Origin of the sequence: Streptomyces sp. NPDC014676, assembly GCF_043084105.1 — a bacterium.
Classification (GTDB): domain Bacteria; phylum Actinomycetota; class Actinomycetes; order Streptomycetales; family Streptomycetaceae; genus Streptomyces.
In genome coordinates, this window is the sequence record NZ_JBIBZI010000011.1 from 225,320 (window position 1) to 312,059 (window position 86,740).

Annotated in this window: 73 protein-coding genes, 2 pseudogenes and 1 riboswitch (1 of these 76 only partly in view); of the genes and pseudogenes, 49 read left to right on the forward strand and 26 right to left on the reverse strand. The window is 71.5% G+C overall.

The features are described 5' to 3' along the window. Positions 1-603, reverse strand: partial view of a bifunctional DNA primase/polymerase gene (locus ACF1DX_RS28100; protein ID WP_391793921.1) — the 5' portion only. 63 nt of this gene lie to the left of the window's left edge; only the first 603 of its 666 coding nucleotides appear in the window; the start codon lies at positions 601-603; the stop codon falls past the left edge of the window. A 446-nt stretch (positions 604-1,049) separates the two neighbouring features. On the opposite strand from ACF1DX_RS28100, the gene ACF1DX_RS28105 reads away from it, so the two are divergent. From ACF1DX_RS28105 to ffh, 5 genes are all read left to right on the forward strand, one after another. Further along, positions 1,050-2,546: a hypothetical protein gene (locus ACF1DX_RS28105; RefSeq protein WP_391793922.1), complete on the forward strand. Its 1,497-nt coding sequence runs from the start codon at positions 1,050-1,052 to the stop codon at positions 2,544-2,546. 348 nt (positions 2,547-2,894) lie between these two features. Beyond that, positions 2,895-4,235, forward strand: coding sequence for an ammonium transporter (locus tag ACF1DX_RS28110; RefSeq protein WP_391793923.1), 1,341 nt, complete (start codon positions 2,895-2,897; stop codon positions 4,233-4,235). Next, positions 4,232-4,570, forward strand: a complete 339-nt coding sequence (locus ACF1DX_RS28115) for a P-II family nitrogen regulator (RefSeq protein ID WP_030231663.1) — start codon at positions 4,232-4,234, stop codon at positions 4,568-4,570. Before ACF1DX_RS28110 ends, ACF1DX_RS28115 begins: the two co-directional genes overlap by 4 nt. A 23-nt stretch (positions 4,571-4,593) precedes the next feature. Continuing rightward, on the forward strand, positions 4,594-7,035 hold the full coding sequence (locus ACF1DX_RS28120; protein WP_391793924.1) for a [protein-PII] uridylyltransferase: 2,442 nt from the start codon (positions 4,594-4,596) through the stop codon (positions 7,033-7,035). Positions 7,036-7,251: 216 nt separating this feature from the next. Then, positions 7,252-8,802 (forward strand): signal recognition particle protein, encoded by a 1,551-nt coding sequence (gene ffh / locus ACF1DX_RS28125; protein ID WP_391793925.1) that lies wholly within the window; start codon positions 7,252-7,254, stop codon positions 8,800-8,802. 62 nt (positions 8,803-8,864) lie between these two features. Here ffh and ACF1DX_RS28130 read toward each other — a convergent pair whose 3' ends face one another. Next, positions 8,865-9,716: a methyltransferase domain-containing protein gene (locus ACF1DX_RS28130; RefSeq protein WP_391793926.1), complete on the reverse strand. Its 852-nt coding sequence runs from the start codon at positions 9,714-9,716 to the stop codon at positions 8,865-8,867. Between the two features lie 584 nt (positions 9,717-10,300). On the opposite strand from ACF1DX_RS28130, the gene ACF1DX_RS28135 reads away from it, so the two are divergent. The 17 genes from ACF1DX_RS28135 to ACF1DX_RS28215 all read left to right on the forward strand — a co-directional run bounded on the left by ACF1DX_RS28135 (position 10,301) and on the right by ACF1DX_RS28215 (position 23,501). Next, positions 10,301-10,900: a hypothetical protein gene (locus ACF1DX_RS28135; protein WP_030866134.1), complete on the forward strand. Its 600-nt coding sequence runs from the start codon at positions 10,301-10,303 to the stop codon at positions 10,898-10,900. A gap of 408 nt (positions 10,901-11,308) precedes the next feature. Next, positions 11,309-11,728 carry a 30S ribosomal protein S16 gene (rpsP, locus tag ACF1DX_RS28140; RefSeq protein ID WP_030866131.1) on the forward strand — a complete coding sequence of 140 codons (420 nt, stop codon included), beginning with the start codon at positions 11,309-11,311 and terminating at the stop codon, positions 11,726-11,728. 2 nt (positions 11,729-11,730) lie between these two features. Next, a complete protein-coding gene (locus ACF1DX_RS28145) occupies positions 11,731-11,970 on the forward strand; it encodes an RNA-binding protein (RefSeq protein ID WP_003973401.1) in 240 nt (79 codons plus the stop codon). Between the two features lie 110 nt (positions 11,971-12,080). Continuing rightward, positions 12,081-12,632: a ribosome maturation factor RimM gene (gene rimM, locus ACF1DX_RS28150; protein WP_391793927.1), complete on the forward strand. Its 552-nt coding sequence runs from the start codon at positions 12,081-12,083 to the stop codon at positions 12,630-12,632. After that, the gene (gene trmD, locus ACF1DX_RS28155; protein ID WP_391793983.1) at positions 12,632-13,465 is read left to right on the forward strand and encodes a tRNA (guanosine(37)-N1)-methyltransferase TrmD; all 834 of its coding nucleotides are present in this window, start codon (positions 12,632-12,634) and stop codon (positions 13,463-13,465) included. Before rimM ends, trmD begins: the two co-directional genes overlap by 1 nt. Before the next feature lie 133 nt (positions 13,466-13,598). Further along, positions 13,599-13,949, forward strand: coding sequence for a 50S ribosomal protein L19 (rplS, locus tag ACF1DX_RS28160; RefSeq protein WP_004924850.1), 351 nt, complete (start codon positions 13,599-13,601; stop codon positions 13,947-13,949). 45 nt (positions 13,950-13,994) lie between these two features. Further along, on the forward strand, positions 13,995-14,726 hold the full coding sequence (gene lepB / locus ACF1DX_RS28165) for a signal peptidase I (protein WP_391793928.1): 732 nt from the start codon (positions 13,995-13,997) through the stop codon (positions 14,724-14,726). After that, a complete protein-coding gene (lepB, locus tag ACF1DX_RS28170; RefSeq protein WP_391793929.1) occupies positions 14,719-15,786 on the forward strand; it encodes a signal peptidase I in 1,068 nt (355 codons plus the stop codon). Before lepB (ACF1DX_RS28165) ends, lepB (ACF1DX_RS28170) begins: the two co-directional genes overlap by 8 nt. Then, positions 15,698-16,687 carry a signal peptidase I gene (lepB, locus tag ACF1DX_RS28175; protein WP_391793930.1) on the forward strand — a complete coding sequence of 330 codons (990 nt, stop codon included), beginning with the start codon at positions 15,698-15,700 and terminating at the stop codon, positions 16,685-16,687. Before lepB (ACF1DX_RS28170) ends, lepB (ACF1DX_RS28175) begins: the two co-directional genes overlap by 89 nt. 33 nt (positions 16,688-16,720) lie before the next feature. Continuing rightward, complete coding sequence (lepB, locus tag ACF1DX_RS28180) at positions 16,721-17,482, forward strand: signal peptidase I (protein ID WP_391793931.1); 762 nt, start codon at positions 16,721-16,723, stop codon at positions 17,480-17,482. Continuing rightward, on the forward strand, positions 17,472-17,999 hold the full coding sequence (locus tag ACF1DX_RS28185; protein ID WP_391793932.1) for an NUDIX hydrolase: 528 nt from the start codon (positions 17,472-17,474) through the stop codon (positions 17,997-17,999). The genes lepB (ACF1DX_RS28180) and ACF1DX_RS28185 overlap by 11 nt, the downstream gene beginning before the upstream one ends. A gap of 53 nt (positions 18,000-18,052) precedes the next feature. Further along, positions 18,053-18,361: a DUF2469 domain-containing protein gene (locus ACF1DX_RS28190; protein ID WP_003965949.1), complete on the forward strand. Its 309-nt coding sequence runs from the start codon at positions 18,053-18,055 to the stop codon at positions 18,359-18,361. Positions 18,362-18,617: 256 nt separating this feature from the next. Then, positions 18,618-18,941 (forward strand): YraN family protein, encoded by a 324-nt coding sequence (locus tag ACF1DX_RS28195; RefSeq protein ID WP_051767441.1) that lies wholly within the window; start codon positions 18,618-18,620, stop codon positions 18,939-18,941. Position 18,942: 1 nt separating this feature from the next. Further along, entirely contained in the window at positions 18,943-20,571 is a 1,629-nt protein-coding gene (locus tag ACF1DX_RS28200) for a YifB family Mg chelatase-like AAA ATPase (RefSeq protein WP_391793933.1), read from the forward strand. Then, positions 20,568-21,728: a DNA-processing protein DprA gene (dprA, locus tag ACF1DX_RS28205; protein WP_391793934.1), complete on the forward strand. Its 1,161-nt coding sequence runs from the start codon at positions 20,568-20,570 to the stop codon at positions 21,726-21,728. Before ACF1DX_RS28200 ends, dprA begins: the two co-directional genes overlap by 4 nt. A gap of 281 nt (positions 21,729-22,009) precedes the next feature. Continuing rightward, complete coding sequence (gene whiG, locus ACF1DX_RS28210; protein WP_085573035.1) at positions 22,010-22,852, forward strand: RNA polymerase sigma factor WhiG; 843 nt, start codon at positions 22,010-22,012, stop codon at positions 22,850-22,852. Between the two features lie 91 nt (positions 22,853-22,943). Further along, the gene (locus ACF1DX_RS28215; RefSeq protein ID WP_391793984.1) at positions 22,944-23,501 is read left to right on the forward strand and encodes a TetR/AcrR family transcriptional regulator; all 558 of its coding nucleotides are present in this window, start codon (positions 22,944-22,946) and stop codon (positions 23,499-23,501) included. A 383-nt stretch (positions 23,502-23,884) separates the two neighbouring features. Here the strand turns inward: ACF1DX_RS28215 and ACF1DX_RS28220 are convergent, their stop codons facing one another. Then, positions 23,885-24,490 (reverse strand): M23 family metallopeptidase, encoded by a 606-nt coding sequence (locus ACF1DX_RS28220; protein WP_391793935.1) that lies wholly within the window; start codon positions 24,488-24,490, stop codon positions 23,885-23,887. Between the two features lie 282 nt (positions 24,491-24,772). Here ACF1DX_RS28220 and rpsB point away from each other — a divergent pair, with 282 nt between their 5' ends. The 10 genes and pseudogenes from rpsB to ACF1DX_RS28270 form a co-directional block, all read left to right on the forward strand. Then, positions 24,773-25,681 (forward strand): 30S ribosomal protein S2, encoded by a 909-nt coding sequence (gene rpsB / locus ACF1DX_RS28225; protein WP_391793936.1) that lies wholly within the window; start codon positions 24,773-24,775, stop codon positions 25,679-25,681. 154 nt (positions 25,682-25,835) lie between these two features. Further along, complete coding sequence (tsf, locus tag ACF1DX_RS28230; protein ID WP_217128878.1) at positions 25,836-26,672, forward strand: translation elongation factor Ts; 837 nt, start codon at positions 25,836-25,838, stop codon at positions 26,670-26,672. Between the two features lie 191 nt (positions 26,673-26,863). Further along, positions 26,864-27,622: a UMP kinase gene (gene pyrH / locus ACF1DX_RS28235; RefSeq protein WP_391793937.1), complete on the forward strand. Its 759-nt coding sequence runs from the start codon at positions 26,864-26,866 to the stop codon at positions 27,620-27,622. Positions 27,623-27,743: 121 nt separating this feature from the next. Then, positions 27,744-28,301, forward strand: coding sequence for a ribosome recycling factor (frr, locus tag ACF1DX_RS28240; protein WP_030866079.1), 558 nt, complete (start codon positions 27,744-27,746; stop codon positions 28,299-28,301). Then, entirely contained in the window at positions 28,301-29,425 is a 1,125-nt protein-coding gene (locus tag ACF1DX_RS28245; protein ID WP_391793939.1) for a phosphatidate cytidylyltransferase, read from the forward strand. The genes frr and ACF1DX_RS28245 overlap by 1 nt, the downstream gene beginning before the upstream one ends. A 303-nt stretch (positions 29,426-29,728) precedes the next feature. Further along, complete coding sequence (rlmN, locus tag ACF1DX_RS28250; RefSeq protein WP_391793940.1) at positions 29,729-30,835, forward strand: 23S rRNA (adenine(2503)-C(2))-methyltransferase RlmN; 1,107 nt, start codon at positions 29,729-29,731, stop codon at positions 30,833-30,835. Positions 30,836-30,859: 24 nt separating this feature from the next. Continuing rightward, positions 30,860-30,965, forward strand: a riboswitch (TPP riboswitch). Between the two features lie 81 nt (positions 30,966-31,046). Continuing rightward, on the forward strand, positions 31,047-32,132 hold the full coding sequence (locus ACF1DX_RS28255) for a thiamine ABC transporter substrate binding subunit (RefSeq protein WP_391793941.1): 1,086 nt from the start codon (positions 31,047-31,049) through the stop codon (positions 32,130-32,132). 47 nt (positions 32,133-32,179) lie between these two features. Continuing rightward, positions 32,180-33,781, forward strand: coding sequence for an ABC transporter permease (locus ACF1DX_RS28260; protein WP_391793985.1), 1,602 nt, complete (start codon positions 32,180-32,182; stop codon positions 33,779-33,781). Next, complete coding sequence (locus tag ACF1DX_RS28265; protein ID WP_391793942.1) at positions 33,782-34,801, forward strand: ABC transporter ATP-binding protein; 1,020 nt, start codon at positions 33,782-33,784, stop codon at positions 34,799-34,801. 105 nt (positions 34,802-34,906) lie between these two features. Then, positions 34,907-35,155: pseudogene (locus ACF1DX_RS28270) on the forward strand (hypothetical protein); the annotation flags it as partial. A gap of 4 nt (positions 35,156-35,159) precedes the next feature. Here the strand turns inward: ACF1DX_RS28270 and ACF1DX_RS28275 are convergent. The 7 genes from ACF1DX_RS28275 to ACF1DX_RS28305 all read right to left on the reverse strand — a co-directional run bounded on the left by ACF1DX_RS28275 (position 35,160) and on the right by ACF1DX_RS28305 (position 41,936). Then, positions 35,160-35,843, reverse strand: coding sequence for an LAETG motif-containing sortase-dependent surface protein (locus ACF1DX_RS28275; RefSeq protein WP_391793943.1), 684 nt, complete (start codon positions 35,841-35,843; stop codon positions 35,160-35,162). A 147-nt stretch (positions 35,844-35,990) separates the two neighbouring features. Beyond that, positions 35,991-37,112 carry an LOG family protein gene (locus tag ACF1DX_RS28280; protein WP_391793944.1) on the reverse strand — a complete coding sequence of 374 codons (1,122 nt, stop codon included), beginning with the start codon at positions 37,110-37,112 and terminating at the stop codon, positions 35,991-35,993. Between the two features lie 138 nt (positions 37,113-37,250). After that, a complete protein-coding gene (locus tag ACF1DX_RS28285) occupies positions 37,251-37,658 on the reverse strand; it encodes a VOC family protein (protein WP_391793945.1) in 408 nt (135 codons plus the stop codon). Positions 37,659-37,766: 108 nt separating this feature from the next. Further along, on the reverse strand, positions 37,767-39,092 hold the full coding sequence (locus ACF1DX_RS28290) for a hypothetical protein (RefSeq protein ID WP_391793946.1): 1,326 nt from the start codon (positions 39,090-39,092) through the stop codon (positions 37,767-37,769). Beyond that, positions 39,074-39,823 (reverse strand): ABC transporter ATP-binding protein, encoded by a 750-nt coding sequence (locus tag ACF1DX_RS28295; RefSeq protein WP_391793947.1) that lies wholly within the window; start codon positions 39,821-39,823, stop codon positions 39,074-39,076. Before ACF1DX_RS28295 ends, ACF1DX_RS28290 begins: the two co-directional genes overlap by 19 nt. 218 nt (positions 39,824-40,041) lie before the next feature. Then, positions 40,042-41,415, reverse strand: a complete 1,374-nt coding sequence (locus ACF1DX_RS28300; RefSeq protein ID WP_391793948.1) for an aspartate aminotransferase family protein — start codon at positions 41,413-41,415, stop codon at positions 40,042-40,044. 2 nt (positions 41,416-41,417) lie between these two features. Next, positions 41,418-41,936, reverse strand: a complete 519-nt coding sequence (locus ACF1DX_RS28305; protein WP_030866046.1) for an Lrp/AsnC family transcriptional regulator — start codon at positions 41,934-41,936, stop codon at positions 41,418-41,420. Between the two features lie 207 nt (positions 41,937-42,143). Between ACF1DX_RS28305 and ACF1DX_RS28310 the strand changes: the two genes are divergently transcribed. Further along, positions 42,144-43,583 carry a gamma-aminobutyraldehyde dehydrogenase gene (locus tag ACF1DX_RS28310; RefSeq protein WP_391793949.1) on the forward strand — a complete coding sequence of 480 codons (1,440 nt, stop codon included), beginning with the start codon at positions 42,144-42,146 and terminating at the stop codon, positions 43,581-43,583. 107 nt (positions 43,584-43,690) lie between these two features. Further along, positions 43,691-44,212, forward strand: coding sequence for a hypothetical protein (locus tag ACF1DX_RS28315; RefSeq protein ID WP_391793950.1), 522 nt, complete (start codon positions 43,691-43,693; stop codon positions 44,210-44,212). Here the strand turns inward: ACF1DX_RS28315 and ACF1DX_RS28320 are convergent. The 3 genes from ACF1DX_RS28320 to ACF1DX_RS28330 all read right to left on the reverse strand — a co-directional run bounded on the left by ACF1DX_RS28320 (position 44,205) and on the right by ACF1DX_RS28330 (position 47,300). Then, positions 44,205-45,359 carry a serine hydrolase domain-containing protein gene (locus ACF1DX_RS28320; RefSeq protein ID WP_391793951.1) on the reverse strand — a complete coding sequence of 385 codons (1,155 nt, stop codon included), beginning with the start codon at positions 45,357-45,359 and terminating at the stop codon, positions 44,205-44,207. The two genes, ACF1DX_RS28315 and ACF1DX_RS28320, sit on opposite strands and share 8 nt — an antisense overlap. Positions 45,360-45,508: 149 nt before the next feature. Next, positions 45,509-46,219 (reverse strand): glycerophosphodiester phosphodiesterase, encoded by a 711-nt coding sequence (locus ACF1DX_RS28325; RefSeq protein WP_391793952.1) that lies wholly within the window; start codon positions 46,217-46,219, stop codon positions 45,509-45,511. 19 nt (positions 46,220-46,238) lie between these two features. Further along, positions 46,239-47,300, reverse strand: a complete 1,062-nt coding sequence (locus ACF1DX_RS28330) for an adenosine deaminase (protein ID WP_391793953.1) — start codon at positions 47,298-47,300, stop codon at positions 46,239-46,241. A gap of 170 nt (positions 47,301-47,470) precedes the next feature. Between ACF1DX_RS28330 and ACF1DX_RS28335 the strand changes: the two genes are divergently transcribed. Continuing rightward, a complete protein-coding gene (locus tag ACF1DX_RS28335) occupies positions 47,471-48,187 on the forward strand; it encodes a DUF4190 domain-containing protein (RefSeq protein WP_391793954.1) in 717 nt (238 codons plus the stop codon). A gap of 75 nt (positions 48,188-48,262) precedes the next feature. On the opposite strand, the gene ACF1DX_RS28340 is transcribed toward ACF1DX_RS28335, so the two are convergent. From ACF1DX_RS28340 to ACF1DX_RS28350, 3 genes are all read right to left on the reverse strand, one after another. Continuing rightward, complete coding sequence (locus ACF1DX_RS28340; protein WP_391793955.1) at positions 48,263-49,708, reverse strand: aldehyde dehydrogenase family protein; 1,446 nt, start codon at positions 49,706-49,708, stop codon at positions 48,263-48,265. A 145-nt stretch (positions 49,709-49,853) separates the two neighbouring features. Beyond that, entirely contained in the window at positions 49,854-51,410 is a 1,557-nt protein-coding gene (locus ACF1DX_RS28345; protein WP_391793956.1) for a PucR family transcriptional regulator, read from the reverse strand. A gap of 127 nt (positions 51,411-51,537) precedes the next feature. Continuing rightward, on the reverse strand, positions 51,538-53,661 hold the full coding sequence (locus ACF1DX_RS28350; protein WP_391793957.1) for an ATP-binding protein: 2,124 nt from the start codon (positions 53,659-53,661) through the stop codon (positions 51,538-51,540). A 414-nt stretch (positions 53,662-54,075) separates the two neighbouring features. Here ACF1DX_RS28350 and gabT point away from each other — a divergent pair, with 414 nt between their 5' ends. Together gabT and ACF1DX_RS28360 are read left to right on the forward strand one after the other, a co-directional pair. Continuing rightward, positions 54,076-55,410: a 4-aminobutyrate--2-oxoglutarate transaminase gene (gabT, locus tag ACF1DX_RS28355; protein WP_391793958.1), complete on the forward strand. Its 1,335-nt coding sequence runs from the start codon at positions 54,076-54,078 to the stop codon at positions 55,408-55,410. 432 nt (positions 55,411-55,842) lie between these two features. Further along, complete coding sequence (locus tag ACF1DX_RS28360) at positions 55,843-56,481, forward strand: phosphatase PAP2 family protein (protein ID WP_391793959.1); 639 nt, start codon at positions 55,843-55,845, stop codon at positions 56,479-56,481. Here the strand turns inward: ACF1DX_RS28360 and ACF1DX_RS28365 are convergent. From ACF1DX_RS28365 to ACF1DX_RS28395, 7 genes are all read right to left on the reverse strand, one after another. Beyond that, a complete protein-coding gene (locus tag ACF1DX_RS28365) occupies positions 56,420-58,234 on the reverse strand; it encodes a chitinase (protein WP_391793960.1) in 1,815 nt (604 codons plus the stop codon). The two genes, ACF1DX_RS28360 and ACF1DX_RS28365, sit on opposite strands and share 62 nt — an antisense overlap. Positions 58,235-58,319: 85 nt before the next feature. Continuing rightward, positions 58,320-59,738 (reverse strand): NAD(P)/FAD-dependent oxidoreductase, encoded by a 1,419-nt coding sequence (locus tag ACF1DX_RS28370; RefSeq protein WP_391793961.1) that lies wholly within the window; start codon positions 59,736-59,738, stop codon positions 58,320-58,322. Positions 59,739-59,762: 24 nt separating this feature from the next. Next, the gene (locus ACF1DX_RS28375; RefSeq protein WP_391793962.1) at positions 59,763-60,563 is read right to left on the reverse strand and encodes an ABC transporter permease; all 801 of its coding nucleotides are present in this window, start codon (positions 60,561-60,563) and stop codon (positions 59,763-59,765) included. 1 nt (position 60,564) lies between these two features. Beyond that, positions 60,565-61,491 (reverse strand): ABC transporter permease, encoded by a 927-nt coding sequence (locus tag ACF1DX_RS28380; RefSeq protein WP_391793963.1) that lies wholly within the window; start codon positions 61,489-61,491, stop codon positions 60,565-60,567. After that, the gene (locus ACF1DX_RS28385) at positions 61,491-62,666 is read right to left on the reverse strand and encodes an ABC transporter ATP-binding protein (RefSeq protein WP_391793964.1); all 1,176 of its coding nucleotides are present in this window, start codon (positions 62,664-62,666) and stop codon (positions 61,491-61,493) included. The genes ACF1DX_RS28380 and ACF1DX_RS28385 overlap by 1 nt, the downstream gene beginning before the upstream one ends. Before the next feature lie 4 nt (positions 62,667-62,670). Next, positions 62,671-63,918 (reverse strand): spermidine/putrescine ABC transporter substrate-binding protein, encoded by a 1,248-nt coding sequence (locus ACF1DX_RS28390; RefSeq protein ID WP_391793965.1) that lies wholly within the window; start codon positions 63,916-63,918, stop codon positions 62,671-62,673. A 50-nt stretch (positions 63,919-63,968) separates the two neighbouring features. Continuing rightward, complete coding sequence (locus ACF1DX_RS28395; RefSeq protein WP_391793966.1) at positions 63,969-65,504, reverse strand: gamma-aminobutyraldehyde dehydrogenase; 1,536 nt, start codon at positions 65,502-65,504, stop codon at positions 63,969-63,971. Between the two features lie 419 nt (positions 65,505-65,923). Here ACF1DX_RS28395 and ACF1DX_RS28400 point away from each other — a divergent pair, with 419 nt between their 5' ends. Beyond that, the gene (locus ACF1DX_RS28400) at positions 65,924-66,472 is read left to right on the forward strand and encodes an NADAR family protein (protein WP_391793967.1); all 549 of its coding nucleotides are present in this window, start codon (positions 65,924-65,926) and stop codon (positions 66,470-66,472) included. A 194-nt stretch (positions 66,473-66,666) separates the two neighbouring features. On the opposite strand, the gene ACF1DX_RS28405 is transcribed toward ACF1DX_RS28400, so the two are convergent. Together ACF1DX_RS28405 and ACF1DX_RS28410 are read right to left on the reverse strand one after the other, a co-directional pair. Beyond that, complete coding sequence (locus ACF1DX_RS28405; RefSeq protein WP_391793968.1) at positions 66,667-67,125, reverse strand: DUF4190 domain-containing protein; 459 nt, start codon at positions 67,123-67,125, stop codon at positions 66,667-66,669. A gap of 198 nt (positions 67,126-67,323) precedes the next feature. Next, a complete protein-coding gene (locus ACF1DX_RS28410) occupies positions 67,324-70,164 on the reverse strand; it encodes a glycoside hydrolase family 3 C-terminal domain-containing protein (RefSeq protein WP_391793969.1) in 2,841 nt (946 codons plus the stop codon). A 355-nt stretch (positions 70,165-70,519) separates the two neighbouring features. Here ACF1DX_RS28410 and ACF1DX_RS28415 point away from each other — a divergent pair, with 355 nt between their 5' ends. The 6 genes from ACF1DX_RS28415 (at position 70,520) to ACF1DX_RS28440 (ending at position 79,256) form a co-directional block, all read left to right on the forward strand. After that, a complete protein-coding gene (locus ACF1DX_RS28415) occupies positions 70,520-72,214 on the forward strand; it encodes an extracellular solute-binding protein (protein ID WP_391793970.1) in 1,695 nt (564 codons plus the stop codon). Positions 72,215-72,241: 27 nt separating this feature from the next. After that, on the forward strand, positions 72,242-73,276 hold the full coding sequence (locus ACF1DX_RS28420; RefSeq protein ID WP_391793971.1) for an ABC transporter permease: 1,035 nt from the start codon (positions 72,242-72,244) through the stop codon (positions 73,274-73,276). Next, positions 73,273-74,208 carry a carbohydrate ABC transporter permease gene (locus tag ACF1DX_RS28425; protein ID WP_030865974.1) on the forward strand — a complete coding sequence of 312 codons (936 nt, stop codon included), beginning with the start codon at positions 73,273-73,275 and terminating at the stop codon, positions 74,206-74,208. The genes ACF1DX_RS28420 and ACF1DX_RS28425 overlap by 4 nt, the downstream gene beginning before the upstream one ends. A gap of 118 nt (positions 74,209-74,326) precedes the next feature. Beyond that, on the forward strand, positions 74,327-76,297 hold the full coding sequence (locus tag ACF1DX_RS28430) for a beta-galactosidase (RefSeq protein WP_391793972.1): 1,971 nt from the start codon (positions 74,327-74,329) through the stop codon (positions 76,295-76,297). After that, positions 76,294-78,507: a glycoside hydrolase N-terminal domain-containing protein gene (locus ACF1DX_RS28435; protein WP_391793973.1), complete on the forward strand. Its 2,214-nt coding sequence runs from the start codon at positions 76,294-76,296 to the stop codon at positions 78,505-78,507. Before ACF1DX_RS28430 ends, ACF1DX_RS28435 begins: the two co-directional genes overlap by 4 nt. 35 nt (positions 78,508-78,542) lie before the next feature. After that, positions 78,543-79,256, forward strand: a complete 714-nt coding sequence (locus tag ACF1DX_RS28440) for a hypothetical protein (protein ID WP_391793974.1) — start codon at positions 78,543-78,545, stop codon at positions 79,254-79,256. An 88-nt stretch (positions 79,257-79,344) separates the two neighbouring features. On the opposite strand, the gene ACF1DX_RS28445 is transcribed toward ACF1DX_RS28440, so the two are convergent. After that, the gene (locus ACF1DX_RS28445; protein ID WP_030865960.1) at positions 79,345-80,355 is read right to left on the reverse strand and encodes a LacI family DNA-binding transcriptional regulator; all 1,011 of its coding nucleotides are present in this window, start codon (positions 80,353-80,355) and stop codon (positions 79,345-79,347) included. 320 nt (positions 80,356-80,675) lie between these two features. Between ACF1DX_RS28445 and ACF1DX_RS28450 the strand changes: the two genes are divergently transcribed. The 5 genes and pseudogenes from ACF1DX_RS28450 to ACF1DX_RS28470 all read left to right on the forward strand — a co-directional run. Further along, the gene (locus tag ACF1DX_RS28450) at positions 80,676-82,625 is read left to right on the forward strand and encodes an acyl-CoA dehydrogenase family protein (RefSeq protein WP_391793975.1); all 1,950 of its coding nucleotides are present in this window, start codon (positions 80,676-80,678) and stop codon (positions 82,623-82,625) included. 240 nt (positions 82,626-82,865) lie between these two features. Beyond that, on the forward strand, positions 82,866-83,663 hold the full coding sequence (locus ACF1DX_RS28455; RefSeq protein WP_391793976.1) for a carbonic anhydrase: 798 nt from the start codon (positions 82,866-82,868) through the stop codon (positions 83,661-83,663). Between the two features lie 181 nt (positions 83,664-83,844). After that, complete coding sequence (gene dxr, locus ACF1DX_RS28460; protein ID WP_391793977.1) at positions 83,845-85,107, forward strand: 1-deoxy-D-xylulose-5-phosphate reductoisomerase; 1,263 nt, start codon at positions 83,845-83,847, stop codon at positions 85,105-85,107. Positions 85,108-85,115: 8 nt separating this feature from the next. Beyond that, positions 85,116-86,408 carry a M50 family metallopeptidase gene (locus ACF1DX_RS28465; protein WP_391793986.1) on the forward strand — a complete coding sequence of 431 codons (1,293 nt, stop codon included), beginning with the start codon at positions 85,116-85,118 and terminating at the stop codon, positions 86,406-86,408. 183 nt (positions 86,409-86,591) lie between these two features. Beyond that, positions 86,592-86,740: pseudogene (locus ACF1DX_RS28470) on the forward strand (4-hydroxy-3-methylbut-2-en-1-yl diphosphate synthase); the annotation flags it as partial.

Genomic DNA, 86,740 nt, shown 5'->3' on the forward strand with positions numbered 1-86,740 from the left:
GCGGGTCGCCGAGTCCAGGGCGGGGGAGCGGAGCCAGCGGACCGGGCCCAGGCCGCCCCGGTCGGACGGTGGTGCCGTGATGTGCGTGCCGGGTCCGAGGCCGCGCAGGTCCAGGGCGGCGGGGACGTCCCAGCCCATGCGGTAGAGCAGGTCGGGGAGCGCGGCGGCGGCGCCGGGGGCGACGAGGAAGTGGGCGCGGCCGTCCGGGGTGGCGGTGACCGGGCCGACCGGCAGGCCCATGCGCTCCAGCCGGGCCAGGGCGTGGCGTCCGGCGGCCTCCGCGACCTCGATCACGTCGAACGCCCGCCCGACCGGCAGCATCAGCGAGGCCCCCGGGAACTCCGACCAGACCGCGGTCACCTCGTCCAGCGGGGCCCCGGCGCGGATCACCGGCGCGTGGTCCAGCGGATGCGCGCCCGGTGCCCGGCAGCCGGCGCGGCCGCAGGAGCAGACGCCCGCGGCGGCCCGGACGCCCGGCACCACGTCCCAGCCCCACAACCCGGTGTACTCCGCCACGACGGTGCCGTCCGAGGAGCGGCTCCGGCGACGCGAACCGGACCGGATGTCGCGGATGCCCCGACTGATGCCGATCGTGAAGCCCATGCCCCCTCCAACGGGTCCGACGTACCGGTGGTCACGTAGCGAACGCGGAAAGTGACTCTCTGTTTCCAGCTTCCCGGCGCCGTTCCGCTCAACCAGCGCTTCGAAGCGCTCAGGGTGGTGCGTCCGGCGATGCGCGCCCCTAGGTGCATCGCTGCATCCACTCTTGGCTGTCCGGTGTCAAGTGAATCGCGGGGCGGCAACGGTGAGTTCATTCGAAGGGGTGGCGAATGGTGGCGATTGCGGTTCCGTCATGGTGGGGCGGGTGATCGTAGGGTTACTTTGTGTGCACGGCTTCTTGGGGCACATGCACTCGTGGGTATGCCGGAGGCAACTCGGCTCTCCGTTCGAAGGGTGACAACCGTCGGACGGGCGGCCCCGATGACCGGCATTCTGATAGGGCTTGGCGCAATCGGCGACAAGTGGTCTTCAGGGATGGGGGCGTTCCAGTGAGCGGCAACGGCGGTGGCGGGACGAACGCTACGAGTGCGGAGAAACGCCCGAACGAGCTGCTCGCGTCGTGGTTCGTCCGCAGCGGCTGGTCCAAGGGCGAGCTCGCCCGCCAGGTCAACCGCAGGGCACGCCAGCTGGGCGCCAACCACATCTCCACCGACACCTCACGCGTACGCCGCTGGCTGGACGGCGAGAACCCGCGCGAGCCGATCCCCAGAATCCTGTCCGAACTGTTCTCCGAACGCTTCGGCGTCGTCGTCTCCGTCGAGGACCTGGGCCTGCGCACCACCCGCCCGGCACCCTCCGCGACCGGCGTCGACCTCCCCTGGACGGGCCCGCAGACCGTGGCCCTGCTCAGCGAGTTCTCGCGCAGCGACCTGATGCTGGCGCGGCGCGGCTTCCTCGGGAGCTCGCTGGCCCTCTCCGCGGGCCCGTCCCTCATCGAGCCCATGCAGCGCTGGCTCGTCCCCTCCCCGTCCGCCACGTCGGCCCGGCCCGAGGCCGACCCGGTGTCCTCCGCCGCACGCGCCCGCGGCCGGCTGTCCAAGCCGGAGCTGGACCTGCTGGAGACCACCACCGTGATGTTCCGGCAGTGGGACGCCCAGTGCGGCGGCGGCCTGCGCCGCAAGGCGGTCGTCGGACAGCTGCACGAGGTGACCGACCTGCTCCAGGAGCCCCAGCCCGAGTCCACCACCCGGCGCCTGTTCAAGGTCGCCGCCGAACTCGCCGAACTGGCCGGCTGGATGTCGTACGACGTGGGGCTCCAGCCCACCGCGCAGAAGTACTTCGTGCTCGCCCTGCACGCCGCCAAGGAGGCCGGCGACCGGCCGCTCGGCTCGTACGTGCTGTCCAGCATGAGCCGGCAGATGATCCACCTCGGCCGGCCCGAGGACGCCCTGGAGCTGATCCACCTCGCGCAGTACGGCAGCCGGGACTGCGCCAGCCCGCGAACCCAGTCCATGCTGTATGCGATGGAGGCCCGCGCCTACGCCAACATGGGCCAGCCCGGCCGCTGCAAGCGGGCGGTGCGGATGGCCGAGGACACCTTCGCCGAGGCCGACGAGTGGGACGAGCCCGACGCCGACTGGATCGGCTTCTTCTCCGAGGCCGAGCTGTACGCGGAGAACGCCCACTCCTACCGCGACCTCGCCTACGTCGCCGGCCGCAGCCCCACCTACGCCTCGCTCGCCGAGCCGCTGATGCGGCGGGCCGTGGAGCTGTTCGGCAAGGAGGGCGGCGAACACCAGCGCTCCTACGCCCTCAACCTGATCGGCATGGCCACCGTCCACCTGCTGCAGAGCGAGCCCGAACAGAGCGCGGTTCTCGCCACCGACGCCATCAAGGCGGCCAAGAAGGTCCGTTCCGAGCGCGTCAACACCCGTATCCGAAAGACGGTCGACACCGCCGTACGCGACTTCGGGGACCTCGCCGAAGTCGTCGAACTCGGCGAGCGGCTCGCGATCGAGCTGCCCGAGTCCGCGGAGGCGGTCTGACACCCCCGAGGTACCGCTAGGCCCCGGCCGCGGCCGGCCCTCCCGAACTGCCCGACTCGGCTCCCCCATGCCAGGTCATTCGGAGGCCGGCCGCGGCCGGTCGTGTGTCTCCCCGGCCACGGCTCACCGCCGTACACCGAAGGTTGCGCCACGATAACGATCGGCGCGCCCCGGATCCGGCAGTTCATCGACCCGTAACACGCCGGGTGCCTTCGTCACGGCGGCGAAACAACGAGGGGCTTCCACCGAAACGGCGCTGCGCCAATCTCATGGCGCATAACCGGCCCACCCCTCAATCCGCTCGAGGCTTCGCCCGCACGGGGCCGTACCAACGACGAGGAGACGCCGATGGCACCAGCCATCACCCTGGCCGCAGACGCGCCCACGCTGTCCGCCGCCAACACAGGGTTCATGCTCATCTGTTCCGCCCTGGTGATGCTCATGACCCCGGGTCTCGCCTTCTTCTACGGAGGCATGGTCCGCGTCAAGAGCACGCTGAACATGCTGATGATGAGCTTCATCAGCCTCGGTATCGTCACCGTCCTGTGGGTGCTGTACGGCTTCTCCATGGCGTTCGGCACCGACTCCGGGAGCGTCATCGGCTGGAACTCCGACTGGGTCGGACTGAGCGACATCGGCCTGACGGAGCTGTGGGACGGCTACACCATCCCCGTCTTCGTCTTCCTGGTCTTCCAGCTGATGTTCGCCGTCCTCACGCCCGCCCTGATCAGCGGCGCCCTCGCGGACCGCGTGAAGTTCACCGCGTGGGCGCTGTTCATCGCCCTGTGGGCCACCGTCGTCTACTTCCCGGTCGCGCACTGGGTCTGGGGCGCCGGCGGCTGGGCCTTCGAGCTGGGCGTCATCGACTTCGCCGGCGGTACGGCCGTCCACATCAACGCCGGTGCCGCCGCGCTCGGCGTGATCCTGGTGATCGGCAAGCGCGTCGGCTTCAAGAAGGACCCGATGCGCCCGCACAGCCTCCCGCTGGTCATGCTCGGCGCCGGTCTGCTGTGGTTCGGCTGGTTCGGCTTCAACGCCGGCTCCTGGCTCGGCAACGACGACGGCGTCGGCGCGCTGATGTTCGTCAACACCCAGGTCGCCACCGGTGCCGCCGTCCTCGGCTGGCTCGCCTACGAGAAGATCCGCCACGGCGCGTTCACCACGCTGGGCGCCGCCTCCGGCGCGGTCGCCGGTCTGGTCGCCATCACCCCGGCCGGCGGCGCGGTCTCCCCGCTCGGCGCGATCGCCGTCGGTGTCATCGCCGGTGTGCTGTGCGCCATGGCCGTCGGCCTCAAGTACAGGTTCGGCTACGACGACTCCCTCGACGTCGTCGGCGTCCACCTCGTCGGCGGCATCCTCGGCTCCCTGCTCATCGGCTTCTTCGCCACCGGCAAGGGCCAGTCCGACGTCGCGGGCCTCTTCTACGGCGGCGGCCTGGACCAGTTCTGGAAGCAGTGCGCCGGTGTCTTCGGCGTCCTCGCCTACTCCCTGGTCGTCTCCGCGGTCCTCGCCTTCCTCCTCGACAAGACCATCGGTATGCGAGTCTCCGAGGACGACGAGGTGGCCGGCATCGACCAGGCCGAGCACGCCGAGACCGCATACGACTTCAGCGGCGCCGGCGGCGGCGCGGCCCGCACCGCCGCCACCGCCCCCGTCGCCCCGGCCGAGAGCAAGAAGGTGGACGCATGAAGCTCATCACCGCCGTCGTGAAGCCGCACCGGCTCGACGAGATCAAGGAGGCCCTGCAGGCCTTCGGAGTACACGGACTGACCGTCACCGAGGCCAGCGGCTACGGCCGTCAGCGCGGCCACACCGAGGTCTACCGCGGTGCCGAGTACACCGTCGACCTGGTGCCCAAGATCCGCATCGAGGTGCTGGTCGAGGACGACGACGCCGAGCAGCTCATCGACGTCGTGGTCAAGGCGGCCCGCACCGGCAAGATCGGTGACGGCAAGGTCTGGTCGATCCCGGTCGAGACGGCCGTACGGGTGCGGACCGGCGAGCGCGGTCCGGACGCCCTCTGACACACGAGAACGGGAGCCGCCGGGTGACGAGTACGGACGTGACGAAAGAAGCAGAGGACTCGGGACCCGGCGGTTACGCGGCGGCCCGGCTGCGCCTCCTCACCGAGGACGCGCGGTCCGGGCCGCCGCGCCGCAGTGCCCTCGCGGACCTCACCGACGACTGGCTCGGCGGACTGTTCGCGGCGGGCGCGCAGGAGGCGCGCGGGGTGTCCCTGGTCGCCGTGGGCGGCTACGGGCGCGCGGAACTCTCCCCGCGCAGCGACCTCGATCTGCTCCTGCTGCACGACGGCACCGACCCCGATGCGGTCGCCGCCCTCGCGGACCGCCTCTGGTACCCCGTCTGGGACCTGGGCCTCGCCCTCGACCACTCCGTCCGCACCCCGGCCGAGGCGCGCAAGACCGCGGGCGAGGACCTCAAGGTGCAGCTCGGACTCCTGGACGCCCGGCACATCGCCGGTGACCTCGGCCTCACCACCGCGCTGCGCACGGCGGTGCTCGCCGACTGGCGCAACCAGGCGCCGAAACGCCTCCCCGCCCTGCGGGAGCTGTGCGAGGAACGTGCCGAACGCCAGGGCGAACTGCAGTACCTCCTGGAACCCGACCTCAAGGAGGCCCGCGGCGGACTGCGCGACGCCACCGCCCTGCGCGCGGTGGCCGCCTCCTGGCTCGCCGACGCCCCGCGCGAGGGCCTCGCCGACGCCCGCCGCCGGCTCCTCGACGTACGGGACGCCCTGCACCTGACGACCGGGCGGGCCACCGACCGGCTCGCGCTCCAGGAACAGGACCAGGTCGCGGCCGAACTGGGCGTGCTCGACGCGGACGTGCTGCTGCGGCAGGTCTACGAGGCCGCGCGGGTCATCGCCTACGCCGGTGACGTCACCTGGCGCGAAGTCGGCCGCGTCCTGCGCTCCCGCGCGGTGCGGCCCCGACTGCGTGCCATGTGGGGCGGCGGGAAGCCGGCGCCCGAGCGTTCCCCGCTGGCCGAAGGGGTCGTGGAACACGACGGCGAGGTGGTGCTCGCCCGCGCGGCGCGCCCCGAACGCGACCCCGTGCTTCCCCTGCGCGCCGCGGCCGCCGCCGCCCAGGCCGGGCTCCCGCTCTCCCTGCACGCCGCACGGCGCATGGCCACCGGGGCGCGCCCCCTGCCCACGCCGTGGCCCGCCGAGGCACGGGAACAGCTCGTGACCCTGCTGGGCTCCGGCCGCCCCACCGTCGAGGTCTGGGAGGCACTGGAGGCGGAGGGCCTGGTCAGCCTGCTGCTGCCGGACTGGGACCGGGTGCGCTGCCGTCCGCAGCGCAACGCCGTGCATCTGTGGACCGTCGACCGGCACCTCATCGAGACCGCCGTACGCGCCTCCGCGTTCACCCGCCGCGTCAGCCGCCCCGACCTGCTGCTGGTCGCCGCGTTGCTGCACGACATCGGCAAGGGCTGGCCCGGCGACCACTCGGTGGCCGGCGAGGTCATCGCCCGGGACGTGGCCGCCCGCATCGGCTTCGACCAGCACGACGTCACGGTGATCGCCACTCTCGTGCGTCACCATCTGCTGCTCGTCGAGACCGCCACCCGGCGCGACCTGGAGGACCCCGCCACGGTGCGCGCGGTGGCGGAGGCCGTCGGCACTCAGGGCACCCTCGAACTGCTGCACGCCCTCACCGAGGCGGACGCCCTCGCCACCGGGCCCGCCGCCTGGTCGTCCTGGCGCGCCTCGCTCGTCACCGACCTGGTCGAACGGGTCTCCGCCGTGCTCTCCGGGGACGCCCCGGACGGGCCCGAGGAAGCCGCGCCCACCGCGGAACAGGAGCGCCTCGCGATCGAGGCCGTCGCCACGGGCGCGCCCGTGCTGTCCCTGCGGGCACAGACCGAGCCGCCCGCCGAGCCCTCCGGCGACCCCGAACCCCTGGGCGTGGAACTGCGCATCGCCGTACCCGACCAGGCGGGTGTGCTGCCCGCCGTGGCCGGGGTGCTCGCCCTGCACCGGCTGACCGTGCGGACCGCGGAGCTGCGGGCGGTGGACCTCCCGGACGGCGTGGACGGCTCCGTGCTGCTGCTGGACTGGCGGGTCGCCGCCGAGTACGGCTCCCTGCCCCAGGCCGCCCGGCTCCGCGCGGACCTCGTACGCGCCCTCGACGGCAGCCTGGACATCGCCGCCCGCCTCGCCGAGCGGGACGCCGCCTACCCGCGCCGCCGGGGCATGATCGCCCCGCCGCCGCGCGTGACGGTCGCCCCGGCCGCCTCCCGGCACGCCACCGTGATGGAGGTCCGCGCGCAGGACGCGCCGGGCCTGCTGTTCCGGATCGGACGGGCGCTGGAGGACGCGGCGGTACGGGTGCGGAGTGCACATGTGAGCACACTGGGCGCCAACGCCGTCGACGCCTTCTACGTGACCGGCACCGAGGGAGCCCCGCTGCCCTCCGAGGAGGCCGCGGCGGTGGCCCGGAAACTGGAGGAGACGCTGCGGGCGTGACCGCGCGGTCGTCCCGTGCGGTGACCGAGTGTGGTCCCCGCCGCCGCGGGGTGGTCCGGAACGTGCCCTTGGCGCTCAGGTGTGTCCTGCGGGTTCCCGGCGAAGCGGGGTGTTCGTCTCCTCCACCGACGTCGGTGGAGGGGACGATTCGCTTGCCGGTCCGGATACCCTGGAGGGCAGCCCGTACCGACTCCGACCCTGAGGACCGACGCCGCCGTGTTCGATACTCTCTCCGACCGCCTCAGCGCGACCTTCAAAAATCTCCGCGGAAAAGGCCGGCTGAGCGAAGCGGACATCGACGCCACGGCGCGTGAGATCCGCATCGCCCTCCTTGAAGCGGACGTGGCCCTGCCCGTCGTCCGGGCCTTCATCAAGAACGTGAAGGAGAGGTCGCTCGGCGCCGAGGTCTCCAAGGCGCTGAACCCGGCCCAGCAGGTTCTCAAGATCGTGAACGACGAACTCGTCACGATCCTGGGTGGCGAGACCCGCCGGCTGCGCTTCGCCAAGCAGCCCCCCACCGTGATCATGCTGGCCGGTCTGCAGGGTGCCGGTAAGACCACCCTCGCGGGCAAGCTCGGCCGCTGGCTGAAGGAGCAGGGCCACTCGCCGGTGCTGGTCGCCGCCGACCTCCAGCGCCCCAACGCCGTCAACCAGCTCAGCGTCGTCGCCGAGCGCGCGGGCGTCGCCGTCTACGCGCCCGAGCCGGGCAACGGCGTGGGCGACCCGGTGAAGGTCGCCAAGGACTCCATCGACTTCGCGAAGACCAAGGTCCACGACATCGTGATCGTGGACACCGCCGGCCGCCTGGGCATCGACCAGGAGATGATGCAGCAGGCCGCGGACATCCGTGACGCCGTCTCCCCGGACGAGATCCTGTTCGTCGTCGACGCGATGATCGGTCAGGACGCCGTCAACACCGCCGAGGCGTTCCGCGACGGCGTCGGCTTCGACGGCGTGGTGCTCTCCAAGCTCGACGGTGACGCGCGCGGTGGTGCGGCGCTGTCGATCCGGCAGGTCACCGGCAAGCCGATCATGTTCGCGTCCAACGGTGAGAAGCTCGACGACTTCGACGCCTTCCACCCGGACCGGATGGCCTCCCGCATCCTCGACATGGGTGACCTGCTCACCCTGATCGAGCAGGCGGAGAAGACGTTCAGCCAGGAAGAGGCCGAGAAAATGGCCTCCAAGCTGGCGTCGAAGAAGGGCCAGGACTTCACCCTGGACGACTTCCTGGCCCAGATGGAGCAGGTCCGGAAGATGGGCAGCATCTCGAAGCTGCTCGGCATGCTCCCCGGCATGGGCCAGATCAAGGACCAGATCAACAACCTGGACGAGCGGGACGTCGACCGTACCGCCGCGATCATCAAGTCGATGACCCCGGCCGAGCGCCAGGAGCCGACGATCATCAACGGCTCGCGCCGTGCCCGTATCGCCAAGGGCTCCGGTGTCGAGGTCAGCGCCGTGAAGGGCCTGGTCGAGCGGTTCTTCGAGGCCCGCAAGATGATGTCCCGCATGGCCCAGGGCGGCGGCATGCCGGGGATGCCCGGGATGCCGGGCATGGGCGGCGGTCCGGGCCGCACGAAGAAGAAGCAGAAGCAGGCCAAGGGCAAGCAGCGCTCCGGCAACCCGATGAAGCGCAAGCAGCAGGAGCAGGAGGAGGCCGCGCGCCGCGCCGCCGCCGCGGAGGGCGCGGGCGCCTTCGGGCTGCCGCAGCAGGGCGGCAAGGACTTCGAGCTGCCCGACGAGTTCAAGAAGTTCATGGGCTGAGACCCGCGCCGGTACGTCACCGGGGGTGCCCCTCGCGCGAGGGGCACCCCCGGTGACGTGTCTCAGGGCGTGCGCGCGACGAGGTACCGGAACACGTTCGGCATCCACACGGTCCCGTCCTGCCGCTGGTACGGATGCAGGGCCTCCGCCAGTTCCTTGTCGACCTGCGCCTGGTCCGTGGCCGTGACCGCCGGGTCGAACAGCCCGGTCGACTTCAGGCCCCGTACCGCGCTGTCCGCGTCGGCGTAGCCGAACGGGCAGGCCACCCGCCCGGAGCCGTCCGGCCTCAGCCCTGCCCGCGCGGCGACCCGCTCCAGGTCGTCGCGGTCCGTGGGGCGCCAGGTGCCCGCGCCGCGCAGCGGCTCCGCCAGCTTGGTGGCCACCCGGAGCACGGACGCCGTGGCACACCGCTCCGGCGGACCCCAGCCGGCCAGCACCACGGCCGCTCCGCGCCCGGCGAGCGGCACCGCCTCGGCGAGCAGACCGGCCAGCCCCTCCGCGTCGCCCGCGAGGCAGCCGATCGGCTCGAAAGCGGTCACCACGGTGTACGCGTCCGTACGAGCGGCCTGGGCGGGTGAGCCGTGCACGATCCGGTGGCCGGCCCGCGCGCGTGGCTCCCGCTGCTCGTCGGGCAGCAACCGCTCCCGCGCGAGGGCCAGCCGGTCGGCACAGGTGTCGACACCGGTGACCGCGGCACCGCGCGAGGCCGCCATCAGCAGGGCCAGCCCGGAGCCGCAGCCGAGGCCGAGCAGCCGAGTCGCGGATCCCACGTCCAGTCGCTCATAGACGGCCTCGTAGAGCGGTACGAGCATCCGCTCCTGGATCTCGGACCAGTCACGCGCGCGTGCACGCAGGTCCACACGGGGGAGGGCCTCCGTGCGAGGCGGGTGCTGCCGCACGAGCGTAGGTGTCATAGGTAAGCGCCCCAATCAGCCGAGAGTTGCCGCAGTTCCCCGTTCCCTGGCCCCCGTGCAGTGCGCCCGCACACCCCCCGTATGCCAGGAAACTCCGCCCTCGTCGTGTCGTCCAGTGGAATGCGGCCGCGGTCGGCAGTCGGCGTGTGCCAGTGGCAAGAATTCACATTCCGGTAATCCCGGACCGTCCGGTCCGCCACGGCGAAGCCACCCGTACGCCGGTTCCGGCCAAGGTCCACGGAACCGGGAGCGGCTTGTGGCGGGGCGGTGCGCGGTCGCGGGGACGGACCCGGTAACGTCGCGCCCGTGGCGTGCCCGCCGAGCCGGGCGCCGGGTCCCCGCGAGAGCGACCGAAACGCCTCTTGCGTACCCGCGGGCCTCACGCGCGCCGCCGCGCGGAGACCGCTTACACGTGGGGGCGTACGTCAGCCTACGCACCACCTTGAGGCGAGCTGCGAGGCTTCTCCGCAGATCAGCGCACCCGTACTCGTCAGGACGCATCAGCGGCAACTGACGGGTACGTGCAAATTATTTGGGATGCCCCGGAATCGGAACACAGAGGCACCCAGGCTCGTTGTCATTACGTGAGCACGACACAGACACCACCTGTTCTCGCCGCAGAGCTGGCGCAGGCGTGGGCCGATATTCAGCGGTACCACCCCGAGCTGCCCGATCTTGCCGCGCCCGAGTCCCTGATCGGGGAGTCGTCGTCCGCGTGCGGTCACGAACTCTCCTTCGAACGACTGCTGCACGAGGCAGTCCACGGCGTCGCCGCCGCGCGCGGTGTACGCGACACATCCCGCGCCGGCCGCTACCACAACCGCAGATTCCTCGCGATCGCCGAGGAGCTGGGCCTGGACCACCCCGAGGAACCGCATCCCAGCAGCGGCTTCTCCCTGGTCACGCTCACCCCTGAGGCGAAGCGCCGCTACCGCCCGACGACGGAGCGCCTCCAGCGCGCCCTGAAGGCCCACTCCGCGGCGACCGCGGGCGACACGGCCCGCAGCTTCCGCGGACCGGCCGCGCGGCACGGCTCCTCCGGGGGCGGCGTCCGCGTCAAGGCCGTCTGCGACTGCGGCCGCAACGTCCGCGTCGTCCCCTCGGTCCTCGCCCAGGCCCCCATCGTCTGCGGAGGCTGCGGAAAACCCTTCCGGATCCCGGAAGTGGTGGCAGCGGCGAGCTGATCGTCTCAGGCATCTCGTGGGTGCCGGAGACGCGGGGTGGCCATCACTCGTGCCGCCCTCGCGCCCCCCCCCGTGCCGCTGGGGCGGCACGGGTGGGCTGGGGGTACCCCCTTTGGGGGAGGCACCCCGTAAGCGCCGGGCCGCGCGAACATCCCCCGGCCCACACCGGCACGGGGTATCCCTTACCGCGCCGCGCGACCCGCACCGGCGCCGGGCGCCCGTCAACCACGCCCACCCCTCGGTCACCCCCGCCCCACAGGGTGTGGCAGAATGGCCAGCTGTACTCGACAGCCGAACAGGACCCCTCTCTCCTCCGGCTGACGCGTCCATCGGGCACTCGGGTACCGCAACCCCACGCGGCACATCCCGTCGTGCCCAACCACGTCAAAATCAGGAGAGTCCACTCCCGTGGCAGTCAAGATCAAGCTGAAGCGTCTGGGCAAGATCCGTTCGCCTCACTACCGCATCGTCGTCGCCGACTCCCGTACCCGCCGTGACGGCCGGGCCATCGAGGAGATCGGCAAGTACCACCCGACGTACAACCCGTCGGTGATGGAGGTCGACGCCGAGCGCGTGGCGTACTGGCTCGGTGTCGGCGCCCAGCCGACCGAGCCCGTGCTCGCCATCCTGAAGAAGACCGGCGACTGGCAGAAGTTCAAGGGCGAGCCCGCCCCGGCCCCGCTGCTTCAGGCGGCCGAGAAGCCCGCCCGCCCGTCCTTCGAGGCGCTCGGTGGCGAGGACGAGGGCAAGGGTGAGGCGATCACCCAGAAGAAGAAGGCTGAGAAGAAGGACGAGGCCGCCGCCGAGTCCGCGTCGACCGAGGCCTGAGCATGCTCGAGGAGGCTCTCGAGCACCTCGTGAAGGGCATCGTCGACAACCCTGACGATGTGCAGGTCGCCTCGCGCAACCTGCGCCGCGGGCGCGTGCTCGAGGTCCGGGTCCACCCGGACGACCTCGGCAAGGTGATCGGCCGCAACGGCCGCACCGCACGCGCTCTGCGCACCGTCGTGGGCGCCATCGGCGGCCGCGGTGTCCGTGTCGACCTCGTCGACGTGGACCACGTCCGCTGACGCCGAACGCAGCACCGGCTCGGGCCGGGGAGGGCCACAGGGCCGTCCCCGGCCCGCAGTCGTACGAGCCGTGAACGGGCTCGTCGCAGTCCGACAGGAGATCAAGCACAGTGCAGCTGGTAGTCGCTCGCATCGGCCGCGCCCACGGCATCAAGGGCGAGGTCACCGTGGAGGTCCGTACCGACGAACCGGAGCTGAGGCTCGGGCCCGGTGCCGTCCTGACCACCGACCCCGCCTCCGTCGGGCCGCTCACCATCGAGACCGGCCGCGTCCACAGCGGCCGCCTCCTGCTGCGCTTCGAGGGCGTCCGCGACCGCAATGCCGCCGAGGCCCTGCGCAACACCCTCCTCATCGCCGACGTCGACCCGGACGAGCGGCCCGAGGACGAGGACGAGTACTACGACCACCAGCTGATCGACCTCGACGTCGTCACGAAGGACGGCGAGCAGGTCGGCCGGATCACCGAGATCTCGCACCTGCCCACCCAGGACCTCTTCGTGGTCGAGCGCCCCGACGGCACCGAGGTGTACGTGCCGTTCGTCGAGGAGATCGTCACCGAGATCGACCTGGAGGAGCAGCGCGCGGTCATCGACCCGCCGCCGGGCCTGATCGACGATCACACGGAGGTCGCCTCGTCCCGGGACTCCGGAGACGAGGCGTGATGCGGCTCGACGTCGTCACGATCTTCCCCGAGTACCTCGAACCGCTGAACGTCTCCCTCGTGGGCAAGGCACGCGCGCGCGGTCAGCTCGACGTCCACGTGCACGATCTGCGCGACTGGACGTACGACCGGCACAACACCGTCGATGACACCCCGTACGGCGGTGGCCCCGGCATGGTCATGAAGACCGAGCCGTGGGGAGACGCGCTGGACTCGGTCCTGGCGGACGGCTACGAGGCGGGCTCCCGCGAGCCGGCCCTGATCGTCCCCACCCCCAGTGGCCGTCCCTTCACCCAGGAACTCGCCGTCCGGCTCTCCGAGCGTCCCTGGCTGGTCTTCACCCCGGCCCGCTACGAGGGCATCGACCGCCGTGTCATCGACGAGTACGCCACCCGGATGCCCGTGTACGAGGTGTCCATCGGCGACTATGTGCTGGCCGGCGGCGAGGCCGCGGTCCTCGTCGTCACGGAGGCCGTCGCGCGGCTGCTTCCCGGCGTCCTCGGCAACGCCGAGTCGCACCGCGACGACTCCTTCGCGCCCGGGGCCATGGCGAGCCTCCTGGAGGGCCCCGTCCACACCAAGCCGCCGCGGTGGCGCGGGCGCGGCATCCCGGACGTGCTGCTCAGCGGCCACCACGGGAAGATCGCCCGCTGGCGGCGCGACGAGGCACTGCGCCGGACCACCGCCAACCGGCCCGACCTCATCGAGCGCTGCGATCCCGGGGCGTTCGACAAGAAGGACCGCGAGATGCTGTCCATCCTGGGCTGGGAACCGGATCCCGCCGGAGAGCCGTACGGCCGATTTTGGCGCAGGACCGGCGGCGTGGAAGAATAGGCCGCTGCTGTGCGTCGTCCGGCGTGCGCCCCTGCCGCAGGGGGACACGACGCCCGTCCCGAACCGCACGGCATCGACCTCAGCCTCTAGTTGCCGTTGATGACCTGCGGCATCAGCGAAGAAAGCAGACGAAATGTCTCACCTGCTCGACTCCGTCGACTCCGCGTCGCTGCGCAGCGACGTCCCCGCCTTCCGTCCCGGCGACACCGTGAACGTCCACGTGCGCGTCATCGAGGGCAACCGCTCCCGTGTGCAGCAGTTCAAGGGCGTGGTCATCCGCCGCCAGGGCGCCGGCGTGCGCGAGACCTTCACGGTCCGCAAGGTCTCCTTCTCCGTCGGCGTCGAGCGCACCTTCCCGGTGCACACCCCGATCGTGGAGAAGATCGAGCTCGTCACCCGCGGTGACGTCCGCCGCGCCAAGCTGTACTACCTGCGCGAGCTGCGCGGCAAGGCGGCGAAGATCAAGGAGAAGCGCGAGAACTGAGCGCTTTACCGGCGTCATATCGCGGCCGGATAGCATCTGGCCCCGATGGACACCGAAGCACAGCCGACGGAGCGCGACCGCTCCCTCCCCCCGGCCGGACCCGAGAACACCTCGGGGACGGCGGGGCCGGAGGGGCGGTCGCGTTCCGCGTTGGTGTCGCGCCTCACGCCATGGCTGCCCGGCGGGCGGATTACCCTGACCCTGCTGCTCTGCCTGCTGTTCCTGCTGGCGGTGAACACGTTCGTGGCGCGGCCGTTCCAGATTCCCAGCGGATCGATGGAACACGGATTGAGGGTCGGGGACCGCGTGCTCGTAAACAAGTTGGCATACCGCTTCGGCGCCGGGCCGCGGCGCGGTGACGTGATCGTGTTCGACGGCACCGGGTATTTCGGTGACGCCGACTACGTCAAACGGGTCGTCGGGGTGGGCGGGGACCGTGTGGTCTGCTGCGACGGAGAGGGGAGGATCCGGGTGAACGGCCGGTCGGTCGACGAGTCGGGCTTCCTGTTCCCCGGCGACAGCCCCTCCACGGTGCCCTTCGACGTCGTCGTGCCCGACGGGCGCCTGTTCGTCCTGGGCGACCACCGCAGCGATTCCAGTGACTCCCGCGACCACCTCGGCTCGCCCGGCGGCGGCATGATCCCGGTCGACGGCGTGATCGGCCGCGCCGACGGGATCGTATGGCCCTTCGACCACGCCACCCGGCTGCACCGGCCCGACGCCTACGCGCGCGTGCCCGCCCCGGGGAGGAACGCGGCGGAGGACGCCCATGGGTAACCGCGGCAAGCCCCGCGGCGTCCCGGACAGCGCCGCGGAGAACCTGCTGCCCACCGGCTCCCGCCGCGCGGCCGGTCCGAGCCCCGGACGCAGCCGGGCCGAGCGGCGCAAGCTCCAGCGCAAGGTCAAGCGGCGCCGCAGGCGCAGCGCCGTCAAGGAGATCCCCCTCCTCGTGGGCGTCGCCGTGGTGATAGCGCTGGTGCTGAAGACGTTCCTCGTCCAGGCCTTCGTCATCCCGTCCGGCTCCATGGAGCAGACGATCCGGATCGGCGACCGGGTGCTGGTCGACAAGCTCACCCCGTGGTTCGGATCCAAGCCGCAGCGCGGGGACGTCGTCGTGTTCAAGGACCCCGGCGGCTGGCTCCAGGACGAGCAGACCACGCCGAAGAAGGACGACCCCGTCGGGATCAAGCAGGTCAAGGACGGTCTCACCTTCATCGGACTGCTGCCGTCCGAGAACGAGAAGGACCTCATCAAGCGGGTCGTCGGCGTCGGCGGCGACCGCGTCCAGTGCTGCGACAAGCAGGGCCGGGTCACCGTCAACGGCGTCCCCCTGGACGAGGACTACCTGTACCCCGGCAACGCCCCGTCCACGACCCCGTTCGACGTCACCGTCCCCGAGGGGCGGCTGTGGGTGATGGGCGACCACCGGGCGAACTCCGCCGACTCCCGTTCCCACCAGGACACCGACTACGGCGGCACCGTCTCCGAGGAGGAGGTGGTGGGCCGGGCCATGGTCATCGCCTGGCCGCTCGGCCACTGGAGCACCCTGGAGGAGCCGACGGCCTACGCGTCCGTGTCGGACTCGGCGCCGGGGTCGACCGCGGCCGCCCCGCTGTCGCATAGGGTTGCCCCGGACGACCCCGATGGGATGGTCCAGCTCCCGAGCCCTGCGGAACTCCCGCTCGTTATGGGAGTGGTGGGCCTGCGCCGGGCATGGCGCGGGCGGCGGCAGAGAGTGAGGAGTTGGCGTGGGGGATGCGGCGGTTGGCGCACGGTCCGGGCGTGGGGGCGAGGAGCACCGCGGACGTCCCGTGGAAGCGGCAGGTCCGGCGGCTGACGACTTCGTGGCCTCCGGGAACGGCTCCCCGGCGGGTGACGGTGAGGGACCCGGGGACGGGCGCCCTCCCACGGCGCAGGGCGGTTCGGGCGACGACACCCCCCAGGCGCAGCGGCCCCGCTCCTTCTGGAAGGAACTGCCGATCCTGATCGGTATCGCGCTGGTGCTGGCGCTGCTGATCAAGACGTTCCTGGTGCAGGCGTTCTCCATCCCCTCCGACTCGATGCAGAACACCCTCCAGCAGGGTGACCGGGTGCTCGTCGACAAGCTCACCCCCTGGTTCGGCTCCGAGCCCGAGCGCGGTGAGGTCGTGGTCTTCCACGACCCCGACAACTGGCTGGCCGGCGAGCCGACGCCCGACCCGAACCTCCTGCAGAAGGCCCTCAGCTGGATCGGTCTGATGCCGTCCGCGGAGGAGAAGGACCTGATCAAGCGGGTCGTCGGGGTCGGCGGTGACACGATCGAGTGCAAGGGCACCGGCCCGCTGAAGGTCAACGGCACGGCGCTGAACGAGCCGTACGTGTACCCCGGCAACACCCCGTGCAGCCAGGACGACCAGGGCGGCCAGTTCAAGGTGAAGGTCCCCGAGGGCCACATCTGGGTCATGGGCGACCACCGGCAGAACTCCCGGGACTCGCGCTACAACCAGGGCGACAAGAACAACGGCATGGTCCCCGTGGACAAGGTCGTCGGCCGCGCCGTCGTCATCGCCTGGCCGGTCAACCGCTGGACCAACCTGCCCGTCCCGGACACCTTCGACCAGCCCGGCCTGGCCGCCGGACCGTCGCCCGCCGCGGTCCTGACGGCCGCGCCCCAGGGACTCGCGCTCGCGGGCGCGGTGCCGCTGGTGCTCTGGCGGCGCCGGCGGCACGGCGTCGGAGAGGGCCGCCGGGAGGGCTGACCCTGTCCGGTACCGCCGGGTAGGGTGCCGCCCATGAGTGGTCAGAGCACGACGCGTACGGTCCCTGGCAGCAGGAGCCCGGGCAGCGGGACCGGACAGCGTCTGTCCGGGCTGGCCGTGGCCCTGGGCCTGGTGATGTTCCTCGGCGGATTCGTCTGGGGAGCGGTGCTGTACCGGCCGTACACCGTGCCCACCCCGTCGATGGAGCCGACGATCGGTGCCGGTGACCGGGTGCTGGCCGAGCGCATCGACGGCGCCGACGTCCGCCGTGGTGACGTGGTCGTCTTCACGGACACGACGTGGTCGGACCTGCCCATGGTGAAGCGGGTGGTCGCCGTCGGCGGTGACACGGTCTCCTGCTGCCGGGACGGCAAGCTGGAGGTCAACGGCGAGGAGATCGACGAGCCGTATCTCTCCGAGGGCACGGCGGCCGAGTTCGGCGCCATCCCCGAGGTGACCGTGCCGAAGGGGCGCCTGTTCCTGCTCGGTGACGAGCGCTCCGGGTCGCTGGACTCCACGGCCCATCTGACCGACGCCGCCGGCGGCACCGTCTCCCGCGACACGGTCCAGGCCAGGGTCGACGCCGTGGTCTGGCCGATGAACGGCATGCTCAAGGCTCCCACCGGCTTCGAACGGCTCGGCGCGCTCTCCTCGCCGGGCCCGCTCAGGACCGTCGTCGCGCTGGTGATCGCCGGTGCCGTGCTCATTCTCGGCGGAGCCGCGTACGGTCCCTTCGCCAAGCGGGCGGGCGCGTCCCGGACCCGGGCCGACGCGGGGACCGCCGGTGCCCGCTGAGCCCGTCCCGGCGGCCGGGGACTCGTACACGGGCGGACTGCGCAGGGTCGCCCGGGTCGTCCTGCTCGACCCGCGGGACCGCATCCTGCTGCTGCACGGCCATGAACCGGACGACCCGGCCGACGACTGGTGGTTCACGCCCGGCGGCGGCGTGGAGGGCGACGAGACCCGTGAACAGGCCGCCCTGCGGGAACTCGCCGAGGAGACCGGCATCACCGAGGTCGAACTCGGCCCCGTGCTGTGGCGGCGGAGGTGCTCCTTCCCGTTCGCCGGCCGCCGCTGGGACCAGGACGAGTGGTACTACCTCGCCCGCACCACCCGGACCGCGACGGCGGCCACGGCGCTGACCGAGCTGGAGCGGCGCAGTGTCACCGGAGCCCGGTGGTGGACGTACCCGGAACTCGCCCGGGCGCATGAGACGGTGTATCCGACCAGACTCGCCGGGCTGCTGCGCACGCTGCTCGACGAAGGCCCCCCGGCCGGACCCGTGACCCTGGACACCGAAATCGTCCAGTGACGCCCGGGACTGGCGCACAATGGTGGGATCGCACGGCTGAAGGGGAACATGCCATGAGCGCCGAGGACCTCGAGAAGTACGAGACCGAGATGGAGCTCAAGCTCTACCGGGAGTACCGCGATGTCGTCGGTCTGTTCAAATACGTGATCGAGACCGAACGGCGCTTCTACCTCACCAACGACTACGAGATGCAGGTGCACTCGGTCCAGGGCGAGGTGTTCTTCGAGGTGTCGATGGCGGACGCCTGGGTCTGGGACATGTACCGGCCGGCCCGGTTCGTGAAGCAGGTACGCGTACTGACGTTCAAGGACGTGAACATCGAGGAGCTCAACAAGAGCGACCTGGAGCTGCCGGGCGGGTGACCGGCGTACTCGTGCGGGTGACGGAATTGTCCACAGCCGCCGAGTTCCGCACCAAGATCCACTCCGTCGGGCGGGATGCGTGACCGTTGGCGCCGGAGGTGGTGCCGACATGAACGCACAGAACCCGCGGAACACGAACGTACGGAACCCGCGGAACACGAACGCACAGAACACGAACGCACGGAACCCGCGGAACACACGGAGTGCGCGGGACTCGCATCGGGCACGCAGCGCACTCGGCAGGTACGGCGAGACACTGGCCGCACGGCGGCTGACCCAGGCCGGGATGACGGTCCTGCAGCGCAACTGGCGGTGCGGCAGGACCGGCGAGATCGACATCGTGGCCCGCGACGGGGACGCCCTGGTCGTCTGCGAGGTGAAGACCCGCAGGGCAGGACCCTTCCAGCACCCCATGGAGGCGGTCACGGCGGCCAAGGCCGACCGCCTGCGGGGCCTCGCCGAACGCTGGCTCCAGGAACACGGGGGAGCACCGCCCGGCGGTGTCCGCATCGACCTGGTCGGCGTGCTGCTGCCGGCCCGTGGCGCACCCGTGGTCGAGCACGTCCGGGGGGTGGCCTGACATGGGGTTCGCGCGTACGTGCTCGGTGACGCTGGTGGGCGTCGAGGGCGTGGTCGTGGAGGTCCAGGCCGACCTGGAGCCCGGGGTCGCGGCCTTCACCCTGGTGGGGCTGCCGGACAAGAGCCTGACGGAGAGCAGGGACCGGGTCAGGGCGGCCGTGGTCAATTCCGGCGGCGAGTGGCCGCAGAAGAAACTCACCGTGGGACTCAGCCCCGCGTCGGTCCCGAAGGCCGGCAGCGGTTTCGACCTGGCCGTCGCCTGCGCCGTGCTCGGCGCCGCCGAACGGATCGATCCACGGGTGCTCGGCGACATCGTCATGATCGGCGAGCTGGGCCTCGACGGCCGGGTGCGGCCGGTGCGCGGCATCCTGCCCGCCGTACTGGCCGCGGCCGGCGCGGGATACGAGCAGGTGGTGGTACCCGAGTGCGCCGCCGCCGAGGCCTCGCTGGTGCCGGGCGTATCCGTCCTGGGCGTCCGCAGCCTGCGCCAGCTGATCGCGGTGCTCACCGACGAGCCCGTGCCGGAGGAGGAGGACGCCGGGGACCGGACGCGCCCCGACCCGCTGCTGGCGGGGCTGCGCGCCCCGGGCACCGGGGCGGACACCGGGATGCACGGCGTCGGCGCGGCGTCGCACGACCAGGGCCCTGACTTCGCGGACGTCGTGGGCCAGCTCGCGGCACGGACGGCCGTGGAGGTGGCCGCGGCGGGCGGACACCATCTTTTTCTTGAGGGACCGCCGGGCGCGGGCAAGACCATGCTCGCGGAGCGGCTGCCGTCGATCCTGCCGCCGCTGGACCGGCAGGCCTCGCTCGAGGTGACGGCCGTGCACTCGGTGGCGGGACTGCTCCCCGTGGACAAGCCCCTGATCGACACGGCCCCCTACTGCGCCCCGCACCACTCGGCCACCATGCAGGCACTCGTCGGCGGCGGCGGCGCCACGGTCCGGCCGGGAGCGGTGTCCCTCTCGCACCGGGGCGTCCTCTTCCTGGACGAGACCCCGGAGTTCAGCGGCAAGGCCCTGGACGCCCTGCGGCAGCCGCTGGAGTCCGGACACGTGATCATCGCGCGCAGCGCCGGTGTCGTGCGCTTCCCGGCGCGCTTCCTGATGGTGCTCGCCGCCAACCCGTGCCCCTGCGGGCGCTTCTCGCAGACGAACGAGCAGTGCGAGTGCCCGCCCTCGGCGATCCGCCGCTACCAGGCCAGGCTGTCCGGACCGCTGCTCGACCGGGTCGACCTGCGGGTCGAGGTCGACCGCGTCACACGTGACGAACTGACGGCGGGCGGCACCCGGGGCGACACCACCGCCACGGTCGCCGACCGGGTGCGCGCGGCCCGGGGCCGTGCCGCGGCACGGCTCGCCGGCACCCCGTGGCGCACCAACAGCGAGGTCCCCGGACGGGAGCTGCGCAGCCGCTGGCACGCCGCCCCCGGCGCCATGGACGACGCCGAGCGGAGCCTGGAACGGGGCGTGCTCACCGCCCGGGGACTCGACCGGGTCCTGCGGGTCGCCTGGACCGTCGCCGACCTGGCCGGCCACGAGCGGCCCGGCGCCGCGGACGTCGCCCTCGCCCTGCAACTGCGCACCGGCGTCCCGCGCGGGGTGCCCATGGCCATCGGGGCGGGGGTGTGAGCGCCGTGGAGGGACCCGGCGAAGAACCGCTCGGCCGGGTCTTCCTCACCCGGGTCGTCGAACCCGGTGACGAGACCGGCGGCCGCTGGGTGCGGGAGCTCGGCGTGGACGCCGTGGTGCGACGGCTGCGGGAACGGGGAGACCCGCTGCCGGGGGTGAGCGGCAAGCGGTGGGCCGGGCTGCTGGCCCGGGCCGAGCGGGCCGACCCGCACAGGGACCTCGCCGTCGCACGGGACGCCGGAGTGCGCTTCGTGGGCCCCGGCACCCCGCAATGGCCCGGACAGCTCGACGACCTGGGCGACGCCCGGCCGCTCGGGTTGTGGGTGCGCGGGGGAGCGGACCTGCGGATGTGGGCGCTGCGCTCGGTCGCCGTCGTCGGCGCCCGCGCCTGCACCGAGTACGGCGCGCACATGGCCGCCACCCTCTCCGCCGGCCTCGCCGAACGCGGCTGGATCGTGGTCTCCGGCGGCGCCTACGGGGTCGACGGCGCCGCCCACCGCGGTGTCCTCGGCGCGGGCGGCGCCACCATCGCCGTACTCGCCTGCGGAGTCGACCGGCCCTACCCGCGCGGTCACACCGGGCTGATCGGCAGAATCGCCGAACAGGGACTGGTCGTCGGCGAGTTGCCGCCCGGTGAGCACCCGACACCGAGCAGGTTCATCCTCCGCAACAGGGTGATCGCCGCGCTCACCCGGGGCACCGTCGTCGTCGAGGCCGCCCACCGCAGCGGCTCCCTGGTGACCGCCCGGGCGGCCCGTCGGCTGGGACGCCACACGATGGGAGTACCGGGGCCGGCCACCAGCGGGCTCTCCGCCGGGGTGCACGAACTGCTGCGGCAGGACGCGGTGCTGGTCACCGATGCCGCCGAGGTCGTCGAACTGGTCGGTGACATGGGTGAACTCGCGCCGGAACGCCGGGGGCCGGTGCTGCCCCGGGACCTGCTCGACCCGGCCGGACGGCAGGTCCTCGCCGCGCTGCCGGGGCGCGGAACGGCCCGGCCGGAGGAGATCGCGCTCGCCGCGCAGACCACCCCGGACGACGCGATCGCCAGACTGTACGAACTGCGAGCACTTGGTTACGTCGAACGACACGGCGACGGCTGGAAGTTGACGCGCCAGGCGATGATCCCGGTCCGGGACGGTCCCGAGCCCCGCTGACACAGCGTGTTCGGCCGTCCGGGGGAACCCCGACACCCCTTGGAATTTACGTCAGTTGGGCTACCTCGTCGATCACTCAGAGCGACGGGCGTGCCCCGGTGGAACGGCACCCGGAACGAATCTGCGCACGGTCCCACCTCGCTTCTTCGCACACCGCGACGCCGTAGTCACGCTACGCTCACGAGGATCCGACACGGACAGGCAAGGACAGGCACCCAGACATCGGACAGACAGCGCATCCAGGCAGCACCAGTCCACGGCAGAACGGCACAAGGCGACGAATGCCCCAGCACACCTCCGGGTCCGACCGGGCGGCGATCCCCCCAGCCGCCCGCGACGGTGGCAGCGTGCGGCCGCCCGCTCCCTCGACGCTCGACGAGCTGTGGCGGTCGTACAAGGCGACGGGGGACGAAAGACTGCGGGAGCAGCTGATCCTGCACTACTCGCCGCTGGTGAAGTACGTCGCCGGCCGGGTCAGTGTGGGGCTGCCGCCCAATGTCGAGCAGGCGGACTTCGTCTCCTCCGGGGTCTTCGGGCTGATCGACGCGATCGAGAAGTTCGACGTCGACCGGGAGATCAAGTTCGAGACCTACGCGATCACCCGCATCCGGGGCGCGATGATCGACGAGCTGCGGGCGCTGGACTGGATCCCGCGCTCGGTGCGGCAGAAGGCGCGCAACGTGGAGCGCGCCTACGCCACGCTGGAGGCGCGGCTGCGCCGCACGCCGTCGGAGAGCGAGGTCGCCGGTGAGATGGGCATCACGGTGGCCGATCTGCACGCGGTTTTCAGCCAGTTGTCGCTGGCGAACGTCGTCGCCCTGGAGGAGCTGCTGCACGCCGGGGGGGACGGCGGCGATCAGCTCAGCTTCATGGACACGCTGGAGGACACCGCCGCCGACAACCCGGTGGAGGTGGCCGAGGACCGGGAGCTGCGGAGGTTCCTCGCGCGGGCCATCAACACGCTGCCGGAGCGGGAGAAGACCGTGGTCACGCTGTACTACTACGAGGGGCTCACCCTCGCCGAGATCGGCAATGTGCTGGGCGTGACCGAGAGCCGGGTCAGCCAGATCCACACCAAGTCCGTGCTGCAGCTGCGCGCGAAACTGGCGGGCTTCGGCCGCTGAGCCCCTCCGGTCCGGAGCGGGCCGGTCCTCTGGCCGTCACGGGCGGGGCGTCCGTAAAGTGGTCGACGTGCCAAGGATTCGAGCGGCCTCCGTGGCCGAGCACCGGTCGATGCAGCGAGCCGCCCTGCTGGACGCGGCACGCTCCCTGCTGTCCGAGGGCGGTACGGAGGCGCTGACCTTCCCGGCCCTCGCCGAGCGCACCGGCCTCGCGCGTTCGTCCGTGTACGAGTACTTCCGCTCGCGGGCCGCCGTGGTCGAGGAGCTGTGCGAGGTCGACTTCCCGGTCTGGGCGGCGGAGGTCGAGGCGGCGATGGCGGTCGCCGACGGCGCCGAGGCCAAGATCGAGGCGTACGTCCGCAAGCAGCTGGAACTGGTCGGAGACCGGCGGCACCGCGCCGTGGTCGCGATCTCCGCGAGCGAACTCGACGCCGGCGCCCGGGAGAAGATCCGCGCGGCCCACGGCGGCCTCATCGCGATGATCGTCGAGGCCCTGGCCGACCTGGACCACGCCGAGCCCCGCCTCGCGGCGATGCTCCTCCAGGGCGTGGTCGACGCGGCCGTACGCCGTATCGAGCTGGGCGCGGCGGAACATCCCGAAGCGATCACGGAAGCGGCCGTCTCGATGGTCCTCGGAGGCGTACGCGGCTGACGCCCCGCCACGACGGCATCCCCCTGACCCCTCCTCCGGCTGCCGCCGGGACCCCTTCCCCGGCTTCCGCCACCCCGGACCGCCATGGACCACGCCTGATCCGGCCACACGGCTCCGGTGTGGCCGCGCCCGTCGGCGGTCGCTCCTTCAGGGCCGTTCGGGGGCGTGGTCCGGTTCCTGTGGTCCTGTACCGGCGTGAGTGTCTTCGGTCCGGCCGTGCGGGGGCTGTCGGTGCCGGCCGGGTCCGGCCGTACGGCTCCGGTGTGGCCGCGCCCGTCGGCGGCCGTTTCTTCGAGGTGTCCGGCGGTGGTGCCCGGCTCCCGCGGCCCTGTACCGGTGCGGGACGCGCTCGGTCCGGTCCTGGCCCGGATGCGCGCTTCTCCTCAGGCGGGCATCGGCACCCCGAGCACCGGCAGCAGTCGTGACGGGCCTCTGCGCAGGAGCCATGGGGGGAGCAGGGTGAGCGGATCCAGGTAGGTGTCGTTCCTCAGCAGGCCCCAGTGGACGCAGGGGGCCGCGCAGTGGGAGCCCGTGGGTTCCACCGTGCCGATCACCTCGCCCGCCGTCACCTCGTCGTCCTCGGCCACCGACGCGCGGACCGGTTCGTAGGTGGTGCGCAACGGGGGATCACCCGTGCCGGACAGTTCCACCGAGACGACGCCCTTTCCGGCCACCCGGCCCGCGAAGGAGACCCGGCCCGCCGCCACCGCCCGGACCGGTGTCCCCGGTGGAGCCGCCAGGTCCACGCCCCGGTGCCCGCGCCCGTACACCGTCGCCGGCGGCTCCCAGCCGCGCAGTACCCGTGGCCGTACCCCCACCGGCCACGCCCGTCCGACGACCGGCGTCCCGGCCTCCCCGTCCGTCGGCGCCACCCCCGCCGCCCCCGCCGCGGACAGGCCCGGCGGGGGCGGGGCCAGCAGCGCCGCCAGGGTCAGGACCACCAGAAGAACCAGTCGCGTACACGCCCTCGTGAATGCACTCTTTCGCATGCGGCGGAGCCTTCCGGACCTCCGTGATCACCGCCCGGACCTGTGGACCACCGGCCGTTTGTGGACAACGGCGTCACCCGGCGCCTCGTGGGTCCCGTACACTTCTGGTGGCGACCCGGGCCACCGGGTCGACTTCGCACGCCCCGACATCAGGACCGGTCACGGCCGGACCCCGGATGTCAGCGCCCCTCGGTCCTTCGTGGCAACGGCGCGTCGCGGGCGTCAGGCGCGGGAGCCGTCCGGCATCCGCGGCACAACCGAGAAATTCAAGGAGATACGGCCATGGCCGTCGTCACGATGCGGGAGCTGCTGGAGAGCGGCGTCCACTTCGGTCACCAGACCCGTCGTTGGAACCCGAAGATGAAGCGCTTCATCTTCACGGAGCGCAACGGCATCTACATCATCGACCTGCTCCAGTCGCTGTCGTACATCGACCGCGCCTACGAGTTCGTCAAGGAGACCGTCGCCCACGGCGGCACGGTCATGTTCGTCGGCACGAAGAAGCAGGCGCAGGAGGCCATCGCCGAGCAGGCCTCCCGCGTCGGCATGCCCTACGTCAACCAGCGCTGGCTGGGCGGCATGCTCACCAACTTCTCGACCGTCTACAAGCGTCTGCAGCGCCTCAAGGAGCTCGAGCAGATCGACTTCGAGGACGTGGCCGCCTCCGGCCTCACCAAGAAGGAGCTGCTGGTCCTCTCCCGCGAGAAGGCCAAGCTGGAGAAGACCCTCGGCGGTATCCGCGAGATGCAGAAGGTGCCCAGCGCCGTCTGGATCGTGGACACCAAGAAGGAGCACATCGCGGTCGGCGAGGCCCGGAAGCTCAACATCCCGGTCGTCGCCATCCTCGACACCAACTGCGACCCCGACGAGGTCGACTACAAGATCCCGGGCAACGACGACGCGATCCGCTCCGTCACCCTGCTCACCCGCGTGATCGCCGACGCCGTCGCCGAGGGCCTGATGTCCCGCTCCGGTGTCGCCGAGGCCGGCAAGGGCGAGAAGGCCGCCGGTGAGCCGCTGGCCGAGTGGGAGCGCGACCTGCTCGCGGGCGAGAAGAAGGCCGAGGAGGCCGCTCCGGCCGCCGCCGAGGCCGAGCAGCCGGCTGAGGCCCCCGCCGCCGAGGCCGCCCCGGCTGCCGAGGACGCCCCGGCTGCCGAGGACGCCCCGGCCGCCGAGGCCGAGCAGGCCTGACCGCCCCGTCAGAGCCGATGACGGCGGGAGCGGCGACACGTGATCCGCTCCCGCCGTTCACCCGTAGGTCAGCGGCGAGTCGGAGACCTGCCCTCAGGTAGGTCCTGACCGCAGATCTCCGCACCTCCAGACTTCGAGAAAGATTCACAGACTCATGGCGAACTACACCGCCGCCGACGTCAAGAAGCTCCGGGAGCTCACCGGCGCCGGCATGATGGACTGCAAGAAGGCGCTGGACGAGGCCGAGGGCAACGTCGAGAAGGCCGTCGAGGCGCTCCGCATCAAGGGCCAGAAGGGCGTCGCCAAGCGCGAGGGCCGCTCCGCCGAGAACGGCGCCGTGGTCTCGATCATCGCCGACGACAACTCCTCCGGCGTCCTCGTCGAGCTGAAGTGCGAGACGGACTTCGTCGCCAAGGGCGACAAGTTCCAGGCCGTGGCCACCGCCATCGCCGAGCACGTCGTCAAGACCTCCCCGGCCGACATCGAGGCCCTGCTCGCCTCCGAGATCGAGGCCGGCAAGACCGTCCAGGCGTTCGTGGACGAGGCCAACGCCAACCTGGGCGAGAAGATCGTCCTGGACCGCTTCGCCCAGTTCGCCGACGGTTACGTGACGGCGTACATGCACCGCACGATGCCCGACCTGCCCCCGCAGATCGGTGTGCTCGTCGAGTTCGACAAGCCGAACGCCGAGATCGCCAAGGGCGTCGCCCAGCACATCGCCGCCTTCGCGCCGAAGTACCTCTCCAAGGAGGACGTGCCGGCCGAGGTCGTCGAGTCCGAGCGCCGCGTCGCCGAGGAGACCACCCGCGCCGAGGGCAAGCCCGAGGCCGCCCTGCCGAAGATCGTCGAGGGTCGCCTCAACGGCTTCTTCAAGGACGCCACGCTGCTCGGCCAGCCCTACGCGCTGGACAACAAGAAGTCCGTCCAGAAGGTCCTGGACGAGGCCGGTGTCACCCTGAAGCGCTTCACGCGCATCAAGGTCGGCATCTGAGTCCGTACCGCGACGGGCGCGCGACCCCGATAGGGTCGACAGCAGTCGTTCGGACACGCGTCCACGCGACGGCGCGTGCCGGACGACAGCAGATCTGACGAGGAGGCCATTGCCGCATGGGATGCGAACCACACCCCACCGGCAATGGCCTTCTTCGTATGTGCAACACGTGAAAGAGGCGGGAACCGACGATGACCACCAAGGCTGAGAAGAGCGATGACGGCAAAGTGAGCGGCCGGTTTCTGCTGAAGCTGTCCGGAGAGGCCTTCTCCGGTGGCGGGGGGCTGGGCGTCGACCCCGACGTGGTGCACGCCATCGCGCGTGAGATCGCGGCCGTCGTGCGGGACGGCGCGCAGATCGCGATCGTCATCGGCGGCGGCAACTTCTTCCGCGGCGCCGAACTCCAGGTGCGCGGCATGGACCGCGCCCGCTCCGACTACATGGGCATGCTCGGCACCGTGATGAACTGCCTCGCCCTCCAGGACTTCCTGGAGAAGGAGGGCGTCGACTGCCGCGTGCAGACCGCCATCACCATGGGCCAGGTCGCCGAGCCCTACATCCCGCTGCGCGCCGTACGGCACCTGGAAAAGGGCCGTGTGGTCATCTTCGGCGCCGGAATGGGCATGCCGTACTTCTCCACCGACACCACCGCCGCCCAGCGCGCTCTGGAGATCGACGCCGAGGCGCTGCTCATGGGCAAGAACGGTGTGGACGGCGTCTACGACTCCGACCCGAAGACCAACCCGGACGCCGTGAAGTTCGACGCGCTCGGTTACGGCGAGGTCATCACCCGGGACCTGAAGGTCGCCGACGCCACGGCCGTCACGCTCTGCCGTGACAACAGCCTCCCGATCGTCGTCTTCGAACTCCTGAAGGAGGGCAATATCGCCCGCGCCGTCAAGGGTGAGAAGATCGGCACGCTGGTGGGCGACCAAGCCGGCCACAACTGACCGGGGGATGGACAATGTCCTGCCGGTCGGGAACCGTGCAGGATGAAGACGCGACGCAGCCGGCCGCAACCCCTGACCAGGAACCGCGGCCGGGCCTACTCAAGACACGCAGGAGCAAGTGGTGATCGAAGAGACCCTCCTCGAGGCCGAGGAGAAGATGGAGAAGGCCGTCGTGGTCGCCAAGGAGGACTTCGCCGCGATCCGCACCGGCCGTGCGCACCCGGCGATGTTCAACAAGATCGTGGCCGACTACTACGGCGCGCTGACGCCGATCAACCAGCTGGCCTCGTTCTCCGTGCCCGAGCCGCGCATGGCCGTGGTGACCCCGTTCGACAAGAGCGCCCTGCGCAACATCGAGCAGGCGATCCGCGACTCCGACCTGGGCGTCAACCCGAGCAACGACGGCAACATCATCCGTGTGACGTTCCCCGAGCTCACCGAGGAACGCCGCCGTGACTACATCAAGGTCGCCAAGACCAAGGGCGAGGACGCGAAGGTCTCCATCCGTTCCGTCCGCCGCAAGGCCAAGGACGCCATCGACAAGATGGTCAAGGACGGCGAGGTCGGCGAGGACGAGGGCCGCCGTGCGGAGAAGGAGCTCGACGACACCACCGCGAAGTACGTCGCCCAGGTGGACGAGCTCCTGAAGCACAAGGAAGCGGAGCTGCTCGAGGTCTGATGAACGACTCTTCCTGGGGGACGCCGCAGACCGGGTACTGGGGGCCGTCCGACCACGGGCCCGGCCAGGGGGCTGCCCCGGCGGGTCCCGCGTACGATGCGCACTACGCGCAGCACACTCGCCCCATGCCCGTCGTGCCCGACGTACCCGAACACGGCGGAGACCAGGATGTGGAACGGGGGGCCGCTCGGCTGAGCGGCCCCCCGTTCCGAGACGAACCGACGCGGGCCCGACCCCTTCCCGGGGAGGTGCCGCAGAATCCGGAGCCCATGCCCGACGCCCCGCAGCCGGCACCCGCACCGCAGAAGAAGAGCGCGGGGCGCGATCTCGGTGCCGCGATAGGCGTCGGCGTCGGACTCGGCGTGGTGATCGTCGCGTCGCTGTTCGTCGTCAAGGCCGTCTTCGTCGGCGTGGTCGCCGTCGCCGTGGTGGTGGGCCTGTGGGAGCTGACGTCGCGGCTGCGGGAGCGCAAGGGCATCAAGGCGCCCCTGATACCGCTCGCACTGGGCGGTGCGGCCATGGTCGTCGCCGGGTACGCCCGGGGGGCCGAGGGCGCGTGGGTCGCCATGGCGCTCACCGCGCTGGCGGTGCTGGTCTGGCGTATGACGGCGCCGCCCGAGGGCTACCTCAAGGACGTCACGGCGGGTGTCTTCGCGACGTTCTACGTGCCGTTCCTGGCGACCTTCGTCACGATGATGCTCACCGCCGAGGACGGCCCGTGGCGCGTCCTGACCTTCCTGCTGCTGACGGTCGTCAGCGACACCGGCGCGTACGCGGTCGGCTGGCGCTTCGGGAAGACGAAGCTCGCCCCGCGCATCAGCCCCGGCAAGACCCGAGAGGGCCTGCTGGGCGCGGTGACCTTCGCGATGGTCGTCGGCGCGCTGTGCATGCAGTACCTGATCGACGACGGCGTGTGGTGGCAGGGCCTGCTGCTCGGCCTCGCGGTCGCGGCCAGCGCCACCCTGGGTGACCTGGGCGAGTCCATGATCAAGCGCGACCTGGGCATCAAGGACATGGGCACCCTGCTCCCGGGCCATGGCGGCATCATGGACCGGCTGGACTCCCTGCTTCCCACGGCGCCGGTGGTGTGGCTGCTGCTGGTGTTGTTCGTCGGCTCCAGCTGATCCCTGTCCACGTGGCCGGACCGGGCCCCCGTCCTTCCCGGGCGGGGGCCCGGCCGCTGTCCGGGTCGGTTAGGGTCCCTCCGTGGCGCAGGCGAGGCGGGGGGACGACGGCAGGTACCACGGTGACCTGCCCTGCCGATGGTGAGAGGCGCTCCTCGACCAGAAGGGCCGCCGCAGGCCGCGCCGCTACTGCGGCCCATGGCACCGTACGAAGGCCTACGTGAACAACGTCTTCGTCCTGTTCTTCGGCCTCTCCTGAGCCCGACCGGGTCACCCGTGCGGATCTGCGACACTGGTAACGCCATGCCTAAGCCCGGAGAACTTACTTTCGTCGCCCCCCGCGGAGCCAAGAAGCCGCCGCGGCACCTCGCCGACCTCACGCCCGCCGAGCGCAAGGAGGCGGTCGTCGCGGCCGGTGAGAAGCCGTTCCGCGCCAAGCAGCTCTCGCAGCACTACTTCGCGCGGTACGCGCACGACCCGGAGCAGTGGACCGACATCCCCGCCGGCTCGCGCGGCAAGCTGCGGGAGGCGCTGCTTCCGGAGCTGATGACGGTCGTGCGGCATCTGTCGACCGACCAGGGCACCACCCGCAAGACGCTGTGGAAGCTGTTCGACGGGACGCTCGTCGAGTCCGTGCTGATGCGCTACCCGGACCGGGTGACCATGTGCATCAGCTCCCAGGCGGGCTGCGGCATGAACTGCCCGTTCTGCGCGACCGGGCAGGCCGGTCTCGACCGGAACCTGTCCACCGCCGAGATCGTGCACCAGATCGTGGACGGGATGCGGGCGCTCAGGGACGGCGAGGTGCCCGGCGGCCCGGCGCGGCTGAGCAACATCGTGTTCATGGGCATGGGCGAGCCGCTCGCCAACTACAACCGGGTCGTCGGGGCCATCCGCCGCCTCACCGACCCCGAGCCGGACGGCCTCGGGCTGTCGCAGCGCGGGATCACCGTGTCCACCGTCGGTCTCGTCCCGGCGATCCACCGGTTCACCGGCGAGGGCTTCAAATGCCGGCTCGCCATCTCGCTGCACGCCCCCGACGACGAACTGCGCGACACCCTCGTCCCCGTGAACACGCGGTGGAAGGTGCGCGAGGTCCTCGACGCCGGGTTCGAGTACGCGGCCACGTCGGGCCGGCGGCTGTCCATCGAGTACGCCCTCATCCGGGACATCAACGACCAGGCCTGGCGCGGTGACCGGCTCGGACGGATGCTCAAGGGCCGCCCCGTGCACGTCAACCTCATCCCGCTCAACCCCACCCCCGGCTCCAAGTGGACCGCCTCCCGTCCCGAGGACGAGAAGGCGTTCGTGGAGGCGATCGCCGCGCACGGTGTACCGGTGACGATCCGGGACACCCGTGGGCAGGAGATCGACGGGGCGTGTGGTCAGCTCGCCGCGAGCGAACGGTAATGTGACCCGAGTAAGAACATCTGCATATTCCGACAGGGGAGCGCCACAGCGCTGAGAGTGCGGCACCGGCCGCAGACCCTCCGAACCTGGCCCAGGTCATTCTGGGTAGGGAGATCGGTCATCACTCGAGCTGTTGCGCCCTGCCCGGGACCCCTGCCCAGGGGTCCCGGGCAGGGCCGCGTCTCTTCCTGGTCACTCCAGGAGGAATCAAGTGGGCATCACCAAGAAGGTCACGGTCCTGGCCGTCGGGCTGGGGCTGGTCACGCTGTCCGCGTGCGGGTCGTCCGGCGGCGACGACGCGAGCGGCGGGGGCGGGTCCAGGACCGTGACCCTCGTCAGCCACAACTCGTGGGCCGTGTCGAAGGACGTCGTCGCCGCCTTCGAGAAGCAGTCCGGATACAAGCTCAAGGTCCTCGAGGACGGCGACGCCGGGCAGGCCGTGAACAAGGCGATCCTGACCAAGGACAACCCCCAGGGCGACGTCTTCTTCGGCGTCGACAACACCCTGCTCTCCCGCGCCCTCGACAACGGGCTGTTCCAGCCGTACGAGGCCGAGGGCTCGGACAAGGTTCTGCCGGAATACCGCGTGGACCAGGACAAGCACCGGGTCACCCCCGTCGACACCGGCGACGTCTGCGTCAACTACGACAAGGCGTGGTTCGACGAGCACGACCTGACCCCGCCGAAGACCCTCGACGACCTGGTCGAGCCCGCCTACAAGGACCTCCTCGTCGTCGAGAACGCCGCCACCTCCTCGCCCGGCCTCGGCTTCCTGCTCGGGACGGCCGCAGAGTACGGCGATGACGGCTGGGAGGACTACTGGAAGAAGCTCAAGGCCAACGGCGTGAAGGTGGTCGACGGCTGGGAGCAGGCCTACAACGAGGAGTTCTCCGGCTCGGCCGGCGGAAAGAAGGCCAAGGCCGACCGGCCGCTGGTGGTGTCGTACGCCTCCTCGCCGCCCGCCGAGGTGATCTACGCCGACCCGAAGCCGGAGACCGCGCCCACCGGTGTCGCCGAGGGCACCTGCTTCCGTCAGGTCGAGTACGCGGGGCTGCTGAGCAACGCGAGGAACCCCGAGGGCGGCAAGGCGCTGCTCGACTTCCTGATCGGCAAGCCGTTCCAGGACGACATGCCGCTCAACATGTTCGTGTACCCGGTGCGGGAGGGCGCCCGGGTGCCCGAGGAGTTCGTGAAGTCCGGGCCGCAGGCGAAGGACCCGCAGACCATGGACCCGGCGAAGATCGCCGCCCACCGTGACCAGTGGGTCAAGTCGTGGACCTCGCTCGTACTGAAGTGACGCGGACCGCGGCGCGCCGGCGCGGGAGCGCGGCGCGGCTCGGCCTGATGGCCGCGCCCGTCGCGTTCTTCGCCGTCTTCTTCGCCTATCCCGTCACCGCGATCGTCGCGCGCGGACTGAAGACCGACGGGACCTGGCAGCTCGGGCGGATCGGGGACGTACTGGCGCAGTCCGACGTCCGTCAGGTCCTGTGGTTCACCACCTGGCAGGCCCTCGTCTCCACCGCCCTCACCCTGCTGATCGCCCTGCCCGGCGCCTATGTCCTCGCCCGCTTCGACTTCCCCGGCAGGCAGGTGCTGCGGGCCGTGATCACCGTGCCGTTCGTGCTGCCGACGGTCGTCGTCGGTACGGCGTTCATGGCGCTCGTCGGACGCGGCGGACTCCTCGACGAGCTGTGGGGCGTGCGCCTGGACACCACCGTGTGGGCGATCCTGCTCGCGCACGTCTTCTTCAACTACGCCGTCGTCATACGCACCGTGGGCGGGCTCTGGTCCCAGCTCGACCCGCGGCAGGAGGAGGCCGCGCGGATGCTCGGCGCCTCCCGGTTCGCGGCCTGGCGGACCGTCACCCTGCCCGCGCTCGCGCCCGCCGTGGCCGCGGCGGCGCTGATGGTCTTCCTGTTCACCTTCACCTCCTTCGGCGTGGTGCAGATCCTCGGCGGACCCACCTTCTCCACCCTCGAAGTGGAGATCTACCGGCAGACCTCCGAGATCTTCGACCTGTCCACGGCCGCCGTCCTGACGATGGTCCAGTTCGTCGCCGTGGGCGCGATCCTCGCCCTGCACGCCTGGACCGTACGGCGCCGGGAGACCGCGCTGCGGCTGGTGGACGCCTCGGTGACCGCACGCCGGCCGCGCGGCGCCGGACAGTGGGCGCTGCTGGGCTCGGTCGTCGCCACCGTCGCCGTACTGCTTCTGCTGCCGCTCGCGGTGCTGGTGGAACGGTCCTTCGGCGACGCGGGTCTCGCCTACTACCGGACGCTCACCGAGGACGACGGGGGAGTGTTCCTCGTCGCGCCGATCGAGGCGGTCGGCAACTCGCTCCAGTACGCCGTCGCCGCCACCGCCATCGCCGTGGTGATCGGCGGTCTTGCCGCCGCGGCGCTGACCCGGCGGGACGCGGGACGGCTGGTGCGCGGCTTCGACGCGCTGCTGATGCTGCCGCTCGGGGTGTCCGCGGTGACCGTCGGCTTCGGTTTCCTCATCGCCCTCGACGAGCCGCCGCTGGACCTGCGCGCCTCCTGGATCCTGGTCCCGCTCGCACAGGCGCTGGTCGGCGTCCCCTTCGTCGTACGGACCATGCTGCCGGTGCTGCGGGCCGTGGACGTACGGCTGCGGGAGGCGGCGGCGGTGCTCGGGGCGTCGCCGTGGCGGGCGTGGCGTGAGGTGGACCTGCCGCTGGTGCGGCGGGCGCTGCTGATCGCGGCCGGGTTCGCGTTCGCGGTGTCGCTGGGCGAGTTCGGGGCGACGGTGTTCATCGCGCGGCCGGAGAATCCGACGCTGCCGGTCGCCGTGGCGCGGCTGCTGGGGCGGCCCGGGGACCTCAACTACGGCCAGGCGATGGCCCTGTCGACGATTCTGATGATCGTGTGCGCGGTGGCGCTGCTCGTCCTTGAGCGGCTGCGGACCGACCGGACCGGGGAGTTCTAGATGCTGCTGAGCCTTCAGGCCGCGACCGTCCGCTTCGGGGGGCGGCCGGTGCTGGACGCCGTCGACCTGGGGGTCGCGGAGCACGAGATCGTGTGCGTGCTCGGTCCCAGCGGCAGCGGCAAGTCCACGCTGCTGCGGGCGGTGGCCGGACTGCAGCCCCTCGACTCCGGGCGGGTGTCGCTCGACGGACGCGACCAGTCGGGCGTGCCCGCGCACAGGCGCGGCGTCGGGCTGATGTTCCAGGACCACCAGCTCTTCCCGCAGCGGGACGTGGGCGGCAATGTCGCCTTCGGCCTGCGCATGCACGGCGCGTCGCGGAGCGAACAGGCGGACCGCGTACGGGAGTTGCTGGACCTCGTGGGCCTGCCGGACGCGGCCGGACGCGCCGTCGCCGCGCTGTCCGGCGGCGAACAGCAGCGCGTCGCGCTCGCCCGCGCCCTCGCGCCCAGCCCCCGGCTGCTGATGCTCGACGAGCCGCTCGGGCAGCTCGACCGGTCGCTCAGGGAACGGCTGGTCGTCGAACTGCGCGAGCTGTTCGGCCGGTTGGGCACCACGGTGCTCGCCGTGACGCACGACCAGGGCGAGGCGTTCGCGCTGGCCGACCGGGTGGTGGTGATGCGGGACGGCCGGATCGCCCAGTCCGGTACGCCGCTCGAGGTGTGGCGGCGTCCGGCCGACGCGTTCGTGGCCCGCTTCCTCGGCTTCGAGAACGTCGTCGAGGCGACGGTGGGCGACGCTGTCGCGGTGACCCCCTGGGGCAAGCTCCCCGTGCCGGAAGGCGCCCCGCAGGGTGCGCGGACGCTGCTCGTCCGCCCCGCCGGTGTCCGCCTGGTCCCGGCCGGTGAGGGTCTGCGCTGCACGGTGGTCGCACGCACCTTCCGCGGCACGCACGTCGCCGTCCACCTCCAGCCCGAGGACGCGCCCCGCCTGGAGGCGGCCTGCGCGCTCAGGACCGCGCCGGAGGTCGGGGACGAGGTCGGGGTGGAGTTCGACGCGGCGGAAACCGCCGTGCTGGGATGAGCGCGGCTGCCTGGGGAGTGCGGCATGGCACCACGCACGCATGACCGTTCCTGCGAGGAGATCGCGCACCGGGTGGGACGGTCGTGACGTCCGGCACCGTGTCCCCCGCCCGGCTGGTCCCTGGAGCAGTTCGTACGGCATACCGGCGGCGCCCTGCGCCGGGTGGACGTCATGGTGCGGACGGGGGCCGAGGGCGACGTCCCCGAGGACCGGGTACCGGGGTTCGACGGGCCCGGGACGTGGGGCGATCCCGCCGCGCCGGACGCCGGGCCGGAGCGGGCGGCGTCCGGCTGGGCGGCCGGTGACGGAAGCGGCCCGCCCCCGGGAGGGGACGGGCCGCCACTGTGTGCGTGAGGCGTCAGCGCTGGCTGTTCGCCCCGCGGCGGCGCATACCGAAGAAGACCGCGCCACCGCCGGCCACGACCAGGGCGGCCGCGATGCCGGCGATCAGACCGGTGTTGGAGTCGGCACCGGTCTCGGCGAGGTTCGACTCGCCGGCGGGGGAGGGCGCGTTGCTCGCGGTGTCCGCCGGAGCGGTGCTCTCGCTCTCCGACTCCGACGGGGTCGGCTCGGGCTCCTCGGCCGGGGTGGAGGAGGACTCCGACGGGGTCGGCTTCGGCTCCTCCTCGGCCGGGGGCTTCTCCTCCGTCTTGCAGGCCGTCGCCGGGGTGACCAGGTTCGGCTTGATGTCCTCGTCGACGTAGGGCTTCGCGTCGACGTGGACGCGGTACTCGGCGTTCGGCTTCCAGTCCTCCTCGAAGGTGATGGTGGTGCCCTCACGGGTGCCCTTGACCACCTGCTCGCCGACCTGCTTGTCCTGCAGGAACACGGTGATGGTGGCGGGAACGCCGGCCGGGTCCTTGTCGGTGACGGTGATGACGCCCTTGTCACCGACGCACTTGGCCTCGGCCGAGAACTCGCTGATGTTGCAGGCCGCCGCGCTGCCGGCGACACCGATCGCGAGGGCGGCGGACGCGGAGACGACACCGAGGGCGCGCACGGAGCGCGTGACGGTACGGCGGGATACGGACAGAACTGCCACGTTTGTCCTTACGAGAGAGCGTAAATGCGGGGGGTTGGAGGAGTGTTGATGGAGCATCAGCACTCCCATGCGGCTCCCAGGTTTATAAGCGCCGCATAAGTAGTGTCAACGCATATGCCTACAGCGGGACCGGGCTTTGCCTTCTTATTAACCGCCCAGACGTTTCAAGGCCTCCGGGGCCTCCTCGATCCGGTCGACCAGGGCGATCCGGGCCTCCATCGAGCGCTCCCGGGCGAGCGACCGCAGCAGCGGCCAGGCCGGCAGCCTCTCCGTCCAGTGCGCCCGGTTCACCAGCACCATGGGCGTGGGCTCACCGCGCGACCCGTAGTAGTTCGGCGTCGCGTTGTCGAAGATCTCCTGTACGGTCCCGGCGGCGCCCGGCAGGAACACCACGCCCGCGTCGCAGCGGGCCAGCAGTCCGTCCTCGCGGGTGGCGTTGGCGAAGTACTTCGCGATGTGCGAGGCGAAGGCGTTCGGCGGCTCGTGGCCGTAGAACCAGGTGGGGATGCCGATCGAGTGGTTGCCCTCCGGCCAGCGGATGCGCACCTCGAAGGCGGCGCGCGCCCAGTCGGTGATCGACGGCGTGAACGAGGGCGCGGAGGAGAGGAGTTCGCAGGCCTCGTCCAGCATGGCGTCGTCGTACGGGGCCGCGTAGGCGCCGAGGTTCGCCGCCTCCATCGCGCCCGGACCACCGCCCGTCGCCACCGTGAAACCGGCGTGGGCCAGCGCCCGTCCGAGCCGGGCGGCGCCCCGGAACTCCTCGGTGCCGCGGGCCATCGCGTGACCGCCCATCACGCCCACGACCCGCGCCCCGCGCAGGAGTTCGTCCAGGGCGTCGGACATGGAGTCGTCGTGGACCGCGCGCAGCATGGAGGCGAAGATGTCGCCGTCCGCCCTGGTCCGCTGGAACCAGGCGTAGGCCAGCGCGTCCGGGGTCGCCTCGTAGCCCTTGTCGAGCGAGGCGAACAGGTCACCGGGCGTGTAGAGATGCCCCCGGTACGGGTCGAAGGGCAGGCCCGGGACGGGCGGGAGCACCAGGGCGCCGTCGGCGCGGAGCTTCTCCGCCGCGTCGGGGCGCATCGGGCAGCCGAGGAAGACGGCCCCGGCGGTGTCGTTGGTGAGCAACTCCCGTGTCCGGTCGGTCAGATCGACGGACTGGACACGGAATCCGGAGAGCGTGCCGCGGGACGAGACGATCGCGTCGAACTCCTCGAGCGTCTCTATCTCGCGGTCCCCGTGATGGACGGCATGGGCGGGACTCGTCTGCACCCGCCCATGCTAGGGGGTGTCGTCCGGGGCCCGGGCCGGCCACCGACGACAACGCCGCTCGGGGTCCTTCGGGAGGGTGCTGCCGGGGCCCGCGCCCCCGGCGGGACCCGAACGGCGCCCCCTGGGCCCGCGGGTGCGTCAGCCCTGCACCGCGGCCGGGTCCATCCAGATGACCTCCCAGGTGTGGCCGTCGAGGTCGTCGAAGGCACGGCCGTACATGAAGCCGTGATCCTGGGTCTCGCCGGTGACCGAGCCGCCCGCCGCGACGGCCTTCTCCACCAGCTCGTCGACCTTCTCGCGGCTCTCCGCGCTCAGCCCCAGCAGCACCTCGCTGCTCTTCGTGGCGTCCACGATCTCCTTCTCGGTGAACCCCGCGTACTTCTGCTTGGTCAGCAGCATCGCGATGATCGTGTCACTGATCACGACCGACGCGGCGGTCTCGTCGCTGAACTGCGGGTTGATCGAGTAGCCGAGCTCCGTGAAGAACTTCTTCGAGGCGTCGAGGTCGTCGACGGCCAGGTTCACGAAGATCATCTGCTGGTACATGGCGGGGCCTTTCCCGTTCGGTTCCGTAGCGTTCGGGGGGTAGACCGGGGGCCCGCGCGGAACTCATCGGCCCGCGAAGATTTTTCCGGACCGGTTCGCGGACGGTTCTCAGCGGGCCAGCGGCCACGCCGACAGCTCGGCCACGACCAGGGTCAACGGCCCGAACAGGGCCAGCAGCGCACCCGCGCGGAGCGCGGCGGCCCGGCGCAGCGTCCCCGTGGCCGCCCCGAGGCGCCGCAGCGCGGCGGTGGTGCCGGCGCGGGCCTGCTTGGCCTCGACGGCGGCCGTCAGCAGCGTCGCCGTCGTACAGCCGGCCACCACCAGCACCCCGAGCACGACGAGCGGGCCGGCGGGGGCGTCCTCGCGGTCGTGCAGCGAGGCCATGGCGTACGCGGCCGACAGCACCGCGCAGACCACGCCCAGGGGGCGTCCGACGCGGGTGGCCTCGGTCATGAGGACCCGTCCGGCCAGCAGTCGCAGCGCGCCGGGCCGTACCGTCTGCAGCAGCCTGCCGCACAGATGGGTGAGGCCGGGACCGGCCAGGGCGAGACCGACGGCGGTCAGGGCCAGACCGAGCAGCGCGGAGGGCCGGTCACCCGGCGCGCCCCCGCCGCCCGTACGGCTCGCGAAGGCCTCCACGGCCAGGCCCACCGCCAGCACCGCGATGCCCCACGGCAGCCCGGACGGCGGGGTGAGCGGCACGGCGGGCCCGGTGTCGGCGGGCTCGGTGCCGGCGGCCGTCCCGGGGGCCTCCTCCGCCGTGTCCTCCCGCTCCGGCGCCGCCGCGGCCGTACGCCGGCCGCGGGCCGCCGCCCCCAGATGCTTGCCGAACCGTCCGTACGCCCCGAACGACTCGCGTACCGCCGTGCGCCGGTACGCGCCGAACCTGCCGTACGTCCGCCCCGCGCGGGCCGCGCCCGCCGCCGGCTCGCGCGGCCGCAGCGCCACCGCCACGGCCGCCGACGCGCTCAGCGGCACGAGCGCCAGCAGGGTCAGGGCGGCCGGCAGCGGAAGCGGCCGGCCGGTGGCGAGGTAGTCTGCCGCGGCGCCGTCGGAGGGCACGGCGGTGAGGTCGCCGCGCAGGTGGAGGAAGACCAGCAGGGCCAGCAGCGAGCCCAGCGCGCAGGACAGCGCCGTGGTGGCCGCGGAGACCGCCATGAGCCGGGCGGGACCGAGGCCGATCGCCGACAGGCCGGGCCGGGGACGGGTGCCCGGATCGGTGCGGGCGACCGCGATCGCGAAGTACACCGTGGCCGCCAGCGGGACCGCGCACCAGGCGAGCCGGAGCGCCGAGGAGGCCGGGTCGGGGTGGCCCAGCGCGTGGCCGAGGGTGCTGAGCAGCAGGAAGCCCGTGCCCGCGGACGCGGCCGCGACCAGGAGCCGGCGCAACTGGACGGCGGTGTGGGCGCTTCGGGTCAGACGGAGAGCGAGCACGCCGCCCGGCCTTCCGTCTCGGCCGCCCCGGCGACCGGCGGCAGATGTACGGTGCGCACCCGCCGCCCGTCGAGCAGTGACACGGTGCGGTCGGCGAGGGCCGCGGTCTGCGCGTCCTGGGTCGCGAGGACCACGGTGATGCCGTGCGAGCGGGCGGCGGTGGTGAGCGTGCGCAGCACGTGGCCGCGGTCGACGCGGTACAGCGGGGCGGTCGGCTCGTCGGCGAACAGCACCGAGGGCGCCGGGGCGAGGGCGCGGGCGATGCACACCCGCTGCCGCTCCGCCTGCGTCAGCTCCCCGGGGTGCCTGCGGGCCTTGTCGCCGATGTCGAGGCGCTCCAGCCACTCCAGGGCCGCCGTCCTGGCGCGGCGCCGGTCGGTGCCGCGCAGCATCAGCGGCAGGGCGGCGTTCTCCCGGACGTTCAGCTCGGGCACCAGCACCGGTTCCGGGTCGATCCAGCCGAAGCGGTCACGGCGCAGCCGCTCACGGGCGACGGGGCTCATGGTGTGCACGGGCACGCTGTTGAACCAGACCTCGCCGCTCTTCGCGGGCAGCAGGCCGGACAGACAGCGCAGCAGGGTCGTCTTCCCGCTGCCGCGCGGGCCGCCGACGGCGAGGATCTCGCCCTCCCGGACGCCGAGCGAGACCCCGCTCAGTCCGGGTGAGCCGTCGTCGTACCGATAGTGCAGGGCTCGCGCCCAGAGCACGTCGTTGTCCGGTGGGGCCACCATGGCGTACACCTCGGTTCGGATCGGAAATGCTGTGCGCTCTTCGGGTAAGTCCCCCGTCCGGGGGAACGAAGGCAGGGCCGATCGGTCACTGGGCACGCTAGGCAGGCCACGGCGGGAGGCCGGACAGCACGCGGCCCCGGACGCCCGTTTCTCACTCGAACGGGCGGCACCGGGGCTGGTGTTGATCATCCAGAAGGAAGATCGGGAACTCCAACGGCCTACAGCTTGGTCCAGGCCTCCGAGAGGGTCGCGCGCAGGATCTGCTCGATCTCGTCGAAGGTCTCCTGGTTCGAGATCAGCGGCGGGGCGAGCTGGACGACCGGGTCGCCGCGGTCGTCGGCCCGGCAGTACAGGCCGTTCTCGAAGAGCTTCTTCGACAGGAAGCCGTACAGCACGCGCTCGGTCTCGTCGGCGTCGAAGGACTCCTTGGTGTTCTTGTCCTTGACCAGCTCGATGCCGTAGAAGAAGCCGTTGCCGCGGACGTCGCCGACGATCGGCAGGTCGTACAGCTTCTCCAGGGTGGCGCGGAAGGCGCCCTCGTGGTCGAGCACGTGCTGGTTGAGGCCCTCGCGCTCGAACAGGTCGAGGTTGGCGACGCCGACCGCCGCGGAGACCGGGTGGCCGCCGAAAGTGTAGCCGTGCAGGAAGGTGTTGTCGCCCTTGTAGAACGGCTCGGCGAGCCGGTCGGAGACGATGCACGCGCCGATGGGGGAGTAGCCCGAGGTCATGCCCTTGGCGCAGGTGATCATGTCCGGCACGTAGCCGAACTTGTCGCAGGCGAAAGTCGTGCCGAGCCGGCCGAAGGCGCAGATGACCTCGTCGGAGACGAGCAGCACGTCGTACTGGTCGCAGATCTCGCGCACCCGCTGGAAGTAGCCGGGCGGGGGCGGGAAGCAGCCGCCCGCGTTCTGCACCGGCTCCAGGAAGACCGCGGCCACCGTGTCCGGGCCCTCGAAGAGGATCTGCTGCTCGATCTGGTCGGCGGCCCAGCGGCCGAACGCCTCCGGGTCGTCGCCGTGGATCGGCGCCCGGTAGATGTTGGTGTTGGGCACCTTGTGCGCGCCCGGCACCAGCGGCTCGAAGGGGGCCTTCAGGGCCGGCAGTCCGGTGATGGACAGGGCGCCCTGCGGGGTGCCGTGGTAGGCCACCGCACGGGATATGACCTTGTACTTGGTCGGCTTGCCGACGAGCTTGAAGTACTGCTTGGCGAGCTTCCAGGCGGTCTCCACCGCCTCACCGCCGCCGGTGGTGAAGAAGACCTTGTTGAGGTCGCCCGGCGCCTCGTGCGCGAGCCGCTCGGCCAGCTCCACGGCCTTGGGGTGGGCGTAGGACCACACGGGGAAGAAGGCCAGCTCCTGGGCCTGCTTGGAGGCGGTCTCCGCGAGCTCCTGACGGCCGTGGCCCGCCTGCACCACGAACAGGCCGGCGAGGCCGTCGAGGTAGCGCTTGCCCCGGTCGTCGTAGATGTGGGTGCCCTCGCCCCGGACGATGGTGGGGACGGGGGAGTTCTCGTACGAGGACATGCGGGTGAAGTGCATCCACAGGTGGTCGTACGCGGACTTGCTGAGGTCCTGGGGGCGGTCGGTGCTCACGATTATCGGGTTCCCCACATGTAGGTCTGCTTCTTGAGCTTGAGGTAGACGAAACTCTCGGTGGAGCGCACTCCGGGAACGGCCCGGATGCGTCGGTTGATGACCTCCAGAAGGTGGTCGTCGTCCTCACAGACGATCTCGACCATGAGGTCGAAGGAGCCCGCGGTCATCACCACGTACTCGCACTCGTCCATGGCGGTCAGCGCGTCGGCCACGGACTCCACGTCACCCTCGACGTTGACCCCGACCATCGCCTGGCGGCGGAAGCCCACGGTGAGCGGGTCCGTGACGGCGACGATCTGCATCACGCCCTGATCGAGCAGCTTCTGGACGCGCTGGCGCACGGCCGCCTCCGACAGGCCCACGGCCTTGCCGATGGCGGCGTACGGCCGACGGCCGTCCTCCTGGAGCTGCTCGATGATGGCGAGGGAGACGGCGTCCAGCTGGGGACCGCCGCCGTTCTTGGACTCGCGGGAGTCCCTCGGGTCTGCGCTTCGACTGGCCACGGTGCCACTGTGCACGACGTATCGACAGTTTCGCAAGGCTCGATCGATGAAATTCGTTGTCTACGACGTCTCAGCTTGCGGATTTCGCAGGAGTGGAGCGGGTGGGGGTGTTGAAAACGGCAGCCCTCGGTTTAGGGTGGGTGTCTCAGAGGTTGGACACCGGTCATTTCTCGACGCACCGGACACCTCGGACACCCACGAGGAACACCAGGAGGCCCTGCAGTGAGCACCGAGCTGCGTCGTCTGCGCAACTACATCGGCGGTGAGTTCCGGGACGCCGCCGACGGACGGACCACCGAGGTGGTCAACCCCGCGACGGGCGAGGCGTACGCGACCGCTCCGCTGTCCGGGCAGGCGGATGTGGACGCCGCGATGGCGGCCGCCGCCGAGGCGTTCCCCGGCTGGCGCGACACCACCCCGGCCGAGCGCCAGAAGGCCCTGCTGAAGATCGCGGACGCCTTCGAGGAGCGCGCCGAGGAACTCATCGCGGCCGAGGTGGAGAACACGGGCAAGCCCACCGGGCTGACCCGCACCGAGGAGATCCCGCCGATGGTGGACCAGATCCGCTTCTTCGCGGGCGCGGCGCGGATGCTGGAGGGCAAGGGAGCCGGCGAGTACATGGAGGGGCTGACCTCCTTCGTGCGCCGTGAGCCGATCGGCGTCTGCGCGCAGGTCGCCCCCTGGAACTACCCGATGATGATGGCCGTGTGGAAGTTCGCCCCGGCGATCGCCGCGGGCAACACGGTCGTCCTGAAGCCCTCGGACACCACCCCGGCCTCCACGGTCCTGATCGCCGAGATCCTCGGCTCGATCCTGCCCAAGGGCGTCTTCAACGTCGTCTGCGGCGACCGCGACACCGGCCGCCTCATGGTCGAGCACCCCACCCCGGCGATGGCGTCCATCACCGGTTCGGTGCGCGCGGGCATGTCGGTCGCCGAGTCCGCGTCCAAGGACCTCAAGCGGGTCCACCTGGAGCTGGGCGGCAAGGCCCCGGTCGTCGTCTTCGAGGACACCGACATCGCCAAGGCCGTCGAGGACATTTCCGTCGCGGGCTTCTTCAACGCCGGCCAGGACTGCACGGCCGCCACGCGCGTGCTCGTCCACGAGTCCATCCACGACGAGTTCGTCTCCGCGCTCGCCCAGGCCGCCGCCGACACGAAGACCGGTATGCCGGACGACGAGGACGTCCTCTTCGGCCCGCTCAACAACCCCAACCAGCTCAAGCAGGTCGAGGGCTTCATCGAGCGGCTGCCGGCGCACGCGCGCGTGGTCGCCGGTGGCAAGCGCGTCGGCGACAAGGGCTTCTTCTACGCCCCGACCGTCGTCTCCGGCCTCAACCAGGACGACGAGATCGTCCAGAAGGAGGTCTTCGGCCCGGTCATCACCGTCCAGCGCTTCACCGACGAGGACCAGGCCGTCGAGTACGCCAACGGCGTCGAGTACGCGCTGGCCTCCTCGGTGTGGACCAAGGACCACTCCCGCGCGATGCGGATGTCCAAGAGGCTCGACTTCGGCTGCGTGTGGATCAACACCCACATCCCGCTGGTCGCGGAGATGCCGCACGGCGGCTTCAAGAAGTCCGGCTACGGCAAGGACCTCTCGGCGTACGGCTTCGACGACTACACGCGCGTCAAGCACGTGATGACGTCCCTCGACGGATAGGCGCCGAAGCCTCGGCCCCGGACGGTGAACCACCGTCCGGGGCCGACGTGTCTCCCAGGGTGAACCCTGTTTTTGAACATGTTCAACTCTCGGCGTACGCTGCTGCCATGAGCGACAGAGCCGCCCTGCTCAAGGGCATTCGCGCCTGGCTGGTCTTCTTCGTCGTCTGCCTGGTGCTCAGCGGCGCCACGGCCTTCCCGCTGGTGCACGAACTGCGCTGGACCGAGGACCTGCTCCGGTCCCTGTCGGCGCCGGAGCACCTCCCCGCCCTCATGGACTGGATCGAGCGCGTACGCCAGGGGCTCGACACCGCCGACGCCGAGTACCCCTTCCTCCTCTACGGCACCGACTGGCTCGCCTTCGCGCACCTCGTGATCGCCGTCGCCTTCTACGGCCCCTACCGCGACCCCGTCCGCAACATCTGGGTCGTCGAGTTCGGCATGATCGCCTGTGCCGGCATCATCCCGCTCGCCCTGGTCTGCGGCCCGGTCCGCGGCATCCCCTTCTGGTGGAGCGTCATCGACATGGCGTTCGGGGTGTTCGGCGTGATCCCGCTGTACGTCGTACGCCGGAGGATCAAGCGGCTGGAGGCGCTCACACCGAACCCGGCACCCGCCCTCGCTACTTGAGGGCGGCCTCCCGGATCCGGTCGGCGACCGGGTTCGACGTCGTGTCCTTCGCGTCGGTGTCGGAGAGCGAGTACACGAGGGTGCGGCTCAGGTCCTCGGTCGCGGCGATCGCCGTGCTGTAGCCGGGGCGGGTGCCGCTCTTGAGCCAGTAGACCGTGCCCTGGTGCTCCCAGCGGGTCAGGCCCGCGCTGTAGGCGGCGCCCTCGATGCCCGCCGGGACCGTGAACATCTCCCGCAACTGCGGTTCGGGCACGATCCGTCCGCCGAAGAGGGCCGTGACGAGCCGCTCCAGGTCGGCGGTGGTCGAGATCATGTCCCCGGCCGCCCAGCGGTCGGCCACGTTCCACTCGGTGACGTCGACCAGCCGGGTCGTCCCGTCCGGCTGGGAGACCGCCTGATAGCCGTGGTGGTGCGGTCCGCGGATGCGGGGGTCGGTGCCGGGGAAGTACGTGTGCCGCATCCCGGCGGGACGCAGTACGAGCCGGGTGGCCGCGCAGGCGTACGACCGCCCGGTCACCTTCTCGATCAGCAGGCCGAGGATCGTGTAGTTGATGTTGAGGTACTGCTGCTCGTCACCGGCGGTGAACGCCGGTCCCTTCGCGACCGCCGACTTCACGACCTGCCGCGGGGTGAGCGTGTCGTAGCGGTGCGCGTACTGCTCCTCGAAGGTGTCCCCCCAACTGGCGCCCGGCTGGATGCCGCTGGTGTGGTTCAGCAGGTTCCGTACGGTGACGGGCTTCTCGAACTCGGGGCCGAGCAGACCGGGGAGGTAGCGCTCGATCGACGCGTCGAGGTCGACCTCGCCCTCGGCCGCGAGCCGGAGGACGGCGGCGGCCGTCACCACCTTGGTCGTCGAACCGGCCCTGAACCGCGCGTCCGGGTCGGCCGCCCGGCCGCTCGCCAGGTCCCGCACCCCCGAACTGCCCTGCCAGGAACCCTCGGTGCCGCCCAGCCGGACGAGCGCGGCGGTCGCGTCTTTGTCGGGCAGCCCCTCGATCGCCTCGCACAACGCCTGGTGGGACGGCGCGGTACCGCACACGGGCGCCCGCGGGGCGGGAGAGGCGAACGCGGGCGCGGCGAGCGGACCCGCGCCCAGGGCGAGGACGAGGGAGGCGGCGAGAAGAGTGGTACGGCGGCGGGCGTGCATCGGCTGCTCCTCGGGGGAGTTCGGCGGAAGGACGTGATCATCCTCCGGCCGTGCGGGCCGCCTTGGGATCGTCGTCAGGGAGGGCGCCCGCCCTGGCGCGCCCCCGACCAACTCCCCTGGGTGTGCAGGGGAGTTGTCAGGGGTCACCCCTAGGGTGCCTGCCGCTTCGGCCGGTCCCCGGCCGCACGCAGTGCGCACAGCACGTCGACGCGGTTGGTGGTGATCGAGTCGACGCCCAGGGCCAGCAGGCGGCGCATGGAGCGACGGGTGTCCGGGGTCCAGACGGAGAGCAGGTAACCGGCGCGGTGGACACGGTCCGCGAGCACGCGGTCGACCAGGCCGAAGCGGTAGTTCAGCCAGCGCGGCCGGATCGCCTCCAGCAGACCGGCGCGGGCCGGTGCCAGCGTCGTACGTGTGAGCGCGATCTCGGCGGACGGGTCCGCCGCCCGTACGGCGAGCATGGCGGGGGCACCGGCGCAGTAGTAGACGCGGTCCTGGGCTCCCCGCTCGCGCACGGCGTCCACGATCCGGCGTACCGCGCGGACGTCCGGCGTGCCGGGCAGGTCGATCATCACCCGGCCGCCGTCCGTCGCCGCCAGCGCGTCGGAGAGCATGGGCACCCCGTCGTCCGTGACCCCGCGCACCTCCTCCCACGACAGCGACGACAGCGGACGGTCGTGTCCCCAGAGCCGCTTCAGCGTGCCGTCGTGCAGCAGCACCGGGACGCCGTCCCGGGTGAGGCGTACGTCGATCTCCACCGCGTCCGCGCCCCGGTGGAGCGCGGACCGCAGCGAGGCGAGGGTGTTCTCGCGGACGCGGTAGGGGTCGCCGCGGTGGGCCACGGCGGTCACGTTCTGCATGGCGGCCCTTCGCGGGTGGTCAGGAGTCGAGCCAGGACGCGGTGTAGGTGTCGATCTCGGTGGCCAGCCGCGCCTTGCCGGCCGGGTCCATGAAGGACACCTCGACCGCGTTCTTCGCCAGGTCGGCCAGCCCCCGCTCGTCGAGCTCCAGCAGCCGCGCGGCGACCGCGTACTCGTTGTTCAGGTCGGTGCCGAACATCGGCGGGTCGTCGGAGTTGACGGTGACGATGACGCCGGCCCGCGTGAACTCCTTGATGGGGTGCGCGTCGAGGTCGGTCACCGCGCGGGTGGCGATGTTGGAGGTGGGGCACACCTCCAGCGGGATGCGCCGCTCCGCCAGGTGCCGGAGCAGCTCGGGGTCGCGGGCCGAGCTGGTGCCGTGCCCGATGCGCTCGGCACCCAGCTCGTTGAGGGCGTCCCACACGGTCTCCGGTCCGGTGGTCTCGCCTGCGTGCGGCACGGAGTGCAGTCCGGCGGCGATCGCGCGGTCGAAGTACGGCTTGAACTGCGGCCGGGGCACGCCGATCTCGGGCCCGCCGAGACCGAAGGAGACCAGGCCCTCCGGGCGCAGCCGGTCGTCGGTGGCGAGCCGCGTGGTCTCCTCGGCGGACTCGAGACCGGCCTCGCCGGGGATGTCGAAGCACCAGCGCAGCACGGTCCCGAGCTCGGCCTCGGCCGCCTTGCGGGCGTCCTCGATCGCGTCCATGAAGGCACGCTCGTCGATGCCGCGCCGGGTGGAGGAGAACGGGGTGATGGTCAGCTCGGCGTACCGCACCTGCTGCCGGGCCAGTTCGCGGGCCACCTCGTAGGTCAGCAGCCGTACGTCCTCGGGAGTACGGATCAGGTCGACGACGGACAGGTACACCTCGATGAAGTGGGCGAAGTCCGTGAAGGTGAAGTAGTCGGCCAGGGCCTCGGGGTCGGTGGGGACCTTGGAGTCGGGGTGGCGGGCGGCCAGCTCCGAGACGATCCGGGGGGAGGCGGATCCTACGTGGTGCACATGCAGCTCGGCCTTGGGCAGGCCGGCGATGAAGGCGTGCAGATCGCGTGGGACGCGCGGCTCGACGAGACGGTCGGTCAAGGTTCCTCCCCGGAACGGCGCCCCTTCGACCGCACGGGCGGCGGGACGCGGATGATCGGCTGATCGGTGACTCGGGGTCATCGTAGGCGGTCGGGGAAGGGGGCGCGGGTCGGTACGGGGCGGCGGAGCCGTAGCATGGCCGGACGATCGAGGCCGAGGGGGAACTCCAGATGACGGACGCGACGCAGCCGGGCGGGGACACGGGCGCCGGCGACCCCTGGGCGCCCCCGGAGGGCAGGCCCTCACTGGACAAGGACCACACGTCCGGCGTCGGCCGGCCGCCGCAGCCACCGGCCACGCCGACCGTCGCCGACGGGCTGTCCGCGCCGCAGCCGCCGTCCGTGCACAACCAGCCCACCATCGCCGGGATGCCGGGTGCCGGCTTCGTCCCGCCCGTCGGCGCCACGCCCCCGGGCGGCGCCACGCCCTTCGACACCCAGGGCTCCGCGCTGCCCCCGCCGCCCGTCGCGCCCACCGGCCCCGGCGCCCCCGGCGGCTACGGATACCCCGGCTACCCGCCGGGCTACGGCTGGCCCGGCATGCCGGGCCAGCGGCAGAACGGCATGGGCGTCGCGGCCATGGTGCTCGGCATCCTGGCCTGCTGCCTGTTCTGCTTCTACGGCGTGGTCTCCGTCGTCCTCGGCGTCCTCGCCATCGTCTTCGGCATCAAGGGCCGCAAGAAGGCCGAACAGGGCCTCGCCGACAACCACGGACAGGCCCAGGCCGGCCTGATCACGGGCATCATCGGCCTCGTCCTCGGCATCGCCGTGATCGTCCTGATAGCCATCGGCGTCGTGGCCGCCATCAACAGCGAGGAGGACAGCTGGGAGGACGAGGACTACTACGGCGCCCACCGCCCCGCCGTCACCGCTCCCGCCTTCCGCTGACCGCACCGGTCGCCGAGGACCGACGGCCCGAGCCCCCGCACAGCGGGCTCGGGCCGTCGTCCTTTCGCGGATGGGTCAGAGCGCGAGGCCCGTCAGGACCATCACCCGCTCGTAGGTGTAGTCGTCCATCGCGAACCTCACGCCCTCACGGCCCACACCGGACTGCTTGGCACCGCCGTACGGCATCTGGTCGGCGCGGTAGGACGGCACGTCACCGATGACCACACCGCCGACCTCCAGGGCCCGGTGGGCCCGGAAGGCGGTCTGCAGGTCGTGCGTGAACACGCCCGCCTGGAGGCCGTACTTGGAGTCGTTGACGGCCGCGAAGGCCGCCGCCTCGCCGTCCGCCTTCTGCACGGTCAGCACCGGCCCGAAGACCTCCTCGCGGGAGATCGTCGCGTCGGCCGGTACGTCGGCGAGCACGGTCGGCGCGTAGGAGGCGCCGTCGCGCTTGCCGCCGGTGAGGAGGGTGGCGCCCGCGGCGACGGCCTCGTCGACCCAGGACTCCACGCGCTGCGCGGCGGCCTCGCTGACCAGCGGGCCGACGTCGGTGGCGTCGTCGTTCGGGTCGCCGGTGACCTGAGCCTCGACGGCGGCGACGATGCGCGGCAGCAGCCGGTCGTACACGGAGGCGTCGGCGATCACGCGCTGCACGGAGATGCAGGACTGGCCGCCCTGGTAGTTGGAGAAGGTCGCGATGCGCTGCGCGGCCCGGTCCAGGTCCTCGTCGCTCGCGAAGTCGGCGAGGACGACGGCCGCGCCGTTGCCGCCCAGCTCCAGGGTGCAGTGCTTGCGCGGCACCGAGTCCATGATCGCGTAACCGACGGTCTCGGAGCCGGTGAAGGAGATCACCGGCAGCCGCTCGTCCTGGACCAGCGCGGGCATGCGGTCGTTGGGGACCGGGAGGATGCTCCAGGAACCGGCGGGCAGCTCGGTCTCGGCGAGCAGCTCACCGAGGATCAGGCCGGAGAGGGGGGTGGCGGGAGCCGGCTTGAGGATGATGGGCGCGCCCGCGGCGATCGCGGGGGCGATCTTGTGGGCGCACAGGTTCAGCGGGAAGTTGAACGGCGCGATGCCGAGGACGACGCCCTTGGGGAAGCGGCGGGTGAAGGCGAGCCGGCCCTGGCCGCCGGCGTCGGTGTCCAGGCGCTGGGCCTCGCCGCCGTTGAAGCGGCGGGCCTCCTCGGCGGCGAAGCGGAAGACGGAGACGGCGCGGCCGACCTCTCCGCGGGCCCACTTGACCGGCTTGCCGTTCTCGGCGGAGATCAGGCGGGCGATCTCCTCGGTGCGCTCGGCGAGGCGGCGGCTGACGTGGTCGAGGGCGGCGGCGCGGACGTGGGCGGGGGTGGCGGCGAAGTCCTCGCGGACGGCGTGGGCGGCGGAGACGGCCTCTTCGACCTGGGCGTCGGTGGGGACGCTCACCGTGCCGACGGTGCGGCCGTCCCAGGGGGAGGTGACGTCGAAGGCGGTCTCGCCGGTGGCCTGGCGGCCGGCGAGCCAGAAGGCGGTGGTGGAAGTCATGTGCGGGCTCCGGCCCTTCCGTGGTGGGGGTGTGCGGGTGGGTTGCTGGGTCCACGGTAGGGCGGGGAGCGGGGGGCGGAGTTTGGCCGAGTCGTAGGGGTGGGGGTGCGGGGGTTCTACGATTTGGCGGGGTGGGCCGGGGGTGTCACTCCGTCGTTGTCGCCTTCAGGGACAGCCACAGCTCCATGCGGGTGTCCGGGTCGTCCAGGGAGCGGCCCAGGATCTCCTCGACCCGGCGCATGCGGTAGCGCAGGGTGTGGCGGTGGACGCCCAGGTCGGCCGCCGCCGCGTCCCACTGGCCGTGGCGGGAGAGCCAGGCGCGCAGCGAGGCGACGAGGTCGCCGCGGCCCGTCGCGTCGTGTTCGCGCAGGGCGCGCAGCAGCCCGTCGGCGAACGCCCTGACCGCGTCGTCGGCGAGCAGCGGCAGCACCGATCCGGCGGCCATGTGCTCGTGCTCCACCAGCACCCTCCCCCGCCGCCGCGCCACCGAAAGAGCCTGCTCGGCCTGCTTGTAGGCGGTGGACGCGGCGATCGGTCCGGCCGGTGCGGACAGTCCGACGACCAGTTCGTCGTCGTCGGCCTTGCGGGCCGCCTCCCGCGCGGCGGCGTGATCGCAGCAGGCGGCCACGGCGGCGCCGCCGTCGCAGGCCAGTATCACCAGCCGGTTTCCCTCCGGTACGACCAGGACCACCTCCCCGGAGCGGGCGGCGGCGGCCTCCGCGGCCTCGGCGAGGGCTCCGAGGGCGTCCCCGTTCGTCTCGCCCCCGGCGGCCACGATGATCCGGAAGGGCGCGTCGAGAAGGCCGCCGTACAGGTCGCCGGCCACCGCGCGGGCGTGGTCCGGCTCCCCGGCGAGCAGCATGCGCAGGACGGCGGCGCCGATGCGCTGCTCGGCGGCGTGCAGGGAGCGGGAGCGTTCCGTGATCAGGGTGAGCAGGGCGATGGCGGAGTGGACGGCGTACCGTTCGGCGGTGCCGAGGGCGGCGGCCGTACCGACGGCGAGCGCCGCGCGGGGGCGCCGGCCGGTGCCGAGGGAGTGCAGTTCGACCCGGTCCTCGTTCTCCGGGCCCGCCACGACCGAGGAGGCGGGCGCGGGCCGCTCCCGCAGCCGGGTCACGTCCGGGGTGAGCCGCGCGGCGCGCCGGCCCGCCCACTCCGGTGCCGCGGCCACGACGGCGCCCGAGGCGTCGTACAGCGCGGCCCACCCGTCGACCTGCGCGGCGAGCGCGGCCAGCAGCCCCTCCGGGCCTTCCGTCAGAGCCTGTCGTGTCAGCTCCCGCTGGGCCGCGAAGCCCGCGGTCACCGCGCGGTACTGGTCGGCGGCGATGGCGGCGGACACGGCCTTGCTGATCGCGAGGAAGGGGGTGCGGCGCGGCACCTCGAGGAGCGGCAGACCCTCCTCCCGCGCGGCGTCGACGAGGGCGTCGGGGATGTCCTCGTAATGGACGCCGACGGCGAATCCGAGGCCCACGACTCCCGCCCCGACCAGCCGCCGCACATAGCGGCGCATCGCCTCCCGGTCCTCCGCGTCGAGTTTCAGCGCGGTGATCAGCAGGAGTTCCCCGCCCTCCATGTAGGGCACGGGGTCGGCGAGCTCACTGGCGTGCGCCCAGCGGACCGGCGCGTCGAGGCGGTCCCCGCCCGCGCGCACGGTCAGCTTGAGCGCGGAGTGGTGGACGAGCGAGGCGAGCGTCGGGGGCATGGGTGCCTTGAGCCTTCGGGTCTGCGTCGGGTGTGTGAGAACTCGGTGATCTTTTGGCCGTCGCGTATGAACGGCCTGTGTCGATTCTGCCTCACTGTACGGTCCCCGGCCGCCCCGATCGGCCGGCTCACTCCCGCAGGTCCACCAGCAGCGGCGGCGCGTGCTCGCCCTTGACGTCGGTCAGCGACAGCACCGCGTGGCCCGCCGGTACGGCATGCGCCAGCTCCGACGCCGACCACCGCTCCCGCTCGACCTGCCGCACGGTGACCGCCCGCGCGGTCGGCGCCTTGCCCGTGATCGCCCGCCGCAGGGCGTGAGCCGCCTTGCCCGCCGGGCTCTCCGCGATGATCTGCCGGTCGGTGACGTCCCGGGCCTCGGTCCACTCCTTGCCCCACACCTCGGCGAAGTCCTGCCCGTCCCACGGGGTGACACCGGACAGTGCCATCCGGCATCCGGTGGCCCCGAGCAGCGGCCCGCGCAGCGGCCTCGGTACGTCGTCCAGGGTGCGCAGCGTCAGCACCACGCCCGCGTTGGCGGACCGCAGCCGCTGGATGCCCCGCACGGCCTCGGGGGTGACCACGCCGGTCGCGTCGTCCAGCACCAGACAGGCGAACAGGGAGCGGTCCTCGCGCACCGTCACGCTCGCCGTGAACTGGGCGAGGACCAGCCGCGCCAGCATCCGCGAGGCGTCCGCGTGCCCGCGCTGGGGCAGGTCGACGCGCACCCGTACCGGGTGGTCCAGCGCCTTGAGCGAGAACGGCCGGGACTGCCCGGAGGTGTCGAAGAACCCCGCGAAGGCCGGCCGGTCCAGCAGCGCCACCCGGTCGGCGAGGGTGCCGCCGACATCGCCAGGGTGGGCCATCTGCCGCTCGCGCGCGTCGAGTTCACGCAGCAGCGACTCCTGGCCGGCGGCCTGGAGCCCGCTGCGCAGGGCGGCCAGCGGGCCGGGGGCGCCGTCGAGGAGCTGCCGCAGCTCGGGGACGGACGGGAAGCGGCCGTGCACCGCGCGGAACGGGCCCAGGAGCTGGGCGAGGACGGTGGTGGAGCGGCGGCTGTCGCTGCCCGGGTGCGGATCCGCCAGGTCTCCCACCAGCGCCTCGGCGAGTACGGCCGCGGCCTCGTCGGGGTCCGTGGTGCCGCCGTACAGGTCGAGGTCGTAGACCGACTCGGGATTGCCGATCCGCACGACGACGTCGTACGCGTCGCTGTCGCCGAGCCCCGCGCCCGCCGCGCCGACCACGACCACGGCGGCCTTCCCGGCCAGCGCGTGCAGGCACAACGACTCGGCGAGCGGCTGGACGACACCGCCGGTCTTGCCGGAACCGGCCGGTCCGACGGCGAGGAGCGAGGTGCCGAGGAGTTCCGGACCGAGGGCCAGGCCGGTGCCGCGGTAGGCGTAGGGGTTGCGGGGGTCGTCGGCCGTGGTGCCGATCCGTACCTGCCCGGTGAGCAGGTCGTGGCGGGCCTGCCGGGCGGGCAGGTCGCGCGCGCCGGAGGGATGCGGGCAGGCGGCCGCTCCGTCCGCGAGCACGGCTCCGGTGAAGGCGGCGAGGCTGTGCCGGCCGTTGCGCACGCCCTGCCAGGCGCGGGCGATACGGGCCTGGTCGACGTCCCGCATCAGCCCGGCGCGGGCGTCGGCGGCCAGCCGCTCGGCGGCGTCCGTGGCGCCGGCGGCGCGGAGGGCGGGCCAGGCGGCGGGGTCGGCCTCCGCGGCGGGCGGGCGCTGGTCCCGCGCGGGGCCACGGCGCCAGGCGGGCGGGCCGTAGCGGCGCCAGATCTCGCTCCAGCGGCCGAGGCGGCCCACGCCGACCATGATGATCCCGGCGATCAGCACGTAGTAGGCGTAGACGACCACGACGGCGCCGAAGCTGTGGGGCTCCGCCCAGGAGTCGGGGATCATCGCGTAGAGCGGCAGCAGCCACCAGCCGCCGAGGTAGCCGTTCCACAGCAGCGACCAGATGAGCCAGCCGACGAGGAACGCGATCAGGGCTCCGCTGAGCAGCTGGCGTCCGGGGACGCGCTCCGGTTCCTCCTCCGGGCGCGGCCGGTGGCCGAACCGCCACACGCCGGGGAGGGCCTCGGGGCGGGGGGTGCGGAGCCAGGTGAGGAACGCGGAACCGTCGGGCGGCGGGGGCATGCCCGGGGCCCTGGTGGGGCGCGGGGGCGCCATCGGTACGTCCGGTGGGCCCGCCGGGCGCGGGACGGGGTGCGCATGCGTGCCCCGTGCGTCCTGGGTACCGTCGCTGTTCATCGCCCTTGCCCCCTGAGCTGCCGCTCCATCCGCCGTCAGCGAGTCAATCTAACGCCCTGACAGGGCGAGTTCACTGTTTACGTGGCCGGGGCCGCGGCCGGGCGGGGGATGGGTTTCACTTACCCGCGCTTGCGGGGTGCCTCCCCCACTCCCGGCTCCTCCCCCACTCTCGGCTTCGCTCGAGCGGGGGGACCCCATGAGCGGGGCACCCCCATCGCCCCTGGGGGTACCTCCCAGGCCCTTACGACCCTGGGGGAGGCACGACTGCCCGCGGCTCCCCCTGGCTATGTCCATCACGGACAACCCCGCCCTCCCGACAACGCCCACATGGAGCATGCCCAGCCCCCCTCGGCGGCCCTAGCCTGCGAGAAAAGAAAGAAAAGCGTCCGAAACACCCCCCCCCAGGAGCCCCGCATGACCGCACTTCCGCAGGAGCGCCGCGTCGTCACCGCCATCCCCGGCCCGAAGTCGCAGGAGCTGCAGGCCCGCCGCACCGCCGCGGTCGCGCAGGGCGTGGGCTCCGTGCTGCCCGTGTTCACCACCCGCGCGGGCGGCGGCATCATCGAGGACGTCGACGGCAACCGGCTGATCGACTTCGGCTCCGGCATCGCCGTGACCTCCGTCGGCGCCTCCGCCGAGGCCGTCGTCCGCCGCGCCTCCGCCCAGCTCGCCGACTTCACCCACACCTGCTTCATGGTCACGCCGTACGAGGGCTACGTGGCCGTCGCCGAGGCGCTCGCCGAGCTGACGCCGGGCGACCACGCCAAGAAGTCCGCGCTGTTCAACAGCGGCGCCGAGGCCGTCGAGAACGCCGTCAAGATCGCGCGTGCGTACACGAAGCGGCAGGCGGTCGTCGTCTTCGACCACGGCTACCACGGCCGTACGAACCTCACCATGGCGCTGACCGCGAAGAACATGCCGTACAAGCACGGCTTCGGCCCGTTCGCGCCCGAGGTGTACCGCGTCCCGGTCGCCTACGGCTACCGCTGGCCGACCGGCCCGGAGAACGCGGGCCCGGAGGCCGCCGCGCAGGCCATCGACCAGATCTCCAAGCAGGTCGGCGCCGAGAACGTGGCCGCGATCATCATCGAGCCGGTGCTCGGCGAGGGCGGCTTCATCGAGCCGGCCAAGGGCTTCCTGCCCGCGATCAGCAAGTTCGCCCAGGACAACGGCATCGTCTTCGTCGCCGACGAGATCCAGTCCGGCTTCTGCCGCACCGGTCAGTGGTTCGCCTGCGAGGACGAGGGCATCGTCCCGGACCTGATCACCACCGCGAAGGGCATCGCGGGCGGTCTGCCGCTCGCCGCCGTCACCGGCCGTGCCGAGATCATGGACGCCGCGCACTCCGGCGGCCTGGGCGGCACCTACGGCGGCAACCCCGTCGCCTGCGCGGGCGCGCTCGGCGCGATCGAGACGATGAAGGAGCTCGACCTCAACGCCAAGGCGAAGAACATCGAGGCGATCATGAAGTCCCGCCTCACCGCCATGGCCGAGAAGTTCGACGTCATCGGCGACGTCCGCGGCCGGGGCGCGATGATCGCCATCGAGCTGGTCAAGGACCGCGCCACCAAGGAGCCGAACCCCGAGGCGACGGCCGCGCTGGCCAAGGCCTGCCACCAGGAGGGCCTGCTGGTCCTGACCTGTGGCACCTACGGCAACGTGCTGCGCTTCCTGCCCCCGCTGGTCATCGGTGAGGACCTGCTGAGCGAGGGCCTCGACATCATCGAGCAGGCGTTCGCGCGCATCTGAGCCGGCATCAGGGCAGGTGGGACGCCTGCCCCGGGCCGCCGGGACCGACGAGCGGCAGAGCGTGTGAAGAACGTGTGCGAGGTGGATGACAGGAGCCCGTCGGCCCTGTCGCGGGGCCACCCCCTGCCGTAGGTTTCTCCACGGATGAGAGACACACCCCGCCCACAGGGGACTGTGGGCGGTTTCAGGCCGGGGCCTCCCCAGCTTCGACCTGGTCGTGCCCTCGCGCACACAACCGGGGCCCGAGGGCCTCGGGTCTCCTCATGATCGGACGGTCGCCCGCCCCACACCCCCCGGGGCGCGCGACGTTCCGGTCCGGACGGCCGTCCGGGCATCTCATACGGCAAGCCGTTCCCAGAAGGGCCAGTGCATACCCCCCCTTTGCACTGGCCCTTCTGCATGCACCGGGCCCCACCTGCGAAGCTGTGCACCATGCTGCTGCTGGGACCGCCCGTTCTCCTCTTCGCGCTGATCACCTGGCAGGTCGTCGCCGACGGCCCGCTGGTGGGCCTCGACGAACGGCTGAGCCGGGAGCTGGTCCATCCGGACCGGGCCTCCGAACTGCTCGCCGACCTCGGCAACGCCCAGGTCGCCCTCCCCGTCCTGGTGATCGCACTGGCGTACGCCGCCTGGCGCGGACGTGCCACAGGTATGGACCGCTGGTGGCTGCCGCCCGCCGCCGGGGCCCTGGCGATGGTGCTGGTGCCGACGCTGGTCGCACCCCTCAAGGAGTGGACCGACCGCCCCGGCACCCCGGCCGTGCCCCCGGCGGTCGGCTACTACCCCTCCGGGCACACGGCCACCGCCGTGGTGGCGTACGGCGCGGCGACGCTGCTGCTCCTGCCGCTGCTGCGGTCGCCGGCGGTCCGTCGCGTGCTCGTCGCGGCCTGCGCCGTCCTGGTCGTCGGCGCCTCGTTCGGGCTGGTGCGCCGGGGCTACCACTGGCCGCTGGACGTGGCGGCCAGTTGGTGCCTCGGCGCGGTGCTGCTGATCTGCCTCCGGCTGTCGCTCAGCCGAAGTAGCCGTCGAACGTCCGCTGGAACTCCCAGCCGCCGAACCGGTCCCAGTTGATCGACCAGGTCATCAGCCCGCGCAGCCCCGGCCAGGTCCCGTGGGTCGCGTAACCGCCGCAGTTCGTGCGCTTGGTCAGACAGTCGAGGGTCTTGGTGACCTCGGCCGGGGACACGTGCCCGTTGCCCGCGTTGGCCGTGGCCGGCATGCCGATGGCGACCTGGTCGGCGCGCAGCGGCGGGAAGACGTTGTTCGCGTCGCCGGCGACCGGGAAGCCGGTGAGCAGCATGTCGGTCATCGCGATGTGAAAGTCGGCGCCGCCCATCGAGTGGTACTGGTTGTCCAGGCCCATGATCGGGCCCGAGTTGTAGTCCTGGACGTGCAGCAGCGTCAGGTCGTCGCGCAGGGCGTGGATGACCGGGAGGTACGCGCCCGCCCGCGGGTCCTGGCCGCCCCACTTGCCGGTGCCGTAGTACTGGTAGCCGAGCTGGACGAAGAAGGTCTCCGGGGCCATGGTCAGCACGAAGTCGTCGCCGTACTTGGCCTTCAGGGTCTTCAGGGCCGAGATCAGGTTGACGATCACCGGGGTCTTCGGGTTCCTGAAGTCCGTGTCGTCGGCGTTCAGGGAGAGGGAGTGGCCCTCGAAGTCGATGTCCAGGCCGTCGAGTCCGTACTCGTCGATGATCTTCGAGACGGAGGAGACGAACATGTCGCGGGCGGCGGTGCTGGTGAGCTGTACCTGGCCGTTCTGGCCGCCGATGGAGATCAGCACCTTCTTCCCGGCCGCCTGCTTGGCCCTGATGGCCGCCTTGAACTCGGCGTCGCTCTCCACACCCGGGCACTCCGAGGCCGGGCAGCGCTCGAAGCGGATGTCGCCCGAGGTGACCGAGGTCGGCTCACCGAAGGCCAGGTCGATGACGTCCCAACTGTCGGGGACGTCGGCCAGGCGGGTGTAGCCGGAACCGTTGGCGAAGCCGGCGTGGAGGTAGCCGACCAGGGCGTGGGCCGGGAGGCCGGAGTCGCCGCCGCCGGAGTCGGGTGCTCCCGTCGTCGCGGTCACGGTGGCCGAACGGGCCGACTCACCCGCGTCGTTCACGGCCGTGACCTGGAAGGCGTACGCCGTCGAGGGCGACAACCCGGTGACGGTGGCCGACGTCCCGCTCACCGTCCGCACCTTGGTGCCGTCACGGTAGACCGCGTAACCGGTGGCGCCGGGCACGGGGGACCAGGACAGGGCCACGCTGGTGGAGGTGACGGTGCCGGCCCGCAGGCCGGTGGGCGGGGCGGGCGGCCGGCCCGTCTCGCCGCCGGGTCCGACCAGGGTGATGTCGTCGGCGTGATAGGCGCCCGTGCCGTACCAGCCGTGGGTGTAGATGGTGACGCGGGTGGTGGAGGGGCCGGTGCGGAAGGTGGTGGTGAGCTGCTGCCAGCCGGGGGCGGACTGGGTCCAGGTGGAGACGTCGGTGGTGCCGGTGCCGCTCGCGCCCAGGTAGACGTAGCTGCCCTGGACGTGACCGGAGAGCGTGTACTGGGAGTCCGGTTTCACGGTGACGGTCTGCGCGCAGCGGGCGTTGTCGGCGCCCGCCGGGGTTGCCTTCAGCGCCGAAACGCCACTGTGCACAGGCGAGTTCACCGTCGTGCCGGCCGTACAGCTCCAGCCGTCGAGGCCGGACTCGAAGCCGCCGTTCCTGGCGAGGTCCGCGTCGGCCGCGCGGGCGGCCGACGACAGCGCGGTCATACCGGTGGTGGCGAGGACGGTGGCGGTGAGCAGCGCCACGAGGGGCCGGCGCGCGAGAGGTCTGGAGCGGTCCACAAGGGCCTCCGGGCAGGGGGAGTCGGGAGGGCGGAGCGCGCTCAATTTGGTCCAGACCAATTCGGTTGTCAAGCCCCCGCGCGGCTCAGCTGTCGAAGCCGAGGCCCAGCCGGTCCATCGTCCGCAGCCACAGATTGCGCCGCCCGGCCTGTGCGTCCGCCCTGGCCAGCGACCACTTGGTGAGGGCGATGCCGGTCCAGGCGAACGGCTCCGGCGGGAACGGCAGCGGCTTCCTGCGCACCATCTCCAGCTCCGTGCGTTCGGTCCGTTCCCCCGCCAGCAGGTCCAGCATCACCTCGGCGCCGAACCGCGTCGCGCCCACCCCGAGACCCGTGTAGCCCGCCGCGTACGCCACCCTCCCCGTGTACGCCGTGCCGAAGAACGCCGAGAAGCGGGAGCAGGTGTCGATCGCGCCGCCCCAGGCGTGGGTGAAGCGCACGCCTTCGAGTTGCGGGAAGCAGGTGAAGAAGTGCCCGGCCAGCTTGGCGTACGTCTCCGGCCGGTCGTCGTACTCGGCGCGCACCCGGCCGCCGTACGGATAGACCGCGTCGTAGCCGCCCCACAGGATCCGGTTGTCGGCGGAGAGCCGGAAGTAGTGGAACTGGTTGGCGCTGTCCCCGAGGCCCTGGCGGTTCTTCCAGCCGATGGACGCCAACTGGTCGGCGGTGAGCGGCTCGGTCATCAGGGCGTAGTCGTACACCGGGACGGTGTAGGGGCGGACCCGTCTGACCAGGCTGGGGAAGACGTTGGTGCCGAGCGCCACCGCGCGGGCGCGGATCCGCCCGTACGGGGTGCGTACGGCCATGCCGGAGCCGTACGGCTTCAGGGTGAGGGCGGGGGTGCGCTCGTACACGCGGACGCCCAGGTCCAGGCAGGCCCGCTTCAGTCCCCAGGCCAGTCTGGCCGGGTGGAGCATGGCCACGCCCCGCCGGTCGTACAGCCCGGCCCGGAAGGTCGGGGAGTCCACCTGTTCCCGTACGGCGTCGGCGTCCAGGTACTCGACGTCGTCGGCGAGGCCCCTGGCGCGGATCTCCTCGTACCAGTCCTTGAGCTCCCACGCCTGGTAGGGCTCGGTGGCGACGTCGATCTCGCCGGAGCGTTCGAAGTCGCAGTCGATCGAGTGGCGGGCGACCGTCTCCTCGATGGCGTCGAGGTTGCGGGCGCCCAGCCGCTGAAGGGTGTGGATCTCGTCCGGCCAGCGGGTGAGTCCGTTGGGCAGGCCGTGGGTGAGGGAGGCGGCGCAGAAGCCGCCGTTGCGGCCGGAGGCGGCCCAGCCCGCCTCGCGGCCCTCCACCAGCACGACGTCCCGTGCGGGGTCGCGCTCCTTGGCGATCAGCGCGGTCCACAGTCCGCTGTAGCCGCCGCCGACGACCAGCAGGTCGCAGGTCTCGGCGCCGGTGAGGGCGGGTTCGGGGCCGGGCCTGCCGGGGTCGTCCAGCCAGTAGGAGACCGGCCGGGCCTCGGAAAGGGATTTCGTCCAACGGCTCATGGCGCCAGGGGCCATGATGTCAACTCCCTACAGTGATTTTCATGCCTTCTGCCGGTTGCGGCGATTTCCGATGATCATGGAGACCAGTACCAGCAGGACGGCGAGGGCGAACATGGCCGTACCGATCACATTGATCTGCACGGGAGTTCCGCGCTGCGCGGAGCCCCATACGAACATCGGGAAGGTGACGGTCGAGCCGGCGTTGAAATTGGTGATGATGAAATCGTCGAAGGAGAGCGCGAAGGCGAGCAGCGCGCCCGCCGCGATGCCGGGGGCGGCGATCGGCAGCGTGACCCGGACGAACGTCTGGAACGGGCCGGCGTACAGGTCCTGCGCGGCCTGCTCCAGCCTCGGGTCCATCGACATCACGCGCGCCTTCACGGCGACCACGACGAAGCTGAGGCAGAACATGATGTGGGCGATCAGGATCGTCCAGAAGCCGAGCTGCGCACCCATGTTGAGGAACAGGGTGAGCAGCGAGGCCGCCATGACCACCTCGGGCATCGCCATCGGCAGGAAGATCAGCGAGTTCACGGCGGGGCGGGCACGGAAGCGGTAGCGGACCAGCGCGAAGGCGATCATCGTGCCGAGCAGCGTGGCGCCGAGCGTCGCCCACAGGGCGAGCTGGAGGCTGAGCGACAGCGAGGCGCACAGTCCGGAGACGCCGCAGGGGTCCTTCCACGCCTCGGTGGAGAATTCCTGCCATGTGTAATTGAAGCGCCCCTTCGGATTGTTGAAGGAGAACACGGTGACGACGACGTTCGGCAGGAGGAGATAGGCGAGGGTCAGCAGTCCCGCGATGACGACGAAATGGCGCTTGAGCCAGTTGACGAAGGTCATTTTAAACCAGATCCTCCGTGCCGGACTTGCGGATGTAGAGCGTGACGATGACGAGGATCGCGGCCATCAGGATGAACGAGAGTGCCGCGGCCGTCGGATAGTCGAGGATCCGCAGGAATTGCGACTGGATGACATTGCCGACCATGCGGGTGTCGGTCGAGCCGAGCAGATCCGAGTTGATGTAGTCGCCGGATGCCGGGATGAAGGTCAGCAGAGTGCCGGAGACCACGCCCGGCATCGACAGCGGGAAGGTGACCCTGCGGAAGGTGGTCGACGGCCTGGCGTACAGGTCGTTCGCCGCCTCGTGCAGTCGGGGGTCGATGCGCTCCAGCGAGGTGTAGAGCGGCAGGATCATGAACGGCAGGAAGTTGTACGTCAGACCGCACACCACCGCGAGCGGTGTGGCGAGCACCCGGTCGCCGGCGGTCCAGCCGAGCCACGCCGTGACGTCCAGGACGTGCAGGGTGTTCAGGGCGTCGACCACCGGGCCGCCGTCGGCGAGGATCGTCTTCCAGGCGAGCGTGCGGATCAGGAAGCTGGTGAAGAACGGCGCGATCACCAGGATCATGATCAGGTTCCGCCAGCGTCCCGCGCGGAAGGCGATCAGATAGGCCAGCGGGTAGCCGAGCAGCAGGCACAGCACGGTCGCGGAGGCCGCGTAGAGCACCGAGCGCACGAACTGCGGCCAGTAGTCGGACAGCGCGTCCCAGTAGGTGGCGAAGTGCCAGGTGACCTGGTAGCCCTCCTCCAGGGAGCCCGTCTGCACGGACGTGGAGGCCTGGTAGATCACCGGCAGCGCGAAGAACACGAACAGCCAGAGCAGACCGGGCAGCAGGAGCAGGTACGGCGTCCAGCGGCCCCGCCCGCGCGGTGGCTTCCGCTCCGGCGGGGCGGGCGCCAGGGGTGGCGCCTCGGTGACCGTCGTCATCAGGCGACCTCTTCCTCGACCGTCTCGACGCCCGCGTCGATGTCCTGCGCCGCGTCCAGTCCGAAGGTGTGCGCCGGGTTCCAGTGCAGGACCACCTCGGCGCCGGGCACCAGCCGGGGATCGCGGTCGATGTTCTGGACGTAGACCTCGAAGTCGGAGCAGACCGGGCTGTCGACGACGAACTGCGTGGAGACGCCGATGAAACTGGAGTCGGCGATCCGGCCGGTGATCCGGTTGCGGCCCTCGGGTATCGCGCCGGCGTCGTCGGCGTGGGTGAGGGAGATCTTCTCCGGGCGCACCCCGACCAGCACCTTGCCGCCGGCCGTCGTGGGCGCGCTGGTGCGGGCCCCGGGCAGGACGAGCTTGCCGCCGCCCGCCTTGAGGATGATCTCGTCGCCGGACTTGGTGTCGACCTCGGCCTCGATGAAGTTGGAGGTGCCGAGGAAGTTGGCGACGAACGTGGTGCGCGGGTTCTCGTACAGGTCGGCGGGCGAGCCGAGCTGCTCGACCCGGCCGGCGTTCATCACGGCGACCGTGTCGGCCATGGTCATGGCCTCCTCCTGGTCGTGCGTGACGTGCACGAAGGTGATGCCGACCTCGGTCTGGATGCGCTTGAGCTCGAGCTGCATCTGACGGCGCAGCTTCAGGTCGAGGGCGCCCAGCGGCTCGTCGAGCAGCAGCACCTTGGGGTGGTTGATCAGCGCGCGGGCCACCGCGACGCGCTGCTGCTGGCCGCCGGAGAGCTGGTGCGGCTTCTTGCGGGCCTGCTCGCCGAGCTGGACCAGCTCCAGCATCTCCTCGACCTGCTTCTTCACGCTCTTGATGCCGCGCCGGCGCAGACCGAAGGCGACGTTCTCGAAGATGTCGAGGTGCGGGAAGAGGGCGTAGGACTGGAAGACCGTGTTCACCGGCCGCTTGTACGGCGGCAGCGCGGTGACGTCCTGGTCGCCGAGGTGGACGGTGCCGCTCGTGGGCTCCTCCAGACCGGCGATCATCCGCAGGGTGGTGGTCTTGCCGCAGCCGGAGGCGCCGAGCAGGGCGAAGAAGGAGCCCTGTGGCACGGTCAGGTCGAGCGGGTGCACGGCGGTGAAGGAGCCGTACGTCTTGCCGATGCCGGTGAGGCGGACGTCCCCGCCCGCGGTGCCGGCCGTGGTGGTGTCTTCGGTCGTCTTCATCTCGTCACGCCCCAGTGAGCTTCGCGAACTTCTCTTCGAATTCCGTCTCTTCCTCGGAGCTCAGGGAGCGGAAGGCACGGGACTTGGACTGCATGGCCCGGTCGGGGAGGATCAGCGGGTTGTTCGCCGCGTCCTCGTCGATCTTCGCGAGCTCGTCCTTCACTCCCTCGACCGGGCAGACGAAGTTGATGTAGGCGGCGAGTTCCGCGGCCGCCTCCGGCTCGAAGTAGTAGTCGATGAGCCGCTCGGCGTTGGCCTTGTGACGGGCCTTGTTGGGGACCAGCAGGTTGTCGCTGGACATCATGTAGCCGCTGTCGGGTATCAGGAAGTCGATGTCCGGGTTGTCCGCCTTGAGCTGGACGACGTCCCCGGCCCAGGCCACGCAGGCGGCGAAGTCGCCCTTGCTGATGTCCGCGGTGTAGTCGTTGCCGGTGAACCGGCGGATCTGGCCCTTGTCGACGGCCTTCTGCAGGCGGGCGATCGCCCCGTCGTAGTCGTCCGCGGTGAACTTCTCCGGCTCCTTGCCCATGTCGAGCAGGGTCAGGCCCATGGTGTCGCGCATCTCGGTGAGCAGCCCGACCCGGCCCTTGAGCTTCGGATTGTCCAGCAGGTCGGAGAGGGTCCGCACCTCGACGCCGTCGAGCGCCTTCTTGTTGTAGGCGATGACGGTCGCGATGCCCTGCCAGGGGTAGGAGTAGGCGCGGCCCGGGTCCCAGTCGGGGCTGCGGAACTGGGGCGACAGGTTGGCGAAGGCGTGCGGGAGGTTGGCCGGGTCCAGTTTCTGCACCCAGCCGAGGCGGATCAGGCGGGCGGCCAGCCAGTCGGTGAGGACGATGAGGTCGCGGCCGGTGTCCTGGCCCGCGGCGAGCTGCGGCTTGATCTTGCCGAAGAACTCGGTGTTGTCGTTGATGTCCTCGGTGTACGTGACCTTGATGCCGGTGCGTTCCGTGAACGCGTCCAGCGTGGGGTGCGCGCGCCCGCTGTCGTCGACGTCCATGTACTCGGTCCAGTTGGAGAAGGTGACGGACTTCTCCTCCTTCGAGTGGTCCTCCGCCGGGACACCGCCCTGGGTGTTTCCGGCCGCGGGGATGCCGCAGCCGCTCAGCGCGCCGAGTCCGCCGGCCGCGAGCGCGCCGCCCGCGGAGGCGCGCAGCAGGGAACGGCGGGACAGGGCCGCCCTGCCGGTGCGGAGGCTGCGCCGCACGGCGGCCGCCTGGGCCGGTGAGAGGCGGTCGGGCTCGTACTGCTCCATGCGCGTGGTGCCCTTTCGGGAGGGTGGCCGCGGGTCGGGCGGCCTGGCTGCTATCGGTCCCCGAAGATGGTGCGGTGCCAGTCCTTGCGGACCACCGCGGTGTTGTCGAACATGACGTGCTTGACCTGCGTGTACTCCTCGAACGAGTAGGCGGACATGTCCTTGCCGAAGCCGGACGCCCCAAAGCCGCCGTGCGGCATCTCGCTGATGATCGGGATGTGGTCGTTGATCCACACGCACCCGGCCTTGATCTCGCGGGTGGCGCGGCCCGTGCGGTACACGTCCCGGCTCCAGGCGGAGGCGGCGAGTCCGTACGGGGTGTCGTTGGCCAGCGCGATGCCCTCGTCGTCGGTGTCGAAGGGCAGGACGACCAGCACCGGACCGAAGATCTCGGACCGCACGACCTCGCTGTCCTGCGGTGCGCCGGCGATGAGGGTGGGGCGATAGTACGCGCCGTCCCTCAGCTCGCCCAGGGGTGCCTCGCCGCCGGTCACCACACGCGCGTAGGCGCGCGCCCGGTCGACGAAACCGGCCACCCGGTCGCGCTGGGCGTGCGAGACCATCGGGCCGAGGTCGGTGCCGGGGGCGAAGGGGTCGCCGAGCCGGACGGTCTCCATCAGGGCGGCGGTGCGCTCGACGAACGCCTCGTAGAGCGGGCGCTGCACGTACGCGCGCGTGGCGGCCGTGCAGTCCTGGCCGGTGTTGATGAGCGCGCCCGCGACCGCGCCGTGGACGGCGGCGTCGAGGTCGGCGTCGTCGAAGACGACGAAGGGGGCCTTGCCGCCCAGCTCCAGGTGGAGGCGCTTGACGGTGGCGGTGGCGATCTCGGCGACCCGCTTGCCGACGGCGGTGGAGCCGGTGAAGGAGGTCATGGCCACGTCGGGATGGCCGACCAGGTGCTCGCCCGCCTCCCTGCCGGTGCCGGTGACGACGTTGACCACACCGTCCGGGATGCCCGCGTCGGTGGCCGCCTGCGCGAAGAGCAGCGAGGTCAGCGGGGTGAGCTCGGCGGGCTTGAGGACGACCGTGTTGCCCGCGGCGATCGCCGGGAGGATCTTCCAGGCGGCCATCTGGAGCGGATAGTTCCAGGGGGCGATGGAGCCCACGACGCCGATCGGCTCGCGGCGGACGTAGGAGGTGTGGTCGCCGGAGTACTCGCCGGCCGACTGGCCCGTCAGGTGGCGGGCGGCGCCGGCGAAGAAGGCGATGTTGTCGATCGTGCCCGGTACGTCGAACTCGCGGCTCAGCTTCAGGGGCTTGCCGCACTGCAGTGACTCCGCGCGGGCGAAGTCCTCCGCGCGGTCGGCGACGACGGCGGCGAACCGGTGCAGGGCGTCCGAGCGCTCACCGGGGGTGGCACCGGCCCAGCCCGGGAACGCCTCCCGCGCGGCGTCGACGGCCGCGTCGACGTCGTCGGGGCCGGCGAGTCCGTACGTGTACACCTCCGCGCCGGTGGCCGGGTCGACGACCGTGTGGGTGCGGCCCGAGGTGCCCTTCGCCGGGCGGCCCGCGATGAACTGCGCGCCGTCCGCGAACCGGTTCTGGGCGGGAAACCGTTCCGGGGTGGTGCTGCCCGGGTTGTGCATGTCGCTCTCCTCCGTGTCCCCGAGGGGGGCGGCGTGGCTCCAGCTCGATTTGAGTGCCGATCCTGACAGAACGAGTGGGCTCCAACAAGTGATTCCGTTGTTGCCTTTTGGTTACGCGACGGAATCTGTCGACCAGGTGTCTAGTGGCCACGGAAAAGGCAGGACGGAGTGTCGGTGGTTGCTGCCAGACTCACGCCGGACGGGCCGGAAGCCGCCCCCGCCGCCCCTTCCCTCTCCCGCTCTCGGCTTCGCTCGAGCGGGGGGACCCCCATCGTCCCCCGGGGGCTCCGCCCCGGACCCCGCTCCAAGTTTCAGCCCCTCCGGCGTGTGAGGAGCGGGGTCCGGGGCGGAGCCCCGGTTTCGGGACGGGAAGGGGCGGCGGGGGCGCATCAAACCGCGAGGAGAGGAGCACGGGGTCGATGGACTCACGGGAGAAGCTGATCGAGGCGGCCCGCGCCGGAGCGAAGGTCAAGTACCTGCACTTCTGGGGGCACCGGCCGCTGTCCGACGGCCGGATCGGGCCGAGCTGCCTCAGCCAGTGGTGGCCGTCGCCGTTCACGGTGGACGGCGTGGAGTACGCGACCGCCGAGCACTGGATGATGGCGGCCAAGGCCCGGCTGTTCGGTGACCCCGAGGGGGAGCGGCGGGTGCTGGCCGCGGGGCATCCCTCGCAGGCGAAGAAGGCCGGGCGGCTGGTGCGGGGCTTCGACGAGGCGACATGGCACCGGGAGCGGTTCGGCATCGTCGTGGAGGGCAACGTGCACAAATTCGCGGCCCACGACGACCTGCGGACGTTCCTGCTGGGCACGGGCGAGCGCGTCCTGGTCGAGGCGAGCCCGGTGGACCGGGTGTGGGGCATCGGCCTCGCGGCCGGCGACGAGGGGGCGAGCGACCCGGAGCGCTGGCGGGGCCCGAACCTGCTGGGGTTCGCGTTGATGGAGGCCCGGCGGCGGTTGCGTACGGGCTGAGCGGGGGCCTTCGCGCACGGTGGATCGGTCTCGCGGTCGGGTCGGCGACGGATCCGGAGCGCCGGCGGGGCCCGAACCTGCTGGGGTTCGTGCTGATGGAGGCCCGGCGACGCCTGCGCACCGGCTGAGCGGGGGCCTCGTGCGACGGCGGAGGGCCGGTCCGATGCGGACCGGCCCTCCGCCGGGACGGGCGTTCAGGACGTGGCGCCGACGCCTCCCATGACACTGGCGAACAGCAGGATGCCGAGCAGCGGCAGGATCACCGTGGCCACGATGCCGCAGATGAGCCCGGCGGTCGCCGCGCCCTTGTTGGTGGCCTCGCCGCGGTTGGCCTTCCCCCGGCCGACGGCGCCGAAGATGATCGCCAGGATGCCCAGGATCACGCCGAAGAACCACAGGAAGAAGGTGAGGCTGCAGACCAGGCCGATGATGCCCAGCACCAGCCCGGTGGTCCCCATGCCGTTGCTCGGCTGCATGGGCACCATGTAGCCGGGCGCCTGCGGGTAGGGAGCGGGGGGCATGCCCTGCGGAGCGGGACCCGAGGGGTAGCCGTAGGACGGGCCGGACTGCGGATAGCCGTAACCGGGGCCCGGTTGCTGCGGGGGCTGTGACGGCGGCCCGAACCCACCGGGTGCGGGGTTGCTGCCGGACATGAAAAAGGTCTCCCCTCCGTTAAAACTGACCCCGGCATCATATTGACTTCACTCCTCCCCCGAAGGGGGGATTCCCGGCTCAGGACCGCGCTCCCGGAGCGGTCCCCCGGAAGCGGCCTTCCGGAGACGAAGCACCGGGGCCCGGCACCGATGCCTTCGGTGCCGGGCCCCTTCTTGGTGCCGGCCGCGTCCGGACCCTCAACCGGAGAAGCCGACCCGCGCGACCCGCAGCGGGCCGCGCAGCCGGAGCCGCACGTCGTGCACGCCGTCGACGACGGCGAAGGACGCGCGGAGCGTGGTGTAGTCGTACGGGCCGGACGTGGCCGCGCGCGGCGACAGTTCGGCGAGCACCGGCCCGCCGTCGAGCGCGACCTCGGCGGTGCCCTCGCCGGACACCTCCACGGTCACCTCCGTCACCCCGCCGCCGAAGTCGCAGCGGCGGAAGAGGAGTTCGCCGTCCTTCCCGGCCACGGCGGTGACCGAGTCGCCCGCCGCCTTCGCGCGGTCGACGATCTCGACCCCGCTCTGCTCGTCGAAGTCGGCGGCGTCCAGGCCGCGTTCGAGGACGGGGCGCGGGACGGCCGGCTCGCCGTCCAGGACGACCGTGGCCCGTGCCCGCACGTCCTCGCTGGACGCACCCGCCAGCAGCTCGTACGCCCCCGGCTCCACCCGCCACCGGCCCACCGCCACGTCCCAGAACGCGAAGGCGGACAGCGGCAGCACGAAGGACAGCCCGGCCGTCTCCCCGGGCGCCAGCGTCACCCTCCGGTGCGCCAGCAGCTCACGGCGCGGACGCGGCACCGACGGGTCCATGGCCCGCGTGTAGAGCTGGGGCACCTCGTCGGCGGTGACGTCACCGGTGTTGGTGACAGTGAAGGAGACCCGCACCGCCGACCCGTCGGCGTCGGCCGTCAGCTCCCCGTAGGAGAAGTCCGCGTACGACAGGCCGTGCCCGAAGGGGAACAGCGGCGCGCCCTCGAAGTACAGATAGGTCTGCCGGCCGCCGATCACGTCGTAGTCGAGGAGGTCCGGCAGGTCGGCGTCGTCGGCGTACCAGGTCTGCGGCAGCCGGCCGGCGGGGGAGACGTCACCGGCGAGCACGCGGGCCAGCGCGGTGCCCGCGGCCTGACCGCCGTGTGCGGTCCACAGCAGCGCCGGGAGGTCCGCCGGGTCCACCGCGTACGGGTAGGCGGAGGTCAGCACCAGCACCGTGTTCGGGTTGGCGGCGCGGGCCGCGCGCAGCAGCCGCTCCTGCTGGGCGGGCAGCCGCAGCGTCGTACGGTCCTCGGTCTCGCGCCCGTTGATGTGCGGATCGTTTCCGGCGACCACCACGACCACGTCGGCGCCGGCCGCGACGCGCGTGACGGCGTCCTGCCCGCGCTCGACGACGGCCAGCTCGAAGACCTCGGGATCCTCCTCGGCAACCTTCACGCCGTCGGCGGCGACCCGCACATGGCGTCCTGTCCCCAGATGCCTCAGGAGGTGACCGTCCCCGTGCGGTTCCAGCCGGAACGTCTCCTGCACGACCCAGCCGCCCGGCTGGTCGGCGGAGGCGCGCACGTACCCGTCCTCGGCGACCGAGAGATAGCGGCCGTCGGGCGCCCGCAGGGTGAGCACGCCCCCGCCCCAGTCGACCAGGGCGAGTTCGGTGCCGTCCGCCTGAGCGGTGAGCGGCGGCAGGTCGGTGCGGCCCGCGAGCAGCGCCGGGTCGAGGGCGCCCTCGGCGCCGCGCGCCGTCTCGGACGCCTCGGGGGCCGGCGGGACGTGCAGGAACGTACCGGCGGAGGTCTTCAGCAGCACCCGGTCCACCCCCTCGGCGAACTCCACGCGCTCGGCGCCGAAGCGCTCGTAGAGGCCCTCCAGCGGGGTGGAGCGGTGGATGAGGCTGCCGCTGTACCAGTCGAGCTTGCACTCGTCGGCGAGCAGCCCGACGACCGCGATCCGGGTGTCCGGGGCGAGCGGCAGCGGGCCGTCGTTCTTCAGCAGGACGATCGCCTGCTCGGCGGCCTCCCGGGCGAGCGCCCGGTGCTCCGGGGTGTCGAAGGGCTGCTCCCCGGCGTACGGGTCCGCGCCCGGGTCGAACTCGCCGAGCCGGAACCGCACCGAGAGCTGGCGGCGTACGGCCGTGTCGATGTCGGCCTCCGTCAGCAGGCCCCGCTCCAGCGCGCCCCGGACACGTCCGATGATCTTCGAGCCGTCGGTGCCGTGGTCGGTGAAGCTGTCGACCCCGGCCCGCAGGGCCGCCGCGGTGGCCTCCTCGTGGGTGTCGAAGTAGTGCTCGGAGTCGACCAGGTTGGACGGCGCGCCCGCGTCCGAGCAGACCAGCAGGTCCTCCTCGGTCCAGGTGCGCAACTGCTCGCGCAGATACGGGGAGACGTGGTTCGGGCGGCCGTTGACCAGGTTGTACGCCGGCATCACGCCGGCCACCGCGCCCGCCTCGACGGCGTCGCGGAAGGCGCGCAGGTCGTACTCGTGCAGCACGCGCGGGCGGACGGAGCTGGACGTGGTGTCGCGCTCCGTCTCGTTGTTGTGCGCCAGCCAGTGCTTGAGGACGGGGGCCGTGCGCCAGTAGACCGGGTGGTCACCGCGCAGGCCGTGGGTGTAGGCGGTGGCGATCGCCGAGGTGAGCCTCGGGTCCTCCGAGTAGCCCTCCTCGCCCCGTCCCCACAGCGGGTGGCGCAGCAGATTGACGGTCGGGGCCCAGACGTTGAGGCCGACGCGCTCGTCGCGGGCGCGCATCGCGCGGGTCTCGCGGGACACCGCCTCGCCCACCCGGCGCACCAGTTCCTGGTTCCAGGTGGCGCCGAGGCCGACGGCCTGGGGGAACACGGTCGCCGGGCCCATCCAGGCGACACCGTGCAGGGCCTCCTGGCCGGTGCGGAAGGCGGCGACGCCCAGGCGCTCGACGGCGGGCGCGAACTGGTGCAGAAATCCGATCTTCTCGTCGAGGGTGAGCCGCGACAGAAGGTCGTCGATGCGCTTCGCGAACGGCAGATCCGTATCGCGGAAAGGCGGCGTAGGCGGCGTTTGTGCGGTCACGTGGGGTTCCCCTCGGGATGGAGCGACGAGGCCTTTCGAAGCGCTTCGATGCTCATTCCAGGTGGGGGTGAGTGTCAAGGGATCCACGGGTACGGATCGCACGCCCCGCGCATGATCCATGAGCAGTATGCCTGCATCGCCATCGCGCATACATCCGAGGAATCTTCGATGCGACCCTTGTGTGCCCCTGACTGTTCACTTAACCTCGCAGCAACATCGAAGCGCTTCGACTGCGAGGCCGCCTTTCCGGCGCACCTTCCGCCGAACGACCGCTTCGGCTCAGCCAGTTCCACTGAAGACACCGCAGCCGACGGCCACCGCCGGGTGTCCTGGTGCGCCATGAAGGGTTGACGCAATGACGCCGAACGCCGCCCCCAGCTCCTCCGGACCGAGCCGGAGAGGCTTCCTCGCCTCCACAGCGGTCGCCGCCGCGGCGGTGGCGGGAGGAATGCCGCTGCTCGCCGCGTGCGGCGGGTCCGACGGAGGTTCGCGGGACGGCACCACGTCGAGCAAGGACGCCAAGAAGATCCTCCCGGCGTACGTGGCGAGCAATGTGGTCACGCCCGACATCCCCAGCAAGAACGGTTCCGCGGTCGGCTTCACCAGCAAGCTCGACCTGGCGGGCCTGAAGACGTCGGTGCCGAAGAAGCTTGGCAAGGGCGGCAAGGTCACCATCATGTCGCCGTTCTGGGGCTCCCCGCCCAAGGACGGCAACGCCTACTACACGTCGATGAACGACCTCATCGGCGTCGACGTGGTCTGGCAGAACCAGGACGGCAACACCTACGACCAGAAGCTCGGCGCGGTCCTCGCCTCCAGCGAGGTGCCCGACGTGGTGGTCGTGCCCGGCTGGAACATGACGGGCAAGATCCCCAGCGCCATCATCGGCAAGTTCGCCGACCTCGGCCCGTACCTGTCCGGCGACGCCGTCAAGGACTACCCGAACCTCGCGGCGATCCCCACCGACGCCTGGCAGCGGTCCATCTTCGGCGGCAAGCTGCGCGGCCTGCCCATGCCGTCCTCGTACGTCACCGGCATCGTGCCGCTCTACCGCCAGGACATCTTCGAGAAGGAGGGCTACGAAGTCCCCCGCTCGTGCGACGACTTCATGGCGCTGGCCAAGGAGGCCACCAACGCCAAGGCCAAGCGCTGGGCCTGCCTGGACATGAAGTGGACGGCCTTCAACGCCTTCGGTGTGCTCTCCGGCAACGAGAAGTCGCTCGGCTGGAACGAGGCCGACGGCAAGCTGGTCTACCGCATCGAGACCGAGGAGTACCTCGAGGCCCTGGAGTGGACGCGCAAGCTGTTCGCCGCCGGCGTGGTGCACCCCGACGCCGAGCTGGGCAAGAGCAACGCCAGCGACCCCGGGCCCAAGTTCGCCGCCGGTGAGTTCCTGATCTACAACCAGGACATGTCGCAGTGGTGGAGCCGCACCGCCGAACAGGCCACCCAGAACCCCGAGTTCAAGATCTGGGGCATGGACGTCTTCGGCCACGACGGCGGCGACCCCACGCTGTGGGCGCAGAACCCGGCCGGCATCTTCGCCTTCGTCAACAAGAAGGCCTCCGAGTCCGTGATCCGTGACGTGCTGGCCGTCGCCAACGTCACCGCCGCGCCGTACGGCACCAAGGAGTACATGGCCACCAACTACGGCGTGGAGGGCACCCACTACACCGTCAAGGACGGCGTGCCCGCCAAGACCGACCAGGGCAACATCGACGTGATGAACGCCTATGTGATGGTCGCGAGCCCCGCTCCGACCATCGCCCACCCCGACTTCCCCGAGGTCACCAAGGGCCAGGTGGAGTGGCAGCAGCGGATGGGCGCCTTCACCAGGAAGTCCTCCTTCTACGGCATGCAGATCACCGAGCCCGCCCGCTGGACCAACCTCTCCAACGACTTCGAGCAGCTGGAGGACGACGTCGTCCGCGGCCGCAAGAAGATCAGCGACGTGCAGCAGGCCGTATCCGACTGGAAGAGCAAGGGCGGCGACGAACTCCGCGACTGGTACAAGAAGATCCTCGACGAGAACGGCTCGGCGGCCGGCTGACCAGGTACCGAGGCAAGGAGAACCGCCGTGTCCCACAGCACGGTGCCTCGGACCGACACCGAGGCCGCAGCGAAGGAGAACCCCCCGGCGGCGCACGGCGGCGCCACCGGGGCCGTGAAGAAACCACCCGCCGGGAAGCTCAGCCTCCGGCTGAGGCTCAGACGCGACCGCGTCCTGCTGCTGATGACACTGCCGGCCATCCTGCTGGTGCTGCTCTTCAACTATGTGCCGATCCTCGGCAACGTCGTCGCGTTCCAGGAGTACGACCCCTACATCAGTGACAACGGGGTCGTCTCCATCCTGCACAGCCCCTGGGTGGGCCTGGAGAACTTCCAGCGGATCTTCGAGGACTCCGCCTTCTGGAACTCGGTCCGGAACACCCTGGTGCTGTTCGTCCTCCAGCTCGTGCTGTACTTCCCGATCCCCATCCTGCTCGCGCTGCTCATCAACAGCGTGGTCAGGCCGCGGGTGCGGGCGATCTCGCAGGCCGTCCTCTACCTGCCGCACTTCTTCTCGTGGGTGCTGGTCGTCGCCGTCTTCCAGCAGTTGTTCGGCGGCGCCGGGCTGCTCTCCCAGATCCTGCGCGACCACGGGTACGACGGGCTCAGCCTGATGACCGACCCGGAGACCTTCAAGTTCCTGGTCACCGCGCAGAGCGTGTGGAAGGACGCCGGCTGGGGGATCATCGTCTTCCTCGCCGCGCTGGCCTCGGTCAGCCCCGACCTGTACGAGGCCGCCGCGATGGACGGCGCCAACCGCTGGCGCCGCATGTGGCACGTCACGCTGCCCGCGCTGCGCCCGGTGATCGCCCTGCTGCTGGTGCTGCGCGTCGGCGACGCCCTGACGGTCGGCTTCGAACAGATCCTGCTGCAACGCGACGCCGTCGGACCGGGAGCCGCGGAGGTCCTGGACACCTTCGTGTGGTGGAACGGTGTGCGCAACCAGGACTTCGGCTACGCGGCCGCCGCGGGGCTCGTCAAGGGCGTCATCAGTCTCGGCCTGGTCCTGATAGCGAACAAGGTGGCCCACCTCATGGGCGAGCAGGGGGTGTACAAGAAGTGACCGCCGTCATCGACAAGCCCGCGCGGACTCCCGGCCGGTGGGCGGCTCCGCCCCGGCCGGTGTGGGAGGAGGCGCCCAGCCGGGCCGGACTCGCCGGCAAGGGGCTGGTCCTGCTCCTCGCCTGCCTGGCCATCCTCTTCCCGCTGTGGATCGTCGTCGTCACCAGCCTGTCCTCACGGAAGACCATCGACGAGGCGGGCGGGCTGGTGATGATCCCGAAGGACATCACCTTCGTCGCCTACCAGGAACTGCTCAGCGGCGGCCAGGTCACCCGCGCCACGCTCGTCAGCATCGGCGTCACCCTCGTCGGCACCCTCTTCTCGATGGCGGTGTCCGTGCTGTGCGCCTACGGACTGTCCCGCAGCGGCTCCGTCGGCCACCGCTGGATCCTCATGGTGCTGCTGGCCACGATGTTCTTCAGCGCCGGCCTCATCCCCACCTATCTGCTGGTGCAGTCCCTGGGCCTGACGGACAGCTATCTCGCGCTGATCCTGCCCAGCGCGATCAGCGTCTTCAACATCCTGGTGCTGCGCGGCTTCTTCATGGGCATCTCGCAGGAGCTGATCGACAGCGCCCGCATCGACGGCGCCGGGGACCTGCGCATCCTGTGGCAGATCGTGCTGCCGCTCTCCCGCGCGGTCGTCGCGGTGATCACGCTGTTCTACGCCGTCGGCTACTGGAGTGCCTGGTTCAACGCCTCCCTGTACCTGAACGACCAGGACATGCTGCCCCTGCAGAACGTCATGATCCAGCTCGTGCAGAAGCAGGAGGCGCCGGTCGGTCTGGGGCAGGCGATCAAGACCGGTGAGCTGTCCGGTCTGGCCGTGCAGATGGCCGTCATGGTGATGGCGCTGCTGCCGGTGGCCGTGTTGTCGCCGTTCGTCCAGAAGCACTTCAAGAAGGGGATGCTCACGGGGGCGGTCAAGGGCTGACCGCCCTGCCCTGCCGGGGGCCGCGTCGTGCTTCTTCGGCCGCGGGTCCGTTGCGGCCGGCCGCGCGGTTCCCCGCGCCCCTGAGGTACTCCGCTCACCCCCGACCACGAGGTCCCCCATGCCCAGTTTGAACGACGCCACCCGCGGCCGCCTCCTCTACGGCGGCGACTACAACCCCGAGCAGTGGCCCGAGGAGGTCTGGCACGAGGACGTCCGCCTGATGAAGGAGGCCGGCGTCAACTCCGTCACCCTCGGCGTCTTCTCCTGGTCGAAGCTCGAACCCCGCCCCGGGGAGCGGGACTTCGACTGGCTGGACCGGCTGATGGACCTGATGCACGACCACGGCATCGGCGTCGTCCTCGCCACCCCGACCGCCTCCCCGCCGCCCTGGATGGGGCACCTCCACCCGGACACCCTGCCCCGTGACGCGGAGGGCCGGACCGAGTGGTGGGGCGGACGCCAGCACTTCTCGCACTCCAGCGCCACCTACCGCCGCTACGCCGCCGCCCTCACCGAGGACCTGGCCGCCCGTTACGCCACCCACCCGGCCCTCACGATGTGGCACATCAACAACGAGTACTGCACCTACGACTGGGGCGACGAGGCCGCCGCCCGCTTCCGCGACTGGCTGCGCCACCGCTACGGCTCCCTCGACGCCCTCAACACCGCCTGGGGCACCGCCTTCTGGAGCCAGGGCTACGGCGACTGGGCCGAGGTGCTGCCGCCCCGCCACGCGCACTACCTGAAGAACCCCACCCAGGTGCTGGACTTCAAGCGCTTCACCTCCGACATGCTCCTGGAGTGTTACACCGCCGAACGCGACATCGTCCGCCGGCACACCCCGCACCTCCCGGTCACCACCAACTTCATGCCGCTGTGGGCCGGCCAGGACGCCTGGCGCTGGGCCGAGGAGGAGGACGTCGTCTCCGTCGACCTCTACCCCGACCCGCGCGACCCCCTCGGCGCCCAGAGCGGCGCCCTGGTCCAGGACATGACCCGCTCCCAGGCCCGCGGGCCCTGGATGCTCATGGAGCAGGCGGCCGGAGCGGTCAACTGGCGCCGGGTGAACCACCCCAAGCCGCGCGGCCTCAACCGGCTGTGGTCCCTCCAGGCCGTGGCGCGCGGCGCCGACGCCGTCTGCTGCTTCCAGTGGCGCCAGTCCCGGCAGGGCGCCGAGAAGTTCCACTCCGGGATGGTCGGCCACGCGGGCGCGCAGGGACGTACGTACCAGGAGGTCAAGCGGCTCGGCGCGGACCTCGCCCGGATCGCCCCGCACACCGCCGGCACCGGGATCACCGCCGACGTCGCCGTGCTGCACGACTGGCACTCCTGGTGGGCCGGCGACCAGGAGGCCCGCCCTTCCCACGAGGTCGACCACCCGCAGGTCCTGAGCGCCTGGCACCGCGCTCTCTGGCAGGCCCATCTGACCACCGACTTCGCCCACCCCGAACACGACCTGACCGGTTACCGGCTCGTCGTCGTCCCGCAGCTCTACCTCCTCACCGACGCGGCCGTCGACAACCTCCTCGCCTACGTACGCGGCGGCGGCACCCTCGTCTGCGGCTTCCTGACCGGCGTCGCCGACCAGGACGACCGGGTCCGGCCCGGCGCCATGGACGCCCGGCTGCGCGAGCTGTTCGGCATCCGCACCCTGCACGAGTGGTGGCCGCTGGACGCGGGGGAGACCGCCGACTGCGAGGGCGGCCTGCGCGGCACCCTGTGGTCCGAGGAACTGGAGCCCGACGGCACCGCCGACGAGACCGTCCGCTACCAGGGCGGGGAACTCGACGGACTGCCCGCCGTGCTGCGCAAGGGCCGCGCCTGGTACGTCTCGACGCTCCCCGAACCGGAGGCGCTGCGCGCCCTGCTGACCCGCGTCGCCACCGGCGCGGGCGTCCGCCCGGTGCTGGACGGACTCCCGGACGGAGTCGAGGCGGTCCGCCGCGGTGAGCTGCTGTTCCTGCTCAACCACGACCGCGAGCCGGTCACCGTCGACGTCCCGGGAACCCACCACGACCTGCTGACGGAGGACACCGTGACCGACCGGATCACCCTCGGCCGCTACGGCGTGGCGGTGCTGAGGCCATGAGCGCCACGCCCGTCCACGGAACCTGGGAACCGCGGCCGGCCGCCCGCTGGGAGGACGCCTTCCTGAGCGGCAACGGCCACCACGGCGCCCTCGTGTTCGGCGATCCGGACGACGACCGGACCGTCGTCACCCATCACACCCTCGTCCGTCCGGGCGAGGGCGCCGGCCACAACCGGCTGCCGCCCCGGCTCGCCGGCGGACTGTCCGACCTCCAGGACCGGCTGCTCGCCGGCGACGCGACCGCCGCCGAGGACTTCACCGACGGCCGGCCGCTGCAGTGGGTGCAACCCTTCCACCCGGCCTTCCAGGTCCGCGTGCGCCGCCCGGACGGCGACCCGGACCCGGGCGGATACCGCCGTACGCTCGACTTCGCCACCGGCGTCGCGGAGGCGACCCGCGCCGGCTGGACCAGCCGGGTCTTCGTCTCCCGCGCCGACGACGTGATCGTCCAGCACGTCACCGGCCCCGGACTCACCCTCGACGTCTTGCTGGACCACCGGCTCCCGGGCGCCCCCACCGGCCTGGGTGTCGGCCACGGTGCCGTCCTCACCCCCGAGGGCGCCCTGCTCAGCCTGCGCGCCCGCTACCCGGGCAGTGACCTCGCCTGCACCGGCGTCACCCTGGTCGCCGTCACCGGCGGCCGGACGGCGCTCGCCCCGCCGGGCCTGCGCGTCGAGGGCGCGCGGTCGGTGCTGCTGCTCACCCGGGTGCGGCGGCACACCGGGGAACTCGACGTGGTCGCCGAGGGCCGCGCCCTGCGCGATCTGCTCACCGACGCCCCCGGCACCCCGTACGACGGCCTCCTCGCCCGCCACCTCCCCCTGCACCGCACCGCCTACGAACGCGTCACCCTGGACCTCGCCGCCGACCCGGACGAACGCGCCCTGCCGGGCTCGGAGCTGCTCACCCGGCCGCGCAGTGCCGCCCTGCTCGAACGGCTCTTCGCGGCCGGCCGCTACCACCTGCTGTCCTCCAGTGGCCTGTTCCCGCCCCGGCTCACCGGACTGTGGACCGGTGACTGGGACACCGCCTGGTCCGGCGCCTTCACCCACGACGCCAACCTCAACCTCCAGACCGCCTCCGCCGCCGCGGCGGCCCTCCCCGAGGTCACCGGGGCGCTGGCCGCCCTGATCCGGCGGCAGCTGCCCGACTGGCGGGACAATGCCCGCGCGGTCTTCGGCACCCGGGGCGTGGTCGCGCCCGCCCACAGCGACGGCGAGTCGGGGCACTCGTACCACTTCAGCCGCGCGTACCCGCTGCACCTGTGGACCGCCGGCGCCGACTGGCTGCTCAAGCCCCTCGTCGACCACGACGAGACCCGCGGCGCACGCGACCCGCACACCGCCACCGCGCTCGCCGAAGTCGCCTTGTTCTACGAGGACTTCCTCACCCGCACCGACAGCGAGGGCCGGCTGGCCGTCGTCCCCTCCTACTCGCCCGAGAACCGGCCCGCCAACGCGAGCTGGGGCACCGTCAACGCGGCCATGGACCTCTCCGCCGCCCGCCACGCCCTCCTGACCGCCGCCGCGTACCACCCGGAGCACGCCGACCGCTGGCGCGCGCTCGCCGACCGGCTGCCCCCGCACCGGATCAACGCCGACGGCGCGCTCGCCGAGTGGGCGTGGCCCGGACTAGAGGACTCCTACGACCACCGCCACCTCAGCCACCTCTACGGCGTCTGGCCCCTGGACGAGATCACCCCCTACGACACCCCGGACCTGGCCACCGCCGCCCACCGCGCCCTGGAACTGCGCGGTGCCGAGAACGACTCCGCGCACGGCCACCTGCACCACGCGCTGATCGCGGCCCGCCTCCGGGACGGCGAGCGGGTCGCCCACGCGCTCGGCCAGGTCCTCGACGGCGACTTCTTCCACGCCTCCCTGATGAGCGCGCACTACCCGCACCGCCACGTCTACAACGCCGACGCCGCCCACACCCTGCCCGCCGTGCTGATCGAGGCGCTCGTGCAGTCCACCCCCGACCGGCTGGTCCTGCTGCCGGCGCCCCTCCCGGCGTACCCGAGCGGCGAACTGCGCGGCATCCGCACCCGCTTCGGTGCCGAGCTCGACCTCACCTGGTCCCCGGACGCGATCACCGCCGTCGTCCGGCCGACCCGTACCCACCGCATCGACCTGTGGACTTCCGCCGGCGCCGAACCGCTCGACCTGGTCGCCGGAGAAGACCGCGTCCTCACCCCGAAGGCGCGGTGACCCCCGCAATTCCCCCCACCCATGGAAGGAAAGCCATGGCACCAAGCACCTTGAGCAGGATCACCAAGGTCCTGCTGGCGCCCGCCCTCGCGCTCGGCGCGACGGTCGGCCTCGCCTCCGCCCCCGCACACGCCGCCGTCTGGAACTCCTGCGACCAGTGGGGCAACACCAGCCTCAACGGCTACACGCTCTACAACAACATCTGGGGCTCCGGCGCCGGCGCCCAGTGTGTCTGGGCCAACTCCGGCACCAACTGGGGCGTGTGGGCGAACCACCCCGACACCGGCGGCATCAAGTCCTACCCGAACGCCAAGAAGGTGATCAACAAGTCGATCACCTCCCTGTCCTCACTCACCAGCAGCTACAACGTCACCGTCCCGTCCTCGGGCGCGTACAACACCTCGTACGACATCTGGGACACGGACTACGACTACGAGATCATGCTCTGGGTCAACTACAACGGCGCCGTGGGCCCGCTCGGCTCCTCGCAGGGCACCGTGAGCCTCGGCGGCCACACCTGGAACGTCTACAAGGGGAACAACGGCGCCAACGAGGTCTTCTCGTTCCTGCGCACCTCGGACTCGAACTCCGGCACCGTCGACATCCTCCCGGTCCTCAGGTGGATCAAGGACACCAAGGGCTGGATGGGCAACGAGACCATCGGTGACGTGCAGTTCGGCTACGAGATCACCTCGTCGTCCGGCGGTCTCGACTTCCGCACCAACAACCTGACGGTGTCGGGCGGTTAGGCACCGCGTCTCCGCGCCGCCCGCACCGGTCGTCCGGTGCGGGCGGCCTTTGGCGCTGTGGCGCCGTGGATGACGGCGGGCGGGTGGACTACTGGGCGGGTGCCGGGCCCGAGCTGGCGCGGACGGTCAGTTCGGGCGCGATCAGCACGACCTCGTCGCCGCCCCGCCCGTCGAGCTTGGCGACCAGCTGTTCCACGGCGAGCCGGCCCATCTCCTGCGCGGGGACGGCGACCGACGTCAGCCGCACAGAGGCCTGTACGGCGACCTGCTCCGGGCAGATCGCGACCACCGAGACGTCCTCGGGCACGGCCCGGCCCTGCTGCCGCAGCAGGGCGAGCAGCGGTTCCACCGCCGCCTCGTTCTGCACGACGAAGCCCGTGGTGCCGGGGCGTTCGTCGAGGATCCGGGCGAGCGTCACGGACATCGCGTCGTACCCGCCCTCGCAGGGCCGGTGCAGCAGCCGCAGCCCCAGCTCCCGCGCCCGGCCGCGCAGTCCGTCCAGGGTGCGCTCGGCGAAGCCGGTGTGCCGTTCGTAGACCGCCGGTGCCTCGCCGATGACGGCGATGTCGTGGTGCCCCCGCTGGGCGAGATGCTCCACGCACAGCGCGCCGGTGGCCTTGAAGTCGAGGTCGACGCAGGTCAGGCCGGTGGTGTCGGCGGGCAGACCGATCAGCACCGCCGGCCGGTCGGTCTCCCGCAGCAGCGGGAGGCGCTCGTCGTCGAGTTCGACGTCCATCAGGATCATGCCGTCGGCGAGTCCGCTGCCCGCGACCCGGCGCACCGCGTCCGGGCCCTCCTCACCGGTGAGCAGCAGTACGTCGTACCCGTGGGTGCGGGCCGTGGTGGCCACCGCGATGGCGATCTCCATCATCACCGGCACGTACATGTCCGTACGCAGCGGGATCATCAGCGCGATGATGTTGGACCTGCTGCTGGCCAGGGCGCGGGCCCCGGCGTTCGGGTGGTACCCGAGTTCGCGGATGCTCCGCTCGACCCGCTGCCGGGTGTTCACGGAGATGGACCGCTTGCCGCTGAGGACATAGCTCACCGTGCTCGCGGAGACTCCGGCGTGCTGGGCGACCTCGGCGAGGGTGACCATCCAGTCTCCAAGCTTGTGAAGCGCTTCGACAATGCGCGCGATGTGCAGGGGGTGGGTGAGGGTGATCCGACAGTAGCCTCACAGGCTGACGGGTGTCCATAGGCTGTCGAAGCGCTTCGACAGCTTTCTCCGGAGCCGGGTCGGACCGAAGGAGGTGCCGAAGGAATTGTCCCTCACCCCCGCCCGCCCTCCGAGCGCGGGAGGGTCGGCCGTACGGCCGCACGAAGGGTGGCGGAGCGGCTACGAATCGGGTACATACGATCGGGTAGCACCAGTCGGTAATGTAATGACACCGTCCCCTTCGCGGCGAGGTGAGCCTCATGTCCGCAACACCCGAGTCACCCCCGTCCCCGTCCCGGCCCACCGTCACCGAACGTGAGGCCCGCCAGGTGGCGGAGGCCGCCCGGGAACAGGACTGGCGCAAGCCCAGCTTCGCCAAGGAACTGTTCCTCGGCCGCTTCCGGCTCGACCTGATCCACCCCCATCCCCTCCCCGCCGACGAGCACGTCCAACGCGGCGAGGAGTTCCTCGCCAAGCTCCGCGACTTCTGCGAGACGAAGATCGACGGTGCCCGGATCGAACGCGACGCCCTGATCCCCGACGACGTGATCACCGGGCTCAAGGAGCTCGGCGCCTTCGGCATGAAGATCGACACCAAGTACGGCGGTCTCGGCCTCACCCAGGTGTACTACAACAAGGCCCTCGCCCTGGTCGGCTCCGCCAGCCCGGCGATCGGCGCGCTGCTCTCCGCCCACCAGTCGATCGGCGTACCGCAGCCGCTGAAGATCTTCGGCACGCGGGAGCAGAAGGAGACGTTCCTGCCGCGCTGCGCCCGCACCGACATCTCGGCCTTCCTGCTCACCGAGCCCGACGTCGGCTCGGACCCGGCGCGGCTCGCCACCACCGCCGTACCCGAGGGCGAGGAGTACGTCCTCGACGGGGTGAAGCTGTGGACCACCAACGGCGTGGTCGCCGACCTCCTGGTGGTCATGGCGCGCGTACCGAAGTCCGAGGGCCACCGGGGCGGCATCACCGCGTTCGTGGTCGAGGCGGCCTCCGAGGGCGTCACCGTGGAGAACCGCAACGCCTTCATGGGCCTGCGCGGCCTGGAGAACGGCGTCACCCGCTTCCACCGGGTCCGCGTCCCCGCCGCCCACCGCATCGGCGAGGAGGGCCAGGGCCTGAAGATCGCCCTGACCACGCTCAACACCGGCCGGCTGTCCCTGCCCGCGATGTGCGTCGGGTCCGGGAAGTGGTGCCTGAGGATCGCCCGCGAGTGGTCGGCGGCCCGGGAGCAGTGGGGCAAGCCGGTGGCGCTGCACGAGGCTGTCGGCTCCAAGATCGCGTTCATCGCGGCGACCACCTTCGCCCTGGAGGCCGTGGTCGACCTCTCCTCGCAGATGGCCGACGAGGACCGCAACGACATCCGCATCGAGGCCGCCCTCGCCAAGCTGTACGGCTCGGAGATGGCCTGGCTGATGGCCGACGAACTGGTCCAGATCCGCGGCGGACGCGGCTTCGAGACCGCCGAGTCCCTGCGGGCGCGCGGCGAGCGGGCGGTCCCGGCCGAGCAGATGCTGCGCGACCTGCGCATCAACCGCATCTTCGAGGGTTCCACGGAGATCATGCACCTGCTGATCGCGCGCGAGGCCGTCGACGCCCACCTCTCGGTCGCCGGCGACCTGATCGACCCCGAGAAGTCCCTCGGGGACAAGGCGAGGGCGGGCGCGGGCGCGGGCCTCTTCTACGCCAAGTGGCTGCCGAAACTCGTCGCGGGCCCCGGACAGCTCCCCGGCTCCTACGGCGGGTTCAAGCACGGCATCGACCTCTCCCCGCACCTGCGCTACGTCGAGCGGACCTCCCGCAAGCTGGCCCGCTCCACCTTCTACGCCATGTCCCGCTGGCAGGGGAGGATGGAGACCAAGCAGGGCTTCCTGGGCCGGATCGTCGACATCGGCGCCGAACTGTTCGCCATGAGCGCCGCCTGCGTCCGCGCGGAGCTCCTGCGCGGCCGGGGCGAGAACGGCCGCGAGGCCTACCAGCTCGCCGACGTCTTCTGCCGCCAGGCCCGCATCCGCGTCGAGGAACTCTTCGGCCGCCTGTGGACCAACACCGACGACGTCGACCGCAAGGTCGTCAAGGGCGTGCTCTCGGGCACGTACGCGTGGCTGGAGCAGGGCGTCATCGACCCCTCGGACGACGGCCCCTGGATCGCGGACACCACACCCGGCCCGAGCACCCGGGAGAACGTGCACCGTCCGGTCCGCTGACGACGCGTGACACCACGGCACTGAAGGGAGGGCGACCCGCACCCGGTCGCCCTCCCGCCTCCCGTCGCGATCCGCCAACTCCCTTGCCGCCGGGGCTTTTTCCTGTTTTGCGGGCCGTGTCCCGGGGCCTTGAACGTTTACTTACCCTTCCTTGCCGTTCCCTGTTCGGATCTTGCCTCGTTCGTTGCGGTCGATGGCGAAAGGTGGATGACCTCCCACACCCGATGAGGGGTCATCCGCATGTCTTCCCACCACATACGCACGGCTGTCGTCTCCGTGATCACCGCCCTCACGGCCGTCACGGCGACCGCCTGCACCGCCACCGCCTCCGCCTCCCCGGACGGCACGTCCCAGGAGACCCCGCACTGGAGCTACGAGGGAGCCACCGGCCCGGAGTACTGGGCCTCGCTCAGCGAGGACTTCGCGGCCTGCGGGAAGGGCCACGAACAGTCACCCGTCGACCTCGACGAGGACGTCGCCGTCGAGACGGACACACCCGTCACCGTCCACTACCGACCCGTCACCGCGGACATCGTGAACAACGGCCACACCGTCCAGGCCAATGTCTCCGCCGGCAGCGACATCGTCGTCGACGGCACCACGTACCGGCTGCGGCAGTTCCACTTCCACCTCCCCAGCGAGCACACCGAGGACGGTGAGCACGCGGCCATGGAGATGCACTTCGTGCACGAGGACGACAAGGGCGAGCTCGCCGTCCTCGCCGTGCTGATGAGGGCGACGAAGGGCCACTCCGCCTTCACGGACCTGTGGAAGCACCTTCCGGCCGAGGAGGGCGGGCAGAGTCACCTCACCCGGCCCGTCGACCTCACACGGTTCCTCCCCGGCGACCGCGACCAGTACCGCTACGAGGGCTCCCTGACCACCCCGCCCTGTACGGAGGGCGTCAAGTGGACCGTGCTGGAGAACCAGGTGCGCGTCACCCCGGGGCAGGTCGCGGCGTACCGGGAGCTGTTCCCGAAGAGCAACCGTCCGGTCCAGCCGCGCAACGACCGCGAGGTCGACCACATCGACCGCTGACCGGCGAGGTGGGAAGGACGGCGGATCATCGGGCTGGAGCACGGGGCATCGGGCCGGAGCACGGGTCATCGGGCTGGAGCACGGGGCATCGGGCCGGAGCACGGAGCATCGGGCCGGAGCACGGAGCCGGGCTGCCGGGGCGGGGCCCCGGCAGCGGTCACGACCCGACACAATGGGGTCCATGACCGACGCTCCAGCCCCCCTCGCCGACCCGCACCTCGTCTACGACCCCGTGGCGGGAGACGGACCGAAGGACGTGGTGATCCTCGGCTCCACCGGGTCGATCGGCACCCAGGCCATCGACCTCGTGCTGCGCAACCCCGACCGCTTCCGGGTCACCGCCCTGTCCGCCCACGGCGGCCGGGTCGCCCTCCTCGCCGAGCAGGCCCGCCGGCTGCGGGTGCGTACGGTCGCCGTCGCCCGCGAGGACGTCGTACCGGCGCTGCGCGAGGCGCTCTCCGCGCAGTACGGGGCGGGGGAGCCGCTGCCCGAGGTCCTGGCCGGGAAGGACGCGGCCACCCAGGTCGCCGCCTCCGACTGCCACACCGTCCTCAACGGCATCACCGGTTCCATCGGTCTCGCCCCGACCCTCGCCGCCCTGGAGGCGGGCCGCACCCTCGCGCTCGCCAACAAGGAGTCGCTCATCGTCGGCGGACCGCTGGTCAAGGCCCTCGCCGAGCCCGGTCAGATCATCCCGGTCGACTCCGAGCACGCCGCCCTCTTCCAGGCGCTGGCCGCCGGCACCCGCGCGGACGTCCGCAGGCTCGTCGTCACCGCCTCCGGCGGCCCCTTCCGCGGCCGCACCAAGGAGGAGCTGGCCGACGTCACCGTCGAGGACGCTCTCGCGCACCCCACCTGGGCCATGGGACCGGTCATCACGATCAACTCCGCGACCCTCGTCAACAAGGGCCTGGAGGTCATCGAGGCGCACCTGCTGTACGACATTCCCTTCGACCGCATTGAGGTCGTCGTGCACCCGCAGTCGTATGTCCACTCGATGGTTGAGTTCACGGACGGATCGACACTGGCCCAGGCGACGCCCCCCGACATGCGCGGGCCGATCGCCATCGGCCTCGGCTGGCCCGAACGGGTCCCCGACGCCGCCCCGGTCTTCGACTGGAGCAAGGCGTCCACCTGGGAGTTCTTCCCCCTCGACAACGAGGCCTTCCCCTCGGTGGACCTCGCCCGGCACGTCGGCGAGCTCGCGGGAACCGCCCCGGCGGTGTTCAATGCCGCGAACGAGGAGTGCGTGGAGGCGTTCCGCGCCGGCACGCTGCCCTTCGACGGGATCATGGAGACCGTCACCCGGGTCGTCGAGGAACACGGCACCCCCGCGACGGGAACTTCACTGACCGTGTCGGACGTCCTCGAAGCGGAGACCTGGGCACGGACGAGGGCCCGGGAACTGACCCACCGGACGGCGAGCGCGGAGGCGCGTGCATGACGACCCTGATGTTCATCCTCGGCATAGTCGTCTTCGCGGCCGGCCTGCTGTTCTCGATCGCGTGGCACGAGCTGGGCCATCTGTCCACGGCCAAGATGTTCGGCATCCGCGTGCCCCAGTACATGGTCGGCTTCGGCCCCACCATCTGGTCGCGGAACAAGGGCGAGACCGAGTACGGCGTCAAGGCGATCCCGTTCGGCGGCTACATCCGTATGATCGGCATGTTCCCGCCCGGCCCCGACGGCAGGCTGGAGGCCCGCTCCACCTCCCCGTGGCGCGGCATGATCGAGGACGCCCGCTCCGCCGCCTTCGAGGAGCTCAGGCCCGGCGACGAGAAGCGCCTGTTCTACACGCGCAAGCCGTGGAAACGGGTCGTCGTGATGTTCGCGGGCCCCTTCATGAACCTGATCCTCGCGGTGGCGCTGTTCCTCACCGTGCTGATGGGCTTCGGCATCCAGCAGCAGACCACCACCGTCAGCTCGGTCTCGCAGTGCGTGATCGCGCAGACCGAGAACCGCGACGACTGCGAGAAGTCCGACCCCCAGTCCCCGGCCGCCGCCGCCGGGATGAGGGCCGAGGACAGGATCGTCGCCTTCGGCGGCGTCCGGACCGACGACTGGGACACCCTCTCGGACCTCATCCGTGACAGCGCCGGCAAGCAGGTGCCGATCGTCGTCGAACGCGACGGCCGGGAGGTGACCCTCCAGGCGAAGATCGCGACCAACATGGTCGCCAAGAAGGACGGCAACGGCGCCTACGTCGAGGGCGAGTACGTCAAGGCCGGCTTCCTCGGCTTCAGCGCGGCCACCGGCGTCGTCAGACAGGACTTCGGGGACTCCGTGGTCTGGATGACCGACCGGGTCGGCGACGCCGTCGACTCCCTCGCCGCCCTGCCGTCCAAGATCCCCGCCCTGTGGGACGCGGCCTTCGGCGACGGCCCCCGCGAACCCGACTCCCCGATGGGCGTCGTCGGCGCGGCCCGGGTCGGCGGCGAGATCGCCACCCTCGACATCCCCGCCTCGCAGCAGCTCGCCATGTTCGTGATGCTGCTCGCCGGCTTCAACCTCTCCCTGTTCCTGTTCAACATGCTCCCGCTGCTGCCGCTCGACGGCGGACACATCGCGGGCGCCCTGTGGGAGTCGCTGCGCCGCAACCTCGCCAAGGTGCTGCGCCGCCCCGACCCCGGCCCGTTCGACGTGGCGAAGCTGATGCCGGTGGCCTACGTGGTCGCGGGGATCTTCGTCTGCTTCACGATCCTCGTCCTGATCGCGGACGTGGTGAACCCGGTGCGGATCTCGTAGCCCCGGGGAGCGTCACCCGCCGTTCACGATGGCCTGGAACCCTTTCGTTCCGGGCCATCGTCCTTTGGGCGGGTTTACGACCGTGATGTGCTCGGGCGTTGGCCGTTGCCGTAATCTCGGAGCCCGGAGCCCGCTGCTCACGGGGAGCCGGACCTAGATCCACGACTTGGGGTTGTACAGCAGATGACTGCGATTTCTCTCGGCATGCCGTCCGTTCCGACCAAGCTCGCCGAGCGGCGGAAGAGCCGGCAGATCCAGGTCGGATCCGTGGCGGTGGGCGGGGACGCCCCGGTGTCCGTGCAGTCGATGACGACGACGCGCACGTCCGACAT

Excerpts from the sequence above, each read along its gene's own strand:
- ACF1DX_RS28110 (WP_391793923.1), top strand. The coding sequence starts at position 2,895 with ATGGCACCAGCCATCACCCTGGCCGCAGACGCGCCCACGCTGTCCGCC.
- ACF1DX_RS28115 (WP_030231663.1), top strand. The coding sequence starts at position 4,232 with ATGAAGCTCATCACCGCCGTCGTGAAGCCGCACCGGCTCGACGAGATC.
- ACF1DX_RS28130 (WP_391793926.1), bottom strand. The coding sequence starts at position 9,716 with ATGACACCTACGCTCGTGCGGCAGCACCCGCCTCGCACGGAGGCCCTC.
- ACF1DX_RS28145 (WP_003973401.1), top strand. The coding sequence starts at position 11,731 with ATGCTCGAGGAGGCTCTCGAGCACCTCGTGAAGGGCATCGTCGACAAC.
- trmD (WP_391793983.1), top strand. The coding sequence starts at position 12,632 with ATGCGGCTCGACGTCGTCACGATCTTCCCCGAGTACCTCGAACCGCTG.
- rplS (WP_004924850.1), top strand. The coding sequence starts at position 13,599 with ATGTCTCACCTGCTCGACTCCGTCGACTCCGCGTCGCTGCGCAGCGAC.
- lepB (WP_391793928.1), top strand. The coding sequence starts at position 13,995 with ATGGACACCGAAGCACAGCCGACGGAGCGCGACCGCTCCCTCCCCCCG.
- lepB (WP_391793929.1), top strand. The coding sequence starts at position 14,719 with ATGGGTAACCGCGGCAAGCCCCGCGGCGTCCCGGACAGCGCCGCGGAG.
- lepB (WP_391793931.1), top strand. The coding sequence starts at position 16,721 with ATGAGTGGTCAGAGCACGACGCGTACGGTCCCTGGCAGCAGGAGCCCG.
- ACF1DX_RS28190 (WP_003965949.1), top strand. The coding sequence starts at position 18,053 with ATGAGCGCCGAGGACCTCGAGAAGTACGAGACCGAGATGGAGCTCAAG.
- ACF1DX_RS28200 (WP_391793933.1), top strand. The coding sequence starts at position 18,943 with ATGGGGTTCGCGCGTACGTGCTCGGTGACGCTGGTGGGCGTCGAGGGC.
- whiG (WP_085573035.1), top strand. The coding sequence starts at position 22,010 with ATGCCCCAGCACACCTCCGGGTCCGACCGGGCGGCGATCCCCCCAGCC.
- ACF1DX_RS28220 (WP_391793935.1), bottom strand. The coding sequence starts at position 24,490 with ATGCGAAAGAGTGCATTCACGAGGGCGTGTACGCGACTGGTTCTTCTG.
- rpsB (WP_391793936.1), top strand. The coding sequence starts at position 24,773 with ATGGCCGTCGTCACGATGCGGGAGCTGCTGGAGAGCGGCGTCCACTTC.
- tsf (WP_217128878.1), top strand. The coding sequence starts at position 25,836 with ATGGCGAACTACACCGCCGCCGACGTCAAGAAGCTCCGGGAGCTCACC.
- pyrH (WP_391793937.1), top strand. The coding sequence starts at position 26,864 with ATGACCACCAAGGCTGAGAAGAGCGATGACGGCAAAGTGAGCGGCCGG.
- ACF1DX_RS28245 (WP_391793939.1), top strand. The coding sequence starts at position 28,301 with ATGAACGACTCTTCCTGGGGGACGCCGCAGACCGGGTACTGGGGGCCG.
- rlmN (WP_391793940.1), top strand. The coding sequence starts at position 29,729 with ATGCCTAAGCCCGGAGAACTTACTTTCGTCGCCCCCCGCGGAGCCAAG.
- ACF1DX_RS28260 (WP_391793985.1), top strand. The coding sequence starts at position 32,180 with ATGGCCGCGCCCGTCGCGTTCTTCGCCGTCTTCTTCGCCTATCCCGTC.
- ACF1DX_RS28265 (WP_391793942.1), top strand. The coding sequence starts at position 33,782 with ATGCTGCTGAGCCTTCAGGCCGCGACCGTCCGCTTCGGGGGGCGGCCG.
- ACF1DX_RS28285 (WP_391793945.1), bottom strand. The coding sequence starts at position 37,658 with ATGTACCAGCAGATGATCTTCGTGAACCTGGCCGTCGACGACCTCGAC.
- ACF1DX_RS28295 (WP_391793947.1), bottom strand. The coding sequence starts at position 39,823 with ATGGTGGCCCCACCGGACAACGACGTGCTCTGGGCGCGAGCCCTGCAC.
- ACF1DX_RS28315 (WP_391793950.1), top strand. The coding sequence starts at position 43,691 with ATGAGCGACAGAGCCGCCCTGCTCAAGGGCATTCGCGCCTGGCTGGTC.
- ACF1DX_RS28320 (WP_391793951.1), bottom strand. The coding sequence starts at position 45,359 with ATGCACGCCCGCCGCCGTACCACTCTTCTCGCCGCCTCCCTCGTCCTC.
- ACF1DX_RS28325 (WP_391793952.1), bottom strand. The coding sequence starts at position 46,219 with ATGCAGAACGTGACCGCCGTGGCCCACCGCGGCGACCCCTACCGCGTC.
- ACF1DX_RS28335 (WP_391793954.1), top strand. The coding sequence starts at position 47,471 with ATGACGGACGCGACGCAGCCGGGCGGGGACACGGGCGCCGGCGACCCC.
- ACF1DX_RS28340 (WP_391793955.1), bottom strand. The coding sequence starts at position 49,708 with ATGACTTCCACCACCGCCTTCTGGCTCGCCGGCCGCCAGGCCACCGGC.
- ACF1DX_RS28345 (WP_391793956.1), bottom strand. The coding sequence starts at position 51,410 with ATGCCCCCGACGCTCGCCTCGCTCGTCCACCACTCCGCGCTCAAGCTG.
- ACF1DX_RS28350 (WP_391793957.1), bottom strand. The coding sequence starts at position 53,661 with ATGAACAGCGACGGTACCCAGGACGCACGGGGCACGCATGCGCACCCC.
- gabT (WP_391793958.1), top strand. The coding sequence starts at position 54,076 with ATGACCGCACTTCCGCAGGAGCGCCGCGTCGTCACCGCCATCCCCGGC.
- ACF1DX_RS28360 (WP_391793959.1), top strand. The coding sequence starts at position 55,843 with ATGCTGCTGCTGGGACCGCCCGTTCTCCTCTTCGCGCTGATCACCTGG.
- ACF1DX_RS28370 (WP_391793961.1), bottom strand. The coding sequence starts at position 59,738 with ATGGCCCCTGGCGCCATGAGCCGTTGGACGAAATCCCTTTCCGAGGCC.
- ACF1DX_RS28375 (WP_391793962.1), bottom strand. The coding sequence starts at position 60,563 with ATGACCTTCGTCAACTGGCTCAAGCGCCATTTCGTCGTCATCGCGGGA.
- ACF1DX_RS28380 (WP_391793963.1), bottom strand. The coding sequence starts at position 61,491 with ATGACGACGGTCACCGAGGCGCCACCCCTGGCGCCCGCCCCGCCGGAG.
- ACF1DX_RS28385 (WP_391793964.1), bottom strand. The coding sequence starts at position 62,666 with ATGAAGACGACCGAAGACACCACCACGGCCGGCACCGCGGGCGGGGAC.
- ACF1DX_RS28390 (WP_391793965.1), bottom strand. The coding sequence starts at position 63,918 with ATGGAGCAGTACGAGCCCGACCGCCTCTCACCGGCCCAGGCGGCCGCC.
- ACF1DX_RS28395 (WP_391793966.1), bottom strand. The coding sequence starts at position 65,504 with ATGCACAACCCGGGCAGCACCACCCCGGAACGGTTTCCCGCCCAGAAC.
- ACF1DX_RS28400 (WP_391793967.1), top strand. The coding sequence starts at position 65,924 with ATGGACTCACGGGAGAAGCTGATCGAGGCGGCCCGCGCCGGAGCGAAG.
- ACF1DX_RS28405 (WP_391793968.1), bottom strand. The coding sequence starts at position 67,125 with ATGTCCGGCAGCAACCCCGCACCCGGTGGGTTCGGGCCGCCGTCACAG.
- ACF1DX_RS28415 (WP_391793970.1), top strand. The coding sequence starts at position 70,520 with ATGACGCCGAACGCCGCCCCCAGCTCCTCCGGACCGAGCCGGAGAGGC.
- ACF1DX_RS28430 (WP_391793972.1), top strand. The coding sequence starts at position 74,327 with ATGCCCAGTTTGAACGACGCCACCCGCGGCCGCCTCCTCTACGGCGGC.
- ACF1DX_RS28435 (WP_391793973.1), top strand. The coding sequence starts at position 76,294 with ATGAGCGCCACGCCCGTCCACGGAACCTGGGAACCGCGGCCGGCCGCC.
- ACF1DX_RS28440 (WP_391793974.1), top strand. The coding sequence starts at position 78,543 with ATGGCACCAAGCACCTTGAGCAGGATCACCAAGGTCCTGCTGGCGCCC.
- ACF1DX_RS28445 (WP_030865960.1), bottom strand. The coding sequence starts at position 80,355 with ATGGTCACCCTCGCCGAGGTCGCCCAGCACGCCGGAGTCTCCGCGAGC.
- ACF1DX_RS28450 (WP_391793975.1), top strand. The coding sequence starts at position 80,676 with ATGTCCGCAACACCCGAGTCACCCCCGTCCCCGTCCCGGCCCACCGTC.
- ACF1DX_RS28455 (WP_391793976.1), top strand. The coding sequence starts at position 82,866 with ATGTCTTCCCACCACATACGCACGGCTGTCGTCTCCGTGATCACCGCC.
- dxr (WP_391793977.1), top strand. The coding sequence starts at position 83,845 with ATGACCGACGCTCCAGCCCCCCTCGCCGACCCGCACCTCGTCTACGAC.
- ACF1DX_RS28465 (WP_391793986.1), top strand. The coding sequence starts at position 85,116 with ATGTTCATCCTCGGCATAGTCGTCTTCGCGGCCGGCCTGCTGTTCTCG.